The organism is Streptomyces cinnamoneus (assembly GCF_014650495.1).
GTDB classification, from domain to species: Bacteria; Actinomycetota; Actinomycetes; order Streptomycetales; family Streptomycetaceae; genus Streptomyces; species Streptomyces cinnamoneus.
In genome coordinates this window covers 55,201-168,103 of record NZ_BMVB01000003.1, presented here as the reverse complement: position 1 = coordinate 168,103, position 112,903 = coordinate 55,201, and the positions used below count along the sequence as shown (strand labels likewise).

Here is a 112,903-nt window from a genome sequence, read left to right as displayed (position 1 = left end):
CGTATGGGCCCGCACCGACGCCGAGCGCGGCGTGTTCAAGGCCCCCGCGAACCAGAACCTCCGCGGAGTCCTCTCCGTCCCGACCGTCCTCACGGACGCGCAGAACGGCGATCTGAACGCGACGGGCGTCAACTGTCTGCGGGTCTTCCCTGACCGGGGTCTGTTGGTGTGGGGTGCTCGGACGAGGTCGTCGACGCGTGACTGGCGTTATGTGAACGTGCGGCGTTTGGTGTCGTTCCTGTCGGATTCGATCCGTCAGTCGTCGACGTGGGCGGTGTTCGAGCCGAATGACGAGCGGTTGTGGGCGGCGTTGCGGCATTCGGTGGCGTCGTTCCTGACCGATCAGTGGCGTCAGGGCGCGCTCGTGGGCCGCACACCGGACGAGGCGTTCTACGTGATCTGCGACGGCACCAACAACAAGCCCGAGACCATGGACGAGGGCAAGGTCATCTGTGACATCGGCGTCGCGCCCGTACGTCCCGCGGAGTTCGTGCACTTCACCATCACCCAGATCGCCGGTCAGCCCGGCCAGAGCACCTGAACGAGCCGGAGGAGGCACCGCACATGTTGACCGGTGACAGCTTCAGCAGCAGCACCTTCGCCATCGAACTCGGCAAGTTCCAGGTGGAGACCGTCCAGAGCGTCTCGGGGCTCCAGCTGGAGCAGGACGTCGTGGAGGTCCGCCAGGTGTCCTCGACCGGGGAACTCCTGATCCGCAAACAACCCGGCGCCCGGAAGACCGGCGAGATCACCATCACCCGGGGCATGGACAAGAGCACCGCCTTCACCGACTGGATCAAGGCGACGCTCGTCAACGCCGACCTCGATGCCGCGCGGCAGAACATCACGATCGCCCTGAAGGACGCCAAGAAGCAGACCGTCCGCCGCATCCACCTCAGCAACGCCTGGGCATCCCGCTGGGAGGGGCCGTCGCTGGGCGCCTCGGAGTCCGGGCCCGCTACGGAACAGGTGACCATCACCTACGAGGACATCACCGTCGAGTAGCCGGCCCGCCCCCCATCCCAAGGAGCGCAGATGCCCGATCCGAACCCTCCGGGAGTCTTCGTCAAGGAGCTCCCCAGCGGAGTGCGCACCATCACCGGGGCGAGTACCTCCGTCCCGGCGTTCCTCGGCTACACCAAGTTCTTCGCAGCGGACGACCCGAACGCCACGCCCGCACCGTTCGACGAGGCCGAACGCAAGGTCCCGCAGAAGATCGGAAGCTGGCGGGAGTTCGCCGCGCGCTACAGCATGGACAAGATCGCCAAGGAGCTCGCCGGGACGGCCGACCCGGTCACCGCCCTGACATTGGACAGGTGTTTCCCGCTGGCCGAAGCCGTCTACGGATTCTTCGCCAATGGCGGGCGCACTTGTTACGTGGTGGGCTTCACCAGCCCCGCGAGCGCCGTGAGCGTCGCGGACCTCCAGGGGAACGTGGACGCCCGCACGGGCCTCGCCGGACTGGAGACCGTCCCCGAGGTCACCATGGTCGCCGTGCCCAGCCTCTGGGACATGACCGCCGACGTCACCGTTGACGATGATGCGCCCCCGCTCGACCAGGACCAGGGCATCAGCAGGATGGCCGAGGTACTGAAGCACTGCACCGCACAGCGCAACCGGCTGGCCATCTTCGACCCGCCCCCGGACCTGACGGCGGGCGACGTCAAGACGTTCGCCGGGAAGCTCGCCTCGCCCGACACCGACGCCGCCGCCTTCACCACCCTCTACTACCCGTGGATCACGGTGCCGGGCGTCGACGCCACAGAACGCACCGTGCCGCCGTGCGGTCACATCGCCGGCGTATGGGCCCGCACCGACGCCGAACGCGGCATCTTCAAGGCCCCTGCCAACCAGAACCTCCGTGGCGTCCTCACGCCCGGCACCCTCCTCACCGACGACGAGCACGGGGAACTGAACGCGGCGGGCGTCAACTGTCTGCGGGTCTTCCCTGACCGGGGTTTGCTCGTGTGGGGTGCTCGGACGAGGTCGTCGACGCGTGACTGGCGTTATGTGAACGTGCGGCGTTTGGTGTCGTTCCTGTCGGATTCGATCCGTCAGTCGTCGACGTGGGCGGTGTTCGAGCCGAATGACGAGCGGTTGTGGGCGGCGTTGCGGCATTCGGTGGCGTCGTTCCTGACCGATCAGTGGCGTCAGGGCGCGCTCGTGGGCCGGACGCCGGACGAGGCGTTCTACGTGATCTGTGACGGCACCAACAACAGGCCCGAGACCATGGACGAGGGCAAGGTCATCTGTGACATCGGCGTTGCGCCCGTACGTCCCGCGGAGTTCGTGCACTTCACCATCACCCAGATCGCCGGCCAGCCCGGCCTGACCAGCTGACGGCGACCCGCCGGCCCCGCACCCGCGGGGCCGGCGGGACCGTCCCGGCGCAAAGGGGCTCGCATGCTGCGACTCGTACTGCGCGAGGGTGACATCGTCACTCCCCTGCCGCAGATCACCTCGACCACACCGACCCCCGGCCTGCCGGGAACGCTCACCCCCGTCCCGACACCGCTGCCCGGCTCGGCCGCGTTTACCGTGGAGCGCATGACCGCGTGCGTACCCGAGGACATCGAGCGACTGAGGATCTACGTCTTCTACGCCACCCCCGCCTACCCCGTGCTCGGCATCGGTGAAATACGACTGACCGTCTCGCCGCGCCACCGCTCCCGCCACGCACGCACCCGGCGGGGCACCGAAGTCGCCCTCGACGGCGGACCGCTGGACCTGGTGCTCGTTCCCCAGGTCCCGGCTTCGAATCCGTCCAACCCGACGGTGCCCAACGACCCGTCGAAGGAATACGCCGGCCGAGCCACCCTCTCGTGCCCTCGCATCCGCCCCGTACGGGCGGGATCCCGGTCCTGACTCAGCCCGGCAGCACCGACTCGTCGAAGTACCGCCCCAGCTTGACGTACTCGTCCCGCACGGCATCCAGCAGGTCGCCGGTGCCCACCGGACGGCCTGTCTCCGCCGCCCGGTAGGCCGCGGTCAGCGCGCAGCAGCGGATGGCACCCCCTGGCAGCTCGAACGCGTCCGCCAGCAACCCCAGGTCGAGCTCCGGCGCGCGTGGCAGAACGGGCCCGAGACAGCGGTCCCACAGGGCCCGGCGCTGCTCCGCTCCGGGCGGCCCGAAGGGCACCACGAGGTCGAGCCGGCGCAGGAACGCGGAGTCGATGTGGTCGTGCACATTGGTCGTCAGGACGGTGAGCCCGTCGAAGGACTCCAGGCGCTGCAGCAGATACGCGGTCGTGGTGTTGGCGTACCGGTCGTGTGCGTCCACGGGCCGGGACCGCTTGCCGAAGACGCCGTCCGCCTCGTCGAAGAGGAGCGCCACGCGGGCGGGATCGGCCGTGGAGAAGAGGAGTTCGAGGTGCTTCTCGGTCTCCCCGATGTACTTGTCGACGACCGCGGAGAGGTCGACGACGCGCAGCTCCAGCCCCAGGTCGGCGGCGACGACCTCGGCGGCGAGCGTCTTGCCCGTACCGGACGGACCGCTGAACAGGGCGCTGACGCCCCGGCCCCGCCCGCCTCCGGGGCGCATCCTCCACTCGCTGAGGACGCGCTCGCGGTGCCGGACCCGGCGGACGAGGTCGCGCAGCAGGGCGCGGGGGCGGTCGGGGAGGACCAGGTCGTCCCAGCCGACGGCCGGCCGGATGCGGCGTGCCAGCCGGTGCGCGGGGTCCTCGGGGGTAGCGGGCGGGGGCGGTGGCCCGGCGAGGAGGCCCAGGAGGTGGTCCGTCACGCGGTCGGGGACGCGCAACGAGCGGGTGAGGTACGGGCGTCCGGCATCCTCGACCTCCAGCAGGCCGCCCGCGCGCAGCGGTCCGGCCGGGTCCAGGGCCGCGCGCCCGCGTGGCTCTCCGGGGTGCAGGCCGCACAGGTGCAGGGCGAGGCCGACGGTGGCCCGGCGCAGGGACACGTCGTCGTTGAGGTAGCCGTAGCAGCGCTCGTAGCCGGGGTCGAGGTCGGGGGCGAGGGCCACCAGGAGGAGGTCGTTCTCCAGCGGGGACAGTCCGAGGGCTCGCAGCGGCAGGACGGCTCCGGCCTGTTCGGCCGCCCGTTCGGCGGCATCCAGGTCTTCGGTGGCCCGCTGCTCGTCGTCGTCCGGCGGCAGCGGGCCGGGGACGGACCGCAAGAGGTGCGGTGCCATCGTGTCGGAGACGTAGAGGCCGCGGAACGGGTCGTCCAGCGGCTGAGGATCGTCCTCGGCGCGGGCGGCGACCGCCCGCCGGACCCGGTGGCGGAGGAGGTCGAGCCGGGCGAGGAGGGCGTCGGCGGGGGCGGACGGCCGGATGGGGGTCGTCGTCATGACGGTGAGTCCCCGTCCGGCCGCGGCGGCCACTTCTCCCACCGTGGGGGCGGGTCCGCGCGGGGCAGCTCCACGTCCAGGACGAGCGGCTCGGTGACCCAGTACTGGTAGTCCTCGACGACGAAGTTCAGCAGGGGGACGGTCACGGTGACGTGGAGGGCGGGGACGAGCGCGTGGCCGACGGCGGACCACAGCTCCTGCAGGGCCCGGTCGTGCGCCGGCGGCCGACCGACCTCCAGGAGTGCGCACAGCCCCATGTCCACGAGTTTCTCGGGCAGGTCGAGTTCGAACTCCCGGTCCGTGGACAGCCCCGTCAGCAGCTTGCCCAGCATGTGGTGGGACGCCCTCGGATTCGTGGCCCAGGCCGTGATCAGATACGACAGCCGGGCGTAGCGGGGCGGGTCGTGGTGGGCTGTCTTGACCGGCTTGCCGGAAGGGGAGCCGGTCGGGATGCTGTAGTGCTGGACGAGTCCCGTCTGCCGGCGGTCGAGGTCCTCGCGGATGTCGTGGAGGTAGATGCCGACGGTCTCCGTGCCTATGGTCCGGCCGGGTTCCTTGCCGCCGGACGGCGGGCGGAAGTCGATCGGGCATTCGATGGGTTTGAGGTCCTGCTTGACACGCTTCTCCAGTGCCTTGTCGACGATGTCGATCACGAGGACGTCCCCTTCACGATGTGGACCTGCCGCAGGTCGATGCCGGCCTCCAGGGCGGTGCCGACGGGAGCGTGCTCGGCCATGTCGGCCATGACGAGGGCTGCCGGGGCGCCCTCGTCCACGACGTACAGCCGCCGGCCCGCCGTCCCGGGCCGCAGGGCGAGGCCCGCGAGCGCCGTGCCCGTGCCGACGGTGTGCCGTACGGTGCCGCTCGCGGCGTCGAGCACGTGGAGGTCGCCGCTGTTCTCGCCGGTGACATACACCGACCTGCCGTCCGCGGAGACGAGGAGCCGCCGGGGAGCGCAGCTTCCGGGCAACACCCAGGGGCCCGGGAGCACGTCGGGGGTGCCCAGCCCGAGACCACGGATCCGGTCCTTCTGCGCGAGGAACGCTCCCGGGCCGTCGGGCCGGAAAGCGGCGGCCCCGGCGTCGGCGGGCACCGTTCCCACGAGCTGCGGCCGGGCCGGGTCGGTGAGGTCGAGGAGGTGGACGCCCTTGTCGTCGGTGCTGACGAAGGCGTGGCCGCCGAGCGGGTGCACGCGGATCGACCGGGGACGGCCGGGCAGCGACAGCTTGGCGCGCGGGCGTTCGACGGGCGCGTCCGGTGGGGCGGACGTGGCGGACAGTTCCAGGACGTGCAGGGCCGCGTCGCCCGCGCCCTCGGCGGTGAGCGCGTAGAGGTGGGCGGGAGCCACGGCCATGCTCCGGACGGAGGGGAGGCTCAGAGGGAAGGCGCCGGCCGCCGTGGGCTCTGCGGGGGTGGCGAGCGCGAGGGCCCAGAGCGTGACCGCGCCGTTCAGGACGCCCGTCACGTAGCCGTGGATGCCGGACGGGTGCAGGGCGAGGGCAGTGGGCGTCTGCGTCCCGGGCAGGGCAACGGCGTTCCCCGTAGTGGGCGTCGCGGGGTTCTCCAGGCCCACGACGTGGAGCACGGGCTCGCCCTGATTCCCGGTGCCGGGGAGGTACGCGAAGGCGCCGTCCGGGTGGACGGCGACATCGCACAGCCTTCCCGGCACGGCGAGGTGCTGTCCCTCGCCGGTGCCGACCAGACTGACGGGGCACAGCGCGTCGTGGTGCACGCGGTAGGCGTACGGGGCCGTGGGATGCACCGCCAGGGACAGGGGGACGGCGGGGTCGGCCGTGGTGAGGGAGTCGGCGGTCAGCTCGGGGCGCCGGCGCAGGACGGAGACGGAGCGGTCACCGGCGCAGGCCACGTACGCGCGCAGCCCGTCCGGGGCGCAGGCCACCCCCACGGGGTCCGTTCCGACGGGCAGCGTGGCCGTCTTCTGCGCGGTGGTGAGGGAGACCCAGTGCACGGAAGGGGCCTTGAGCGAACGGTCGGTGACGTAGGCGTGGCCGCCGTCCGGGGTGCAGGCCACCTCCCACGGGCGGGAGTCGTCGGACGACGTGACGGGGATGGGCGTGACCCCGCTGCCCCGCACGGCGACCTCCTGCAGCGTGTAGTCCGCGATGTAGAGCGTGTCGTCGTCGCCGGCCACGATCGTCCAGGGGTGGTCGGTCAGCGGCTGGGGCTCGGATACGGAGGCTGCCCGGAGCCGGGTGTCGTCCAGGGTGACGGTGGTCAGGCCGGCCGCGCCGGAGCGCTTCTCGTTGACGACGTACAGGGTGTCGGTGCCGCGGCATGCGATGCCGCGTACGCCGTTGACCGTCAGATCGCCCACCGCGGTCATGGCGGCGTCGGAGCTCCGGGGGACGGTGATTCCGTAGACCAGGCCCTTTGCGAAGTGGGTCGCGTACAGATAGGCGCCGTCCGGGGACAGAGCGAGGGAAGCGGGCAGGTCGTTACTCGGCTCGATGGTGAGCCAGCAATCGAATTTCACGTGGGAGCTGTCCGTGACGGTGAACTGGGCGACCTTGCCCGTACCGGCGCTGGATACGTACAGCTTCGCCTTCTTCTGCGGGTCTTCACCGGACAGTGCCAGCCCGTGTGGATTGGTCAGATCGTCCCGCTCGATTCCTTGCCCGAATTCCCAGGCGCTGCCGTTCCACCGCAGGACGGAGACCTTCGTGGGCCGGCCGCCGCGGCTGTCGTAGTTGGTGACGTACAGATGGTCGCCCTTCGCCGAGAGCGCGATCTCGTGCGGTCCGGTGAAGTGCCCCTGGTCCTTGTCGATGGCGTGGTCGAACGCCCAGCCCGAGGGCGCGCGCCGGAGGACGCTGATCCGGCCCTTGGGGACGTCCATCTCCTGGCTTACGTAGTCCGCGACGTAGAGGGTGTCGTTCCGGATCGCCAGGCCGAGGGGAATCTCGCACTTCACGACGTCCTTGCGAAGGGTGTACGAACCGCCCCTGAGATCGACCCGGGACGCGGTCCCCGCACCGGAGTCGGCGGTCACGGCGTACCGGCCGTCCGGGCTGACGGCCACGCCGTGCGGCTGCGCGCCCTTCGCCAGGGCGGTGGCTTCCACCGTCACCGTGGGCGTGCCGCTGAAGTCGCGGCTCCCGGCCAGGCGGAGGGTGAGGAGCTGATCGGTGCCAGGGCTGGTGACGCAGGAGAGGGCGGGGCCCATGGCGATGCCCCACGCCGTGGTTCCGGACGGCAGGGCGATGGTGTCCCGGTGCGTGCCCGCGTCGAGATCGGCGAGGGCGACCCGGTTGCCCGACGCGTCGGTGGTGCAGGCCCACCGCCCGTCGGGGGTCACTCCCGTGGCGAAGGGTTTGGTGACGTCGCCGGTGCCGATCGTGCCCGTGACGGCCGGCCCCACGCGGAGCGTGAGGACCTTCCCGGTCGCCTGGTCGGTGACGTACACGAACAGCCCGTCGGGGTCGGTCGCCAGGCCCGGGGGCAGGACGCCTACGGGTACGTCGGTACGGGCGGCGGGCATGGTCGGGAAGCACGCGCTGAGCACGCCCGTGGTCCGGCTGAGGACGTGGGCCGCCGTGCCGTCCGGGGAGAGGAGCACCGCCGAGGGGCGCCGGGCGACCGGGAGCGCGGTGAAGGCCCCCGGCTCTCCGGTGCCGGCGTCGAGCGCGGCCACCCACAGCTCGGCGGATTCCTGGTCGGCGATCCACAGGCGGTCGTGCCCGACGACGACGGTGGCGGGGCCCGGGCCCACGGCGTGGGACGTCGTCACCGTGGCACGGGAAAGGTCCACCACCACGACACCGGTCCCGGCGCACAGCGCGTAACCGAACCTCCCGTCCGGGGACACGGCCACCGCGCGGACGGGCGCAGCCATGGCGACCGGTGTCGTCCTCGGCGAACCCGGTGTGCCGACGTCGACCACGTCCAGCCGGCGGGCCGCTCCCTCGTCCTTGTCGTGCGCGACGCACACCCACCGGCCCCCCGGTGCGCCCGCCAGCGCGAACGGGCCACCGCCCACCTGGACGGTGCGGCCGCCGTTGCCGTCCTTGTCCAGGACGTGCACCACGTCGTCCGTCCAGGACGCCACACAGACCTGCTCGGCGAAGAGCCCGGCGGCCACCGCGCACAGGGCACCGGACAGCTGCACCGTGGTGGCGGAGCCGCCGGGCACGAGGACGGACAGGGTGCCCTCGTCGTACCCGGCGGCATAGGCACGGCCGCCGTCCGCACCGAGCGCGAGCGCACACGGACCCTTGCCCACGGGAACCTGGACCGGTGTGCCCGGCGTGCCGTCCGCCCCCGGCTCCGCCATGACGACGTGGTCCAAGGCCCGGTCGAGGGCGAGGAGCCACCGGCCGGCTCCGGCTTTCCCGTCCATGAAGTGCCCTCTCTGCTCAAGGAGTTTCGGCGACGGTGACGCGGTGCTCGACGGAGTACACGGTCTGTTCGTCACCGCAGTCGATCCGCAGGGTGGTCCCGACAGCCGCCCCCGTGTTCATGTCGGAGCCGTGCAGCACCACGGAGTCGACGCGGGCGATGCCCTGCACGCCTTCCAGGACGCGGTACGCCTCGCCGGTGTACACCGGCCGCCCCAGCGGCCAGCCCTTGCCGTCGGGGCCTCCGTCGACCGGGTTGAACCAGCGGTACAGCGCGCGTTCGGCCGCCATGGCCAGGGCGGCGCGTTCCGTCGCGGTCAGGTAGTCCTCGGGCACGACGTGGGCCTCGCTCCGGATGCCCACGTAGTGCGGTGTCTCCAGCCACACCGGGACGCCCGCCGGGTGCAGCGCGCGCAAGGAGCGCTGCACCGTGTCGCACGCGTCCTGGGTGGGGGTGAGCATCGGGAAGGGGAACCAGCCGTGCTCGTCGGCGGTGACGAACGGGACGACCTTCAGCCGTACGCCGGCCTGGAAGGTGCCGCCGCTGGTGTCGGTGAAGCCGTCCGCGCCCTGGCCGGACGCGGTGTTGCGGATCGACACGACACCCGGGGGGAGGCGCCAGGCCGTGTCCGCCGGGATGCCGTTGCCCTTCCCGCCCGCTGTGCAGCGGTAACCGGCCACTGTCACAGGAGATCCCCGCTCAGGAATCTTGCCGTGCTGCACCTTGCGCCCCGAGCCGTCGGCAACGGCCGGACCGAAGTGGACCTGCCCGGTGGCGGCGTTCAGCACCACGTGCTCGTCCGCCTCCCCGGAATGCTCGAAGGAGGTCTGCACGGACCAGTCCTCGCCGCCGACCGAGACCGTCGTGGGCAGCGGCTCGCACAGTTGCGGCGTCATCAGGGCGATCACCTGGCCCGGCTCCTCCTCACCGGTCGAGGCCGAGGCGCCGGAGTGCGTCGAGTACTGCAGGGCCGTCACGGGGCCGGTCGCGCCGTCGTCGACGGCGATCGTGTACGCGGTGGCGTCCGTGGCCTTCGGGTCGCGGATCTGGAGGGCGAGCCAGACCCCGTCCTCCGTGGGGTAGTCGTTGCCGTGGCGCGCCACGGCGTCGTCCACGCGTGCGGCGGGCCGGTCGACCGTGGGCCTCCAGCGAGGGGAGCCGCCGAGCCGCAGAGGGTGCGAGAGCGCCGGGGCGCCGCCGATGGTCACGGAGGCGGGGGCCGCGCACGCGTAGGCCGCCGGGATGCCGGGGTCCCACCACGGGACGCCCCTCCTCGGGAGGAAGACCGACAGCGCGATCCGGTCCGTGGCCCCGACCGTCCGGTCCGGCCGTACCCACAGGGTCAGGTGGGCGAGGTCGGTGTCGGCGGGGAGGCGGACGAGCGCCAGGGTGACCTGGGCGCCGGCGCGGTACGGTCCGCTGACCGGCCCGTTCGCCAGGTAGTCGCCGGCGGCCAGGACGTCGTGGGCCCCGGTCACGCGAGGATCGGGGAACAGACGGGCCACGCCGGCGATGCGGGTGGCGGCCCTCGTGGCCTCGTCCGTCGTGGTGAACACCACGCCGTCGTCCCGCGTGGTGACCTCGGTGTACTTGGGCAGGGACGGCGTCCTCGCGTCGAGGACGAAGCGGAGCGTGGTGACGGCCGGCCGGGCCAGGGCGTAGTTGCGCGCCGGATCCAGACTCCCGTCGTCGTCCGTGCGCACGTGGTGGATGCGGGCCATCCCGGCCGAGGCGGCAAGGGCCAGCTGCTCGTAGTCGTGCGGTGTCACGGCCCGTTCCGGGAACGGGGAGCCCAGCGGCAGCCGCTCGGCGCACTCGGCTGGCGTCTCGGCATCGGTGCCGCCGGTGGCGGGCGCGGGGTTGGTGACGGCGGACACGTACGGCAGCGGGGTGCGCAGGACGGTGATCGTCCGCGCGGGGACGTTGCCCCCGGCGCCGCCGCCGGTCAGATAGCGCGGGGCCCGGACCGTGGCTCCCGCGGGCAGGGGCGCGCCGTACCGCAGGGCCCCCCGGCCGGTTCCGACGACCGGGGCGAACACGGCCTCCCCGCTGCGGGCGTCCAGGGTGAAGTGCCGGTCGCCGGGCCCCGATCCGGCGAGCGAGGGCACGTACGTCCAGCGGAAGGTCCTTCCCGCTTCGACGGCCTCGACCACGAGGGTGTCGGTGGCGCGCAGCATGGGCGGGTGGGCGAAGCGCAGCCGTTCGTTGCAGGCGCCGGTCGCGGTGCCCAGCTCCTCGTCCAGGACGACCCGGGCCTGCACGACGGGCACGGTGACCGACAGGGCCGGGTCCAGCGCGAGCGTACGGATGCCCGTCCCCGGTGGTGCGAGCCGGACGAGGCCGACGTCGCGCAGCTGCCGGGTCTGCGCGTCGTCCTCCGGAGGGTCGAGGAGCAGCCGGGCGGGGGCGTGGGTGGCGGGTACGTCGAGCGTGACCCGTATCCGGCCGTCCGGGCCGGCGGACCGGGAGGCGTGGCAGGCCGACCAGTGCGTTCCCTGCCACGCCTCCCAGGGCCCAAGGTCGTCCAAGGCCCCGTCCGGCGTGATGTCCAGGGCGATGCGGGTGCCGGGGACGGCGACCGACAAGACGACCAGCGCGTAGGCGTCGGGTTTCGGCGGCGGCTGGTCGTCCCCGGGCGGTACGTCCTCGTAGGAGGGGAGGTTGAGGTGGAAGGGCGGCCCCGCGAAGGTGCCGCCGTCCGGCTCCCCGGTGAACGGCACGAGCGTCCCCTGCACCGCGCCGCCCGCCGCGCCCCGCTGGGCGAACCGGCCCGCCGCGACCAGGACGCACGGGTTGACGACGGCCTCGGCCGCGGTGCTGAAGACCACCTGTTCGCCCGCCCCGGCCGGGGGACTGGTGGCCACCTCCAGCCCCACGGGGATGCGGACGGGTTCGGGCGCGGGCGCCGCGAGCTGGAACAGCACGTCGGTGCGGGCCGGTGCCGCCGGGTAGGGCCGTGGCCCCAGCAGGCCCAGCAGCTCCAGCCGGTGCCGGTCGGGTGCGCGGTCGACCCGGTCCCGCAGCGCTTCGGCCATGTCGGCGCACGACTCGATCAGTGCCCGGCCCGGGTCGGCGGGGTTGCGTCCCGTCCACGCGGGCAGGGCGGCGCGCACCGCGCGGACCGCGTCGGCGACGATGTCCGCGCGGTCGCGTCCGTCGTGGGCGGGGGGTGACGGTGTCATCCTTCGGGGCTCCCTGCGAAGCGGGTCAGTGGTCCGCGGTGACCACGGTCTTGAAGGGCAGGTGTGCGGGGCAGTGGGCGGCCACCAGCCGGGTCAGCCGGCGTTCCGCGGTCAGCCGGCCTTCCGCGGTCAGGTGGTCCTCCCCGTCGCCGAGGGCGAGCGTCACGGTCAGCATCCGGCCCGCAGGCGGTCGCTGGTCGCCGGTGAAGACGCCTCCGAGGTCCTGGATGTCGAGGGTCCAGCCGTAGATCTCCCGGGCCTCGCGCAGCAGCGCGTGCCGGGTGCCGCGGTGCGCGGCCAGCCAGGGTGCGAGGGCGACGGCCGTCCTGTGCTGCAGCTCGGTCCAGTCGGGTTCGACGCGGGCGGCGGTGATGTGCGTCAGCCAGTCCAGGAAGGAGGCGGGAGCCGTCCAGGGGTCGAGGACCTCGGCGAGCCCGTCCAGGCGGTCCTGCGCGGGCGCGAGGGCGGCACCGATGCCGGCGGCGAAGGCGTGGGCGACGCGGTCGCCGGCGTACACGGCGGGCAGCGTCGGTGGCCGGGGGACATCGGACACGGTGCGGTGCTCCTTCCGGGAGGTCAGTCCGTCACGTCGATCAGGCAGGCCGTCAGCAGCACCAGCCCGTTGTCGGGCACCTCGACGACCGGTGCGTCCCCGTCGCCCACCACCGACGCGTCGAGGACCGTACGGACCTCCGGCACCGGTTCCAGGGCCGCGAGGACGTCACTGGCGTGGACCCGGCGGCCCCAGGGCCAGCCGCTGCCGGCCGGGCCGCCGGAGGTGGGGTGGAAGTACCGGTACAGGGCGCGCCCGGCCGCCGCCTTCGTCTCCTCGACGCTGTGCGGGGTGTAGGCCCAGGAACGGATCCGGGCGCGCGCCGAGAAGGGCCGGTAGTCGGGGCGGGCCGCGTGGAGGCGGTCGCCGAGCAGCCGGGCGCCGTCCAGCAGGGCGCCGGCCTCCGCGAGCATGGCGTCGGTCACGTCCAGGTCGGCGTCCCGCAGCGGGATCGCGGGGTCGGCGGGGAGGTGGGGGACGAGCAGGACGCGCAGTGCCGCGTCCTCGGGGAGCCACAGGGTGGATTCGGTCCGGGCGCCCTTGATGAAGGAGAAGACCCCGTTCACGGTCACCACCGCGTCGGGTTTCCGCGCGCAGTGCGGGGACAGGTGGGGGAACGACTCCGCGATCAGGGACCGCACCCCGCGCCCGCCCGAGGGGCGCAGCCTGCCGTTGTCGTAGGTGAACCGCCGGTGGTAGAAGCTGTCGTCGCGGAAGAAGAACACCTCGTAGTCGCTGGCGCTGTCGCTGTGCGCGAGGGCCGCGACGGCGTCCACGCCGGCGCGGAACGGGTCGGGCAGGCCCGGGAACTCGGTGGCGATCTTCTGCGGGTCGGCGTCCGCGGTCCAGGCGCAGAGGTCGTCGGAGAACCACAACCTCGACACGTCCTGCTCCAGTTCGAGCACCGCGTCGAGGCGCTTCGCCGCGAAGGCCGGCGGATCGTCCTCGGTCGGACCGGGGAGGTGCGGACCGCTTCCCAGGAACGCCTGCCGGTGTGCCACGTTCCCGTCCGCGTCCACGAAGTAGTGGACGGCGCGGTCCGGATCGTGCACGGCCACGGCACACGCGGTGACGGTGTCCGGCCGTGCCGGCGGGCGCAGCCCGTTCGGCACCCGTGGGTCCTTTGGCCGCACGCTGTCCAGCACCAGGGCGCGGGCGACGGTGAACGCCTGCTCGGTGAGGATCCGTTCGTGGTCGGCGGCGGTCACCGCTCGCCGCGGCGGCGCCAGCCCGAGCGCCGCCCGCTCCAGCGCCTGCCGCCAGTCCTCCGCGTCCCGGCCGGGCGCGACCACCTCCTCGATCACGGCCGGTGGGGTCTCCCCGACGAGTTCCGTGCCGGGGGAGACGGCCTCCCGTGTGCCCCGGCAGGCCACGTAGGTGACGCCCACGGGCGTCCCGGGCGCGGGGACGGCCCCCAGCCGCCGTGGTCCGTCGGCGAAGGGGACGAGCGGGCCGAAGACGACTTCTCCCACCGCGTCGTCCCACCAGTAACAGGGCGTCTGACGGTCGCTCCCGGCGAAGGACGCGACCGCCGGCCACACCTGGCCGCCCACCGTCACCTCGGTGACCGGGGACGGTGCGGGAACCGGCGTGGGCGCGGCCGGACTCCAGGGCCGGCGGGACGGGGCGAACCGCTGCCCCGCGGTGCCGTCGGACGTCCCGAGCACTTCGGTGACCGTCTCCGGCCACTCGACGGCCCCGACCGTCGCGGAACCGTCCGCGGGCACCCGGACCGGAGCCGTCGTGCGGAGGACGAACGGGCGCTCCCGGGGAACGGTCAGCTCGGTTCCCGCGGGGACGTCCTGCTCGACGCCCGACGCGGCGAAGCGGACGACGACCCGGCACGGCACCGCCGCCATCGGCGTGATGCCCATCAGCGCCAGCAGCCGGGACCGCTGCCGCGGTGTCATCCGGTTCGCGCGGTAGACCAGCGCGTCCACCCGTCCGGCGCACGCCTCCAGCAGCGTGACACCGGGGTCGGAGACGTTGTGGTCGGTCCAGGACGGCGACCGGGACGGCAGCGCGCGCTTGGCCGCGTCCACCATCGGCTGGAAGCGGAGGTCGTCGAGGTCGGGGACCGGGAGCTCCTGCATGCGGGCCGTCACCCCTCCCGGGGCAGTGTGTAGAACGGGAAGACGAGGTTGCGCGGTTCGTTGGTGGTCCGCAGCCGGTAGCGGACGTCGATGTAGAGCACGCCCTCGTCCGCGGAGTCCGTGCTGAACAGCAGCTCGTCGAGCTCGATCCGCGGCTCCCAGCGCTCCAGGGCCCGGCGCACCTCCAGATCGGCGCGCGCCACCGTCGCGGCGTCCAGCGGGTCGAAGACCAGCCGGTGGATGCCGCAGCCGAACTCCGGTCGCATCGGCCGCTCTCCCGGCGCGGTGCCGAGCACGAGGCCGATGGCCTGCGCCACGTCGTCGCCGCCGGTGGCCAGCGCCACCTCGCCGGAGGGGGTGAGGGCGCCGGGGAAGGCCCAGCCCGCGCCGATGATGTCGCCGATGCGGCTCTCAAGGGGGTCCACTTCGCTCACCTACCTTCAGTCCTTCGGTCCTTCAGTTGATGTCGACGGGAGTGCCGGTGATCTCTGTCTTGCCGCCCTTGAGGGTGAGCTGGGTGGTTCCCTCGACGGTCACGCTCTTGCCCGTGAGCGTCAGGTCGCCGGGCCCGTCCGCCTCGATGCGCACTGTGCCCGCCTTGATGACGACGGTGCCCGAGGTGCCGGCGTCGACGGTGACGGTCCCCGAGCGCGCGTCGAGCCGCAGGCGCAGCTCGCCCGCCTCCAGGCAGATCGCCGTCTCCTTGCGGTCGAGGTGCGCGGTCAGCTTCCCGTCACCCGACTTCAGCCGGACGCCCTGGGGGCCCTCGGCCGCGCTCAGCAGCTCCAGCCGGTCGCCCGCCCGCGAGGTGACCGACCGCCGGTTCAGCCGTCCCGTACCGGCGTCGACCAGGGGCAGACCGTGGTCCGTCGGGGCATCGACCCCGTTGTACAGTCCGCCCAGCACGTACGGCCGGTCCAGTCGGCCGTGCTCGAAGCCGACGAGCACCTCGTCCCCGGTCTCCGGCGCGACCACGCCCCCACCGTCCGTGCCGCCCCACTGCACCGTGCGCACCCAGTCGGTGACGTACTCCTGCGACAGCCACGGCAGCTTCAGCCGCACGGCACCACGCTGTCCCTGCCCCGGCTCGCGGACGTCCGTCACGATCCCCACCGCGACGCCCGTCCCGCACAGCGGCGGCGGGGACGGCACGACCGGTGGGGGCAGCGCCCCGACCCGGACGCGGGTCAGGAAGCCGTGCTCGCCGTCGAAGGTGTGCAGGCAGGCCGTCGCCGTGTACTGCCCGGCGAACGGCGCGCCGGTGCCGCTCACCGTGAACGGCACCCCCGCGCGCAGCTCCGGAGTTCCCGCGACCGTGGCCTCCAGGTCCGCCATCGCGGCGGCCGTCTCGTCGGCCAGCGCGCGGGCGGCGGCGTCCACCTGCGCGGCGGTGGTGTACGGGCGTCCCGCCACCAGCAGCCCCGGCCGGTCGCCGAAGGGCCTGCCCAGTTCCGTGGGCGTCGTCCCCAGCCGCAGCCGCTCGCTGGCGGCGGCCGGGGCCCGGGACGTCACGGGGGACTTGGCCGCCTGGTCCCAGCCGCGCACCTCCACTTCGCCGACCTGCCCGGCGCAGGTGACGCCCGTCCGCAGGGACAGCAGGTTCACCCCGTACTGGAGCACGTACGGGCTGCGGTCGGCGCCGGTCGACGGCGCGGGGGCCTGCGCGGCGGGGGCGAGCCGGCGCAGCTCCACCGTCCGTCCCTCGACGGAGAGATGGAGACCCTGCTGGTCGGCGAGGTGGGTGAGCAGCTCCCAGTCCGTGAGGTTGGGCTGCGACAGGTGCCGGACGCGGCCGCCGTCGGCCTCGACGCGGCCGGCCCGCAGACCGTGCCGGGCGGCGGCCCGCGCGACGACCTCCGCGACGGTCGTCTCGACGTACGCCGCCACCTGGCGGCCGCGTGTCAGCCGGTGGCCCCGGTCGGCGGCCCGGACCGTGGTGAAGGCGCCGTCCGGGCCGACCTCCTTCTCCAGCGCGGTGACCTCGCCGTCGAACAGCGGTGTCCGGGTCCGCTGCCGGGCGGCGGTCACCGAGACCGTCACGGCCGTGCCGACGGCGACGCGCACCCCCGACAGCAGCCGGTGCTCCGGGTCGCGGAACCGCAGCCACGCCGTGGCCGGCAGCCCGGTCGCCGTCGCGACCCCCGCCGCCGCCAGGCGCTCACTCCACTGCTCCGGCAGCGTGACGCCGTCGAAGGCGACCACCGGCTCGGCCGCGTACGCCCGTTCCGTCACCGGCCGTCCTCCAGTACGGGCAGCAGCAACTCGCTTCCGGGGCGAACGGCCTCCGGATCGTCGATCCCGTTGGCACGGGCGATCGCCCGCCAGGACGCGGCGTCCCCGTACGCGCGCCACGCGATCCCCGGCAGCGTGTCGCCGGCCACCACCGTGTGCGTGCCCACCGGGCCGTCCGCGCCCGAGCTCGGGTTCTGCCGCGGCGTCGAGCCGCCGACCTCCTCCAGCGTCAGCGAGCACTCCGCGCGCAGCGGCGTACCGTCCGTCCCGAACCGCGTGTAGACGGCGTTCACCTGCGTGACGACGGCCGGAAAGGCGGTGGTGCGGGAACGCCCCCACTCCAGGCGCACCCACGGCGCGGAGGCCGGCTTCGCCGCGGCGCTCTGTGACGTCGGCGCGCAGCACCCCAGCAGCGTCTCCACCTCGCCCTGGACACCGGCGCCGCTGCCGGGCGCGTCGAGGAACACCTCCAGCGTCATGGTCCGCGGCTCGGCGCCGATGAACTGCGGTCTGGCGGCCGCTTCGTTGGACGGTGCGCGGCTGCGGTCCCAGCGGGCCTGTTTGCCGACGGACAGGCGATCCGGGTTGAAGTGCAGCTTGACCCGGGCGCGTTCGGGCCCCGGTGTGCTGCCGGTGCCGGCCGGCGGGTCGTAGATCACCAGACAGGCCCGTACGGGACTGCCTCCCAAGGGCAGAACGGCCATCGGTGGCGGTCCCTTCTGTCGTGTTCGCGCGCTGTCGCCTGTGCTCGCCTGGTGTCGCGGAGGGTCAGATCGTGACCCCGATGAATCCGTCGTGCGCGATCTCCAGCGTTTCCCGGGCCGGTTGGGACTGCTCGGTGTCGAAGGACGGCCCGCTCCACCGGACCGGCAGCACACCGTCCAGCAGCCACCGGACGATCGGCCTGCGGTCCGGCCCGAGCGCCACCAACTGCCCCGGCAGCCGGAGGGGTTCGCGCACCTGCTGCTGGATCCACGCCCAGATGAGCACGGTGTCCTTCGTCAGGGGTCTGCCGAGCACGACGTTCGAGTAGCGGATCCGGGTCGGCAGATGCCATACCCGCCCGTTCATGCCGCCTTCCGTCCGCTCCTCGACCTCCATGGAACAGCCCAGCCCCTCACACGAGGTGAACGAACCGAGCGAACTGTCCCCGATCGTCAGCTGGAACAACGAACTGACGGCGAACGGCTGGACCTGGTCCGGCATGGCGGCTCCGTCCGGGAAGGCATCGGTGTCGTCAACGGGGGGCGTGGCCCGGGGGTGGGCAGTACGGTGCCGGCCAGTCGACGCCGCGCCCCGGGAGGTCGAGCGCGCGCAGGACGGCGCGGGCGATCACATCGGCGTGCGACGCGGCGATCCGACGGGCGAGGAGGACGGGGTCGGGGGGTGGGGGTGGCGCTGGTGCTGTCCCGGGATGAGGCGGCGGGGAGAGGGGTACCGCCGACGGCAAGGTGGCCGGGGCCGGGGACGTGACCGGCGGTGAACCGTCGGGCCTGTGGGGCCGGGGCGAGGGGGAGATGCGCACGGCGGTCGACGGAGTACGGGGCAGGGGGTGCCCGATGCGAGGCCGGGGCGGGAGCGGGTCCGACGGCCGGGCGGGCTGTGCGACGGGCAGCGGCGTTCCGGCACCGGCCGGCCCGTCCGGCGCCCTGGGGCCGGGGTGGATTCCCGTGGCGCCTCCTGGCTCCCGATCGACCGCCGGGAGGCGGGGCGCGGGAGGTGCGGGCTCGTGGGACGTACGGGAGGGAACGGGCCCGGGACCGGGGTGCTCGGCGTGCACGGCTTCCGGCCTGTGGACCGAGGCAGGTGACGTCGGGGGGAAGGCGGTGCCGAGGGCGCGCGTGCGTGCGGCCGTCGGCCGGGGAATCGGCACGGGGGGTGCCGGGGCAGTGGCGGTGCTCAGCTGTCGGGTCGGAGCGCAGGAGGGGGAGGGAGTGGCCGGTGCGGGCGCCGGGGCAGGGCCGGCGAGGGATACCGGGGGAGGCAGGGGCAGCTGGGGAGTCGGTTCGGGCAGCGTCCGGGCGAGGGTCTGGTCGACGGTCTGGTCGACGGCCTGCGCGGGCGTTACCCCGGGTCCAGCCCAGTGGTGGTTCGGGGCGGGTGCTCCCGGGAGGACGACAGCCGTGTCGGGAACGGGTGCCGGTGTGCCCAAGGGGGCGACCGACCAGGAGGCCGGCCTGAACGGGCCCCGAGAGGCAACAGGCGCCCGAAGAGCCGGTGCCGGTACCGGTGCTGACGGAGGGGCGCCTCCTGGGGAGTGCGCCTGCGCGAAGGGCAGAGCCCGGGGCGGACCGGCGTGGGGCCGGGCCTCGGGTCGTGCCGGGGCCGCGGCCGGCGCCGAAGGCCGGGGAGTTGCCCCGGCAACAGGGGAGACGGGCGCGCCCTGCGCGGAGGAGAGACCGGGGGATAACTCCGGAAACCCGCGACCGGTCGGTACGTGGTCGTGGTACTCGTGGCCGGCGGCCGGTACGGGCGGTGACACGGACCCACCCGCCACGCCCCCGAGGGGTTCGGGCCCGAGCCCGTCCCCCGACCCCTGCGGCACCTCCGCGCCGGGCTCGGCGAAGCGGGCCGCACCGTCGCCCCCGTACGGTACGAGCCCGCACGCCACAGTGTGCCGGCCACCCGCGGACCGCTGAACGGCGGCCCGGCCGCGTACCGCACCGAGCGCACCCCCCATGATGCGCACCACTGTGCGCCACCGGGGCACAGGCTCGGGCGCGTGCTCGGACACCGGGGCCTCGGGCAGTCCCACGAAGGGAAGGGCCGCCGCCCCCGCCCCGTACGGACGCCACGCCTGCCCGCCGGAGAAGCACACTCTCCCGCATCCCACCCGCACGCCACGCGGCAGCAACCGTCCGTGCAGGGCCACGTCCGGCACCGGCTGCCACGCCGCCAGCGAGCGCCGGAATCCGGGCAGCGGGCTCCCCGGCAGCGTCGCCCGGCGGGCCCACGACGGCAGTGGAGCCCGCGGCGCCGCTGCCGCCGTGGGCCGCGACGGGTCGTGCTGCGACGGAGTGCGCTCCGGGCGCGGTGACCGTCGGCGCAAAGGCCAGGAGAACATCACAGGCCCCCGTCCCCGGCCAGCGTCGTGTTGATCCGGGCGATCTCCCGCACCCACGCGCGCCGTTCCTCGTGCGGGAGGGCCACAAGATCCGTGTACGCCCAGTGGAAGTGATAGGCGATGTATGCGACCTCCTCCCGGAGCCGGTCGGCGGGGTGCGTCATGATTCCCCCAGGCGTTCACCGGGCACGGGCTCGGGGACCGCGAATGCCGTCCCGCACGACGGGCAGGCCACCGCGCGGTCGCCCTCCAGCCCGTTGATCCGGCGGTAGAAGTCCTGGAGGTAGGCCAGGTCGGTGGCGAACAGCGACTCCACCACGCCGGCGTGGATCTCGGGCACGTTCCCCAGCCGGGTGATGACGAGGCTGAGCAGCACGACCCCCAGGTACGCCGGGTTCTCCTTCACCCGCTGGTCGATCAGTGGCGCCAGCTCGTCCCGCGCGGTGGCCAGGCGCATCCGGCCCCGGCGGTGGACGGTGCCGTCGCCGTCGACGTACCCACAGGGCAGTTCGAAGTCGAACTCGGTCTGCAACCCGGGGGTCTGCTGCGTCATCGGTTCTCCTGTCTACCGGTCCGTCGTCAGAGCACGCGCTCGCGGAACACCGTTCCGGCGGAGGTGTCCGCCGCCCACGCCTCGACCCGGACGCGCCCGGCCTCGGAGCCGGCCGTCAGGGCCGGGGAGACCGCCACGCCGGCCCCGTCAGTCGGGACGACCACGATCGGACCGCCGTCGAACGAGGCCAGGTCGTCGTCCACGACCCTGAAGGTGACGTCGGCAGCCACGGGCGCGCCGTTGGCGTCCACCACCATGACCTTGAGGCGTTCGGGGAACTCCGTGCCGCGCCGCGTCTCCTGGCCGGCGCCCGAGAGGTAGCGGGTGTGGTCGGCGGGTCCCACGGTCGGGATGACGGTGATGTTCTCGAAGCGGGTGAAGGCGCTTTCCTGCTCCCACATGGCCGAGATGTCGCATTCCCCGACCTGCTTGGCGTGGAGCACGGCGCTGGTGGCGGTGCCGTCGACCGAGGTGGTCCGGGTGTCGGTGGGCTTGTCGCCCTCGAACCGGGCCTGGTCGCCCTTGATCGTGAAGGTGATCGTGGCTCCCTGCACCGGGCTGCCGTCCAGCCTGGTCGCCTTGACCTGCAGTGGGTTGGGGAACGGGGTGCCGACGACCGCCTGCTGTCCCTGCCCCGAGAGCGGGGTGAGCTGGACCTTCGAGACGCGGAACATCTGCCCGGTCCCGGCGAGCCCGATCCACAGGGTCCCGTCCCAGTCCACGGCGAGGCTCGACGGGCCCGTGCCCTTGCCGGTCGAGATGGTCCCGGTCAGGTCCGTCGCGCCCGGGGCGAAGTAGCCGACCGCGTCGCCCGTGGGCATGGTGAACCACGCGGAGCCGTCGGGCAGGCCGTAGACGCGGTGTGCGACCGCGGGGATGTCGATGGCCCGGTGCGACTTGGTGTCGAAGTCGTACCGGATGATCCTGGCTTCCGGAGTGGTCGCCCAGAGCGCCTTGCCGCCCGTCCCGGTGAGCGCGATGGACTGCGGCCTGAGCTGGGCCCCGAAGTCGATGGGGGAGAGGTCGAAGTCACCGACCGAGGCGTCGAACCGGACCACGTGGTGACGGTCGGGACAGCTGACCCAGTACTCCTGGGGGTTGCTGCTGTCGATGGCCAGCCCGTGCAGCGGCTTGCCGTGGTCGGTCGAGTAGGAGACCCCGCCCTCGGTGTCGACGAAGAGCAGAGCCCCCTTGCCGTCGAGCGTTGCGACGATGCGCCGGGCTCCGCTGCTGTCCGGTCCCAGGGCCATGGCGCGGGTGGCGGCCGCCTGCCCGGAGCTGTGCAGCGCGTAGCGGCCGTCACTGGCGCACGCGAGGGCGTGGCCGGCCGCGTCGTCGTGGATGTAGGTCCAGACGGCCTGGTCCCAGAGCGCCAGGTCCTCGGCCTTCTTCCCCGAGTAGATCGGCTCGAACACCTTGCTCTCGTAGGGGCTGCGCGGCGCGAAGCGGCCGATCTTCGCGTCGGCGGTGATGAACCAGATGTTCCTGTCGGTGGGGTTGTAGGCGAGCGCCACGGGTTTGGCGTTCCCCGTGAGGTCGTAGGTATTGCCGTGTGCGGACGGCACAGCCGGGCTCCTCTCGTGTCGCGATGGGGGGTACGAGGGGGTTACGCCTCGTCGTCTTCCGGCTCGTTGCGCACGTGGAGGACCACGGTGGTGGGTGGTTCGTTCTCACCCCAGCCGATCTTCAGGACGACGTCCTCCTCCGCCTTGCCCGCCTGCACGGCGGGGAAGGCGACCTGGCCGGTCCAGTCCGTCTCGATGACGCATTCGCGGCGGCCGTCGAGGAACGTCGCCTCCTGGGAGACGATCCGGCAGGTGAGCGGGATTCCCGGGGTCGGGCTGGCGTCGGCCATGAATTCGGCGACGAGGGGAACTTCGGCCACGGAGCCCGGGATGATGCTCTTGACCGGCTGGATCAGCATCTGGGTCTTGCCGAAAGAGGACTTGCCCTCGGTCTCGATCGGGTACTTGCCGATCTTGTTCGTCTTGCGGTTGGTGTACCAGATGACCTGGCTCGTCTCGTCGATGCAGATCCCGTAAGCCTCGCTGCCCGAGGGCAGTGAGGGGGTGGGGACGGGGGGACGGGAGACGTCCTTCTCGAAACAGTAGATCTTGTCGGTTCCGGCCACCCAGATGTTGCCGTCGGGGCCGAATGCCAACTGACGTGGCTCACCGTTGATGGTGGAGCTCGTTTTCCACGACCTGTTCTTGATGTCGTACCGCAGGATCTGATTGGGATTACGCGCGCTGATCCAGAGGTACGGATTCTTGTCCGTGCCGTCCTGGATGAGGCCGGAGATGACGTGAATGGGCACCTGGCTGCCGCCGCTCGGGAGCGGGATTCGCCTCCATTGCGCGCCCTCGTCGGCCGGGGTGAACCAGTACAGGCCGTTGGTCTTCCTGTAGGGCCTGTCATGTGCCTGCCCGGTGACCCAGTAGGTGTACTTCGTCGGCGTATCCGGGTCGTTGACGGTGGCCGCCACGGACCAGAGCCATGTGTTGAATTCGTCGGTACCCGTGGGGATCGAGTGGTAATTCGCGCCGTCCTGGCCGACCTCGACGAAGCCCACGTTGGTGTGCACGGGCTCGGCGAACAGGATGTAGTCCTTGACCGGGGCCGACGGACTGTCGCTGGTCTTGAACCGTACGCTGGTGATGGTCTGCGCGCGGGCGTCGTCCTGGAGGTTGTGCTTGTTGATGATCTTGCGTCGGTCGATGTCGAACTCGTAGATGGGGTCGTAATCCTGCGGGCCCGCCGGCGAGGCGAACCAGACGACCTTCCGGTCCGTCGGATCCTTGATGATTCCGGCGGTGTACTGCGGAACGAGGTCGGTGTGCGCGGTCTGCGCGGTCGGATCGCTCCTGCTGATCTGCACGAGGGCGTTGTTGTCGGTCGTCACCCACAACCAGCGGCGGCCGTCGGTGCCGGTCGGGCCGACGGTAATGGAGTGGGGTACCCGGGTGCCGCCGGACTGGTCGATCGGGAATTCGGTGATGGGCATGTGCGATCCTCCGGATCCGTTCCGATTGCGGTTCACGGCTGTTCGCGTCGCACCGCACCGTCGCCGGTGAAATGACGTGCTGGACAGTGCCGGAAGCACTTGCCAGAACAGCGGTGCGTGGAAACCGATGCTAGCGGCTCGGCTGCACCCGTCAACAGACCGCAAGAGCACAGGGGTTCACGCCTTCTGGCCACTTCGCCGGATGTGCTCAGTGGGCGTGCCCTTCGCCGAAGAGATGGAGTTCAACATTCCGTATTCGGTCGTGCGGGAAACGTTTTTTCGCGGGAGTGCCGACCGCGTGGCGAGAATTCGCCGGTTGCCCATTGCGTGAAGAAATGCGATCGGTCAGTCTTCGGGCATCGCCGCGAGAGGGTGAGGAATCATGCGCCGGAGCGATCGCGTTCACTTGGGCGAGCATTCCCCCGGGCCGTCACGGCGGTCCGCGGCGACGGAATCCCCGTCACCTCTGAGGGCCGTGGCGGCGTTGCAGCCCCGGGCGGGGAACGCGGCCGTCAGCAGGCTGATCGGCGGCGCGCCACCCGCGCCGCTCGTCGTCCAGCGCATGGTCCGGCCCGCGCGCACGGCCACGTTCGGCCGCTGGGAGAACGAGGTCGTGTGGGAGGGGCCCGACTGGGGCACCTTCGACCGCACCGGCGGCGGCCGGTCGGTGCACGTCACGCTGGGGCCGGGGTCGCGGGCCCCGGAGCGCAGCTACGGCGGCTCACCGCCCGACCCCAAGGAGTGCACGGTCGTCAACGCCCTCATCGCCCGGGACGGCGGAGGCTGGGTCCGCGGGCACCTCTGGAACGACCACCTCGGCGGACCCGGCACGTCGTGCAACCTCACACCCATGACGTCTGCGACGAACAGCCAGTTCAACAGGGGCTTCGAGGAACCGCTCAAGAAGATGCTGTGGGCCTGCATGCGGTACGCACAGGACAACCCGACGGCCGATCACTGGTATGGGGTGCGCTTCCACGTAACGGCCGAGGGGCGACGGTCGAACGCGAAGGGCGATCCGGACTACCACGTGGCGGACGGGTTCGACCACACGGCGCGCTACGTCAAGAAGGACAAGCGAACCGGCACACTGACGCCTGCCGGGACGACCGTGCCGGTCCCCTCAGGCTTTCCCGCCGAACTTCTCTGACCGGGATGTCCCTCGTCCGCCGCCCTCACCCGGCGGCGAACCGCGCCACCGCCTCCTCCACCGGCCGGCAGAACACGTGCCTCTCCAGGGCCCACTCGGGGCCGTTCTCCCCGCGCATCCGGGGCGGACGCCCGCCGTCCTCCGGCCAGTCGAGGAGGTCCCGCACCACGTGCACCGACCAGTCGGGACGCCCGCCCAGGCAGCCGTTGTTGGACCCGACGGCCAGGCCGTTCCCCAGCGACAGCATCACATGGCACAGGTCCGGCGGCCCGTCCGCCGTGAGCCTGCGGAAGACACCCACCACGTACCCGGCGGGAATGGCGGGCGAACGGGTCTTCGCATCCCGGGGGCTCACGAGATTCCGCAGCGCTCCCGCCACGTCGTGCGGCCACGCCTCGTACGCCGCCGGGCTGACGACTCCCGCCAGACGCAGCGCGTACGCGACGGAGTCGAAGCAGATCCTGCCGCTCAGCAGGCGCCGCTCCTCCGGGGAAGGCGAGAGGGCCTTCCGCAGGACGGCCTCCCGCACCGTCTTCGGTCCCGCGGCGGCCGCCGGTGCCTTGGACGCGGGAGTCTGCTGCGGGCCTTGCGCAAAGGCGAACATGACGACGTCCTCCCATGGGGGCGGGTGCGGCTCCCTCTACTCTGCCCCGGGCGGAAGCCGCACCAACACGGCGGGGCGGCCGTCCGGCACACCTTCCGCGCACATCCCGAAGGAAGGCCACACGGAGAGAGTCCCGCCATGCGTGCGCACCGCCCTGCCAGTGACGCCGGTCCCATCGAGAAGAAGGCTGCGGCACGCGCCGTCCCGGTCTCGCCGCCGCTGTCGCCGGATGGCCTCCTCGCCCGGCAGCGCGCCGCCGGGAACGCGGCCGTCGCCCGCCACGTCCAACAGGCCCTCGCTTCCCCGGGACGCCCCCTCGCCGATCGGCTGCGGTCGGAGATGGAGGCCCGCCTCGGCGCCGACTTCTCCGACGTGCGGCTGCACTCCGACGCCACCGCCAGGCGCTCCGCCGCCGAACTGGGCGCCCGTGCCTACACCTCCGGCGACCACGTCGTCATCGGGGACGGCCCGGTGGACGAGCACACCCTCGCCCACGAGCTCACCCCCGTCGTCCAGCAGCGGCAGGGCCCGGTCGTCGGCACCGACAACGGGGCGGGGCTCCGGATCGGCCATCCGCACGACCGCGACGAACGCGCCGCCGAGGAGAACGCGCTCCGGGCGACGAGCGGGCCGACACCGCCACTCGGCGGGACCATCGACGCGGCGGTCCCGTCCGGTCGGCACGCCACCTCCTTCACCGTACAGAGGGTGATCCACCAGGAAGCCAGCTACGCCGTGGAGGCGGGCGGCAGGACCTCCCTCACCAATCGCGGCGACATCGACGTCGAGGAGCACGGCGGCGAGACCTGTGTCCGCGTCTACCAGACGGTCTTCGCGCCGGTCATGAGTGCCGGCCGTCACAAGGACGTGCACCAGCAGGGCGACGGGGCCGTCGACTTCCGCAACCAAGAGGGTTCCGCCTGGCTCAACATGGGCCGTCCCCGGCGGTCGATGCACTGCATGCGCACCTATCAGGGCCAGAAGAACCGCGCGGCCTCCGAGCGGCTCCGGCGCACCCACGGCGCAGACCACGTCACTGGTGCGGTCCTTCCTCGTCCCCCCTGGAGACCTACCGGCAGGTGACCGGCCACGCGGTCAGCGAGCAGCAGATCAATTCCACCCACGACCCCAAGAACCTCAACCAGAGCACGGACAAGGCGAAGGACTCCGACCAGTACGAGGATCCGCGGCACGTGGATGGCACAGGTAGCCGCCACGGCGGTCGAACTCCCGCCGGATCACGGCCGCCCGGGCCGAGCTGAAGCGGATGTCCGGTCAGTCGGCGGTCGACGACAGCGCCATCGACTGGGCGGGGCTGCGCGACCGGGTGCTGCGGGCGATGAACTACGCGGGGATGCCCGCCGTGCTCGCCGAGGTCTACAACGAGGCCAGCGCGCAGCGGGACGACGACGCCTTCCCGGCCCGGGACCTTGAGATCAGGCAATAGACCCTGCTCTTCGGCCCGCGCCGGGACACGCTCGCCCGGATACCGGCGGATCGGCAAGCGGTTCGTGGACGTGGGGTGGGGGCCGCAGGACCCCTTCGGCCAGTAGCAGCCCCGCCCCGGCCCGGCCGCGCCGGGGAACGGCCGAGTCCGCCGCGCTGCGTCGGACAAGGCGGGGACCGGCCACTTCCGTGACGCACCGAAGCCGTGCACCTCACCGTGGCCGAAACGTGGTCCGCGCCCGGGGCGGCTCTGCCGTCCGGGCCACGCGTTCCACTTCCGGCACACGGTCACCCCGGGGCAGGGGGGATGACAAAGGGCCAATGATCATATTCCATGATCAGTACAAATATTGGCCGAATTGCGCCACTCCCGATCACTTACGGACTGCGTTTGAGGATATGTAGGTTGACATCGCCCGCACGTCACCCGCATGTCGACCGAACCGTCACGACAGCACCGTCACGACAGCACAGTCACGGGGGAACGGGAATGAAAGTGATCGTCATCGACGAGGAGCACATATCCAGGTCCGGACTCGTCTCCATCCTGCGGTCGGCCCCCGGGCTGTCCGTGGTCGGGGACTCCGCCACGAGCCGCGCCCTCCCCGGCATGGCCGAGACCCTGCGCCCCGATGTGGTGGTGCTGAACGTCAGCCGTATGAGCCCGCAGGCCGCCGCCGCCTTCCTGGAGCCGGGGATCTCCGAACTCGCCGAGCGGCTGGGGCTCGTTCTGCTGCACTCCGCCGGGGTGGCCGCCCCGACGCTGCACCGGTGCTGCCCGGCCGTGCGCGGTCTGCTCGCCTCCTGCGCGCCGGCGACGGTGCTCGTTCATGCCGTCTCCCTCGTGGGTGGCGGGGGCGTCGCCGTCTACCCGGCCGCCCCCGTCGACCGGCACGGGGCCGGTCGCCCGGCCCCGCCGCCGGTCTCCGTCACCGGGCTGACCCCCCAGGAGCGGACCGCCCTGGCCCATCTGCCCCGGGGGCTGGGCAACGCCGAGATCGCGGAAGCCATGCACGTCTCCGAGGCCAGTGTGAAGAAGTACCTCTCGCAAGCCATGCGGAAGATCGGTGCCCGCAACCGCGTGGAGGCGGGCGTCTTCGCCGACCGCCACCTGACGGTCTCGTCGAACTCCTCAAAGGGCGGTCAGGGCGGCCTCGTCGACGTCGGCCGGCTTCATGGTGACCACGAAGAGGGCGACGACGAGGGACGTGAGGCTGAGTGCCACGGCCACCAGGCCCACCCGGTCCATGCCCTGAACTAGCTCGGCCGGCCCGTGCACCCCTCCGGTCACGGCCGTGAACACGGCGACCAGGCCCGCCAGCCCCAGCGAACCGCCCACCTGCTGGGTGACGTTGAGCACGCCCGACGCCGCCCCCGCGTCCTGTCCCGGTACCCGGGACAGGGCCAGGACGGTCAGCGGCGGGAACAGGCAGCCCATGGAGGCACCGAAGATCACGCCCGGCCCGAACACGCCCGTCAGGTAGCCGGAGGACAGGGAGACCTGGGAGAGCCACAGGAAGCTGACGGTCGACAGCAGGGCACCCGCGATGAGGAACGGCCGCGGCCCCGTCCTCCGGATGAACGCCGAGGACACCTGCGCGACGATGCCGATCGCCATGGCCACGGGGAAGAAGGCGAACCCGGCCCGCAACGCGCTGTACTCCAGCACCTCCTGCACGAACTGCGTCAGGAAGAAGAAGAACCCGATCACCGACGCACCCGTACAGGCCATGATGACCAGCGCCCCCGCCCGGTCGCGCACGGTGAACAGGCCCACCGGGGTGAGCGGGTGCCGCCGGCGCCGCTCCAGCAGCACGAACGCCGGGAGCAGCACCGCGGCGGCGACGAACGCGACCGGCGCGGCCCAGGAGGAGGACCCGGTGTCCGACTCGGTGGTCGCCAGCCCGTAGACCAGCGCCGTCACCCCCAGGGCCGAGGTCAGCGCGCCGGCCACGTCGAAGGACTGGCGCTGCGGCGCGGAGCCGCGCAGGAACAGCGGCGCGAGCAGGGCGACGGCCGCGCCGATGGGGATGTTGACGAAGAAGACCCAGCGCCACGACAGCCACGAGGTGAGGAGGCCGCCGGCCAGCAGGCCCACCGCGGCACCCGCGCCGGAGACGGCCGCGAACGTGCCCAGCGCCTTGTTGCGCGCCTCGCCCTCCTCGAAGTTGGAGCTGATCATCGCCAGTGCGGTGGGCGAGATGCCGGCCGCACAGGCACCCTGCAGGGCGCGGGCGGCGATCAGCCAGCCGACGGAGGGCGCGAGGCCGCACAGCAGGGAGGCCAGGACGAACAGCGTGCACGCGGCGATGAACACCCGCCGGCGGCCGAGCACGTCACCGGTGCGGCCACCGAGCAGCAGGAGCCCGCCGAACGCCAGGGTGTAGGCGTTCACCACCCAGGACAGGCCGACGGTGTCCATGTCCAGGGCGGCTTGCATGCTCGGCAGCGCGATGTTCACGATCGTCGCGTCCAGCACGACCATGATCTGCGCGGTGGCGATCAGCAGCAGGGCGATACCGGGCCGGTGCCGCCGGGACGCCTCGGGGGCGCTCTCGACGGGGGGCCGGGATACGGACGTCATTCGGGGGACCTCCAGGACCTCCAGCGGAACGTAAGAGACGCACGCGTCTCCTCAGGGAACGGTACCGTCTCTTGTGTTCCGCCGTTAGTCTTTTCCGTGCTTCAAGGGCCCGGAGCCCCGACGGCCCGGCAGCCCCGGGCGCCCGTCCGCGAGAGGTGAGCGAGTGATGTCAGCCAGCACCGGCCGGACGGCCGCCGGGACCGGACGGCAGATACGGCGGTACGGCGCCGAACTCCAGGCGGCCATCTTCGAGGCCGTCGTCGGCCAGCTGTACGAGCACGGCTACCAGGGCGTGACGATGGAGGGCGTGGCCGCGGCCGCGCAGACCGGCAAGGCCGTCCTCTACCGGCGCTGGGCCGGCAAGGACGACCTCGTGCTGGACGCGCTGCGGCACTTCGCGGGCGACCCCGGCAAGGCCCCCGACACCGGTTCGGTCCGCGACGACCTGGTCGATCTGCTCCAGCGCATGGCCGCCTCGACGACCACCCCCACGGGTTCCGCCGTGCGCATGCTGCTGGCCGGGACCCGGCAGGACCCCGAGTTCGTCCGCATGGTCCGCGAGAAAGTGCTGCGGCCGCGCACCGAACTCATCGCCGAGGTGCTCGACCGCGCCGTCGCCCGGGGCCAGGCACGCCCGGGCACGTCCTCACCCCTCGTCGCCCGGACCGGCCCCGCCCTCGTCCTCCACCACCTGGCCAGCGAGGACGCCGTCATCTCGCGGGAGGAGATCGAGCGGATCGTGGACGAGGTCCTCATGCCGCTGATCTCCCCCCGCTGAGCGCCGCCGCCGGCTAGGGCCCGCCCGGCCCGCCCGGCCCGCCCGGCCCGCCCGGCCCGCCCGGCCCGCCCGGCCCCGCGTCCCCCGGCCACTCCCGGCCCCGGGCCCACTCCTCGAAGGAGTGCCAGCCCACCTCCGGGACGCGCCGGTGCAGCCCCGGCACGTCCACTCCGTAGCCCTCGTTCGCCAGCCACCGGAACATCGCGGCGATGTCGGCGCCCAGCATCCGCGGGTCCGGCTCCAGCGGCCGGTAGGTGACGGGCCGACCGGTCACCCGGCCGAGCACCTCGGCCGCCCGCTCCCCGGTGAGCTCGTCACCGGCGATCTCGAACCGCCGCCCCAGCGACGACGCGGGATGCTCCACGACCCACCGCACGAACTGCCCGATGTCCTCCAGGCAGACCTGCTGCAGCGGCCGGTCCGGCGGCAGCGGCGAGGCCAGGACCCGGCCGCCGGTGGCCGCGAGCGACGGCCTGGGGTTCTCCATGAAGAACACCGGGGCCACGACCGTGAACGGCAGACCGCTCGACCGGAGCGCCTCCTCCAGCCGCCACTTGCTGTCGAAGTGCGGGACGCCGGTGTCGCGGTCGCAGGACGCCACCGAGGCCAGCACCGTGTGCGCCCGCCCCGCCGCCAGGATTCCCTCCAGCGCGGCCAGCCCCGCCCGTACCTCCTGCTCCGGGCCCCCGTCCAGGCCGGTGACCAGGAACGCGGCCGCGCACCCCTTCGCCGCGGCCGCCACCGACGCGGGATCGGTCAGGTCACCGCGCACCACCTCCACCCCGCGCGAGGCCAGGTACGTGGCGCGCGCCCCCTCCGGCGACCGGGTCATGCCCCGCACCCGGTGGCCGGCCCGGCGCAGCGCCTTGGTGACGGCGCCCCCCTGACGCCCCGTCGCCCCGGTCACCAGGACGACGGGATCCTCCACCGGGCCGGCGCCGGGTCCCCGGTCACCCATGGGAGTCCACGACCTCGAAGGTGCGTGCCGGCGCCGCGTCGTCCCGGTGCCGGCGCAACGGCGCGGTGGCGTCGTGGCGGCCGTCGGTCTCGAACGCCCGCAGGGCCTCCAGCCCGCTCCACCGGCTCAGCACGGCGTAACGCCGCGGGTCGTCGACGTCCCGCAGCAGGGCGTTGAACGCCAGCCCCGGCGTGCCCGCCAGTTCGCCGCTGATGCCCCGGTAGGTGCCCAGTACGTCCTCGGCGTGCTCGGCGCTCGCCGGGACCAGCACGTACACCTCGGCGTCGGCGGGCCGCGCCACGGGTGCCACAGTCCTGCGGACGACGTAGGTACGCATGGAGACGTCCTTGCGGTACGGCGCGAGCAGGCTCCGGTGGCCCTGGTGGGCCTCGCTGCGCTCGAACGCGCGGAAGGACTCCTCGTCCTGCCAGTCGCTCACGATCTCGTAGCGCTCCGGGTCGCCGGTGTCGGCCACCAGCCACTGTCCGCGGTTGGCCGGCTGGGTGCGGACGTCGGCGGCGATCCTCGACCACGTCTGCTCGAACTCCGGCGCGGTGCCGGGGCGCAGTTGCAGGGAGACGACGGCACGGAAGGTGGCGGGCTGCACGGAGTGTCCCATCAGATGCCTCCGTTGACGAGGAGTGTGGTGCCGCTGACGTAGCGCGCGGCGTCGCTGAGGAGGAAGAGCACGGGGCCGGCCACCTCCGCGGGGTCGCCCAGCCGGCCCAGCGAGGTGAGCTGCTCGTAGTGCTTGCGTTTCTCGGGTGTCATGCCGGAGGCCATGTCGGTCTCGATCAGGCCGGGCGCGACGAGGTTGACCCGGTGGCCCTGGGGGCCGAGTTCCTTGCAGAGGCTGCGGACGAGGCCGCTCAGCCCGGCCTTGGCGGCGGTGTAGTGCGCGCCGTACGGCATGCCGGCGGTGGCCACCGCGGAGCCGACGACGACGAGGGACGCCCCGTCGGTGAGCAGCGGGAGGGTCTTCTGCAGCACCAGGTGGGCGCCGGTGAGGTTGGTGGCCAGCACGCGCTGCCACTCCTCCAGCGGCAGCCGGCCGTAGGGGTGGTGGCTGATCACCCCTGCGCTGACCACGACGCCGTCGAGCCCGCCGAGCCGGTCGCGGCACACGGCGGCCATCTCGTCGACGGCTGCGGGGTCGGCGGTGTCGCCCCGTACCGTGTGCGGGACCGGGTCACCGGGGCCGAGCTCCTCGGCGAGCGTCGAGGCCGCGCGGGCGTCGCTGTGGTACGCGGCCACCACCCGGGCGCCCGCCCGCGCGGCGGCCAGGGTCACGGCCCGCCCGATGCCGCGGGTGCCCCCGGTCACCAGGATCCGGCGCCCCCGCAGCGGCAGCGGGGCCCGCGGCAGCGCACGGGCCATGCCCTCGACGCGGTCGCGGATGCGGTCCATCTGGACGGTGGTGTTGGTGTTGATGCGGCGTGTCATCGCCTCGTCGTCCAGGGGGGCGCCGGGCTTCATGGCGAAGTCCTGGCGCCAGGTCATGCGCACTCCGGAGCCGGTCTGCTCGTACGTCCAGTGGATGTCCATGTGGGCGAACGGGCCGGTCTCCACGCGCCGGGCCCGTACCGTGCGGGACACCTCGTCGGTCGTCCGCTCGGACACCCACGACCAGCGGGTGCCGTTCTCGTCGGGGCGCATGGTCAGCCGGAACCGCACGGTCGCGCCGTCGCGTTCGAGGATCTCGACGCTCTCGTACTCGCTGAACAGCCAGGTCCACGACTCCAGGTCGTTGGTCATCCGCCAGACGAGGTCCATGGGGGCGTCGATGACGACGCTGTTGAGGGTGTGGCCCACGGTGGTCACGAGACCTCCTGGGAGAGGGCGTCGAGCTCGCGGACGAATTCGTTGGGCGTGTGCACCCGGCCGAGGAAACCGTCCGGCAGCTCGGTCCCGTGGCCGTTGCGCAGGACCGCCTCGACCTCCAGCAGTGCCAGGGAGTCCAGCCCCAGCTCCTCGAAGGGCGCGTCGCCCGCGTCGTCGCCGGCCTCCTGCAGTTCCGCGCCGCAGGTGGCCAGCACCCGCAGCAGTTCGTCGAGAGTGATCGGTGTCGCCATGGCGTCAAGGGGTCCTTCCGTGTTCTTGGGCGTTCTTTCCGCTTCCTGTGTCAGCGCGACAGCACGCAGGCCGAGACGAAACCCCCCTCTCCGCGGGCCAGGACGAGGACGTTCCGCAGCCGTGCCGGCCGGGTCCGCAGGACCAGGTCGAGGCGGTGGTGCGCGGCCGGCCGCCGTACCCCTGCGGTGGGCGGCAGGACCTGGTCGCGCAGCGCGAGCAGGGCGGCGGCCACGTCCAGGGCCGCGCCTCCGGCGTAGAGCCGGCCGGTCATGGTCTTGGGCGCCGTGACGGGGACGCCGTGGGGCCCGAAGACATCGGCGAGTACCCGCGACTCGTCGGCGTCGGCCCCGGGCCGGGCGCTCGCGTCGGCGAACACCGCGTCGACGTGCGCCGGGGGCAGCCCCGCGTCGTCGAGGGCCAGGCGCACCACCCTGTCCAGCACGCGGCGGCCGGCGCCGTCCGGCGCGAACCCCGCGGCGTGGCCCGCCAGCCTGCCGTACCGGTGGGGCGCCCCGCGTTCCCCCGCCGCACGCGGGTGCTCCAGTACGAACATCGCCCCGCCCTCGCCGGGCACCCAGCCGGCGGCCCGCTCGTCGAAGGGGAGGTAGGCGCGTGCCGGGTCCCGTGCCGGTGACAGCGTGCCCGTCGGGAGCTGGCAGGTGACGGCGTACGGGGACAGCGGCGCCTCGGTGCCGCCGGTGAGCACCGCGCGGTGCCCCTCCCGCAGCGCGCGCCGGGCCTGCGCCAGGGCGTCGAGGCCGCCGGCCTGCTCGGCCACGAGCACCGAGCAGGATCCCTTGAAGCCGTGCCGGATCGACGCCTGGCCGGTGGTGGCCGCGTAGAACCATCCGATGGACTGGTAGACGGACACCTGGCCGGGGCCCTGGTGCCACAGCTTCTGGATCTCCCGCTGGCCCAGTTCGTTGCCGCCGGAGGAGCTGGCCGTCATGACGCAGACCTCGTACGGGTCCCAGCCGGCCGCCCCGGCGTGCGCGTCGGCGAGGGCCCACCCGGCGGCGACCAGGCCCATCCGGGTCCACCGGTCGGTCTCGGCCAGGACCCGGGCGGGCAGGTGGGGCGTGGCGTCGAAGCCGGTGACGTGTCCGGCGACGTGCAGGTCGTAGCCGTCGGTGTCGAACCCGGTGAGCGGTCCGAGGCCGCTCCTGCCCTCCAGGGTGGCCCGCCAGTACTCCTCGGTGCCCGTGCCGTTGGGCGCGACGACGCCGATGCCGGTGAAGACGGGGGCGTCGTCGGTGGTGTCGACGGTGCTCGTGCTCATGCCGCCAGTGCCTCCGGGGTGGCCAGGACCATGGCGCTCTGGAACCCGCCGAACCCGCTGCCCACGCACAGCGCGGTGTCCACCCGCCGGCGGCGGGCGGTGAGCGGGACGTAGTCCAGGTCGCACTCCGGGTCGGGGGTGCGGAGGTTGGCCGTCGGCGGGACGAGGTCGTGCGTGATGGTCAGGGCGCAGGCCGCGATCTCGATGGCGCCGATCGCGCCGAGCGAGTGCCCGATCATGGACTTGATCGAGCTGACCGGCACCCGGTACGCGTGCTCGCCCAGCGACTTCTTGAAGGCCGCCGTCTCATGCCGGTCGTTCTGCCGGGTGCCCGAGCCGTGGGCGTTGACGTAGTCGACGGCCTCCGGGGCCAGCCCGGACTGCCGCAGCGCCACGCGGATGGCCTCGGCCATCTCCTCCCCGTCGGGTCGCAGGCCGGTCATGTGGAAGGCGTTGGCCCGGCCGGCCCGGCCGGCGATCACGCAGTACGGCACGACGCCCCGGGCCCGGGCGTGTGCGAGCTCCTCCAGGACGAAGAAGGCCGCGCCCTCGCCGAGCACGAAGCCGTCCCGCTCCCGGTCGAAGGGCCGGGAGGCGGTCGCGGGGCTGTCGTTGCCGGCCGAGGTGGCCCGGATGGCGTCGAAGCAGGCCACGGTGATCGGCGAGATGGGTGCCTCGGTGGCCCCGGTCACCGCGGCGTCGGCCGTGCCGTCCTCGATGAGGGCGGCGGCGTGGGCGACGGCGTCGAGCCCGGAGGTGCAGCCGGTGGAGATCACGGCGGCGGGCCCCTCGGCGCCCGCGTACCGGGCCACCTCGGCGGCGAAGGAGCCGGGTACGAGCGCGTCGTAGAGGAAGGACACCGCCCGGGCCGGGTCGACGGCCCACCGCTCACCGCGCGAGCTGACGCGCACGTACTGCTCCTCCAGCGTGCAGGTGGCCCCCACGGCCGTGCCCACGCTCACCGTCATCCGCTCCGGGGGCAGTTGGCCCGGGGCGAGGCCGGCGTCGTCGAGGGCCTCCCGCGCGCAGGCGAGGGCGAACTGGGCGGCCCGGTCGAGGCGCGTGCGCTCGTACGGGCCGAGGCCGACGTCCTCCGGCACGAAGTCCGCCTCGGCCGCGATCCTCGACCGGAATCCCGACGCGTCGAAGTGCGTGATGCCGCGGGTCGCGGTCCGGCCCGAGGTGATCAGTTCCCAGAAGTCCTTCGTGCCGACTCCGCCGGGGGCGACGACCCCGATGCCGGTGACGGCCGCCAGTCGCCGCCTCACCCGGTCACCCCGGGGGCCGGCTCGGTGTCCACGTGGCCCAGCTCGGGACGGGGGGCCAGCGGCGACAGGTGGAAGACGAGGAAGGCGTCGGTGTCCCCGGCGTTCTCCAGCCGGTGCCGGACGCCGATGGGGATGAACACCCCGTGTCCGGCGACCACCGTGTGCGGCACGTCGTCCAGGCGGAACCGCACGGTGCCGCGCACCAGGTGGACGAACTCCTCGGAGTAGGGGTGGTAGTGCTCGGTGACGGCCTCGCCCGGCGCGAGGCTGAGCACCCCCATGAAGCCGGAGGTGGATCCGACGGTGCCGGGCGACAGGACCGTGCGCAGGTCACCGCCGCGGCGGCGGTTCGCCGGCACCTCCGAGGCGCTGATCACACAGGCGGCCGGGGGACTGTCCGTCACGGTGCTTCTCCTTCGGTGCGTGGTGGGGGCCGGATCGCCCGGGAGCTGGGGCCCCGCCCGGGGCGGGGCGCAGCGGAAGATCGTCGCCAGCAGTTCGGCGGCCGAGGCCATGTCGGCCAGGAGGGGCCGGCCCGTGGCGCGGGGCGCCCGGCGGTATGCGGGCGGGAAGCGGTGGGCGGTCACGTGGAGGGTGGCGCGTAGTGGTAGAAGTGGTGCGCCATCGCGTCCCGGGGCTCCTTCCAGTCCGGCAGGTAGGGCGTGATGTGGCGGGCCAGCCGCTCGTTGAGCGCGGCGAACTCCTCCGTGGCGCGCGCCCGGTCCAGCCGCGCGCCGACGTCCTCGCGCGTCTCCAGCAGGTGGAAGTACAGCCCGTGGTACGAGAACAGGTCGCGGCGCAGGACGCCCACGAGGTCCGGCAGCGGCCCCCGGTCCGACTGGGCGAACAGGTCCCGGACGGACGGCTCGTCGCGGGGGTCCATCCGGGCCACGATCAGGGTGCGATGCGTCATGCCGGTACCTCCGCGCTGTCTCGTCCCGGGCCGGAGGGCGCCGGGGGTGACAGCAGGACCGGCAGGCTGCGCAGGCCGCGGAAGGCCACCCCGCCGGGCAGGAAGCGGAGTTCGTCCCACGTCACGTCGAGCGCGGGCGTGGGGAACCTGCGGAGAATTCCGTTCAGGGCCGCCCGTATCTCCAGCCGGGCCAGCGAGGCGCCGATGCAGTAATGCCGTCCGTGGCCGAAGGAGAGGTGACCGGAATGGCCGCGTTCGGCATCGAAGACCTCGGGGTCGGAGAACTGCCGGGGGTCACGGTTGGCCGCCGCGATGACAATGGTGACCATGGACCCGCGCGGAATGGTGACATCCCCGATCTCGATGTCCTCCCGGGCGAAACGGAAGGTGGCCACTTCGGCGGATCCGTCGTAGCGGAGGCATTCCTCCATCACCGCGTCGACCTTTTCCGGGTGTTCGCGCAGGGTCCGGTACCGCCCGGGTTCCCGGAGCAGGGTGAGCATGCTGTTGGCTATCTGGAGTGCGGTGCTCTCGTGGCCCGCGAACATCAGCAGGAAGACGGTGGAGACGAGTTCGTCCTCGGTGAGCGAGTCTCCCTCGTCCCGCACGGCGATCAGTGCGTCCAGCAGTCCGTCGGCGGGCTCGTCCAGTTTGTCGGCGGGCTCGTCCCGGCGCCGGGCGATCAGCGCGCGCAGGTAGGCGTTGAGCTGCTTCTGCGCCGCGCCGGCCGCCTCCCGGCCCTCCTCGGTGAAGCCGGCCGCGCCCAGCTTGGAGCTCCATTCGCGGAGCCTGCCGCGGTCCTCGGCCGGGATGCCCAGCAGCTCGCAGATGACGGAGACGGTCAGCGGGTAGGCGAACTCCTGGAGCAAGTCGGTGCGGCCGTGCGGGTCCAGGCCGTCGAGCAGCTCGTCCACCAGCTCCTCGATGCGGGGCCGCAGCCGCTCGACGCGCGGGGCCGTGAAGGCTTTGGCGACCAGGCGGCGCAGCCGGGTGTGGTCGGGCGGGTCACAGTTGATCATGTTCTGGTCCAGCGCCATGGCGGACTCCTCGGTCTCCCCGAAGACCGCCAGGTACAGGTCGCCCGCCTGCCGCATGTCCTTGCTCAGCCGGTCGTCGGCCAGCGCCTCGCGGGCCTCCTTGTGCCGCGTGATCCACCACACTTCGGTGCCGTCCGGCCGCTTCACACAGGTCACCGGGGACTTCTCCCGCAGCGGCGCATAGACGGAGTAGGGGTCCGCGTCGAATTCGGGTGTGAACATTCCGGATTCGGGGACGTCGGTCTGGCTCACGGTGCTCCCTCGGGTTCGGTGCCCGGACCGCCGGCGAAGGCGTCCGGGCGGTGTCCGGTGCACGCCTCGACCCGGGCAAGGTATTCGGCCGCCCGGCGGCGCTTCAAGACACCGACCGGATAGTCCGCAAGGTCCGCACGGGCGCAGCGGAATATCCCCGCGGATAACCGCCCTACCCGGTCGAGTAATTCGCAGGGAAATCCTTGACCGGCCCGCCGGGCCCCCGGCAGGGTTGGCCAGGATTTTCCTTCCACGGCACACCGGAACGTGCCGATCCCGTACCGGAATCGAGGATTTCCATGACGGATGCGAGCCCGAAATTCGCGGCGGTGACCTGGAACGTGAAGCCCGGCACCGAGGAGGAGGTGGCGGAGATCCTGCGGGCCGGCGGCCGGCCCGACTCCTTCGAGATCACCCGGCCCGACGGCAGCCCGGCAGGCCGGCTGCTGGCCACCGCCATCTTCATGCGGGGCAACCAGATCGTGCGCGTCGTGCAGTACGAGGGCGAACCGGAGGCCCTCATGCGGCACATGGCGACCCAGCCGGCCGTGCAGAAGGTCGAGGCGCTCCTCGACCCGTACCTGGAGAAGCCCCGGCCCACCGAGAGCCCGGAGGGCTTCCGGCAGTTCTTCCTCGACAGCACCATGCGGTGCCTCCAGGTCCGGTACGCGGACCGGCCGCTGTGACCGGGCCGGGGAAGGAGAACACAGCGGTGGAGAAGAGCATCGCCTGTCTGGGAACCGGCGTCATGGGATCGGCCATGGCGGAACGGCTCCTGTCCCAGGGGTACGCGGTCACCGTGAGCAACCGCACCGCCGGCAAGGCCCGCGTGACCTCCGGCGACCGCTCCGCGACCGTGGCCCCCACTCCCGCGGCGGCGGTGGCCGACCACCGGACCGTCCTGCTCGCCCTGAGCGACGACGAGGCGGAGGAGTCCGTGCTCTTCGGCCCGGGCGGAGCGGCCGAGGCCATGAAGCCGGGCACGTACGTGATCGACACCTCGACCGTCTCGCCGCCCTACGCCCGCTCGTCGGGCCGGCGGCTGCGGGAGCGGGGCGTGCACCGCGTGGAGGCGTGCCTGATCGGCAACGCCGAGCATGCCCGCACCGGTCAGCTGCGCATCCTCGTCGCCGGCGAACCCGAAGACGTGCGGCGGGCCCAGGAGATCCTCGGCCTGCTGTCGAAATCGCTGCTGCGGCTCGGCGGCACCGGAGAGGCGGCGGCGGTGAAGCTGGCGTTCAACTCGCTGCTGGGCGCCCAGCTCGTCGCGGTCGCCGAGGCCGTGCACTACGCGGAGCGCGTGGGCATCGACCCCGCCACGATGCTCACCGCCATCGCCGAGAGCGGCTACTCCTCTCCCGTCCTGTCCTTCCGCTGCCGCCTGATGTGCGACGGCACCTACGACCCGCCCGCCTTCCGCACCGCCCTCATGGCCAAGGACCTGAGGATGATGGCGGAGGAGACCCGGGACGCCGGGGTCCGCGCGCCGCTGCTGGACGTCGCGGCGAGCCGGTTCGCGGACATGGGCCGGGACGGGCGCGGCGAGCTGGACGCGGCGGCCGTCCTCGAACAGCAGCGGGGCGACGGCACCCTCGTCCCGCGCGTCCCCCGGGAGCCCTCGTGACCACCCACCCCGCACCGCCGGCAGGACCGGCGGGCATCATGGCCATCGCCACCGCCTTCAGCCGGGCCCGTGCCCTGCACGCGGCCGTCGAGCTGGACCTGTTCACCGTGCTCGACGCCGGGAGCCTCACGGCACAGGAGCTGCACGCCCGCTGCGGGCTCCACCCGCGCGGCGCCGCCGACTTCCTCGACCTGCTCACCGTGCTCGGGCTGCTGGAACGCGACGGCGACCGCTACCGCAACGGGCCGGCCGCCACCGAGTACCTCGTCCGGGGCAGGCCCCGCTACCTGGGCGACCTGGTCCGGCTCCAGTCCGAGGACCTCTACCCGCGCTGGCTGCACCTGGCCGAGGCGCTGCGGGACGGCAGGCCCCGCTCCGGCACCCCGGGTCAGGACGAGATCTTCGGCGAGGAGTACCACTCCGAGCGGGCCCGCTGGTTCCACGACGCGATGGACGGCGCCGGCAGCTCCGTCCTGCGTGAACTGCCCCGCCTGCTGCCGTGGCAGGACGTCAAGCACGTGGTGGACCTCGGCGGAGCCCGGGGCACGGCGGCCGCCGGGCTCCTCCGGGCGCACCCGCACCTGACCGCCACGGTGTTCGACCTGCCGCAGCTGGAGCCGCTGTTCGACGAACACATGCGGCGGCTGGGCACGACCGGCGGCACCGCCTTCCGGGCGGGTGACTTCTTCCGCGATCCGCTGCCCGCCTGCGACTGCGTCGTGATCGGCCACGTCCTGCACAACTGGGGCGCCCCGGAACGCGCGCTGCTCGTCGCCCGCGCGTACGAGGCGTTGCGTCCCGGCGGGTACCTGCTGGTGTACGACCCGATGATCGACGACGGGCGGACGACCGCGCCCCAGCTGGTGCTCAGCCTGAACATGCTGATGATGACCCCGACCGGCTCGGAGTACACACGGAGCGCGTGCCGGGAGTGGGCCGTTGCGGCCGGTTTCGAGGACATCGCCATGAGCGTCGTCCCGGCCAGCGGCGACACGGTCCTGACGGCACGGAAGCCGCCTGCCGTCTAGTGCTGTGACCGGGAGCAAACTCGTCGATCACCCGGTGGGGGACTCCTTTCGGCGAAGGAGACATGGAAGGAGTCCCCGGACCCGAACAGCTCCGGACCGAGGGCCGAACCCGTGCCGGGATCAAGCCGCTGCAGAAGCCTGACCGCGGCTGGCGACAGCCCTTCCCTGCCTGAGAGGATCACCTGGACCTTACGGATGAATGCAGGGGTTGGGACAACCATGACCGTTTTGGTGCTGCTCGGCCTCCTGGCACTCGCTGTCGGTGGGTGCACATGCGTGGTGTGGGCGGAGCGTGGCGGCCCTCGCTGGGTCCGCGTCGTGGCCACCGTCACCCTTGCTGCCGGCGAGCTGGTGCGCCGCTCCGGCAAGAGCCGGAACCGGAACCGGACCACCGGCGACGGTGACTAGCGGAGGGGCGAGCGTTGGGCTTCGGAACAGCGTCGGACGGCAGGTGGGCGGCCGACGCCCGCTGCCGGGGCTCGCTACCGACGCCCGCTACCGGGGCAGGGTGACCGCCCGGCCGGAGACCCGTACACGGGCGTCGGCGGGGTCCACGTCGACGACGAGGTCGCTGGGGCGGCCCATGTCCTCGCCCTGGCGGATACGGATCGTCATGGGCCGGCGGATCTGGCCGGTCGCCCGCAGGTAGCCGCCCAGCGCGGCGGCCGCCGCCCCGGTGGCCGGATCTTCCACGACGCCGCCCACCGGGAAGGGATCGCGGGCGTGGAAGAGCTGCTCGTTCTCCCGGTGGACCAGTTGCACGGTGGTCCACCCCCGGGACCGCATGAGGTCGGCCAAGGCGTCGAAGTCGTAGGAGAGATCGGTCAGTCGCGCGCGGGAGGCCACGGCCACGACGAGGTGCTCGTTTCCGCCGTAGGCGACGTGCGGTGGCAGCGCCGGGTCGAGGTCCGCACGGGCCCAGCCCAGGGCGGCGAGTGCCGCGTCCAGTTCGGCGTCCCCGGCCGGCAGGGAGCGGGTGGGCGCGCTGGTGAGGGTGGCCCGGACCGCACCCTGCCCGTCGGTGGACGTCGCCACCGGGATCTCGCCCACCTCCGTGTCGAACGTCAGCTCGCCGGGGCCGAGGCGTTCGGCGAGGGCCACCGCGGTGGCGACGGTGGCGTGACCGCAGAACGCGACCTCGGCCAGGGGGCTGAAGAACCGGAGCCGAAAGCGCCGCGCCGCCGCGTCGGCCTCGGTGACGAAGGCGGTTTCGGAGTAACCCACGCGGGCGGCGATCTCCAGCATCGCGGCTTCGTCGAGCCGGGCGGCGTCGAGGACGACACCTGCGGGGTTCCCGCCCGCGGGGTCGGCGGTGAAGGCGGCGTAGCGCAGAACCTCGGTGGCGGAATCAGGGGTGAGGACATCGGTGGTCATGGCCCAACTCTCCCTCACCGAAAGGAATCGGCACAAGTGATGGATTCTGATGTGAGGTATCTATGCATCCGATGGCTTCTCCTATGCTGTGCCACGTGGACACCCGACTCCTGCGCACCTTCACCACCGTCGTCAGAACCCGGAGCTTCACCGCGACGGCCGCCGAGCTGCACCTCGCCCAGTCGACGGTCACAGCCCAAGTCCAGGCCCTGGAGAAGGAGCTGGGCACCCGGCTCTTCGACCGGCTGCCTCGGGGCGTGGCGGTCACCGAGGCCGGCAGGCGCCTGCTGGGCGAGGCGGAGAGCGTGCTGGACGCGGAGTCACGGCTGCGCGCGGCGGCCGCCGCCGACGGGCCGCCCGTCGGCCGGGTCGTCGTCGGAGCGGGCGAGACGCTCTGCTCGGCCCGGCTGCCCGGTGTCATCGCCGCCCTGCGCCGGCTCCACCCCGGTCTCGAAGTCGACCTGTGGCCCGCGGGAACCGCCGAGGCTCTGGACGGCCTGCGCGCCGGCCGGCTGGACGTCGCACTGCTGCTGGAAGACGGCGTCGACGCTCCCGACATCGACGTCGAACACCTCGTGGACGAACCGTTGGTCCTCGTCTGCGCTCCCCGGCATCCTTTCGTGCAGCGGACGGAGCCGGTCACCTGGGAGGAACTCGCGGGGGAGTCCTTCTTCCTCCACGAACAGGGCTGCTCCTACAGCGACCGGCTCGCCGACCGCCTGCTGGCGGTTCCGGGTTCCCGGACGCGGCTGACGCGCTTCGGCAGCATCGAGGCGGCTCGTTCGTGCGTGGCGGCCGGGCTCGGCCTCACCCTGCTGCCCCGCGCCACCGTCGAGGACGCGCTGCACGCCGGCCGGCTGGACGTCGTACCGGGCCCGCCGATCCCCGACGTCCCCGTCCAGCTGGCACGGCACCGCCGACGCTGGGCCTCGCCCGGAGTGCGGGCGGTGACCGACGAGCTCAAGCGGCACCTGGCGGCCGGGTGACGGCGGGTATGGGGACTGCCGCCGGGGGCGGAGGCGGACGGGCAGGGCGTGACGTCCGGTACCCGCCACGGCTCCGGCTCTGCCGGGCGAGGGCTAGCCGGCCATGTCGTGCCACGGCCGGAGCTTCTCCGGGTTGCGGACCGCCCAGATCCGGGTGACGCGCCCGTCGCAGACGTCGAACGAGGCTACGGTCATGACGACGCCGGCACGCTGGGCCACCAGGCCCGGTACACCGTTGACCGACCGTTCCAGGAGTTCGAGCCCCGGAGCCTTGTCGGCCATGGCGACCATGTACTGGGCGATGCGCGCGCCGCCCTCGACGGGGCGCAGGACGGTGCCGACCTTGCCGCCGCCGTCGGCGGTCATCACGGCGGCCGGGTCGAGGAGACCGACGAGGGCTGCGATGTCCTTGGCCTCCCATGCCTCTTTGACGTGCTTCACCACCCCGGCCTGACCGGTCGCCGTCACCGGAGCGCGCGCCACGCTCACCCGCCGCCGGGCGGAGGCCGCCAGCTGTTTGCAGGCCGCGGGGGTCCGTCCGAGGACGTCGGCGATCTCGGTGAACGGGTACCGGAAGACGTCGTGCAGGACGAACGCCACCCGCTCGGCGGGCGTCATCGACTCCAGGACGACGAGGAAGGCCATGGTCACCGACTCGTCCAGGACGATCTGATCGGCGGGGTCCGCAGGGCCGGTGGGGTTGGCGCTGCCCGCGTGGTCCCACTCGGTGCGGTCGGGCAGCGGCTCGGGCAGCCACGCGCCGACATAGCGTTCACGGCGGGCCCGCGCCGAGCGGAGCAGGTCCAGGCAGATGCGACCGGTCACCGTCGTCAGCCAGGCGCCGGGGGACAGGATCTCCTCCTGCCGGCCTCGTGGCAGCCCGTACCAGCGCGCAAAGGCATCCTGCACGGCGTCCTCGGCCTCGGTCACCGAACCGAGCAACCGGTAAGCCACATTGATCAGGTGGCGTCGCTCACCGGCTATCCCATCCGTGCTGGTTCCGGCAGTCCCCATGCTTTCGGCCGCCCTCTCGCCTTACCTTTCGCAGGCCCGCGTCGTCGGACTGGTGAGACCTTATCGACCTACTGCCCGAGGGCGGAAAAGGGGACTGTGGCATGGCCACTCAGACGACGAAGACGGCGAAGGCACAGCGCAGCTCCTCGTTCCTGCAGATCGCGATCGTCCTGCAGACCCTGACCATCTTCCTTCAGGCGGTCTCTGCCGGACTGCTGCTGACCTCGTCCTACGGAGAGACGCTGCACAGTGCCGGAGCCCGGGTGATGTACGGGGCGTCGATGCTGTACGTGCTCGCGGCGGTGCTGGCGTGGAAGCCGGGCGGCGGCTCGCCCCGGCCTGTCTGGCACGCGTCGGGTTTCCTCGTACTCGCCTCGATCCAGGTGGTGCTCGGCATCGCACACGTCCCGTCGGTCCATGTCCCCCTGGGCGTCTTGATGTTCGGTCTGAGCGTGCTGGCGCTGGCCCGTGCGATGAGGTGTCCGAGGAGCCCGATCAGCCGGGCCGAGCCGTAGGCGCCGTCGCCGGTCGGCAGAGACGGGCGCGCGTCCACCCCGTTCCGGGCCTGGCCGAGGAGCCGGCGCTGACGGGAGCCCCGGCGGGGCTCGGGTCGCGGAAGGGGCGAGTGTGGGCTAAACAGAGCACATGAGGTGTATTCCGCGCAGGCGCTCCTCATGAGGGGGGCGCCGCCCGCTCACCCCAGGGGAAGCGCCCGTGCGGTGACACGCAGGCTCGCGGCCGGAGGACTCCTCATCGCGGTGGTGTTCGCGGTCTTCCAGGTGCTCGGCTACCACAGCAATACGCTTCCCCCGGCGGACAACGACGTCTATCGCTACACGGTTCAGGCCCACAGCGCGACGGGCGCCGGTCCCGACGAAGCGGTCCGCCGGGCGGCCGCGGACTGGTGCCGATCGCGCTCCGGCAACGACACCGCCTCCCGCCGGGTCGAGGGCGCCGTCGACGCGAAGCCCGACCCCAAGGTCTACAGCGGCTGCATGGACTGGTTGACCCGCCACGACGGTACGACCGAGCGGTACAAGGAGATCTTCTACGCCCGGCCCGGCTATCCCTTCCTCGCCTCGCTGGTCGCGCCCCTCACCGGGGTATGGGCGGCGCTGTGGGTCGTCTCCCTCGCGTTCACCCTGGCGGGAGGCGCGCTGGTGATCGTCCTGATCCGGCTCGCCGGCGGCGGTGTCGGGGCCGCCTGGATCGGCGAGATCCTCTTCTTCGCCCTGCCCACCGGCGGACTGGGCGTGCAGCGGCTCACCGACGGCCCTGCCGTCACCATCACCCTGGCGGCTTTGACCGGCGCGGTCCTGCTCGCCTGCCGCCGCTCCCTGCTGCCGGGGCTCGTCACGCTGTGTGCCGCTCTCGCGTTGGGCTGCTTCGTCCGGTACTCGTCGTTCACCTTCCTCTGCGCGGTCTTGCTGGCGGCTTCGCTGGTGTGCCTGGGGCGGCGCGGCTCTCGCCATGCGGGAACCGTCGCACTCGCGGTGGCTTCCCTCGCCGGGCTCGTGGGAATCACCGTCGGAGCCCGCCTGATGGGGTGGCCGGAGGCCGCGAGCACCATGCAGGACACCTTCACCGACCACTTCAAACAACCGGACGTCGCCGATCCCGTTCACCAATTGGTCAGGCTCAACGCCGCACTCTGGTCCTACCTGCCCTGGCACAGTCAGACCGCGGCCTTCCTGCCCGTTGCCCTGTGCGGCCTGTCGCTCGCCGCCCTCTGGCGCGTCGACGCCACCGTCGCCGTCCTTGCCACGGCGGCCGCGCTCACCGGTCTCCTCAGCGTGATCGCACATCCCGTCTACGGCCAGTACGCCCGGCTTGTTCTGCCCATTTGGCTGCTTCCGGTTCTCGGGCTGCCTTTCCTGACACCCCGGAAAAGGCCGGCACAGGAGCGCACGTCACATGACGATCGCGCCGGACCGGCAGCCCAGCCAGTGGTTCGGACCTGAGGCGCGTCCGGCCCACGCCGCGGCCTTCGGCGGCTGGATCCGCCCCGTGTGACCGTCGATGGCCGGCACGGATCCCCTCACCTGTGCTGGTCGATGGTACGCATGGTGCAGTGCTGGTTATCCGGCGAGGAGGGGCGGCCATGAACATTCCTGGTCCCGAGGCCCGGGCGGACGGTGGGGTCGGCGCTGTAGCGGCAGCGGGCGGGCTGCACACCTACCAGTTGCGGCTGCACGCCGAGTACGGACCCGTCGTGCGGTTCCAGCTTCCGGGCGCGGACTTCGCTGTGTCGGTGGCGGATCCCGTGCTGCTGGAGGCCACGGCGCACCTCGGCAAGCGCCCGGAGAGACTGTTCGAGTTCCTGGCTCCCTTGTTCGAAACGGGGAACCTGCAGGTGATGCCGGCCGGTGAGCACGCCCCATGGCGGCGTCTGCTGCTGTCGGTGCTGGCTGGGCGCCCTTCCCACGAGCGGCACTTCGCGCGGTTCACCGCGCTGGCGACCGAGCTGGCGGACCGCTGGGCCGGACAGTGCGGCGGTGAGCCCGTGGAGCTGCAGAAGGATCTCACCGCGCTGTCCTTGCGAATGATCTGCGAGTACGCGCTGGGAGGCCAGGTCGCCGACCCCGGCGTCGTTGTCGCCGCTTTCGAGGAAGTGCTCACCGAACACCTGGGCCGGCTCTATCAAGAGCGGGACACCCGTCCACCGGAGGAGCACACCGGGCGGGCGCAGGAGGCCCTGGGCCATCTGCGCGCGACGGTCGACCGGGTGGTGGCGGCACATCGATCCGGCGGTCGTACGGACAGGAGCGATCTGATCGGGGCGCTCGTCGAGGCCGGAGAGGACCCGGCACGGATCCGCGACACCGTCATGGTGACGATGCTGGCCGCCCACCACACGACCGGGGTGGCCGTCTCGTGGGCCCTGCACCTGCTGGGTCGGCATCCCGACGTCGCCGAACGCGTCGCCGGCGAACTGGACCGCGTACTTGGTGACCACGCGGCGCCCGGGTACACCGATCTGCGGCGACTGACGTACCTGGAGATGGTTCTCAAGGAATCGATGCGGCTCTACCCGCCCGGCCCCTACGGCGCGCGGGAGACGACCGAGGCCCTCGCCCTGGGCGGCTACGAGATCCCGGCCGGAGCAACGATCTTCTATCCGATCTGGGCCGTACACATGAACCCCGCCTACTGGCCCCAGCCGCACACGTTTCTGCCCGAGCGCTTCACCCCGGAAGCGGCGGCCGGGCGGCCGAAGCTGGCCTACATCCCCTTCGGGCTGGGGCCGCGCAGCTGCGAGGGCGCCGGCCTGGCCATGGTGGAGGCCGAGCTGGTGCTGGCCGTGCTGCTCAAACGCTTCCGGTTCCGGCCGGCTCCGGGACACGAGGTGCTCCCCATCGAACGGTTCGTGCTCTGGGCGGCCGACGGCATCCGCATGACGGTGAGCCCGCGACGCCCTGGGTAGGTCCCTGGAGACCGAGGGTCGATCGCTCCTGCGGGACCAGGTGCTCAGTCGTCGGCGATCTGCAGGGCCAGCGCGAAGTGCTCACCGTTCGTCCCTGCGAGCAGGCTGTCGAACAGTGGGGTGAGCCCGTTCACCGCGCCGCATCCGGCGTCGTGGTTGGTCCACCAGCTGGCGTCCGGTCCGAGCAGGGACACCACCCCGTCCGCCGCGCGCTCGGCGGTCTCGACGGGCAGGTGCCGGTGGCTCGGCCAGAGCACGTCGACGGCCGCGACCTGCGCGAGGAACGAGGCGGCCTCGTGCGTCTCCACCGGTTCCAGAGCGGCGCAGACTTCAGGGACGGACGGTGGGGCGTACCCGGGCAGGAAGCGTTGCCATGCCTCGTCCGCCGCGATGGCGGCCAGCAGCGTACGGATCCGGGCCGCCAGCTCCGGCAGGTCGGGCTCCGGCTCGGCGAACCGCCCGGCCGCCACGTACACCCGCATCGGCGTGGACAGCTCTGCCATGCCGGCTTCCAGCTCGGTCAGGACCCTCATGGACGTCACAGCGGGATTCTGCCGTACGCCCTTGCCCGCTCCTCGACCCGGCGGAAGGCGACGCGAAGCGCCCTTCCCCAACCGATCGGGGCGACGAGGTGCTTCAGCCGTCCGGGACCCGGTTGCGACAACCCCGTATGAGCCGCGATGATCAGCGGATGTTCGAACTGCTGCCGAGGGTCGGGGTCGTCCTGCCGGACGGTGCGGGGACCCTCCGCTTCGGCATGGACGAGGACGCCACACAGGCGACTCTGGGCCGCCTCGGCCAGGTCCGCGGTGAGGCCGTCCCCGATGCGCCCTGGGCCCTCACCGTCGCATGGGGCGGCTTCGAGCTCACCGCCGGACCGGACGCCATCGCCGGGTCCGGGCCACAGCAGACCGACCCGCTCCTGGCAAGCGTCGTACTGCGCCGGACCCGGCACGCGCGCCGACCGCTCCCTCGCCTGCCCATGGCCGGGTACGACCCCCGTCCACCGGTGTGCTGGAGCCCGGCCGCGGTCCCGGTCGTCCTCGACGACATCGACCTCTTCGGCTACCCGGCGACCGAGGTGCTGGAGGCGCTCGGAGACGACCGGGACCGCGGGCTCCGACTCCGGCCCGTCGTACCGGGCGGCTACGCTCACGAGGTCACCTTCCGACGTGAGCGCCTGCCCCGGGGCGGGGACCGTACCGGTATCGACACCGACGAGCCGGTCCTCGCCGACTACGAGCACATGTGGACGACCGGACGGAACGCGTGGCAGCTGGAACGGACAGGCACCGGCTACCTCATCGTCCTGAAGGGCGATCAGCCGATGGATGTGCTGATCTGCCACGACACGCTGGCCGATCAGATCATCGTCAGGATGATCGCAGCCGGGGTTGAGATCGTGGACGGGTGAGGGGCGCCCGGAAGACCCCCCGGGGCGTGGTCAGGGCCGCCATCCGTGGCTCATCTTGTTCCGTAACCCCCGAACGGTGGTCTCGCCTCCACGGGAGCCTTGTGCTGGACTGTGCACCATAATCCGTGAGCGACGACGGGGTGACCACGATGCCTCTTGAGGGCGAGTACGAGCCGAGTCCGGCGCAGTGGGTGCGCGAGCAGGTCGAGCTGTATGAGAGTTCGGGCGGCACGCAGGGAACGACGCTCTGGGACACGGGCCTGCCCGTCGTCATCGTCACGACGCGCGGCGCGAAGAGCGGCAAGATCCGCAAGATCCCGTTGATGCGCGTGGAGCACGAGGGGCGGTACGCGGCCGTGGCCTCGAAGGGCGGCTTCCCGCGTCACCCGGTCTGGTACTTCAACGTCAAGTCCGACCCGCACGTGGAGCTCCAGGACGGGGGCGTACGCCAGGACATGACGGCCCGTGAGATCACCGGGAAGGAAAAGGCCGAGTGGTGGGAGCGCGCGGTGGCCGCGTATCCGCCGTACGCCGAATACCAGGAGAAGACTGACCGTGTGATCCCCGTCTTCGTGCTGGAACCTGTGCATGTGGCAGGGCCGGCGGACACCCCAGCGCCGTCGACGAGGAACTGAGCTCCGGGCCTCACTCGTTCGGCCGTTCGGCCCGACAGGGCGCCGCGCGGTGCCAGGCCCGAGACCTGGCCGACGCCGACGGTGATGACTGGGAGAAGGTCACCCGCCCCGGCACCGTCCTCGGTACAGGCTCGCGCCCACCGTTGCCAACCGGGACCCACCGGAGATGCGCGACGGTGTGGACGGCGCGGGGCCGAGCCGTCCACGCGCCGCAAACAGGCGTCGGCCCAGCGGGTGTTGCCCGGTGAGCCCGCCGGTCGCCCGCAACGTGGCGGAGCAGGGCGGGGAAGCCGTCCGGGCCGACGCCGGGGTGCGGAACGCCTATACGTCCCACCCAGGAATCGGGGCAGTCTCGTGGATCCGCCACGGCTGGTCGGTGTGGACCGCCTGGGCGAACCTCACGGCTGGTAACGGCTGATAGTCGCCCCCTCTTACCGCGACACAAGGAAGTGGACCTGGCGGGGCCTGACCTCCAGGTCGCTCAGACCGTCGGGCGTGGCGCCCAACTCGCGGGCGACCTCGGACGCTGCCCGGAAGGTCTCCTCGGACTCGAACGCGCCGGTGGTGACGACGGCGCTGCCGTCCGGGGTGACCCAGACCCCGACGGACAGGAAGCCCGGCTGCATCCGTGACGCCTCGGCGACTTGGTGGCACTGTCCGACGAACTCGTCGACGTGCTCGGGGGCCGGGTAGTGGAAGGCTACGAAACCGAATGACATTACTGTGTCCCCTCTCGGGTTATACGATGCCGTATGACGTGAGGTTAGACCTGCTATACGGCTCCGTATAGTCGGCCGAGAGGGTGAGGTGGGCCACAGATGGGTGCATTGCGCACGCCGCGGGCGAAGTGGATCGAGGAGGGGCTGCGGGCGCTGGCCGCAGGCGGTGTGGACGCGGTGCGGGTCGAGACGCTCGCCAAGGCGCTGGGGGTGACCAAAGGCGGCTTCTACGGCTACTTCGCCGACCGTGACGCGCTGTTGGAGGAGATGCTCGACGCCTGGGAGCGTGAATGCGTCGACGAGGTGCTGCAGCAGGTCGAGCGCGCCGGCGGTGACGCCCGGGACCGGATCAGGCTGGCCGGGCAGCTGACCTTCTCCGGCGACCGCCTGCTCACTGAACTGGCGATCCGCGACTGGGCCCGGCGCGACGGGCACGTCACCGAACGCCTGCGCCGGGTCGACAATCAGCGGATGCAGCTGGCGCGCGAGATGATCGGCACGTTCTGCTCCGACCCCGACGAGGTCGAGGCCCGCAGCCTGCTCGCCTTCAGCCTGGCGATCGGCCACCACTTCCTGGCCGTCGAACACCCCGGCCGTGCCCACGCCGACGTCCGCGCCCGCGCCGCCGACCTCATCCTCGGCCTCTGACCAGGCGACTACCCACGCCCCCATCCCTTCGGCGCTACCTCGTGTTCGAGGTGGTGGCAGTGCAGTACGTAGTGCCCCTTGTGCCCGGCTTTCTCAACCACTCCGGCCCTCTCAGCGGTCCTGGTACACAGGCGGCCCTGCCGCAACGCGCTCAGCGACACCCGCAGTTGCCCCCGGGCCGCACGAGTACGGCCCGTGCAAACGACTGTGAGGAGTACGGAATGGCGTTACGGACGAATGCGAAGGCCGGCGTGGTGGGGTTCGTGGTCGCCGCGGTGGCGGCCACTGCCTTCGCGGGGCACGCCCAGGCGGCATCGGACGTGCCCCCCGCGGGTGCCGGCCACCGGGCCACACAGCGCGCGATGGACGCGGCCGTGAGGGCGGGCATCCCCGGCGTCACGGCCCAGGCACGTGACACCGGCGGCGTCTGGAGGTCGGCGTCGGGCGTGGGCAACCTGACGTCGGGTGCGCCGCGCGGCAAGAACGACACCGGATCGACGACATCACCGAGCGGAACGGGTCGCAGGGCCGGGCCGACGGCGACATCATCTCCACCGCGGGCGACCTGAACCGGTTCTGCAGCGCCCTGCTGACAGGCAAGCTCCTGCCGCCGAAGCATGCTGAAGGCGATGAAGACCACCGTCGCCGCCTCCGAAGCCTCGTACACGTCCTACGGCCTCGGCCTCGCACGGATCGAGACGAGCTGCGGTACCACGCTCTGGGGCCACGGCGGAGGCATGATCGGCTGGCTCTCCATGGCCGTGACCACCGCGGACGGCCGCCACCAACTCGCCTACAACTACAACTACAACGGTGACTGGGACGCGACGTCCATGTCCGAGATCATTGAAGCCGAATACTGCAGCACGTCACCCTGAGGGCCCGGCCGGCTCTCCCATGCCACACAACGCGGGTATTCGTGGCAGGCGGGGCCCGGGGATGACGGCTGGGTGCGCGAATGCGGACGGCGGGGCCCGGCCCCGCGGCTGCTTGCGGCCGCGACGGGGTTACGGGACGCTGCCCCTGCGGCAGGCCGCGCAGGCGTTCTGGCGGAGCCGATGGCCGCGGCCCATGGCGAACGGCCGGTTCCCGGCCAACTCCGCTCCGGCCCTACCGGGTGCTCGTGTCCGTGGGTAGCGTCGTCACTCGCATCCAACCAAACACAACATCAACAGGGGGCCACATGAGAATCCCCTATCGCGTCGCGGCCGTCAGCGTATCCCTCGCCCTCGCAGGCGGGGCCGCGGTGAGTGTCGCAGCGCCCGCTTCGGCTTCTTCGGCTTCAGCTTCCGGCAGTACCGCCACGTCCTCGTTCTCCTGCGACACCTGGCGGTACGAGAGGGGGAGCAGGGGCCACGGGGCGTCGATCACATGCCGCGGCAGTTCTTTCACCGCTTACGCCGTCTGTCATCAGCCCGATGGCCATCTGTACGTCCGCTTCGGTAACCGCGCTCGTTCAGGTGGCACTTCCACCGCTTGGTGCGACCTGAACGCGGAAGTCAGCGAGGCTGGGGCGTTCCCCGCCTGATCGCCCGGATGAGCCGCCCGTGAACCATGCGACGCAAGCTACCCCGACGGACCGGGATAGCGGCCTCCGGCCTGCCCTTGCAGGCCGGAGGCCGCTCCGCCGGCACCCTCTGCAAGGGGAAGAGCACCGAGGTCAAGGCCGTGATCGCAGCGGAAGCCGTCGGGTCGCGCGCAGGGACGCGGCCGCCCATTCCGGGCTCCCAGCGCGCTAGCCTTGGCTGCCCTGACGCGCGAACGGGCGGCCGGTCCGCACTGGCCGGTCCGCACCGGCCACGATGCGGGGCCGTCAGGGCAGGGCGATCTCGGCGACCTTGGACCGGACGTAGGCGCGGGCCGTGACCGGAGGGTGGGACACGCGGCCGATCGGGGCGGGGAGCGACTCGACGACGGTGTGCGGATCGCAGTCGTAGAAGTAGACCAGAGACGTCAGCTCCTCGGACGGGGCGTCGGCGGGCGGGGCCAGTACGCGGTGGCGGCCGGAGCACCAGCGGTCACCCGTCCAGCGTGCCATCAGATCCCCGATGTTGACGGTGAGCGCCTCCGGGTCGTAGGGGGCGTCCTGCCAGCCGCTGTCCTCGGTGTGGATCTGCAGGCCGCCCTTGCCGGGTTGCCGGTCGAGGACGGTGATCGTGCCGAAGTCGGTGTGCGGACCGACACGGAACTGGCCCGGACGAGGCGCTCCCGTGGTGGTGATGGCGGGGTACCAGTTGAGGGTCAGGGTCCAGTCGGGACGGGTGGTGTGGCGGGTGAAGAAGTCGAGCGGCTGGCGCAGGGCCGCCGCCAGGAGTTCCAGCAGATCGTCGGCGAGTGCTTGCATGGAACGTACGTATCGCGCGAGGAGGGGGCGCAGAGCCGGGGACTGGGAAGGCCAGGATTTCGGCAGCAGGTCGGGCTCGGGGCGCTCGGCAGCGGCGTCGTACGGGCCAGGGGCCGCCGACCAGGTTTCCACCAGGTCGGGTGGCGTCACCAGGCCGTCCGCCCGGCCGGCGGCCACCGCTCCCGGACCGCTCCAGCCGTACTGGCCGGTCTTCGCCAGGAACGGCAGCTTGGCGTCGGCCGGCTGATGGAAGAAGGTACGGGCCGTGGTGCGGATCGCGGCGGGCAGGTCCGGGCGGACGCCGTGACCGGTGACGAGCAGGAAGCCCGCCCGCCCGAGCGCCTGGTCGACGACCATGGCGAGACGGTCGCGGTCCTGGCGGTCACCGGTCCGCCAGAGCGAGAGATCGATCGTGGGAATGCTGGAAGCACTCATGCCGCCTTCTCCTCCTTGCCCTTCCGCTTCCGGGGTGGTGAAGCGGTCCGGCCATGGTCGTTCGAGGAGCGGGCGCCACCCAGCCGTGCACCGGGAAACGGGAGGAACAGGCGACCCTGGCCGGCGAGACGGGAGAATGCGGCAGGCGGCGGCCGCGGCCGGTATCGGGCGCCTATCGTCGGACCCCGTCGCGGACAGTACGAGATGGCGCCGAACGCACGGGAGGTCATGGTGGGGGAGCCGGTCACCTTCGACGCTCTGGAACTGGGGCTGTTACAAGCCCTCCAGCTCGACGGACGGGCGGCACTGAGCCGCATCGCGCGCGGGCTGGGTGCCTCGGAACGCACGGTGGGCCGCCGCTACAGCCGACTGCGCACGCTGGGCCTGCGCGTCGTCGGCCAGCCCGTCCCGGCACGGCTGGGGATGACCCGTTGGCTGCTGCGCATCCACTGCGCTCCCGGCTCCGCGGGCTCTGTCGCCCAGGCCCTGGCCCGCCGACCCGACACCAGCTGGATCTCGCTGGCCTCCGGGGGCACCGAGCTGTACTGCGCCCTCACCACCTCCACTCCGCACGAGCGGGACGCTCTGCTCCTGGAGACGCTGCCCCGCACGCCGCGCCTGGTGGCCGTCGGCGCACACTGCCTGCTGCGCCTCTTCACCGACATCACCAGCACGTGGTACGCCAAGGGGATCCCGTTCGGCCCGGCCCCCACGGACGAGGACAGCATCCCGCTGCCGGCCTCGGAACGCCCCGGCCACCCTGAACCCCTGGCCCTGGACGCCACCGACCGCGCTCTCCTCGCCGAGCTGGCCAAGGACGGCCGGGCCGGCCTGCCCGAGCTCGCGGCCGCCACCGGTCGCTCGCCCTCCAGTGTCCAACGCCACCTCGAACGCCTCAGGTCCCAGGGCGCACTGGGCTTCTCCGTGGACTTCGCGCCCCGGCACCTGGGCTACCACCTGATGACCCACCTCTGGCTGCGGGTGGCTCCCGGCGAGGTCTCCGCCGTCGGCCGCACCCTGGCCACTCACCCCGAAATAGCCTTCGCAGCCGCCACCACCGGTCCGCACAACCTCGTGGCCACCGGGATCTTCCGCGGCGGCCACGACCTCCACCACTACCTCGACCGCCGCGTCGGCTCGCTCCCGGGCATCCAGGCCGTCGAGACCGCCCCCATCCTCCGCGAGGTCAAACGGCTGACCGTCGGCACCTGACCGGATGCCACGGCGGCCAAGAGAAGCCTGCCCCCACCGTGGCGGAGAACGAGGCCCGACGACGACGCCTGGTTCCGTGGTCGGGACCGTCCCAGGGCTGGCGAGAAGTGGCAGTCAACTCGGCCTCTTGCTCCATATCTTGAACATCTTGACCACCTCACCCATCGCGGCTGCCGCACGCCGGCATGCCGCCCACAGGGAGATGTCTCGATGAAGAACACCACGCACGCCGTCGTCTTGGGCGGCGGACTCACCGGCATCCTGGCAGCTGCTGCCCTGGCCGGCCACGCCCACGTCACCGTTCTCGAACGCGACGAGCTCCCCGACGCCCCCGCTCCCCGGCGGGGCCTGCCTCAGGCCCGGCACGCCCACCTGCTCTACTCCGGTGGCGCCCGCGTCATCGAAGAACTCCTCCCCGGCACCCACGACCGCTGGCTGAAGGCCGGGGCGCACCGGATACCGTTACCCACCGGCCTGGTCACCCTCTCGCCCCAGGGGTGGCTCCGCCGCTGGCACGAAATGCAGTACCTCATCGCCTGCTCGCGCGACCTGCTCGACTGGGTCGTCCGCGAGCAGGTCCTGAAGCTGCCGAACGTCGCCCTCCGTGATCACACCGAAGTCCTCGGACCCACCGGCAGTGCGCAGCGAGTGACCGGCGTCAGGGTGCGCGACACCCGCACGGGGGACACCACCGAACTCGCCGCCGGCCTCGTAGTCGACGCCGGCGGACGAGGCTCAGCGGCTCCGCAGTGGCTGGCCGAGCTGGGACTGCCGCCCGTACCCGAGCGGACCGTGGATTCCGGCCTCGCCTACGCCACCCGCATCTTCCGGGCCCCGGCCGGCGCGCAAGGGTTCCCCGTCGTCGGGGTGCAGCCTGACGCACGCCGGCCCGTCCCCGGGCAGTCCGCCACGCTCGTGCCCATCGAAGACGGACAGTGGCTGGTGACCCTCTCCGGCACGCGCGGCGGACACCCTCCCAAGGACCCCGAACAGTTCGTGACCTTCGCCCGCCAGGTACGGCACCCCATCGTCGGTGACCTGATAGCCGACGCCGAACCGTTGACCGACGTCAAGATCTCGCGCAGCACCATCAGCCGCCGGCGCCTGTACGAGAGCCTGCCGGACTGGCCCACCGGCTTCACCGTGCTCGGGGACGCCGTGGCCACGTACAACCCGATCTACGGGCAGGGCATGTCCGTAGCGGCTCAGAGCGCGGCGGCCCTCCGCGATGGCCTTCGCGCACACGGCCTGCAGAATCCCGGCCTGGCGCGCGAAGTGCAACGCGCCGTCGGCCGCATCGTCCAAGGCCCTTGGGACCTCGCCACGGGCCAGGACATCCTCTACCCGGGGGCCACGGGCCGGCAGCCCCCGGCCGCTGCCAAGCTGCTGCGCGGATATATGGACCGGCTCACGCGGACAGCTGCCGGCCGCCCTGCCGTCTGCCGTGCCTTGCTCGACACCCTGACGCTTTCCGCCCCGCTCACTCGCCTGCTCTCGCCCACGGTCGCCATAGGAGTGATGCGCGGCACCGAGTTGCCGCCCCTGGCCGAGCCTCCACTCACGCGGGCCGAACGGTCCGTGTTCCGGTAGGTCGGCAGGGACCCTTTCCCCGCAGCGGATTTGGGGCTTTTCCCGGTGCCGGGCTTCGGTCACCATGGCGGTATGGCGTACGGGTCGGGAACCAACGGGAGCCTGCGGTCGGAGCTCATCGACCTGTCAGGTGTGTCACTGGACGAGTTGCGCGAGGTGGGCGGCCTGCCCGGTGCGCTGGAGGCGCTGCAGGGCCGCCCACCTCGCGCAGGTCAGCACATGGAATCCGGCTCCGCCCGGCGCCACCAGAACACCGGCTCCCGATAACGTGCCCTCCGGCGAGAGTGTCCGCACCTGACCCCGTTCCGGCCCCACGTCGACACGCTCCCCGGCGCTCTGCATCTGCCTGCCCGCCGCTGCGCCAAGTCTACGAGCCGGAACGGAAGTTAAGGATCCTGCCGCATCCGCCGAGACCGCGGATCCCGAGGTCGCCGCGTCGGCCCGACGCCAGACCATGGAGTCCTTGAGGTGTCCTTCCGATTCGGTCCGGGCAATGACCGCACCTGCCTCCGCGTTGAACCGCACCCTGACCTCGACGGCGACCTCCTCCCGCGGCGAACGCCTCCCCCGACACGGTGCAGGTGACTCGCGGAAGCTCCGAATGTAGCGCCGCCCGCGCCGGGCCGGAGGTGAAGTGGCAACAGCTGCCCGCAGTCCGCCGCATGCGCCCCGGGCGAGCGGAATTCACGAGAGCAGGGCGATGAGTTCCTCGCGGCAGGAAACACCGGTCTTGCGGTACACGGCTTTGAGGTGATCGTTGACGGTGTGCGGGGACAGGCTCAGGCGGCGGGCGATCTGTTTGGCCGACAGGCCCTCCAGCGCCTGCTCGATCACCGCGTTCTCCCTGCGGGTGACGCCGTACCAGGCGGCGACCGCCGGGAGCAGCAGCCCGGCCGAGGCCGGCTGGACGGTGATGACGACGTCGTCGGGCGCGCCACCGTCCAGGCGCTGAGCCTGCACTCCGATCCAGCCGTCGGCCGTGGGGATGCGGCTCAGTGCGCCTTCCGTGGCGTGACGGGCGAAGAAGGCGATGTTCCAGGTGATGAGGGCGAGGTCGTCCTCCGTGGTGAGATCCAATTCGGGTGCGCATGCGCGCAGCCAGTCGCGACCGGTCGGGGAGGCCGCCTTGATCCTGTCGTCCCCACCCACCACGATCACTCCGGGGGGCCTTACGCCCGGAAGCGGGCGTGGCGTTGTCAGACGTGTGACAAACCTTCTCAGAATCGTGCACAAGTCCGGCACCAGGTGCTGGACGACAGTGGCGTCGTCGGACGAGAACGGGCGCCTGCTCCGTTCCCGCAGCAGTGTCATGGTGCCCCACACCACGCCACCGGCGACCAGCGCCGTCCGCAGCTCGCTGCCGAACCCCTGGGGGATGAGCACCTCGTGCAGGCGACGGCTCGACCGTTCCTCGGCTGCGCCCGAGCCGAGCACTCCGACCTTCGACGGGCTCTTGACCAGTTCGGAGAACGGAAACAGATCCCGGCCCCGGACCTCGTCGACGAGCGTGCGGCGGAACACCTCGCCGCAGTAGCCGTGCTCCCTGCTCACGAAGCAGCCCGCTCCCGTGACGGGGTCGGTCCCGGCGAGCATGTACCCGTCGTGGGGCACGACCCGCCCGATGCGCTGCGACAGCTCGCATCCCAGCTCCGGCACCGTACGGGCCTCGGCCGTAGCTTTCGTGAACACGCCACGAGTATCACGGTCGCCCCCAGGGTCAACCCCCCAATTCCCGGGATGTTCACCCGCAGGCGTCCACGTGATCCTCGAAGGCAAGCGGATCCGCACCGGAGACGCACGAAAGAACGGATTCAGCGATGCGACGTCGACTCACCGCGATCGCCCTCACCCTGGGCACGGCGGCACTGCCGCTGACCACCACAGGTCCGACCGCACCGGACCTGACGACGACGGCCGCCGCGTCGGCACGCGACTTCATCGAGATCCGCAGCGACATGCACGACAAGTGCCTGGCGTCCAACGGTGACAACGTCGAGATGCAGACCTGCAGCCGGCACGGCAACCAGTTCTGGTTCTGGAACGGTCGCACACTCGTCAACGCGGCCGAGAACCACTGTCTCGACGTACGCAACGGAGAGATCAACGCACCGGCCCAGGTCGTCGGCGACTGCCACGGCAACGCCAACCAGCGTTGGACCTACCACCCCGACAACCACGAGCTGGTCTCGGACGTGAACCCCCAGTGCCTGAGCATCCAGAACAACGGCGAGCGCAGAGACGGTGCGGGAATCAACATGCGCCAGTGCACGCGCGCCAACTGGCAGACCTGGCGGATCACGCACATCTGACCGGCTCGTGCAGCCAGGGCCCCGGCACGAGGGGGAGGCGCCGGGGCCCGCCCGCTGCACTGTACGGCTACCTCAACGACCAGACGCTGGGAATGATCAACGCCGGCTGGACGGGCACCGAGATCGCCGAACAGCTCCAGGACCTTCCGCCCGGCCTGCGCGACCACTGGTACAACCGGGGCTACTACGGCTCGATGTGCCACAACCTCAAGGCGATCCACCAGCGCCACATGGGCTGGTACGACGGCAACCCGGCCCACCAGAGCTCCAGGCCGAGGTCTTCACGCAGCTCGGCTACGGCGGGGAGAACGGCACCCGGCGCAACGCCTGCCTCACCGGCGCCGAGAAGGTCGTGGGCGGCGTACCGGGCGCCGTGGAGGGAGGCGACCGCCTCGTCGAGGCGCCGCAGGCCGTCATCAGGCCGAGTCGCCAGGCGCTCAACGGGCTGGCCGAGACCCCCGGCTTCAAGAGGAACTTCGACCAGGCGGTGGAGCACAAGAAGATCACCCTGGAGGGCGAGAACGCCCAGGAGGCGGCGGGCAACGTCTTCGGCACGCTGACGCTCCCCGATCCGAAGTTCCCGATCGTCACCCCGCACAAGCGGAACCGACGCCGTACGCCGGGCCGGCTTCACAGCACCGTCCGCGCAGACCGGGGCCCGGCGCCGTGCCGGCCGGGACCCCCGTCCTGGGAGTGGGGTGACGCGCCCCGGATGATCCCGGTCCTGGAACGCATTCGACTCCCACGCCCGGGCCACGGGCCCGACCGGGTCGCTGGACGTCGCTCACCGGCCGGGCTCCGCTCGCAGGTGGTCCTTCCATCGGCGTTCGATGTGATCAAGGTGCTCGTCGAACGCCTGGCCCGGATCGTCGGTCAGTGTCACGAGCGTCACCATCGCGGTCAGGATGACGTCGCACGTCTCCTTCAGCACATCCTCCTGGGTGTGGGAGATGCCTTTGCGCGGGTTCCAGCCCTTGGCGCCGATGAGGGCCTGCGACAGCTCACCCAGCTCTTCCTGCATCTTGGCCAGGCGCAGCAACAGCGTCATGTCCTGCGGGAGGTTCCGGCGTTCGTCCGTGAACTGCTTGATGCGGCGGACGGTCTCCCACAGGTCCTCGGCCTCAGCCAACGTGTTCACCCTCTCGTACGCGGCCGACGAGCCGTTCGGCCTGGGGAAACTTCGGATGCGTGGTCACCTTGCCGTCCTCTCCACTGGGGGGTCGGGCGGTTGGTTCTCAGTCGTCCGTCTTGATCTTCTTCATGACCAGGTGGGAGTCGACCCGGGTGACGGCCCGCAGTCCGATCAGCTTGGTCGTCAGGAACGTCTCGTACGCCGCATGGTCCTCGACGGCGACGCGGATGAAGTAGTCGGGGCGGCCGAAGAGGCGGTGGAACTCGACGACCTCGTCGTAGGAGGCGATCGCGGACTCCAGTTCCTCGACCGTCTGGAGGTCGTTGACGCCGATCTCCACGGCGGCCATCACCTCGAAGTTCCGGCCGGCCGCTGCCGGGTCGATGCGGGCCCGGTAGCCCGTGATGATGCCTTCGTCCTCCAGGCGCTTGACCCGGCGCAGGCACGGCGGAGGCGTGAGGCCGACCCGTTTGGCCAGCTCGACGTTGGTCAGGCGACCGTCCTGACGCAGATGGAACAAAATTTCTCGATCAACGCTGTCCACGTAATAAAGTGTCCCATACGCCCTGGGCATAAGAATGATCGGAAACCAAATTACGCGGCGAAAAGCCTAAAATTGCCGCATGAACTCCCCGTCAGACACGGTCATGGACCGCCCTCACCAGGACACCGCCGCACCCCCTCTCACCACGTCCGACGTCCGGGCGGCCCTCAAGGACTCCAGCTCCGTGGGCCTGGCCCTGTTCCCGTTGGGGATAGCCCTCGGCGTGCTCGTTGTCCATGCGGGGCTGGACTGGTGGTGGGCGTCCGCAATCACCGCCTTCGTGTACGCGGGCTCGCTGGAGTTCCTCCTTGTCGGCCTCATCGCCGCGGCGACGCCGCTGGCCCAGGTCGCGCTCACCGCGTTCCTGGTCAACTTCCGGCACGTCTTCTACGCCCTGTCCTTCCCGCTGCACCGCGTCAGGAGCCGAGCCGGCAAGGCATACAGCACCTACACGTTGACCGACGAGGCGTACGCCCTGACCACCGGGGAGTCCGCGCAGTCCTGGAGCGGCCGGCGGATCGTATGGCTCCAGGCCCTGTGCCAGGTCTACTGGGTCGCCGGCGCCACCCTCGGCGCGCTCTTCGGCGCCCTGGTTCCCGCGCAGCTGGCCGGCCTGGACTTCGCGTTGACCGCCCTGTTCGTCGTCCTGGCCGTCGACGCCTACCTCGCCAAGCGTGACATCCCCACCCCTGCCCTCGCCCTGGTGTGTGCGCTGGTCGCCCGTTTCGTGCTGCCGGGCCAGATGCTGCTCGCCGCGCTGGGCCTGTTCACCGCCGGGCTCCTGGCCCGTCGCGCCGTCGCGCCGCAAGCGGAGGCGGCCCGTGCCTGACAACACGACCTACGTCGCCGCCGCCGTCGCCGTCTCCGCCGCCGTCACCTGGGCGCTCCGCACTCTGCCCTTCGCCGCCCTCGCACCCCTGCGGGCGAGCGATACCCTGCGCTACCTCAGCGTGCACATGCCGGTCGGCGTGATGGTGATCCTCACCGTCTACACGCTCCGCGGCGTCTCCCTCACCAACGCCCTGCCCGTCGGCCTGGCCCTCGTGGTCACGCTCGGCCTTCACCTGTGGCGACGCAACGCGGTTCTGAGCGTGCTGGGCGGCACGGCGATCCACGTCGCCCTGGCGAGCACGGTCTTCAGCCACTCCTGAACCCTTGCTGCCCCCTGCCGGGTGTTGTGAGGTTCCGGTGCCTGGAACGGGGTTGCCCGTCCGTTCATGACACACGGTGGCCCGCGCCCCGGCTTCCTTCGGGGCGCGGGCCTCGCCTGCAAACTTCGCCTGCGTGCCTCGCCAAGCTCATCGGCGCCGGCCCTCTGGCGGGCTCTCAGCTGTGCGTGCGGTAGTTCTTCCTGCCGGCCGCCACGTACTCCGACCACGTGGCGACGTCCTTCGGGTCCGGTGCCTTGATCTTCGGATCGGCGCCGAAGCCCGAGAACTCCTCGGTGATCCGCTCGTCACCCTTGGGCGTCCGGCCTTTCTCCTCCTCCTTGGCGATGAACCCGTCCTTGTCGACCCAGACGTCGATCTCGGGCTTCTCCATGCCGGCTTTGCCGGTCTGCAGGAGATACAGGTCGCGGTAGTCCTTCGTCATGGCCGGACCCTCGTAGTTCTTCAGGTCGGCGAGCACGACAGTGCCCCGGTAGTGGTCGGTGGCCCGACCGCCGACCGTTTCACCGCCGACGCGCTTGAGGTCCTTGGAGGCGGCCAGCAGAGCGCCGACCCACTTCTTCACCGAGCCCCCGACGCGCCGGCCGGCGTTCTCCTTGGGCGGCGTCGACGGCGTCGTCGACGGCAAGGCGGCCGGTTTCCCGGCCCTGGAGCCGGGCTCGTCCATGACGAACCAGGACTTGCCCGGCACGTCCTCGGTAGCCATGTACGACGCCCCGCCCACGGACACCATGTGCGTGTCCGCCGTCTTGACTTCCGACGCCTCGGGCTCGTTCTGGAAGACCATCTCGGCGCGGGAATCCGGCTCGTGGCCGGTCTTGGCGGTCTCGACGGTCCGGTAGGAGTTCTGCTGGGCCATCTTCGCCATGGCGGCCTTCAGCACGGTGGGTGCATCAGCACGCTCTCGTGGCGCCGCGCCGCCGGGACGGGCGGAAGAGCCGTCCTTGACGTCCGACGCCTTCGTGTCGTGGCCGCCGCAGGCCGCCAGGCCCATGGCCAGGGCGGCACTCGTGGCCATCATGACGCTCTTACGGATCGCCTTCACGGCTTCTGAAGTCCTTTGTCAGTGCTGAAACAAAACAGGGGAAGGCTACCCTTTTGTCACAGCGGCTTCGAACTCTTTACCGAGGTAGCGCTTGATGCGTTCATTGAAGGTGCCGCCGAACCGGGCGTGGTGGTGGGCGGCCTCAACTCCCTGCGCTGCGCCGGGCGCGAACTGCCCGGCGCAGCAACGCCTGACGGGCGTCGACGGGCGTCGACGGGCGTGGGCGGAACACTCAGGCGCACTTGCCCTTCAGCCAGCCGGTGTAGTCCTTGGTCCACGAGGTGGCGACGCGCCGGGGTGCCCGGTCGAGGGTGCTGCGCCACCGCTCGTGGTTACCGGAGGCCGTCGGCGGCGGCTCCTGCCAGCCGATGCCGTCGACCCAGAGGGGATGACGGGTGCGGGTGGCGGCGAGTCCTGCGGCGTCGAGGCGGTGGGCCAGCTCGGGCTTGAGCGCTGCGTCCCGCGTGTAGATCATGATTTCCTGGGCGGCTATGCGCTCCTTGACGGGGGCGATCACCTCGCGCCAGGCCCGTTCCCGGATGGTGGCGTCGCCGTTGAGCAGCGACTGCCCGGCTTCGCCCTTGACTTCCACCAGGGGGATGAGCTTCTTGGCCCTGGCGTCGTCCAGCCATTCCCGGAAGGTGTAGACGGTTTCGCCGGCATACGGGCCCCGGGCGATCTTCCGGCCCTTGAGCCTGTCGGCGCCGGTGGCCCACCAGACGTCGGTGACGGCCCTGCGGGTACCGGTGAGTCCGTTCGTCGTGGCGTTGTGCCACATGACGCCCTTGGTGCCGTCCTTGGTCAGTTGCAGGTCGGCCTCGACGCCGGCCGCGCCCCAGCTCTTCTGCCGGGCGAGGGCCCTGGGGTTGTTGGGCTGGCGGATCTGGTCCCGCTGCCAGGGAGTGGCCCCGGTCGGGTAGCCGCCATGCCCGAAGACCTGGGGACAGGCGGGCAGTGCAGCACCTATGCCGGCCGGCATGGATGCGGCGGCGGCCGGGGCCGCCGGGATGCCGAGCGCCAGCGTCATGAGCGCGGCGCCTGCACCAGCCTTTCCGAGTCTCATCAGATACTTCCCCTTCCCTCCGGGGGTTCGACGTGCCTGTTGGGAGACTTGCTCACGAAGTAGCCCCACTGCCCATGAAGTTACGAATGAGTGTGAGATCGGTCCATTACACCTACGGGCGGTTTGGAGTGACAACGGTGCTTCCTGCGCCGTCGGGGTATCAGGGCACGGTGCGCCGGCGGCCGAGCGCGCCCACCGGTACCCCCGTGCGGCAGCTGCTGGACGCCCTCGCGCCCCCGCCCGCGCCGCAAATCGCCCCGAACTGGTCCTTCCGAATGCGGGGGACGCCCTACGCAACCGCGTATGGCAAGGTATGCCAACCGGACGCGAACATTCCGTCCGGTTCACGCACGCCTTCAGGAGTACGACCCGTGAACGGAAAGCGCCGCCGACTGCTGTTGGCCGCCGTCGACCCCCTGCTTGAGCCCGGGGAGCGGGTCGAGGTGACGACCATCGTGAACCTGAGTTCCGTCTCCGCGCGCCGCACCGCGGCGTTCGCGGCGGCCTCGGCGATCATGAGCGGTGGCGCCATGGCCGTGGTTCCGGTACCGACCCCCATGTACCTGGCGATGACCGACCGCCGCATCTTCATCTTCCGGGCCAACCCGACGTTCGCCCGCCCGGAGGAGCACCTGATGACGATCCCGCGCGCCGGCCTCGTCCGCTCGGAGATCAAGGAACGCCTGCTCAACTCGTCCTTCGTCGTCTCCTTCCCGGAGAGCGGGCAGGGACTGAAGATCACCTTCCCGCTGGTCGGCCGCAAGGAGCGGAACGAGGTGGCGGCCGCTTTGCCGTTGGCCGGCTAGTGCCGTGACCGCTTTGGTTCACCGGGTGTGATCCGGCAGGATCTCACGCATGGTCGAAGAGAAGCTCGACGTGCTCTCGCAGATGATGGCCGAGCACATGGCCATGCCGTTCCCGCCGGGCTTTCGTGGCCTGGACATCGAGGACCAGGACATGGTGATGCTTGATGCGGACGCCTACGGCTACGCCCTGGGCGTTCTCAAGGGCCCGCTCGACGAACAGCGCGGCAAAGGCTTGATCCGGCTGACGGCGGTGTTCGAGAAGGTTCTCCCGGCGATCGACGACGAGTACGCGACCAGGTACTACACGCACGTGCGTGATCTGGCTGCGCTGGCCGCCGAAATCCAGACTCTGCGCGAGAAGTAGCCCTCTGGCCAGGAAGGTTCGCCCGGCTCGTGGTCACGGCGGTGGGATGTGCGGTGACGTCCGATCCGACCGCCGGAAGCGCGGTGACCGAGCCTGTCCTTTCCCGGGTGCAGGCGAGGACGGTGGCCAGGGTGTCGGTGTTCGCCTGGTGTGGCCGTCGCGGACGGTCTGCCCGCCGATGACCAGCTCGCGGCAGGTTTCCCCGTTGCCGCCGCGTACGGTCCGGCTGCCGGGCACGGATTCGCGCATGCGCCCCCGAGCGCGCCGGCGAGTACGCCATCCTGTCCTCCATGGACGACGACGAGCCATTGGCCGAATGGGCACGGAGACGGGACGAGCGGAGGTCGCGCATGTGCGGCCGGCTGCGGGCCGTACCGCTCACCGAAGGGCCGCACCGTGGCTCGCATGTCGACCCGGGCGCACCCCGTGTCATCCAGGAGTGGGACGGGACCGAGTGGGTGACGGTAAGCATCACACCGGACCTGGCCGCCGCCAAGGCGGTCCTGTACCCGGCGCCACCGAGAGAGCAACGCCCGGCTGAGTGGGACCGCCCGGCGCTGGGCGAAGGAACCGGACGACACCGGCGAACTGCACCGGCCGAAGACCAAGACCGTTGATGTCAGGCATTCTCGTCACCCACCCCTGACCCCCGCGCCCACCCTGACCCCCGCGCCCACCCCTGACCCCCGCGCCCACGCCCGAGCCCCCGCGCCCGGGCCGGTCACGGTGTCACCATCACCTGCCAGGGCCTCTGCCGCGGCTGCTGGGCGCCGATCCGGCTGCCGGCCGCTTCTTCCGGATCACCTCGCCGACCAGATGAAGAGGGCGGCGAAGCGCAGTCCGACGAGCCAGAGAGTGGCGGTCTCGTCGTCCCGGGCGGGGCTCCCGGTGGCCAGGCGGCGCGCCGCTGCTTGAACTTGGGATTCACCCGGCCCCGGCGGTCCGTGTGCGCCCCTCCGGCCCACCCGGTATCGTCCATAACGCGCGATCCGCCCAAACCGCTACGAAGTTGCCCGGCTGGGCAGCCGTGGATGTCGGCAGAGGAACGGGATCACATGACCAAGCACGGCATCCATGCGGTGGCTGCCACGGCCGCCCTGGTCTTGGCGGCGTTCGACCCGATATCGAGCGGTGCCGCGTCACCACGCGGCCACACCGCCGGGCCCAGCCCGACCGCCCCGTCGCGGTTCGTTCCCGGTCCCTGCCCGAAGACGCCCGAGCCGATCGCCGCGTTGACCACCGCACGCTGCGGTTTCCTGGAAGTCCCCGAGAACCGCGCCCGCCCCGGCAGCCGGACGATCCGGCTGGCCGCAGCGGTCATTCCCGCCAGGTCGGCGAAGCCCGCCGAGGACCCGGTGGTGTTCATGGCGGGCGGCCCCGGCGGCGACACGTTCGACGACATACCCTTCCTGGTCGACTCCGGCCTGAACCGGGACCGCGCGCTGATCGTCATGGCCCAGCGCGGCAACCTCTACGACCGGCCGAACCTCGCCTGCCCGGAGCTGGACCGGTTCTCCGCGCAGTACGTGGGGCTCGGTCACGACGCGCCGCAGGCGGAACGGCTCATGCTGGACTCGGCGAAGAAGTGCCGGAACCGCCTGGCAGCCGACGGGACCGACCTGAGCGCCTACAACACCACCGAGAACGCCGCCGACTTCGCCGACCTGCGCAGGGCGCTGGGCATCCCCCAGTGGAACGTCTACGGCTACTCCTACGGCAGCGACCTGGCCCTCACCTACCTGCGCAAGCACCCCCAGGGGATTCGCGCGGTGGCGCTCGACTCGGTCACACCTCCGCAGACCGCAACCCTGCCGTGGACCTGGAGCAGCGCCCGGGAGGGCATCGAGAACCTCCTCAAGGCATGCGCAGCCGAGTCCCGCTGCAAGAGCCGCTACCCGCGCCTTCGTCAAACCCTCACCGAGCAGGTGCGCAGGCTGGAAGCACAGCCCTTGACGCTGAGCGCCCGGCCGCCAGGCGGAGGAGACCCGGTGAAGGTCGTCCTCGACGGGGGCGCAGTACTGAACCTGCTGGTCGCCAATGCCGTCAAGCCACCCGACGTGCCCGCGGCGATCGAGGAGCTCGCCCACGGACGTCCGGAGCGCTTCGCGCAGGCCCGTGCGGCCGACTCGGTCCAGGCCGTCGGCCGGACCGCCCACGGCCTGACCGAATCGGTGGCGTGCAGCGAGTGGGTGCCGGGCTCTACGCCGTCCGACGTGCTGAAGGCGGGGCGTCAAGCCTTCCCCGGCTGGCCGGACACGGTCCTGGCCCAGGCGCCGCAGCTTCCGTTCCAGCACCAGGTGTGCCGCATCTGGAACGTACGGGACCGCACCTCCGCCCAGCGGGTGGCCACCGTCAGCGCGGTGCCGACGCTCACCATCTCCGGGACGTTCGATACGAAGACAGGGGCGAGCTGGGCACGGGTCGCGGCCCGTACGCTGTCCCGCTCGACCTCCGTGCAGATCCCCGGAATCGGGCACTGGGTGGTCCCGCAATCGCCCTGCGCGCAACGGGTGCTGGCCTCGTTCCTCGCCCGTCCGACCGCACCCGACACCGGTTGCGTGGCGGGTCTCACCCCGAAACCGTTCACGATCATCCCGAAGTGACCGGGAGGTCAGATGGCACTCGACCACGCACCCCGCCGTCGCCGCACCATGTGCCGGCTCCACGCCACGCCGGCCGCGGTGGCGACCGGAATCCTCGTCACCGGCCTGCTCGCGACGCCCGCACACGCAGAACACGGCCCCGGCCCCGGCGCCTTCACCGGAGCAGTGATCGGCGCAGTCGCCCGGACGGTGGGCGACGCCCACTTCGAGCCGGGCCCCTGCCCGAGGACGCCGGAGCCGATCGACGTGCTCAAAGAGGCCCGCTGCGGAACGCTCACCGTGCCCGAGAACCGCGCCAAGCCCGACGGCCGGCAGATCACCCTCAGTGTCGCCATCGTGCCGGCGGTGGCCGACAAACCGAAACCGGACCCGATCGTGTGGCTCGCCGGCGGGCCCGGCGACGACGCCGTCGGGGAGGCGAAGATGGCGGTCGACGGCGGCCTGAACCGCGACCGCGACGTGATCTTCATGTCCCAGCGGGGCACGTACTCGGCCGACCCGGCGCTCACCTGCCCCAACATCGACGAGTTCAACGCACGCGCCGTCGGCCTCGTCTACGACGCGCCGTCCACCGAGCGCCTGCACGTCGAGGCGACACGCACCTGCCGCGAGCAGCTGGTGGCCCGCGGCGCCGACCTCAGCGCCTACAACGACACCGAGAGCGCCGCCGACTACGCCGACCTGCGCGTCGCGCTGGGCATCGACCAGTGGAACGTGTTCGGCATCTCCTACGGCACCCACCTGGCGCTCATCTACATGCGCCAACACCCCCAGGGAATCCGGTCGGTCGGCATCGACGGCATCCTGCCGCCGTCCAAGGCGGGGTCGGCGCTCACCTGGAGCAGCGCCCGGCAGGGCTTCGACGGCCTGTTCAAGGCATGCGCGGAGCAGCCCGCGTGCAACCGCCGCTATCCGAACCTGTCCTCCACCTTCGAACGCCTCGTCCGGGAACTCGAAGCCCACCCGGTCACCACCACCGTCACGGTCCCCGGCCACCCGGAGCCGGTGAAGGTCGTACTGGACGGCGGAGCCCTGGTGAACTGGATGACCTCCGCCACCCACGTGGCACCGGGCGTACCCCGTTCCCTCGACGAGCTGGCCCACGGCAAACCCCAGCGGATCGCCGAACAATGGGCCGGCGGCAAGCTCAGCCCCGAGGCTTTCGGCAGGGCGGCCCACGGGCTCGCCTACGGCATCTTCTGCAGTGAGTGGGTGCCGTACGAGAGCCGGGCCGAGGCGATCCGGGGCGGTCGGAACGTGTTCCCGTCGTTCCCCCGCTCGGTACTGGCCCAGGCCCCGCAGCTCACCTTCCTCCGTCCGGACTGCGACGTCTGGAACGTCCCCGCAGCGCCACCCTCGATCCGGGACGTCACACGGAGCGACATCCCCACCCTCGCCCTGTCCGGCGGCTTCGACTCCCAGACCGGGGCGGACAACGGCCCGTACGTCGCCCGCACGCTGAGCCGCGCCACGGTCGTCACGGTCCCCTACGAGCCCCACGTGGTGTTCGCCACCTCACGGTGCGCCCAAGAGATCACCGTCTCCTTCTTCGACAATCCGACCGCCCCGCAAACCGGATGCCTCACCGGCCTCAAGCCGCCCCAGTTCGAGATCGGCCCGTGAAGTAGCCGACCGGGGGCGCCCGCCACCACCTCGCCTCCGCCCTCAGCAGCTTCGGCGCTGCGGGAGGTTTCGCATCAACGCTTCCGTGAAGGCTGATGAGTGGCGAGCGATGTGTGCCGCGTCGGTGCGGTAGAGGGCGTCGTGTCCCGCGGCGATGTGCTCGGCGAACGCGGCGTTGCCGGCGTCGGCTTGCTCGTGCATGTGGCGGACCAGGTGTTCCAAGCGGTCCCGGGCAGTGTCGGCCAGCGCAGCCCGATCCTTGTGGTCAAGCTGATAGGCGTCCGCGAGAAGCCGGAGTCGACGGGCCTGTTCCTCGACGGGCAGCGTGAAGTCGCCGTTGCCCGGATCGGTCAGGGGCACGAACCGATAGGCGGCGTAGGCGAGGTCCCAGATACGAGGGCCGGGGTGGGCCGTATCGAAGTCGATGAACGCGACCGGCCTCTCGTCGCGGAAGACACAGTTGTAGGGAGCGACGTCACCGTGGCAGATCACCTCGGCCGGCTCGCGTCCGGGAAAATACCAACTGGCATCCTCCGCAGGAGTGAAGCTGACGGTGGCGTCGTGGTACCTGCGCAACATCACAGCCACGGCCTGCAAGGTTGCGTCTGATCGCACGTAGTCCGGCAGCGGATAACCGGCGACGCTGCCCGGGAGGAAATCGAGGATTCCCCGGCCCTCGGTATCGAAGCCGTGAGCTCGCGGGGCACCGGCGAACCCTGCAGACTGCAGGTGATCAAGCAGTGCGTGGACCGTTCGGGTCCACGGTCCCACAGGCCGACGAACAGTCGACCCGATCCGCACGACATGGTTGACACCACCTCCGGCCAGTACTTCTTCGTCCCTCTCTTCGTCCCTCCGCTGTGGCGCTGTCATGAAGACTCCTTCTGGTTCCAGCCGGGTTGACGGTCATGGTCGGCTCGGGCCGCGAGGTACTCAGCCCGGCCCGCCGGGGGCAGGTAACCCAGCGGATAGCGTGGCCCACCCGCTCGCCCTGTCCGCTACGGCGTGTTGGCGAAGGAGCGGCGGTAGGAACGGGGTGGCACTCCCCGGCGGCGCACGAACTGTTCGCGCAGGACGGCCGCGCTTCCGTATCCGACCCGGCGGGCGATCTCCTCGACCGGCAGGTCCGTGGTCTCCAGGAGTTCCTCGGCGCTGCTCAGTCGCAGGCCGCGGAGCCAGGCGTGCGGGGTGGTGCCGGTCGCGGCGGCGAAGCGGCGGGCGAAGGAGCGTTTGCTCATCACAGCGCGCCGGGCCAGTTCTGCGACGGGAAGTGGTTCGTGGAGGTGCTCGCGGGCCCAGGCGAGCACCTCGGCGAGACGCTGGTCCTGGCAGTCCTCGGGGACAGGGGCTGCCAGATATTGCGCTTGCCCGCCGTCGCGGTGGGCGGGCAGCACCATGTCCCGGGCGATGGCGTTGGCCATCGCGGCTCCGTACTCCCGCCTCAGCAGGTGCAGGCACAGATCGAAGCCGGCGGCGGCTCCCGCGCCCGTGGTGATCCGCCCTTCGTCGATGTAGAGGGCGTCGGGTTCGACGGTGACGGCCGGGTGGCGGCGGCCCAGCAGTTCGGCGAACCGCCAGTGGGTGGTGGCGCGTCGGCCGTCGAGCAGCCCGGCGGCGGCGAGCGCGAACGTGCCGACGCAGTGGGCGGCGACCAGCGAACCGCGTTCGTGTGCGGCTGACAGCGCGTCGAGTACGGCGGGCCCGGGCGGGGTGCGGAAACCGGCCCATGGCAGGGCAATGACCAGATCCGCGGCGGCCAGCCGGTCCAGGCCGTGCACGATGCCGAGCGGCACGCCGACGTCGGTGGGGACCGGCCCGGGCCGTTCGGTGCACAGGGCGAAGTCGAAGCCGGGCAGCCCCTCCCCGTGCGGGCCGAACACCTCGGTGACGATGCCGACGGCGAGCATGCCGACTCCGGGCGGGGCGTATGCGGCGACGGTCACGAAGGGAGGCACGTGAGCAGTGTGGCACGAGTGTGGCACGAATCCTGCGATCAGCGGCAGAAGTGCCACTCGTAGGCGGTCGCCCGGCCCGGAAGGATGGGGGTCATGACAGACGCACCGCTCGGCCGCAGCGCCGTGTACACGATCCTGACCACCGGCTACGTCGGCTCCACCGGCCCCGGAGTCGCCGCCACCGTCTCGTACATCTCCGACGCCGGCCGGCATGTGATCTTCGACCCGGGCATGGTGGCCGACCGCGACCACATCCTCGGCCCGCTCGCGGAGTTGGGGCTCGGCCCCGACGACATCACCGACGTGGTCCTCAGCCACCACCACCCGGACAACACCATGAACGTGGGCCTGTTCGGCCGGGCCCGGGTCCATGACCACAAGGTGGAGTACCTGGGCGACCAGTGGAAGAACCGGGACGCGGAGGGCTACGAACTCACACCGTCACTACGGCTGATCCGCACCCCCGGTCACAGCCCCGAGGACATCACGCTGCTGGCCGGCACGGACTCGGGTGTGGTGGCGTTCGCCGGCGACCTGTGGTGGCACTCGGACGGACCGGCGGACGACCCCGTAGCCCCGGACCGTGAGGTACTGCGTGCTTCCCGGCTTCGAGTGCTAACCGCCGCCGACCTGATCGTGCCCGGCCACGGCGGCCCGTTCAAGGCCGACGACTCTGCGCCGCGCTAGGTCTGTCCGGTGGATCCTGTGACGGTTCGAGGCGGGTCGTCGTCGGCTCAGCCGTGGAGCGGGAAGCCCCTTGCCGTTTGCCGTGCGCAGCCGAAAATCAGGCGACAGCCGGAGATCGGACGCCCTAACGTCCGCAGGCATGGCACCTTCACTTGAACGTCCCCCCTTGCAGGCCGACGAGCGCACCGCGCTCATTGGCTGGCTGGATCTGCAACGTCAGATCCTGAGATGGAAATGCGACGGCCTGAGCGAGGCGGACGCGCACCGCTCCGTCATCCCGACCTCGCCGACGATGACGATGGCCGGGCTCATCAGCCATATGCGGTGGGTCGAGCACACCTGGCTGGAGGTGCTGTTCCTGGGCGGCGACAAGACGCAGAACCCCTCCTTTGACGAGACGGACGAGGACGCCGACTGGCGCACCGACGGCATTGCGCTGAAGCAGCTGCTCGCGGAGTACGAGGCCCAGTGCACCCGGAGCAACGAGATTGTGGCCGCGGCCTCCCTGGACGATGTCGGCCGGCACCCCGACTACCGCTCCGGCAAGGCCAACCTCCGCTGGATGCTCCTCCATCTCGTCGAGGAGACCGGACGGCACGCGGGGCACGCGGACATCGTGAGGGAGCTGCTCGACGGGGCGAAGGGGTACTACTGAGGGCTGTGTGCGGCCCCCGGTGGGCGGCCTGGACACACTCACCCGCCGCCTGGACGGCAGGCGCCTGTGCCGTACCTACGGCAGGCTCGTGGTCTGCGTGGTCTGCGTGGTCTGCGTGGTCTGCGTGGTCTGCGTGGTCTGCGTGGTCTGCGTGGTCTGCGTGGTGTCGGCAGGCGGCCCCCGCTCACGGCCCGCTCCTGCTCCTGCTCCCGCTCCTGCTCCGCGAACGTGTCGTCGGCGACGTGAGGCTCCGGCTCTGACCCCGGTCGCGGGAGCGCCACGATGGCGGTGCTGTTCGTGCTGCTCGCGCGCCCCGTGCGGAGGCCGGTCGTTGATCGGCCGTTGATCGAGCGGTGAATCCCTCTGCCTACGGTCCGGGCACCACCAACCGCACCCGTAGATGGATGGAGCATCCGTTGCGCAGACATGCCGTCACCATGACGCTCGCCGCAGCGAGTCTGGCCGCCGCTCTCCCCACCGTCCAGGCGTACGCCGCCACCCCGGCCACCGGTCCCGCCGTGTCCACGCCGGGCACGGCGGACGGCGGCGTCCACGCCCGGGCCACGGCCACCGACGCCCAGCAGCGTGCCTTCTGGACCGAGCAGGAAAAGAAGGGAACCCTCCGCGAGTTCAAGGGGCAGCTGAAGGACTGGAAGCCGAAGGCCGAGCAGCCGAAGGCGAAGGAGCCGGGAGCCGGGCGGACCGTGAAAGCACCCGCCACCGCGCCCCGGCAGAAGGGGAAGAGCCGGCTCGCGGCCGGCTCCCAGGGCGAGAACTGGCTGCGTGCCAGCACCGGCCGCATCCGGATCGCCTGGCCCGACGAGAAGAACCCCGCCACCTGGTGGGTCAGCTCGTGCACCGGCAATGTGATCAACAGTGACAGCAAGGACACCATCGCCACCGCGCGGCATTGCATACCCCACGACGACCAGGGCCGGATCAACCCCAAGGCGACGTTCGAGTTCACCCCGGGCTACTCCAAGGACGCCGACGGCACCGAGCACGCCCCGAACGGGAAGTGGACCTTCCGCTCCGTCGGCGTCGTCGGTGACTTCACCAACGCCCCGCAGACCTCCGACACCGCGTTCCTGACGCTCAACGCCCAGGACGGCACCCACGTCCAGGACAAGGTCGGTGCCTCCGGCTTCCAATTCGGCCTCTCCACCCTGCCGAACCGGGTGGTGATCGCGGGGATACCCGCCAAGTCCGACCAGTTCCACACCTGTGTGAGGGAGCCCTACTGGGGTCCGGACAACCCGCCCCAGATCCTGGGCAAGGGCGGCCCCTGCTCCGGCGACAGCGACCTCTCCGGCGGTGCGAGCGGCGGCCCGCTGGTCAACGGAGACACCCTCGACAGCGGCCCCGTACAGATCGGCAACTTCTCCGGCAGCCTCGGGGAGGACGCGGCCGCCGCCGTCTGGCGCGACGCGGCCTACACCGTTTTCCGCTCCCTGCAGGGACAGGGACAGGGCCCGGCCCACGACATGGTCACGACCCTCACCAACGCGAACAACAAGCTGGCCGACCTCTACGCGTACCGCAAGGAGAGCGGCTCCCCGGTCTACGGCTACCACAACACCGGTGGCCAGAACCAGCAGTGGCACCTGTGGGACAGGGGCGACGGCTACTTCCTCATCGAGAGCCGCTACACCGAGCAGCAGGGCCTCAGCGGCTCCGACGCCCGCGTCCTCGACTACAACTTCTCCAACGGCACCGCCTGGTCGCACCAGGTGAACGGCAACGGCGGCTCCGACAACCAGCTCTGGCGGTTCCGCGACACCCCCGGCCGCCCCGGCTGGTACACGGTCCGCAGCAAGCGGGGCGACCAGTGCCTGGGTGCCCCCGACGGCGAGGGCTCGCTGACGGTCGCCTCCTGCGGCGGCACGGACGGCCTCGACTCCCAGCAGTGGAAGCTCGACAAGGTCACCACCACACCGGCCCCTGCCGTCCCCGTCACCCTGCAGATGGTCAACGCCGGCGGCTACGACCCGAACGCCCTGCGCTCCTGGTTCGACAGGAGCAGAGGTCTCCTCCAGGACCAGTACGGGAAGATCAAGCAGTTCATGACCGGCGGCGCGTACGAGGTGAAGCCCGGCATCAACGTCGTCTTCGACGCCGGGCACCCCAGCTTCAGCAGCCCCGGCGTCGCGGCCGTCTTCGACCCGAACCCGAAGCCCCAGTACAACAACGAGAAGTCGATCATCCTCCGCCCCGACTACGTGACGAAGAACCCGGGCGACACCGGATCGCTCATCCATGAACTCACCCACCAGGTGCAGGACGCCGCCAACGGGGGGTGGCTGAACGAGGGCCAGGCGGACTACTACCGCAAGTACGTCTTCAACGTGAAGGAGAAGCCGGGCGTCGACCGGGTCCGCGGCACCGACTACAACCGCGGCTACGACTCCACCGCCTTCCTGCTCAACTACATCGCCCACAAGCACCCCGCGGGCGAGGGCATCATCCAGAAGATCAACAACGAGGTGCGCCGGCAGGGCTTCGGCGCCGACGGCGACCGTGTGCTGACCACGATCACGGGCAAGGGCGGCCGGCAGTGGTGGACCGAGATGTGGAACGACATCCAGGCCAACCCGACCCGGTGGACCAACCCCGGCTTCCATGACTGAGGCTGAGCAGGGCTTCGTCGGCTGATTCCGGAAGAGAAGGGTCGGGGGGCCGGCCGCAGGCGACGAGGGTCGCGTGGCGGACGGCCCCCTGGGCTTCGACGGATGCGACCGGCCCCTCAGGGCCGCTGGACGCCGTCGGACTGCGCCCACGCGGCCAGTGCCGCTCGCCCACGGTGAGCCGGCGCACTGCTCGGTGGCCGCCGCTTGAGCCCACGCCTGAACCCCTGCCGTCTGTTTTCGCTCGGCGGCTGGAATGACCTGCGTTGCTTATTCGTTGTTCGAATGTGCGGCCAACTACCGTTGGCCGGAGCCGTTCACTGCCAAGGGCCCGTGCCCTACGCGGCGCACGTCCCGGCCTGTTCAGGAGGGCTTTCCCGTGATCGTAGTAACCGGCGCGACCGGCAACATCGGACGCAGCCTTACCCGTCAGCTCCTTGCGGAGGGCGCCTCGGTACGTGCCCTGAGCCGCAACCCCGAGAGTGCCGGACTGCCGGCCGAGGCCGAGGTCGTCCAAGCCGACCTCACCGGCTCCGGGTCCTTCGACCGTGCCCTCAGAGGCGCCGAAGCGCTCTACCTCAACCTCGCGGCGGGCGGTGGCGGGGCGGTCGGCCAGGTCATTGACGCCGCGGTCGAAGCAGGTGTGCGTCGTATCGTTCTCAACTCCTCGTTGTCGGTGACCGGCACGCCCGCCGACGACGAGAACTTCATCGCGCGCATGCACGTGGCAGCCGAACAGGCGGTTCGTGCCAGCGGCCTGGAGTGGACCTTCGTTCGCGGCGGGATGTACGCCACCAACGCACTCGACTGGGCCGAGGGGATCAGGGCCGCCGGTGTCGTCCGCGGCCCGTACCCGGAGGCGGCCGCCGCGCCCGTCCACGAGGACGACCTGGCGGCCGTGGCCACCCGTGCCCTGCTGGACGGCAGCGGTGACCTCGTCGGCAAGGCCCCCTACGTCACCGGTCCGCAGGCGGTGACCTTGGCCGGGCAGGTGGCCGCGATCGGGCGTGCCATCGGCCGCGAGGTCCGTTTCGAGAGGGTCTCCCCGGAGACGGCCGCCGAAGAGCTGGTCGCCCGGGGCTTGCCGAAGGAAGCCGCCTTCCAACTCATCGGCTACTTCGGTTCCTCGGTCGGTACCGATCCGCTGATCACCGACGAGGTCCAGCGCATCACCGGGCGTCCGGCCCGCACCTTCGAGGAGTGGGCGCGCGACCACGCCCACGACTTCCGCTGACGCCCGCCCCGGGGAGTACCGGGCGGCGGGAGTGCGACGGCCGGCTCCGACTCGTCGGCGGAGCCGGATCACCACGGTGATCGACAGGGTGCCCTGGAGGTCGTGGAGGGGAGCCCCGGATGCGATGTGGTTAGCATGTCGGGATGAGCGACGACACATCTGATGACGCCACCTACAGTCAGCCATCGACCTCGCGGTCCGACGGACCCACGTCACCGGATACGCTCAGGCGTGCGACCCGGTGGGAGACGCTCGCCATTCTCGTCGTGCTGCTCATCCTCGCCTTCGTCTTCGCCTAGCGCCCTCCGTCGGTCGTGTGCGGAGCCGGATGACGACCGCTGCGACGGTGACGGCACCGAGGTGGGCGCAGCCACGCTTTGAGGGCGAGCCGCACGGGCTGGAGAACCCGTTCCAGCGGGCGGACGACTTCCGCAACGCCGTCTCCTACCTAACCACCCGCGACGATGTCGCCCCGGAGCGCATCGGGTGCTCGGTATCTGCTCCTCCGGCGGGTACGCGCCCTTCGCGACGATGGTCGCGGTGGCCGGCCGCCGACGCAGCGAGGAGGCGGCCGGCGAGCCGCCCACTCTGGTCGGTGTGCTGCCGGAGCCGGACGAGATCGACGCCTCCACCCGCCTTGGCGCTGTAAAGCGTGCAGGCGACCCGGCCTGCGATCTCGCCGCCCCTTGGATACTGCTGCCGGACGGCGCCGCCGACCGCTTCTACGACGCCTACCGGCCCGCCCCGGACGCCGCGACCCTGCGCCGTGCCCGCGGCTGGGCGGTGCTGCGCGCCCTCAGTGGCATTCTCATCGGGGAGGCGGGTGCCCACGGCCGCCCCGGCGGCAAGCCCACCTGGGGTCCACCCGCCCACGCCGCACTGCGACGCCTCATCGGCCGCCCGCCGCTGATGCCCCCCGAATGTGCCGGGGTCGGGCGCAGGGCCCTTTCACCCATGGAACCGGTCCACGGCGGAGGCGGTGGTCGGCACACTCCTGCTTTCCGGGCGCCCCGGGCGGGGCATGGCCGTACGTCCCGCCGCCCGCCGCCGCGGTTCCGGGTCAGCGGGTCTGCTGCCCGGTCTGGGCCAGGGTGCTGCAGTTCGTTTTGTAGCGGGCCACGACGTAGCCGTCGATCTCACCGCCCCAGTCGACGCACTTGCCCTTGGCGTCCAGGTAGACCGGCCCCGCGTACGAGGTGAAGCGGCCGTATTCCTCCTGCTTCGACTTCAGTTCCTGGTTGCGCTGGAGCCAGGAGCCCACCCACAGCGGCGAGCCGGCCGAGCTGTTCCGCTTGGTGACCACGCAGTTCTTGCCGGTGGCCGCGTTGTAGGTCAGGAAGACCGTCCCGCGGTCCGGGATCGGGATCTCGTTGACCTTTGTGTATCCGGTGCCGCACTCCTTGTTGTACGTGGCGGCGGCGCGGTCCGGAGCGGCGACGGCCGTCCCGGTGCCTGCCACCAGCCCGGTGACAGTGGTGGCAGCGGCGAGCAGCGCAGCTCCCGCAACACGGGTACCTACAGCACGCTTCACTGATCTCCTCCGTGGATGAGTCGTATGGTGCCGGTCGAGGACGTACGCGGGGACGGCTGTCTCCGTGCCTCGACAGACACTCCACACCCCAAAGAGGTTGTACGCACCTTCATCCGCACAATTCAGAACCGGCCACCCCACCCCACCCCGCCCCGCCCGCTCGTCACACGAACGCGCTGTGCCCGGTGACGGCCTTGCCGACGATGAGGGTGTTCATCTCACGGGAGCCTTCGAACGAGTAGACGGCCTCGGCGTCCGCAAAGAACTTGGCGATCTCGTAGTCGAGGACGATGCCGTTTCCGCCGAAGAGTTCACGGGCCCAGGCGACGCATTCGCGCATACGGGCGGTGGTGAACGCCTTGGCGAGCGCGGATCGTTCGGCGCTTCCCCGGCCGGCGGCGACCAGCTGGCTGAGACGGACGACCATGCCGAACATCGCGGTGATGTTGCCGAGCATCTTCACCAGGTGGTCCTGGATCAGCTGGAAGGAGCCGATGGGCCTGCCGAACTGCACGCGTGTGACGGCGTACTCACGGGCCAGCTCGTAGGCGCGCACCGCGATCCCCAGCGCCTGCCAGGCCACTCCGCCCCGCGTGTGCGCCAGGACAGCGGCCGTGTCGCGGAAGCTGCCGATGCCCTGCAGGCGATTCGCCTCGGGGACCCTCACCCCGTCGAGGAGGATGTCGGCGTTCTGCACGGTCCGCAGCGCGATCTTGCCCTCGATCTTCGTGGCGGTGAAGCCAGGGGTGCCCTTCTCCACCACGAAGCCCTTGACGTCGCCGTCGGCGACGTCCCGCGCCCAGACCACGACGAGATCGGCGAAGGTGCCGTTGCCGATCCACCGCTTGGCGCCGTCGAGGACCCAGCCGTCTCCCTCGCGCCGGGCGGTCGTGTGCATGCCGCCCGCGACGTCGGAGCCGCCCTCGGGTTCGGTCAGGGCGAATGCGCCGATCTTGTTCATCGCAGCCATGTCCGGCAGCCAGCGCTCGCGCTGCTCCGGGCTTCCGCCGCCGTGGATGCTGCCCATCGCCAGACCGGTGTGAACCCCGCAGAACACCGCCAGCGACGGGTCGATGCGGTTGAGTTCCATGGTGAGGAAGCCGGAGAACAGCTCGCTGCGCGGGCGGCCGTCGCCGAATTCGGGGTAGGTGTATCCGGCCAGCCGGAGCTCGGCCATCTTGCCGATCACCGCGAAGGGGAATTCCGCGCGGTCCCAGGCGTCCTGGGTCAGTGGCTTGATCTCGCTTTCCAGGTAATCGCGAATGGTGGCCAGTTCGGCCCGTTCGGCGTCGCTGAGGAGATCGGCGAAGCCGAAGAAATCAGGGGTGGCGTTGGCGGGCTTGGGCATCGATGACTCCTTCGTGAAAGATTCAGCCGTGGTCGGCGCGGCGCAGCGCGGCGGTCAGGGCGAGCCGTTTGCGGTCGCGGAGCAGGGCGCGTTCCCGGTACGCCCCGGGACCGTGTCCGTACGCGGCCTCGGTCTGACGGACGATCGTGGCGACGGCGTCGTCGTCCAGCTCCGGGCGGCCCAGGCGCAGCCAGCCCTCGGCGAGGCCGGGGCCCAGGTGCCGCATCATGTGGCGGATGCCGCCGGGGCCGCCGCCGAGGTGGAAACTCTCGAAGGGGCCGACGGCCGCGTAGCGGCCGCCCAGCGACGCCTTCATCACGGTGTCGAGCTCCCCGGCGTCCACCACCCCGCTGACAACGAGGTGGATCGCCTCCTGGAGCACCGCGCTCTGCAGGCGGTTCGCCGCGAATCCGGGGATCTCCTTGCGCAGCCGCACGGGTGTCTTGCCCAGGGCCCGGTAGAAGGCGACGGCCGCCTCGACGACGTCCTCCGCGGTGCGCTCGCCCGGCACGATCTCCACGAGCGGCACGAGGTGCGGCGGGTTGAAGGGATGTGCGACCAGCAGCCGCGCGGCGACCCCGTCCGGCAGTCGGGCAGCGATCCGGGAAGCGACGATCCCGGAGCTGGAGGTGGCCAGCACCGCGTCGGCCGGGGCGTGCCGGGCGATGTCGGCGAACAGCCGCTGCTTGAACTCCAGGTTCTCCGGGCCGTTCTCCTGGACGAGCCGCGCTCCGGCCACGGCCTCGGCCAGGTCGTGAGTGGCGCGGATTCGGCTGCGCAGTTCGGCCGCATCGCCGCCGGTCAGTCCGACGGCGAGCATCGGCAGTGCGTCGACGACGGCTTCGTCCAGGTCCTCGCGCGGATCGGTGACGGTCACCTCGATTCCGTGCGAGGCGAACAGTGCGGCCCACGCGAGGCCGATGGTGCCGGCGCCGACGACGGTGACGGTCTTCCATTCGAGAGTCATGACGCGTCCTCTTCGGTCAGGTAGTCGTGGACGGGGACGGCCTTGTCCAGCGTGAGATCCGTGACGATGTGGCTGGCCGAGACGATCTCGCGCACCGGCAGGTCCGCCAGCGGCGCCAGCACGTGCTCGAAGAGCTGCAGCCGCGCGGGGCCGGTGAAGGCTTCCTTGACCACGAGATCCGTGATCCGCGTGCGGACCAGCTCGCAGACGCGCGGGGTGCCGTCGTAGCCGGGCACGACCTTGAGCATGTACGTGGGCACGGCGATCTGCTCGCGGGCGAGCTCCGGGTCGAGCGGCCGGTGCTTGTAGCCCATCGTCGCGGTGGCCACCCGCACGCTGCCGTAGTCCAGCGTCCCGACCAGCGCGGAGTGGTCGGCGAACAGGGCCGGCGCGCCCATCGCCTTCGGATAGGCACTCACCTCGCGACCCGCGACGGTGGCGGCGAAACTGTCCAGGTACATCGCGTGCAGGTACTCGCCGCGCTCCTCCCCGAACCGCACCGGGATCGCCTGCCCGGCTTCGACGTACGGGCCGTAGCCCGTGACGTCCGTCATCTTCATCACCTCGAACCGCACCAGCGGCTCGCCGACCCGCAGCGGCTCGGGCACCACGGCCCGCAGCGCCTCGGGGTCGGTGCGGTAGACGATGGTGAGGTACTCGCGATCGGTGAAACGGGCCGCGACGGGGGCATACGCGGGCGCCGTGACCGGGGTGTTCAGGGTCCCCAGGATGCGTGCGCGGTTCATCGTCCGCTCCACTGCGGGGCGCGCCTCTCCGTGAAGGCACGCACCCCCTCGGCAAAGTCGGCCGAGCGCAGCAGCGCTCCGACCTCGGCGGCCTGTGCGGCGAACGCCTCCGGCTCCGGCACGCCGTCGGCCAGCCGGACGGTCCTCTTCACCGCGGCCAGGGCCAGCGGTGCGTTGGCCGCGATCTCCTCGGCGAGCTCCAGCGCGGCCGGCAGTGCCCCGCCGTCCGGGGTGAGGCGGTTGACGACGCCCAGCTCGCCGGCGCGGCCGGCGGTGACCGTACGGCCGGTCAGCAGCAGCTCCATCGCCAGGTGGTGGGGGACGCGCCGGGGGAGCCGTACGACTCCGCCACCACCGGCGATCAGCCCGCGCCTGACCTCGGGGAGGGCGAAGCGGGCACCCTCGGCGGCGACCACCAGGTCGCAGGACAGGGCCAGTTCGAAGCCCCCGCCCAGGGCGTGGCCCTCGACGGCCGCGATCAGCGGCTTCGTCGTCGGGGCCTCGACGAGTCCGGCGAAGCCCTTGCCGGGCACGGTCACCTGCTCGCCGCGGGCGGCGGCCTTGAGGTCCATGCCCGCGCAGAAGGTGCCGTCCGCGCCGGTGAGGACGCCCACCCGCAGCCCGGGGTCGGACTCCAGCCGGTCGACGGCGGCGGCGATGCCCAGGGCCACCTCGGCGTTCACGGCGTTGCGGGCCCGGGCCCGGTCGATGGTGACGACGAGGGTGCCGCCGACGATCTCGGTGCGGATGCCGCTCATCGCCCCGCCTCACCGCGGTCGAGCTCGGCGAGCACTTCCTCCGTGTGCTGGCCGGGCAGCGGCGCGTGCCGGCGCACCGAGGCAGGCGTGGCGGAGAACGTCAGCGGTATGCCGACCACCCGGTACGCGCCCTCACTGGGGTGCTCGGCGACGTCCAGCAGATGCCCCTCGCACACGTACGGGTCCTCGGGAGCCTCGTCGAGCCGCAGCACGGGACCGACGGGGATGCTGTGCTCGGTACACACCTCCGTCCACTCCTCCGTGGTCAGCTGCGGCGTCACCGTCTCCAGCAGCTCGGCAAGGGCCTCGCCGTCCCGCTGCGCGTCGATGGATTCACCGTTCACGCGCGGATCGTCCGCCAGGTCGGGACGGTCCGCGGCGGCGAACAGGTCGCGGAAGTTCTGCGGGCTGTACGGGATGATCATGGCCAGGCCGTCCTTGGTCGGACGGGCCCGGTGCCCCTTGTTCATGGACAGCGGGAAACCGGTCGGGCCCATCGGCGGCTCGAAGGTGCGGCCCTGCAGGTGCTCGACCAGGTTGAACGCCAGCAGCGTGTCCACCATGGGCACCTCCACCCGCTGCCCCCGGCCGGTGGCCCGCTGATGGACGAGGGCGGCCAGCGCCGCGTAGACGATCGTCAGCGCGGCGACCTTGTCGGCGATGATGCTCGGCAGCACCACCGGCGCCCCCACGTCGCCCGCGCGCTGCGCCAGATCCAGCAGCCCGGAGGCGGCCTGCACCGTCTCGTCGTACGCAGCCAGCCGGGCCCGGTCGGAGTCGGGGCGGAACCCCTGGGCGTGGACGTGGACGAGGCGGGGGTGGGCCGCGGCGAGGCTGTCGTAATCCATGCGGAGCCGGCGCAGGGCGTCGATGCGCATGTTGGTGATCAGGATGTCGGCGGTGCCGATCAGCTCCAGCGCCCTGGCGCGTTCGCTGTTGTCCTTGAGGTTGAGCGTGATGCTGCGCTTGTTGCGGTTGACGTTGAGATTCAGCGGCGTCATGCCGGGCGTGCGGTGCAGCGTGCCGACGCGAACGGTGTCGTTCGGCGATTCGATCTTGATGACGTCGGCGCCGAGGTCGCCGAGGATCTGCGCGGCGTAGGGCCCCATCACGACGGTGGCCATGTCGATGACGCGCACCCCGGCGAGCGGGCCGGCAGACGAGTCTGTTCCTGTTGCGGGTTCTGTGGATTCTGCGGGTTCTGTGGGGTCTGTGGGCTCTGCGGATTCCATCAACTCGGCACTCCACTAAGGAAACGGGACGGGGGAGGGGGAATCCCTCACCCTTTCGAGGCGTTCCCGTGTCCTGGAAAAACGCTAGTCCGGTGACGTGTCGAAACCCAAGCGATCAGTGACACCAAAGCGCGAAAAACGGCGTGACCGCAGTGGTCACGCCGTTGCCTGGACGGGGCTTTCAGGAGGGCCCGGTGAACACGGCCCCTGCCTCCGCCACCAGTCCGTGCAGGTCGCCGTCCGGTTCGGCCCGGTCCTTGCGCCAGATCAACCCGGTGGCCAGGGCGGGGGAGAAGTCCCGGAAAGGCAGGACGACACTCGCACTCTTTCCGCTGTCGCCGCTCTTCGCGCTGAGCAGAGTGATTCCGAATACCGAGCCGTTCGCCACGATCTCGCGGACGCTCGCATAATCCCCGATGTTGAGGGTGATTTCCTTTCGGATACCTGCGGCTTTCAGGCGTACCCGTAGCTGATCGAAATACGTCGGGAGTGTCCCGGGAGCCGACGCCACGTAGGTGTGGTTGGTGAGCTCGCTCAGCGACACCGAGCTCCGCGAGCCGAATTCCGCAGCCTGCAGCAGCGCGCCCAGCGGCTCGCGCAGCAGTTCCAGCACCTCGATCCCCTCGGCGTGCACCGGCAGGTGCACCAGCGCCATGGCCAGGTCGCCGCGCTGTACCGCGTTCACGAGGTTCGCGCTGTTGCCGGGCCAGCGCTTGACATCGAACCCCTCGGCGCAGCGCTCCTCGACCCGCTCCAATCGCTCCCGCAGGTGTGGGTGCAGGGCCGGCACCACCCCCACGTACACCGTCTGCCGCTCGGGACCCAGGGCCCGGCGCAACTGCCAGGGGATGTCGTCGAACCGGCCGAGGACGTCCTTCGCGACGGGCAGCAGCGCCGTGCCGGCGCTGGTCAGGGCCACGTGGTGCGAATCCCGGTCGAACAGCCGCTGGCCGAGCTCGCGTTCCAGGTCTCTTATTCGCTGACTCAACGGCGATGTGGCCATGTGCAGTTGACGCGCGGCCCGGGAGAAGCTGAGGTTCTCGGCGACCGCCACGAAGTAGCGCAGATGGAAGATATCCATCGCCGTACCCTAAAACGTGTTCTGCCCGGGCCGTGCCGCAGCGTGCCGGGCGCCCGCGTCGCGTCAGGGCTTGTTCAGGTAGGCGAGGACGGCGCGGACGCGGCGGTTGGTGTTGTCGTCGTCGGTGATGCCGAGCTTGCCGAACAGGGAGGTGGTGTACTTGCTGATGGCGCTCTCACTGAGGAAGAGGCGGCGGCCGATGGCCTGGTTGGACAGTCCCTCGGCCATGAGGGCCAGCACGGACTGCTCGCGGTCGGTGAGCCGCCCGAGTTCCCGGTCCGGTGCGGTGCCGGCCAGGAGCTTGGCGATGACGGCCGGGTCCATGGCAGTCCCGCCGCCCGCGACGCGTTCCAGGGCGGCGATGAACTGGTCGGCGTCGAACACGCTCTCCTTGAGGAGGTAGCCGACGCCGCCGGAGCCGTCGGCCAGGAGCTCGCGGGCGTAGAGCTGCTCGACGTGCTGGGAGAGGATGAGGACCGGCAGTCCCGGCATCTCGCTGCGGGCCGCAAGAGCCGCCCGCAGGCCCTCGTCCGACTGGCTCGGTGGCATGCGGACGTCGATGACGGACACGTCCGGGCGCCAGGTCCGCAGTGCGTCGAGCGTTTCGGGCCCGGTGGCGGCGGTCGCCACCACCTGGTGCCCGTATGCCTCGATCAGGCGGACCATCCCGTCGCGCAGGAGGTAGAGGTCTTCGGCTATGACGATTCGCATGGCACCGCCATCCTCACACACGTCGGGCCACCCGGCGGGCTGGCGATCTCCAGCGTGCCGTCGAAGACCGCCAGTCGGCGACGCAGCCCGTCGAGCCCACCACCGGGTCTGCCGTCGGCGCCGCCCTGGCCGTCGTCTTCGACCTCGATGACGACGCCGGTGTCGTCCCGGACGAAGGAGACGCGCGCCCTGGCCGCGCGGGCGTGCTTGGCCGTGTTGGTCAGCAGCTCGGCGACGCCGAAGTAGAGGGCGGACTCGATCGGCGGGTCCAGGCGCAGCCGGACGTCGGCGCTGACGGTCACGTCGAGGGGTATGTCCAGGGCGAGAGCGCGGACGGCGTCGACGAGCCCTCGTTCGTTCAGCACGGGCGGGCTGATTCCCCGGACCAGCTCGCGCAGCTCCGCCAGCGAGGCGGCGGCGCCGGAACGTGCGTCCCGCAGCAGCGCCCTGGCCTGTTCGGGATCGGTCTCCATCAGCTTCTCCGCGGTCGCCAGGGAGAGCCCGAGCATGACCAGGCGGGCCTGCGCCCCGTCGTGCAGATTCCGCTCGATCCGGCGGAACTCGGCGGCCTGCGCGACCGTCGTGTCCGCGTGCTGGGCGGTCAGCTCATCCACCCGGTCCGCCAGTGCCATCACGGAGGACGGGCGCAGGAATCGGACGGCCACCGGCTCGACGGGCCGCCAGGCGTACGGGGCGGCGGCGACGGCCACGACCAGGCCGAGCACTCCGACGAGCCGCGCAACGGGTTCCGACTGGCCGAGCCCGAGGGCCGCCGCGCCCACCCCGGCCAGCGGGAGGGCTGCGACCGCGCCCGCGGTGAACGGTGCGATCAGGATGAACCGCAGGTCACGCCAGACAGCGGGGTCGGTCCACCAGAGCCGCCACTTCTGGTCCATCAGGGCGTCGCGGCGGGTGCGTTCGTAGCTGAAGCCGTTCCACCAGTAGCCGGTTGACATCTGCGTCACCGGCCCGGCCTGCCGGTATCCGGCGGGGACTTCGGTGGCCGTCCACCGTGCGACGAGCAGGCGGACGATCCTGCACACCGGACGGGACAGGGTGAGCGTGCCCGCGCACACCAGCACCAGCGGCGCCACCCAGGACCACGGGTTTCCCGCCCCCCACCAGATCCCCAGTGCCACGGCGGCGACCCATACGGCCGGGATCAGCATGCTGATGACCGCCACGGCGCACGCCCGCACGAACCCCACGCCGACGCACGCCGGCCACGCATCCGACTGTCTCAATGTCTCTTCCTTCGCTTTCCGTTCGATGCCTCCACTGTGCACCGCGCGGAAGCCGCTTCCTGCCCGGCCGACGGGGGAGTGGGGCTGGACCCACCCCGCTGTGCGTCCAGACGCATACCGGGGCGGCCGAGCGCTTCGTAGCGTCGTGGGCATGGAAACCAACACACACCCCACGACTCACACCCCCCGCACCCTGCGAGCCTTCGACACGGCACGCAACAGCATCAAGGTGTACGGCGCGCTCGGCGTCGTCGCCCTCGGGGCGGTCGCCGTGCTGGCGGGCAGCGGTCACAAGGTGAACACGTTCATGTGGGTCCGGGCAGTCCTGCTGCCCGTGGTCGCCGTACTGATCTACCGGATGGTCGTTTCCGCTTCCCGGGGATCTCGGCGGGCCTTCCAGCGCGTTGACACCCTTGTTGTCATCATGCCGATTGCGATCATCGGCGTCGACCTGATCCCGGGCGTCTGCCCTCCGTGGTACGCCGTGATGCAGACCCTCTGCATGCTGCCCGTCGTCCGCGTCGCCTTCCTCACCCGCGGCTCCGCACTGCGCGTCGCCTTCCCCAAGGGGCGCTGACTTCAGAATCCCCATGCGGCCCCAGGCCGGAAGCCGTCGTGCGGGCGTGCGGGCGTGCGGGCCTCACATGAACACCACGGTGGCCAGACCGAGGTAGATGCCACCGGTCAGGCAGGACAGAAGGCGGTCGCGGCGCGGGGTCCCGCGGAGTCGGCTGGCAAGTGCGGCGCCGACGAACGCGTAGCAGAGGTCAAGGGCCAGGCCGATGGCCAGGAAGACCACGCCGAGTACGAGCATCCGGGTCCGGGCGTCCCCGGGAGACAGGCCGATGGGCAGGAATTGCGGGAAGAAGGCCAGGAAGAAGAGGACGACCTTGGGGTTGAGCAGGTTGACGAGGACGGCATCGCGATAGAACCGGAGCAGTCGGCGTCGAACGGGACGGCCGACGGCGCCGACGGCTTCGGCACCGCCGACGGCTTCGGTGGCGCCGATCGCGGAGGGCCGGCGGCGGAGCAGCGCACGTACGCCCAGGCAGGCGAGGTAGCCGGCGCCTGCGCAGCGCAGGAAGGCGAAGAGGAGCGGGTGGTCCGCGACGAGCGTCGCCAGTCCGCAGACGGCGGCGATGACGTGGAGGAGCGTGCCGGTCTCCACGCCGAGGGCCGAGACGATGCCGGCCCTCCGTCCGTTCTGCACGCTGCACGTGATGATGTAGATCAGGTTGGGTCCGGGCACAGCCACCAGGACCAGCGACGCGAGAACGAAGGCGGCGAGCGAGGTCATCCGCGTTCCAGTGCCGTGGGCAGCAGACCGAGGGGCGGGGCACCGAGGTCGAACAGGGCGCTGTGGAAACGACGGAGCGAGAAGGCGCTGCCCCAGCGTGCCGTGGCCTGCTCGCGCAGGTCGAGGATGGCGAACTTGCCCCAGGTGTAACGGCCGTAGGTGGGGTCGAACAGCCCGCGCTCGGCCTCGTGCAGGGCCGCGGGACCGGCCAGCGAGACGTCCTCGGTGAACCGCGCCGCCGCGTCCGACAGGGTCATGGCTCCGGTGTGGAGCCCGATGGCGCAGGCGAAGCGGGTGACTCTGCGCAGTGCGTCCTGGGCGACCGCGACGGCCACGCGTGGGTCGCCGTCGCGGAAGCCCTGCTCCAGCGCCAACTCCTCGCAGTAGTGGGCCCACCCCTCGATGAAGGCGTCGGAGTGGAGCGTGCGGCGGACATCGGTCGCCGCCCGGCGCAGCGCCCTGCCGTGGCTGGCGTGCCCGGGTGCGACCTCGTGGATGGCCATGTTGGGCATCAGGGTCCGGTTGAAGCCGGTCGACAACCACTGGGCGTTCGCCGCCCTTGTCCATGTGGGGTCCGGGAGGGTGATGCGGAAGCTGCTGGCCGCGTCGGCCTCGTGGGGCGCGCACGCGAAGAGGCCGGCCAGCGCCCGGCGCTGGGAGTCGGGCATCGGCAGGACGTCCACCTCGACGTCGTGATGGGGCACCAGATCGTGCCGGGCGGTCCATGCGATCGCCTCGTCGACGAGAGCAGTGAACTCGTCCAGCAGGCTTTCGGCGTCGGGATGATCGGCCTGCAGGGCCCGTACGGTGTCGGCGGGCGCGGCATCGGGGTCGACGCGGCGGAGCGACTCGTCGAGCAGCGCACGCAGGCGGTCCCGTTCCGCATCCACCCGGGCGGACATCGCGGAGAGGTCCACGGTGCAGGCTTCGGCCGCGCCGAGGAGCCGGGCGAGAGCGGGGCCGCCGAGTGCCGCTGACGGCGGCCCTTCGGCGGCGGCCCGCTCCAGGTGGGCGATGAGCCGGGCGTATGCCCGGCCGGCGGCAGCGTGGACGGGGCCGCCCCGGGGGTCGAGAAAGGCGGCCAGGCCGCGGGCGAGCGGCAGCGTGGCGTCGGCCAGCGCCGCGGGGACGCGGTCCAGTGCCTCGACCGCCGCGTCCACCGCGTCCGGCCACTGGCGCAACTGGGCCGACCGGGCGGCGTCCCGCTCGGGCTGGGGCGCGTAGGGGCGGTCGTAGCCGGTCAGGTCCAGATTCTCGATGTGCCACAGGGGGTTGCTCCGGTGCAGTTCGAGCTCGCCGAAGCGGACCCGGAGGGCTTCCTCCGCAGCCGCCGCGTGCGCTTCGTCGTGCGGATCCGGAAAGGGCTTGGTGCCGGCGGGGCCGCCGAGGGCGGCGAGACCGCGTCGCACTCCGTCCGGAGACAGGTCCTGGACGGTTCCGTCGTACTCGTGCCTTCCCGCGCCGTCTCTCGCCGCGAAGACGGAAAGGTCGCAGATGGCTGCCAGCCGGGGGTCAAGGGGTGAGGCGGATGTCATGACGTTAGCCTTTCGTCACGGCGGCGCGTACTCCCGTGCCAATGGAGGGGAAAGTGGACCGGAACCGTCAGACGCCCGAGCCGGAAGAGCTGATCGACCTGCTGGGCGACTGGAGTTCGGGCGAGGGGCCGCTGTACCGGCGGCTCACCGATGCGTTCGTCCGAGCCGTACGGTCCGGGGACCTGCACACCGGCGACCGCCTCCCGTCCGAGCGGCGGCTCGCCGACGCGCTCTCGGTCAGTCGGGCGACGGTCGTCGCCGCCTACGACGCACTGCGCGGGTCGGGCCTGGTCGAGACCCGTCGGGGCAGCGGCACACGGGTGTCGGGAGGAGCCGTCGTCCACCGGGTTCCGGCGGACGGACGCGTGCGCGGCGGCCAGGCCACCGCGGTGATCCAGCGGCTGGTGGCACAGCCGCCGGACCTCATCTCGCTGGGGCAGGCGGCCGAGGCCGGCGGTCCGGACCTGGCCCGGGCGCTGCTCCACCTGGTCCGCGAGGACCTGCCCGGGCTGCTCCGTGACGTGGGCTACCACCCGGCCGGGCTCCCCGCGCTACGAGCGGCGATCGCCGCCCACCACACCGCACACGGCCTGCCGACCGTGCCTGACCAGGTGGTGGTGACCACCGGTGCCACGCAGGCCGTCGCCCTGAGCGCCCAGCTGTACCTCGGGCGCGGGTCCACCACGATCGTGGAATCCCCCGGGTGGCCGGGTTGCCTGGACGTCCTCAGAGCGGCCGGCTCACGGCTGGTCGGCGTCGAACTCGACTCCGACGGGGTCCGGATCGACCGGCTCGCCACCGCGCTCGCCGAACACCGGCCCGCGCTGCTCTACCTCATGCCGACCCACCACAACCCCACCGGCACCCTGATGTCCGCCGGACGCCGCCGCCGGGTGGCCGAGCTCGCCGCCGAACACGGCGTCACCGTCCTTGAGGACAGCGCCCACGCGGCGGCCCTCGCCCCCGGGCAGGCGCCGCCGCCGATCGCCGCGAACCCTGCCGGAGCAACCGTGCTGACGGTGGGTTCGTTGACCAAGGCGGTGTGGGGCGGTCTGCGGATCGGCTGGATCCGCGCGCCGCAGGACACCGTGGCGCGCCTGGCCCGGCTCAAGGCGCTCCACGACCTCGGCAGCCCGCTTCTCGACCAGGCCCTCGCCGCCCGGCTTCTTCCCGCGCTCCCGGCCCTCGCGCCCGAACGGGCCCGCATCCTTCGCGAGCAACTCGCCACCATGACCCGACTGCTGGCCGAGCAGCTTCCGGACTGGCGCTGGCAGGCACCGCAGGGAGGCTCCGTCCTGTGGGTCCAGCTGCCCCCGGGCACGGACGCGCGGGTCTACGCGCAGGTGGCCCTGCGCCACGGCGCGGAGGTCATCCCGGGCGCCACGATGGATGCGACCGGCGCCCACGACAACTACATCCGCCTCCCCTACTCCTTCGCCCCAGAGACCGCGGCAGCACTGGTCAGCCGCCTCTCGGCGGCCTGGACCGCACTGTCCCGGAGCGGCGGCCGCTGAGGGCGGCGCTCAGCCGGGTCCAGATCGGCCCGCCACTGCGGGGCGCGCTCTGTCTCGAACTCGGCGACGGGCCGGGCGCCGAAGAGGTGCTGGGCGGGCGTACGCGGCGGCGGTCGACAGCAGGGACATGCCGATCGTGGCGACGGCAGCGGCGGCCCGCCTGCGCGACGTCCACGACCGCACCGATCGCAGGTCTGCACGCCAAGTACGGCTCAGTTGCGGCTGAGCCGTACTTGGCGACGAGCGCTTCGCCGAGGCTTACGAGACCGGCTGGCAACTGGACGCGACAGCTGCCCTGACCCGGACCGATCCGGCGCGGCTGCGCTGCGTGTCGCCGTCCGCGTCACCTCCCAGGCCGGGCGGCGCTCGGACACGGCGGGTGTGAGCACGCAGCGCGAGCGGAGCGGTACGGAGACCACCAGCAGGTGGGACTCGACCGGGCCGCCGACCACAGCCCGCGGATCGTGCCGACCAGGTGCGCGATCAGGTTGACGCGCACGAATCCCTGCAGCGCAACGAGAAGCCGGTCGGAACCGGCCCGGTGGCGATGGAGGATTTCACCGACGCACAGCACAGGACGAACGATTTCGCCGCGAACTTACTTCGGTGCCTGGAAGCCGCCGATCTTCTGTTCGAGCAGTTCGGCCAGCCGCAGCGGGGTGCGGTCCTCGAACATCGGACCGATGAGCTGCACTCCCACCGGCAGGCCCTCAGGGGACCGGCCCGCTGGGACGGCGGTGGCGGGCAGGCCGGGCATGGTGGGCAGACCGGCCCAGACGAGCTGGTCGAAGTACGGGTACTCGACGCCGTCGATGTCGAGCCGGCGTTCCACCGGATCGGGGGTGTGGTCGTGCGGGAACGCGGGGGTGGGCGTGATGGGACACACCACGGCGTCGAACTCGGCGAAGAACTGCCGCCAGCGGTGGCGGTGGAGCTCGCGACGGTCATTCACCCCGATCCATTCGCGGTGGCTGGACACCACGCCGCGCAGCCGCGCCGCATCGAGACTCTGGTCGTCTGCGCTCAGTCCGGCGGCGTGGATCCGCAGCTGCTCGTACGCCTCGGCGGGAATACGTGCGGCGACGCTCGAAGACAGCAACTGCATGTAGAGCATCGCGGCTTCGGTCAGATCGGGCAGCAGCGGACTGTGCCGTGCGACGCGGGCGCCGCTGTCGACAAGCGCGTCGGCCACCCGGCTCACGCCCGCCCGCACAGCGGACCCGGTCGGAATGAGCGGATGCTCGTCGAGGACCAGGACCCGGAAGTCGCAGAGCCGCTCGTGACGCGCGGGCGGCAGCGCCAAGTCGTATGCCACGCCGAGCGTCAGCGGGTCCGGGCCGGCCATGACGTCGAGCAGGAGCGTGAGGTCGCGGGCAGTGCGCGCCATCGGACCGACGACGGCGAGGTCGATGTCGGCCGGCAACGCCGGCGTGGTCGGCGGGACCATACCGCGGGCCGACGCCAGCCCGAGTGTCGGCTTGTGTGCGTAGACACCGCAGAAATGCGCGGGGGTGCGCAATGAACCGGCGATGTCGGAGCCGATGGACAGCGCACCGAATCCGGATGCCAGGGCCGCTGCTGATCCGCCGGAGGAGCCACCCGCCGTGCGACCGTGATCCCACGGGTTGTTGGTGGTGCCGTAGATCTCGTTGAAGCTCTGCACATCTTGCAGCCCTATGGGCACATTGGTCTTACCGAGCACCACCGCGCCTGCGGCCTTGAGCCGCGACACCTGCACCGCGTCCTCGGCCGGCATGTAGTTCCGGTGGAGCGGCAGGCCCCAGGTCGTGGGCAGTCCGGCGACGTTGTAGGACTCTTTGACCGTCACCGGAATGCCGAGCAGCGGCAGCTCCTCGCCGCGGGCGCGTGCCTGGTCGGCCGCGCTCGCGGCGGCCCGTGCACGGTCGAAGTCCGGCACGCAAATCGCGTTGATCGCCTTGTCGTCCCGCTCGATACGGGCGATCGCTTCTTCGGTCAGCTCCACCGAGGTCACTTCACCGGCGCGCAAGGCAGCCGCGAGTTCTTCCGCCGTCTGAAAATTCCGTTCCATGAATCTGACCGTACCGGCCCCTGGAGCAGGGCATGAAATACCGCTTCGTGCAACGGGATGGAGGGCTTACGGAGCCGAACGATCTTCATGTTTCTTCGAGATGGCCCCCTCGGCCACCATGCCGTCCGACCCCACCAGCAGCGCCTCGTCGAGCCCTTTGGCGCCGAACTCGGGAATCGCCGGACGGCAAGGGCCTGTTGTGGGTGCCCTTCGATGAGCACCGGAATGCTGCCGCCGGATGTGACTACGGCGAATTGCGCGGTAGCGCCGTCACCTTCCCACCTTCTGCGCTGTCGTCGAACGGCAAACGGCCGGAAGGGCAGGACCGGCTCGACCATCGCCCACAACTCGTCATCCACCTTCCACGGCCTGATGCTCACACCCTCACGAACGGCCGAATCGTCGTACGAGTCATGCCCGGCCAGCAACGCTCGCCAAGATCCCGTGACGAGCTCTATCCGGTGCTGGGACCGTCGAGGAAGCGAAGCAACACGGCGGCCTCGGCGCGGAGACGCGCGGCTCGGTCAGCGTGCGCGGGCGCAGCCAACTGCGCCGCAACCTCCAGCCGCTCGGCGACCTCGGCTCGCACGACATCCACCACACTGCGCTCGCTCAGCTCACGCCGTGCTGCTTCGGTGGCGCCGACACCAACCGGCGAATGCTCAAGGGCCAAACCGCGGAGCTCAGCGTCGACGACGGGCACCGCCTCAGCGTTGTCCAGCGCAGCAAGTGTTGCGCGCAGGGCGCTCACCGCGGCCTTGTCACGGGCGCGCATCGCTTCCGGCAGTGCTTGACGCATACGAAGACGTAAAGACATGCCGGTGACCCTATGGCGGCGACCCTGGGCCCACAACGCGATATACGTGCAGCACCAGACGGGTGCAGTTCAAGCGGTGGGTCCGGCTAGTCCAAGCGCTGGTAGGTCAGGCACTGATCGAATTTCTCAGAACACATCCGCACCGTGTCCTGACCAATGACCTCAAGGGTCACGTTGTACGCCAGGTAGCGGCATGTGCCACCCGTTCCCGGGTTCACCTGGATGAACCTGCCCGTGTAAGTGGATCCGTTGTGCCTGATGACGGCTTCCGTGGGATCCGTCTTGGGCTCGTTCCCAAGCTCCTGCTCGCACGTCCCGGCGTCGATACCGTGGCTTCCGTCTTGCGTCCCGGTCGCGCGGTACGCATCCGAACCGGTCGGTTCCAGGAGCAGGCGCATTTGTGCGCGGCCCTCGCCTCGGGCGTAGGTACCGGCGACCGACGCAGGAGAAGGGGAGGACGTATCTCCACCTCCGGACGTACCACCGGATGAGTCGTCACCGCCCGAGACGAGAGTGCCGATACCGATAGCCGCGGCGAGAGCGGCAGCGGCGCATGCCGCGGCAACGATCCACCGGCGTGTAGGGCGTGGTGGCACACGTCGTTGCGGGGCCGGGGCCGGGGCCGGGGCCCCGGCCGGAGCCGGGGGCGGGGCCGGAGCCTGGGCCGGGGCAGGAGTTGGGGGCTGGGGCTGGGACGGGGGCTGGATGACCGCGGGCCGGAGTTGTGCGAGGTTGTGCCGGGCGACCGCCGATGCGGCCTCGTTGCCCTGGTCATCCCACAGGTCGCGGGCCTTCTCGAAGCAGTTCCGCGCGGCGTCGAGTCGCTCGTCGCACAAGGCGAGCAGCCCTTGCTGATTGGTGAAGAGCGCTTCGGACGCCTGGTCGCCGACCGCCCTGGCCGCCTCGATCCCGTCGGCGAGAACGTGATTCCAGGCTTCCCAACGGCCCTTCAGGGCCAGAATCGGCTGGATTGCACGCACCAGGCTGATCACAGCCGTCCACTCGCGGCGCTCGGCCACGAAGGCGATCACGGACACGGTCGCCGTGGCTGCGTCCGCGGCCTCCTCGCCGTCCGGGTCACAGGCGACCAGCCAACCGCCGAGTTCGCGGACGGCACGAGACAGGTCGAGGCACGAGAGCAGGGTCGACCGGTAGCTGTCGGCCTGGCACACCGGCAATCCGAACCGGTCGTTGCACTGCTCGGCCAGACCACGCCGGCGCAGCTTCCGCAGAGCCTCGACGGCCCCGTCGACATCGCTCATCACCGTCAGGAGATCACCGGGGAGCAGCAGGCCTGCCGTCAGTGCCAGAGTCGCCAGTACGCAGCGTTCGTGTTCGGCGAGCGCGTCGAGGGCGAGCCGGTCCAGGGTTTGCGGGTCACGCCGGACGTGCTCGGTAAGCTCATCGAAGGTGTACCCGTCCTCGCGGACGAGGGCAGCGCCCTGTCTGAGTCGCAGGGGCCGGCCTTCCACAGCATCCACGAACCGGGACACGGCCCACTGTTCGGGACCGGTCAGTTCGGTCAAGGGCTTGCCCAGTTCGCGCGCCACCAGGTCCCGGGCTGCAGCGTCGGACAGGCCGGGCAGGCTCTGCGACACCCCGTGGCGTCCGAGAACCGGGTGGGGGGTACCGAGCACGAAGGCGCAGCCGGGAAGATCGTCGATCAGCGGCCCGACTTGCTCGAAGCCGCCTGTCGCGTCGTCGAGCAACACCACGGCGTTCACCCCGGCGAGCGCCTCGGCGCGCTGCTCGGGGGTGGGCACCATGGGACGGTCGCACTCGTAGAACACGGCGAAAATGCGCTGGAGCAGGTCCCTCGCATCGTCATCACCGGCACGCAGGATCACAGCCGGGACACCTCGCCTGCCCACATCGGCGGCTACGCCCTGCAGGAGGGTCGTTTTGCCGAATCCACAAGGCGCGTGGAACTCAATGGGGCGCCGAGCATCCATCGCGCTGCGCGCGTCCTCAAGCTGTTCCTCACGCCCCAGAGACAAAGGCGGCGGGGGGACTGGGAGGCCGCTGCGCGGAAGGACTTCCGGGGCAGGCGTCGCGGGCGGCACTCTGCTGATCCGGCCGCCGGCATCGCCGGGCAGCTCGATCTCAAGATTGCCGTAGCCTACGTGTCGCACACTGCGCATAGGGACCCCTGCCAGTGTCAGCCGGGTGGACCGTCGTGACCACGTCGCCCCCCTTCGACACTGGGTCCCCCGGTGTCGCATGTCAAACGGGAGCTACCGGGACCCGCAACCCGGCCCTCACCGTCGCAGAGCTTCGCAGGGTCCCGCCCGGCGGGAGCCTGGTGAAGGTCCGCTGCATGCGCCGCACCCTCCGCGTATGGCCCGCGCACCAGGCCGCCGATGCCCACACCGCCACGCTACGCCTGGGCGCCACCCGCACCACCGCCCGCCGGCACGGGCCTGACCGAGGCTGGGCTCCAGCGCTGGGGGCAGCGGGTCGTGGACGCGCTCGCGGGCGGTCCGGGAGCCCGTGCTCGCCTTCTGAGCGCATGTACGTGCAGCACGGGCTTGCGGTGTGAATGGCCGCCCGTTCGCCGGACAGACACGTTCGCCGGACAGACCCGTTCGCCGGGCCGATGCGCTGACGGAACCTGCTGTAGTCGCATTGACCGGCTGTTCGGGGGCCCGGAAAGCGGTCGATTTCTTGACGGATGAGTCTGATCGGTGCGCTCAGTTGGTGTGTTCGGGCAGGGCCGCGTCGACCGCTGCCTCGGCGTGCAGGCGGGCGGTGGGGAAGACCGGTACGGGGCTGTCCTCAGGGCGGATGAGGAGCTCGATCTCGGTGCAGCCCAGGATGACGCCCTCGGCGCCCTCGGCGGCGAGGGCCTCGACGACCTGGCGATAGGCCGCACGCGACTCGTCGCGCACGACACCGAGGCAGAGCTCTTCGTAGATCACCCGGTGCACGAGCGCGCGCCCTTCGGGGTCCGGGACGCGAACGTCAAGCCCGCCCGCCGCGAGGCGGCCCCGGTAAAAGTCCTGCTCCATGGTGAACGCGGTGCCCAACAGGCCCACCCGGCGCAGCCCTGCAGCGCGGACGGCGGCTGCGGTGGCGTCCGCGAGGTGCAGCAGCGGGACCGAGACCGCCGCCTCGACGTAGTCCGCGACCTTGTGCATCGTGTTGGTGCAGATGAGCAGTAGATCGGCGCCGGCCGCCTCCAACGACCGGGCGGCGCCGGCCAGCACCTCACCGGCCTCCGCCCAGTGGCCCTGGGCCTGCAACTGCTCGATCTCCGCGAAGTCCACGGAGTAGAGCACGCAGCGAGCCGAGTGGAGACCGCCAAGCCGCTCGCGCGTCCGCTCGTTGAGGATCCGGTAGTACTCCGCTGTCGACTCCCAGCTCATCCCGCCGATCAACCCGATCGTCTTCATGCCCGTGCCCCCGCCCATGTGTGCACTCCTCAGGTGTCACCCGCCTTCCGTCGACTATAAGGCAATGAATGGATATGGCGTGTGTTCATAAGCCATGCTTTGCCTGCCTGTAAGGTGGGCTGGTCAGGAGACGATCGCAACGGCTGCAGATGCGGTCACTGAAGGCTGGCCCGAAGGGCCCGGGACCGGCCCGCTGGCATGAGCGGCCATGTGAGACGGTCCAGCGCACGGCCGGTGACACCTGATGACGTCATCCCGTGAGACATCCATGCAGACCCTGAGGACCAACCGGCCGGCGTGCCGTCCCGACCGCCTGATCACCTGGGTACACCGACTACGGCCCGGTGGCAGCGCGGCCGCCGGCCCGCTTTGCCCGTCGAGGAGGTGTGCGGAGAAGTTGTCCGCGAGCTCCGCCCCGACGTCGTCCCGGATCGCTCAGAGGGTGGCCACGACATGGTGGTATCCGGCGAGTTGGAAGACGGTCCGAGGTGCACCGTCTCGTCGGCGAGCCCGGCGGCGGCACGTGCAGTCTCGCACGCGGACAGGTAGGCCAGCTCGGCGTTCTCCAGGCGCGGTTTGGCGGGCAACCGTTGTCGCTGGTGGCTATTGCCAGAAGAGGGTCTCGACGATGATCTGCGGTTCGGCGGCACGGGGGACGAAGACGTAGCGGAGCCATCCACGCCCGTGGTCGAAGTAGAGGATGTGCGCTCCGCGGGGCTGGGTGGAGCGGACGGGTTCGATGCTGACCTTCGCGGTGTCGAGATGATCGTCGCGGTACGGGTGGCGCGAGCACTTGAGGTCGGTGACAGCGTCGATGATCTGGTCTCGAACGGCGTGGGGGAGGCTGTCGCGGTATTCGGCGGCGCTCTTGGTCCAGTCGGTGGCCCAAGGCGGGCCGGTGGGCCCGTCGGTCACTCGCCGGGCCCGAGCAGGCTCACCCGCTGGTGGATCTGCGCCGCCTCTTCCAGGAGGGCTTTGGCCTTGTCCGGCTCGGCCGACTGGGCAGCTCGCTCCTCAAGGTCGCGCACATGCCGGTCCAGCTCGGGATTGCGGGCGAGGGCGTACTCGGCCCACCAGCGGGCCAGGAATGCCGGCGTCGCGCTGATGTCGTAGGTGTCGGCGATCTTCGCTCGCCAGTTCGCCTCGAAATCGGCCAACAGCTGGGGCGTGTGCGCGGCGATCGCGGCCCGCAGGGCGGGGATGCTGCGCTCGGGCATCGGGGGCACACCATGGGGGCGCCCAGGGGCGGTGGTCACGTCTCCTCCTGCAGTCGACCCCCGCCACGATAGTGTCCGGCCGTTCCGGTAGCGACGACTATCCCGGCAATCGGCATCACGCCCGACGCCCGCTTGACGACAGGGAAGGGTCCGTCCTTGGGAGGCCGGCGGCGAAGCCGGGTCTTGAGCCCATGCCGTACGACAGCCGGGATCCGTGAGAACACCGCGGCCTCCCCATGAACGCGTCGGTGGGCGCGAGGCCCCCCGACGACCGCCGGCCCGCAGCCCGTCAGCCAGGGCAGCCCGCGCCAGCCAGGCTCGCGCTCCAGATCCAGGAGGCCGAGACCGAGGCCGACCGGGCCGGTCGGCACGCCCGCGGAGGTGAGCACCATCGGGGCCGACATGACGGTGGCGGCCTGACGTCGGGAGGTCAGCGCGTACCCGCCGCTGAAGGCGGCCACCGCGGCCACAGCACACCCGCCGTTCCCGCTCACGCCTCCGCTTATGTGCCATCACAACAGGAGAGGTACCGAGCTACCCCTCAGCAATGAAGTACTGGGAATCACCGGAGAGAAAAATGTCCGATAACGAAAGCGGCGCCACTGGCACGCTGAAGGAGGCGGGCGACTACGCACAGCAGAAGGCCCAGGAGGCCAAGCGTGAGGGAATGGACGCGTTTCGGTACGCGACGTACAAGTCGTACCAGGCCGTCGCGGAGGCTCTCAGTAAAGCACTGTAGAGACCACTCAAAGAATGCGTGACAGGCCCCGGCGACGCCGCAAGAACGCCCATCGCCGGGCCGTCCGCGCGAGTTGGCCAGACTGGAGCCGCCTCTACCGCCCTGTCCAGCACCACCGAGCCGACCCCACTCGGGCAGGGTATGTGTTCACCCTGTGCCCTTGAAGACCTTGGAACCCGTACAGATTCCGAGCCCCTACCACTAGCGCCATCGCCGGCCGGTTCGCCCTGATCGGCTCCCGCGGCATTGACGCCCGGACCGCCTCGGCGCCCGCTGCCCAGGCCCGGCCCGTTTATCGGCCGTCAACCGGCTGGTGAAGTCCCGTTCGTAACCTCTTCACACACCTTCCAATTCCCGTGTGAAAAGGAGCTCGGCGTGAAGAAACTTAGCCGTACTGCCATACGCGCCGGCGCAGCGGTGGTCGTCGGCCTTGCTGCCGTTTCGGCGAGCATCGAGCCCTCGGCAGCTGCCGCCAGTTCGATGGTCATCGAGAGGCGAGACGGCGGCGGACCGACCCGGGCCATGTCCCAGCCGGAGGCACAGGCGTACCTACTGGGGGTCCTCAGGAATCAGAAAATGCTGGACAAGGAGGTGCCCCTCAAGCAGGCCCTCAATCAGGCTTTCGACGGGGGCGGCAAGCCCACCGGCGCCTACAAGTTCAAGAACCGCCCGGTCCTGCACGCCAGCTCGGGGAATGGCCAGAGAAGCGCTACCCTCTTCTACTACAGCGAGGACAGTAGGCTGACGCTGTTCGCCATAGGTGAGCACAAGACGAACGCGAGCTACAAGATCACTGTTTATGGCCAGAGGGGCACTGACTTCGCCGAGGGCAAGATCGTGTCCCTGAACTGACGCCCCGCGTCCGCCCAGAGAGCGGCGCGTGCAGCACACTGGGCGAGAAGGTTGGCCGCATCCTGGGTGACTCTGGTCTGGCCGGCCTTCGACGGGGGCGCTGAGGCGCCGAGTCAGGGCGCCTCAGCTTGTCACCGCGAGGCGTCGGGCAGCTGCTTCTGCTGCCCCATGGCCGGTGGATCGTCCTAGGCCGTGTCCGACGGGTCCGCAGGAAGGCAACACGCGGAATCAGCGTGTTGCCTTCCTGCGAACCCTGAGCGCCGAGCGCTCAGAGGATCCGGCGGCCAGTCTCTGCGTCCGCGCGGTGGAGCTGGTCCCGTTCCCCGTCCGTGGACTGGAAGAGGACCCGGTCGGTGCCGAGCGGAAGGGGTTCGCTTCCCCACTGGTGGGTGCGGGTCACTCACAGCACACGGCCGTCGCGTGCTGCGGCCAGCTCGCCGTTACCTGTGATGAACACATGGGCCGGTCCTGCGGTGATCTCCCGTGGCGCCTGCAGTACCGCGCCGTCGGGGGCGGCCACTTTCAGCCGACGCAGTCTCCGGGCCCGGGTGGCGTCGGCCGCGTACAGCCGGTCGCGCCAGGTGACGGCGTAGATCCAGTCGCCGACAGACACGGCCGGGCGACGGAAGGTGGAGAAGTGCCGACGGCCGAGCCGTACGCACGCCAGCTGCACAGCCTGGTTCGCGCGGGTGCGGGTATACAGACGGGCCAGCCGGCCGAAGGTCTCGGAGAACAAGGCGCGGTCACCGCCGACGAGGACGGGGCCGTGGATGAAGGACTCCACCTCCCGCCGGGGGAAACGGGTGTCGGCCTGTTCCTCACCGGTCCGCGCGGCGTGCCGGGTCAGCTTTCCGACGCCCGCTCTTGCGCCGCGTCCACAACACCTTGCCCGTCGCCACATCCAGGGCGGCCAACCCGCAGCGAGCGTGCTCCCGCAGCACGGGGACGACCACTGCCCCTCCCGCGCGCACCAGGTCCTGGGGGGGGGCTGGGTCCGCGATCCCCTCGGCGCATCAGCGGACGCGGCCGTCACGGGCGCCGACGGCCGCCAGCCGGCCGCCGGACAGCGGTCGTAGACGGCGTCGTCGACGACGCCCGGCCGCCCGTCCAGAAGCCCGTACGGCGCACTCAGCGTCCACAGTCCACCGGGACCTGAGCTGGTCGTCAGAAGTGATATGTCGTCGGGCCCTAGGTCTCCTCTAGGCGGCGTGTTCCAGGACTCGCGACCCTAACGCCCGAAGATCCACCGTTCTGCGGCCACCCCAGGTACGGCTCGTGCAGCCCTTGGAGCCCGCAGGAATACAACACTCTGATTCCGCTTCTGAGGCCTGCAAGTGTGGCAACCATCAGCTTTCCTACTGCGTGGCCAAGGGACTTGCCCGGTTGCCCGGGCAGGCTCGGCCCCGAAATCACTTCATCCGTGCTCGCCTCGTCCGGTACGGTCGCGGAATTGGTTTCATTGCTGGGAGCCCATGAGGTTGCATGCGTGGCCTCCCCAGCAGTTCCCAGGCTGAGAGCAGGTTTGGTTATGGCATGTCGTATCAGTGAGCTCGTGCTCGGTTGCCGCGACCCTGAGATGCTGGCGCGGTTCTGGTGCGAAGTCCTGGACTTCGTCGTGCTCGATCGCGAGGACGACGGCTCGGTGGAGATCGGGCCGCGCGAAGGGTTCGGTGGTCCGCAGCCCACGATCATCCTCAGTCGCCAGGATGAGCCGGAGAAGGGGAAATCCCGGCTGCACATCGATGTCAACGCCACCGACCGTGATCAGGACGCCGAGCTCGAACGCCTTCTGAAGCTTGGTGCGCGCCCGGCCGACATCGGCCAGACAGGGGAGGAGCAGTGGCATGTCCTGACCGACCCCGAAGGCAATGAGTTCTGCCTGCTCAAGGCCCGCCTCGCCCCACTCTGATGCTCATCGGTCACGCCTCGGCACCACGTACTTAGGGTCTGTCTCGAAGTCCGGTGTGACGGGCGTGTCGTGACCGCAAAGTGAGTGAGGTCTCCGGTAGAGGGGCCATCGACCAAGAGGAACCTGGACACCGGAGACCTCGTGGCAACCCGAGCGGTGACGAGGTGGCTTGACCTGACCGGTAAGCAGTGGGCGTGGCTGGAACCGCTGTTGCTGTGCCCACGCGGTCGGGTCGGCCGCCAGCGTGGGGGCAACGATCGCCCGGACGAACCAGCACGCCGCCGGCGCCCGTCGATACCCCGGCCAGCAGCAAGAGCTGCCCGGTGGCTTCTCGGCAGAACCAGACGACCACGCGCTGGGACGCTCGCGCGGCGGGCTGACCACCAAGTGGCTTCGTAGATCTTCAGGAACAGCGTTTGTCGACTGGTTCCGGAGGCAGTTCGTGATCACCTGGCTCGCGGATCTGGAGGAGAGACGAGGGCACTGTCGTGTCCAGGGACGTGGTGACGGCCAGACACCCGGCAAAAGGCCCGGCCGACACCCTGCCGGTGATGCGTGGGGTGGACCACGACGTCCTGGACGTAGCAGATGTGCTCGTCGTCGGAGACCGTCCGGGCCAGTCCGAGGAGTGTCGGACTGGCCCGCCTTGGCGGGTTCCTCGGCCCGGGCCCGGGTGCTGGCGAGGCGGTATGCCTGACTCAGACCTGCCCGGTTTCGAAGCGGCTCACTTTGCCACCGTCCACGGTGAACCGCCACGCCGTCCGCATCTCGCCCCAGGTGTCGTTGCGGTAGTCAGCGACCAGGCCGAGGCCGTCGTGCGTCTGGCATTCAACGTCCATGTGCCCGCCGGAGCTGAAGATCTCCCTCTCGGTCCAGTCAGTGACGTCACGATCACTGCCGTCGTCCGACATGGTTGCTCCTGGAGTGAGGGATGCGGCAAACGCTTGCCGATCTCCCGCATTCAGCGCGGCAACGAAGGCTCGCACTGCAGGGTCGATCAACCGGTCAATGGCGATAGTCATAGCTGTCTCCGTAGCCGCTTGATGACTGGCGCGTCACCATCATCCCTCCGGCCGGGTTCACGTTCAGCTCGGGCCGGGGCCCGGCCGCAGTGATCTCCAGGCGGCCGGGAGCGCCAGCACACCGCATGTCAGGGCGTACGTGACGAGCCCGGCCCGGGCGCCGCGGTTGGCGCTACTGGCTCAGCATGCGCAGTGCGCGACGACGCTCTCCGGGCCGTCCCCGGTGGTGTGCCGTCCGCCGGCCCGGTCAGTCGGTGCCGGACTCCATCGCGGCGCGGTCGAGCATCTGGTCCTCGTCGGCCTCGACCTTGCCGCGCGAGGCGATGACCTCGGCGCCGCCTTGCGGCATCGTGCCGATCAGTCCCGTCGAGGCGGCCTGGGCGGCACCGATGGGCGTCGGGTGCCTGTCGCCGACGATGCCGAGACCGGCGTACTGCTCCAGCTTGGCGCGGGAGTCGGCAATGTCGAGGTTGCGCATGGTGAGCTGGCCGATCCGGTCCACCGGGCCGAACGCCGAGTCCTCGGTACGCTCCATGGACAGCTTGTCCGGGTGGTAGCTGAACGCCGGACCGGAAGTGTTCATGACCGAGTAGTCCTCGCCGCGCCGCAGCCGCAGCGTCACCTCTCCGGTGACGGCCGTGCCCACCCAGCGCTGCAGCGACTCGCGGATCATCAGGGCCTGCGGGTCGAGCCAGCGGCCCTCGTACATGAGGCGACCGAGGCGCCGGCCCTCGTTGTGGTACTGCGCGAGCGTGTCCTCATTGTGGATCGCGTTGACCAGGCGCTCGTACACGGCGTGCAGCAGGGCCATCCCGGGCGCTTCGTAGATGCCGCGGCTCTTGGCCTCGATCACCCGGTTCTCGATCTGGTCGGACATGCCCATGCCGTGACGGCCGCCGATGGCGTTCGCCTCCATCACGAGGTCGACCGGGGTGGCGAACTCCTTGCCGTTGATCGTCACCGGGCGGCCCTGATCGAAGCCGATCGTCACGTCCTCGGGGGCGATCTCGACCTCAGGGTCCCAGAACCGCACGCCCATGATCGGATTGACGGTCTCGACGCCGGTGTCGAGGTGCTCCAGGGTCTTGGCCTCGTGGGTGGCGCCCCAAATGTTGGCGTCGGTGGAGTATGCCTTCTCGGTGCTGTCGCGGTAGGGGAGGCCGTGGGCGTGCAGCCACTCCGACATCTCCTTGCGCCCGCCGAGCTCGTGGACGAAGTCCGCGTCGAGCCACGGCTTGTAGATGCGCAGGTGAGGGTTGGCGAGCAGGCCGTAACGGTAGAACCGCTCGATGTCATTGCCCTTGAAGGTCGAACCGTCGCCCCAGATCTGGACGTCGTCCGCGAGCATCGCCCGGACCAGCAGGGTGCCGGTGACGGCACGGCCGAGCGGCGTCGTATTGAAGTAGGAGCGTCCGCCGGAGCGGATGTGGAACGCGCCGCACGTGAGGGCGGCCAGGCCCTCCTCGACCAGCGCCGCGCGGCAGTCGACCAGACGCGCGATCTCGGCGCCGTACGCAGACGCACGGCCGGGCACCGACGCGATGTCGGGCTCGTCGTACTGGCCGATATCGGCGGTGTAGGTGCACGGGACGGCGCCCTTGTCGCGCATCCACGCGACCGCGACGGAGGTGTCAAGACCGCCGGAGAAGGCGATGCCGACACGCTCGCCGGTGGGCAGGGAGGTGAGAACCTTCGACATAGGAAGAGTATGCACTATCTCGCATGAACATGCAATGTGCGGGCTCGTCGTGGGCATGTGCACAGGAGCCGAGGATCCTGGCTTGGGTGCCGGACCCGCGGTCGGCCGAGCGGGATGGCATGGGTCGCTGAGAACCACGCCTTTCCGGGGCCCGGGAAGCTCTCGGCATTGACGACCGCTGTTTCAGGGCGCGGGGCGCGGGGCGCGGGGCGCCGGGGCGCGAACCGCCCACGTCGTCAGGGAGTGCACGCTTCGGCGATCGACAGGCTGTTCTCGTACAGGTGGTGCCGGGTGATCCGGCCGTCCTCGACGGTGAGGCGCAGCGCGAAGGGGCCCGCGAAGGATTTGCCGGTCGCGCGGACGGTCCCCGAGAGGTGTCCCATCAGGACAGCCTCGGTGCCGTCGACGAGGAAGGTGTCGACGGACGCGCGGGCGTCCTCGGGCACGGTGTGCTCGGTCAGCTCCGTGAATTGAGCGGCGCATTCGGCAGCAGTGGAACGGGGTCGGATCCACGGGACTGCGGGGTTCTCGGCGAGCAGCCAGTCGACGTCGTCGGCGAAGAGGGCGGTGAGTCCCTCGGTGTCTCCGGCGAGGCGGAGGGCGAGGAATTTCTGGACGGTGGCGCGGGTGACGTCCGCGGTGGTGGGTGTCATGGGGACCAGCTTGCCGGGGCACTTCTGGGGCGTCGATTACGTCGCAGGTAAGGGCGGAACGTCTGCCCCCGAGGGAGAAGCTGCCGACGGGCAGCGGCGCCGGGCCGTGGCCGGTCCAGGCCGCCCGCCGGGCCGGCCGGGGGCGCAGCCGGTCCCAGGCTTGCGTGGTGGCCTTCCCGTAGAGGCGGGTGCCCGTGGAGGTCACGGCCTGCTCAGGCTCCCAGGCGGCAGGGGCGCCGAAGACGAACTCGCCGTCGAGCACTTCAGTTGGCGAGGCCCGCCAACTGGGCCTCGGCGTGGCAGCGACCGGGAGCCGGACCTACCCCGCTCCCGTCACCGCGCAGCCCGCAGCCCGCAGCCCGCAGCCCGCAGCCCGCAGCCCGCAGCCCGCAGCCCGCGACCCGGCTGCGGTGCGCCCGGGCCGCGTAGGCATGCAGACGTGCAGCCGACGGCCTTGCCCATGCCACGGCTGCCGTCGAGGGGCGCGCCCCCAGGACCCCCACGACCTGGGGGCCGGTCCTCCCGGTTCCACCTATCACCGAGAGCTTGACGGTCATACCTCCGCAGCCGTCCGCGCCGCAGCGACCACGGCCTCGTACACCTCCAGCGCCGGCCGGGGCTCGCGGCCCAGGAGCGTGCGCAGGGCGTTGTCCTCGATCCCGCTGCCGTCCAGGAAGCCCCCGGCGATCACCGAGTACGTGCCCACCAGCATCGGCACCTGGTAGGGCAGGGCCTGGCCGGCCCCGGTGATCGCCTCGCGGGTCGCGCCGAGCGAGCAGGGCTCGTACGAGCCACCGATCGCGGCAGCCAGCTCGGAGCCGCCCAGGGCCCGCTCGCCGACGAGCTCGTACACCCGCCCCGCGTGCCGCTCCGGCTCGACTGCCACCCGGGCCGCCACCGCCGCGAGGTCGGCGCGGGCCACCGCGGCCAGGCGGCCCTCGCCCAGCGGCGCCGCGATCGTCCCGTCGGGGCCGGGGGCCGCGATACCGGCCAGGAACTCGGCGTAGAGCCCGTTGCGCAGGATCGTCCACGCCAGCGGGCTGCGCCCGAGGCGGCGTTCGGTCCAGCGGTGGGCGAGCGCGTAGGCCAGGTGATCGCCGTCGCCGCTGAGGCTGGTGTAGACGATGTGCCGCACGCCCGCTCTCTCGGCCGCCGATATCGCCGCGTCGTGGCGGGCGATGACGACGTCGTCCTCGCCGTACCCGGCGGAGATGAGCAGCAGGGTGTCCACACCGGTGAAGTCGAGCGAGGACGGGTCGTCGAAGTCGACGCGCCGCTCCGCGGTGGAGCGGGGGGTGCGGGTGCCGAGGACGACGTCGTCGCGCCCGGCCAGTTCGCCGGCGACGAGCTGTCCGAGCGCGCCGCCTGCACCGGTTACCAGAATCATTGAGATCTCCCTCCTGAGCTGTGTGTTTCCATCATGGGGAGCGAGTCTCGATCGCATAAGGAGGCACTTTGATGTCAGTAGGGCACACCGCGGTAACCACCCCGGTGCCGGACGAGCCCGTGATCGTCTGCGAGACGCCGCAGGACGAATGCGGCGTGAGGGACGTGCTGGACCGGCTCGGCGACAAGTGGTCCGTCTACGTGGTGGTCGAGCTCGCCTCGGGCATACGGAGGTTCAAGGAGTTGCAGCGCGCCATCCCGGGCAATATCTCGCAGCGCATGCTGACGCTCACCGTCCGGCGTCTGGAGCGCGACGGGGTGGTGACGCGGACCGTCTATCCCACCGTGCCGCCCCAGGTCGAGTACGAGCTGACGGAAATGGGTCACAGTCTCACCCACCTCGTCAAGGCCCTCGCGGACTGGTCGATCGCCCACCGGCCGTTCATTGCCGCCTCGCGGGCGGCCTGGGACGCCGCTCACTCGGAGTCGGCGGCCGGCGACTGAACGGCCCCGGGCTCCACCGGGTGATGCGCGAGCCCGTCCCTGAGCCGTGGATCTCGCCACCCTGGGGAGCTGCCCCGCTTCGTCCAGCGGCGCTTCACGATCCGGCTACTGAACGGGAACTGCACCCGGCGCTCGTCCCGGTGGCGGGTGAGATCCTGAACGGATGAACGAGACATCCGCTGCTCCGGCGGCCGCCCGGTGGCCGCCGGCCGCGGCCGGGGAGACCGATTGGCTGCGGGAGCTGGCCGACGACGACGGGCTCACCGGCTTCATGCCACCGGCACTGCCCGACGCCGCCTGGGTGCTCCACTCCATGTACGAACACGAACTCGGGCCGACCGACATGTCGTACGTCGCGTACGAACGGGCCGTGCTGATGGGCGGCGGGCCCGAGATCATCCCGGGCCTCGACCCTGCGGACGTGTTCACTGGCATGGTGGGCGAGCTCCGCGGACCCCGTTGGCGCCGTCTGCGCTGGGCGGAGCTCGCGCGGCGGACCGGTGATTCCGTGGTACCCGAGGGGCGGCTGCCGTGCCACACCTCCTTCCCTTCGATCAAGCCGGGCGGCTGGCCGGTCGGCATCCAGGCACCGTCCGAGGGCAGGTTGGACCGAACCGACTGGAACCGCCTGGTGGACATCCTCACCGAGCACAGCCCGCAGGGCGCGGAAACCCTCTGCCTGGCCTACTACAACCCGCTGCTCCAGAGGGCCGAGGACTTCGACAACCTGCACGTCCGGACCGGCACGCTCGCGGACGCCAAGGCGCTGTACGACCACCCCGAAGAGGACTGTTGGACCCCGTCCAACCTCTGGGCCCAGGACCGGTCCTGGGTCCTCTGCACGGACTACGACCTGTGGGCCACCAAGGTGGCGGGCCCCGCCCCGCTCGTCGAGGCCCTCCTCGACGACACGGAAATCGAGGCCCTACGACTGCCCTGGGCCCCCTGATCCCGATCGCCGCCTTGGGAACGACCAGGTGTGGCCTATCGCCCGTAGTTGGCCAGTGTGCGCTTGAGAGGGCCCGTCAAGGCATGAGCGCATCACCTGGCTGAGACCGTGACCCACGCCTGATGAGACGCTGTTCGCCGCGATCGTGCACGTGCTGGTCAGCGGGTGTGCCTGGCGGGCTCTGCCACCATGCTTCGGGATGTCGAAGTCCACCGCCCACCGCAGGTTCCTGATCTGGTCGCGGGCGGGCGGGCGTGTGGGGTCGGCTGCACGATGTGCTGGGCGCTCCAGCATCTGCGCTTCGGCCGCGGCCGAAGCCGTCGTGGGAAGTGGCTCAGTCGGCCTGGCTGTTTGCGTGCTTGGGCAGGAAGAACATCAGGGCCCACATCACGGCGAAGGCGCCTCCGACCCACCAGAGCACGCCGGTGAACGCGGCACGGTTGACGGCGCCGTCGGGCGAGCCGCCGGTGGCGGAGAAGAAGACCAGGGAGGTCAGCGCGGTGCCGAAGGCGATCCCGAGATGGACCGCGGTGTTGAACAGGCCCGAGGCCGATCCGGCGCTCTCGTGCGGCACCTTGGCGAGCGACATGTCGGCGAGCGGCCCGCCGATCGTGCCGAAGGCGATGCCGAGCAGCAGGAGGGGGACCGTCATCGCGAGGAGGGTCAGATCGGCCTGTCGGCTGCTGACCTGAACCCCGTAGACCGCCATCGAGACGACGGCGAACAGGGCTCCGGCCTGTGGCACGCGCCGCCCGAAGCGCCCGGCGGTCCTCATCGCGATCACCGCACCGGCCGTCTCACCAAGAGCGATCACCACGAAGGTCCTGGCCGCCTGGAGCGCGCTCATGCCCAGGCCGCGCTGCAGGTACAGCGTCCAGGTCATGAAGAACATCCCCGACAGCAGACCCAGCATCAACTGCGCGGACAGGCCGCCGGAGAACGCCTTGCCCCTGAAGAGGGACAGCACCACCAGCGGGGCATCGTCCTTCCTGCGCTGCTGGTGGAGCAGGAAGGCGCCGAGCACGAGGGCACCGGTGGCGAGCATGGTGAAGCACCACAGCGGCCAGTGGTGGGCGCGGCCCTCGGTGAGCGGGAAGACGATCAGCACCACGGCCGACGCGGACAGCAGCATCCCGGTGACGTCGAGGCGCTCGGCCTTCTCCGCAGTCGACTCGGTGATGAACTTCCGTCCGAGAACGATCACGGCGAGGCCGATGGGCACGTTGACCAGGAAGATCGGCCGCCATCCGAGTCCGAACAGGTCGGCCTCGGTGAGTACGCCGCCCAGGACGGGACCCAGGACGGCGCCGACCGGCAGGACGGCCCCGTAGAGGGCGAAGGCCCTGCTGCGGTGCTTGCCGTCGAAGGTGACGTGGAGGGTCGCCAGGACCTGCGGGATCATCACAGCGGCTCCGCTGCCCTGGAGCACGCGCGCGGCGATCAGCATGCCCGGACTGGTGGCGAGACCGCACAGCAGCGAGGCGGCGGTGAACACGGCGGTGCCGATGAGCAGGACCCGGCGCCGCCCGTAGGCGTCGCCGAGCCTGCCGCCCGTGATCAGCCCGAGGGCGAGGGCCAGCGCGTAGCCGGCCGTCAGCCACTGCACCGCGGCCGGGCCGGCGCCGAGCGACTTCTGGAGGGTGGGGACGGCGGTGAGGACGACCGACTGGTCGAGCACGTCCATCAGCTCGGCGACCAGGACCACCACGAGGGCGATCCTGGCGGCCAGGACCGTCCTGGGCGGTGTACCGCAGGCGACGTGAGCCGAGGGCTCGGTGGTGTGCTGCGGCTCGTGGTCGAGCGCGGGGGAAGCCATGGCGGGACTCCTGATCCAAGGAAGCGGGAAGCTCGCCGTCGGCCGCGCCGGGGCCGGAGAACACCAAACCCGGGGCAGTCGGCAGAGCTGCACCCGGGAAATGACAGGAAACTACGGGGGTGGGTGACGCAACTCAGGCCAGTGCGACGTCCGCCCCCGGGCACGTTCACATCATCAGAACGTGGGGGAACACGGACGGCTACAGGGCCTGGGGGATGCGAAGTCACCTCAAGATCGCTACAGAAGGAACAGGACGTCCGAACACTGCCGCCGAATTCTCCGGCGCAGGAACTCCTTCACGGTACGACACCCCCCGGGCCCTGTGTACACCGGACATTGCGTCACTCCTTGTCCACTTGTCCTTGTCCACTTGCGTGGGCGGTCGTTCAGCTCGGCGGCGATGGAGTCGAGGTCCTGCTGGCTGTATTTGCGGAGGTCGGCGTTCTTGGGGGCATTGGCGGGGGAGTCGGTTGGGGGCGCCGGGCCCGCTGACGCGCCTGATGATCCGCGACGGTGGCCCGATAGGTGCTCCCTCCCGCCGTCGCGTGCGATCTCCCGTGACACAGTCGACGGCGCTCTGCCGAGACGTCGAGCCATTCAGCGAGCGGACTCGCCCGCCGCGATGCTCGCGCGAGAACTCCTCGCGTTCGGCGGCCGCCCGGTGCCGGTCAGTGCGTTTCCGCGGCGCCTGCCGCACGCCGCCGGCCTGGGCGAAGAAGAGCCGGATCCCGTGCATCGGGACGCCCAGGGCCCGGCCCATCGCGTCGAACGACTCACCCGCCCGCCACCGCTGCCGGACCTCGTCCTGCTGGGCCCGCCACGGTTTCTTGAAGATCCTGCAGTCGCGCAGGCGGCCCGGAGGGCGGTGAGAAGAGCAGCAGTTCGGGGCTTGAGTGGCTCATTGGCCCTTCGCGGTGATCCTGTTGATCAGGCTGTGGGCTGTGTTGTGGTCGGAGTCGATCCCGTGAAGCTCGGCACCTTCAAAAGCGGCGACCTCGGTGCTGCGGGGGAACATGGCCTGCTCGTACTCGGTGAGCGCGGCTTCGATGTCGTCGGGATGCGCGGCGAGGGCCTTGCCGAGTTCGGCGCCGTCGAGCATGGCCAGGTTGGCGCCTTCGCCGTTCGGGGCCGCGAGGTGGGCGGCGTCGCCGAGGAGGGTCACCCCCGGCACCCGGTCCCACCGGTGCCCGGCCGGCAGGGCGTAGTGGGGGCGCAGGACCGGCGCGGTGTCGCCGTCGGTGATCAGGGCGGTGAGTTCCGGTGCCCAGCCCTCGAACTCCTCCGCGATCCGCGCGGTGGCCGCGGCGGCATCGGTGAAATCGATGGCGGCGAACCAGTCCTGCGGCTTGGCCAGCGCCACGTAGGTGTGCAGGGTGTCGCCGCTCTCGCGGTGAGCGAAGATATCCCTACCCGGCGCGGGCACTATCAGCATTCCGCCGCCGACCGCCTTCGCGGCCGCGGGATGCCGGGTGTCGGCGTCGAACAGGTACGTCTCGACGAACGACGTGCCGGCGTACTCGGGTACGGCGGTGGAGAGCAGCGGCCGGACCCGTGACCACGCGCCGTCCGCGCCGACCAGCAGGCTGGTGGCGACGGTGCTGCCGTCGGCGAACGTCACCTCGTGGCGGCCCTCGCCGAGGAAACGGGCGCGAGCGACCTTGTGCCCCCACCGGACGGTGCCGGCCGGGAGCGAGTCGAGCAGTATCTGTCGCAGCTCGCCGCGCAGCACCTCGGGGCGTCCGCCTGTGCCGTCGTCGGCTTTGTCGAGCAGGACGGTCCCTTCCCGGTCGAGGACCCGCGTCGCCTGACGGCCCTCCAGGATGACGGCGTGGAATTCGTCCATCAGGCCGGCCGCCTTGAGGGCGAGCTGCCCGTTGTAGTCGTGGATGTCGAGCAGCCCGCCCTGCGTGCGCGCCGACGGGGAGGACTCCGCCTCGTAGACCGTGACCGGGAATCCGTGGACGTGAAGGACGCGGGCCAGTGTGAGTCCGCCGAGTCCGGCGCCGATGATCGTGACGGGCGTGTGCATGGTGGCTCCTTCGGGATCGGGGCCGCCCGGTGAGCTCCGGCCGGCCGTTCCTGGAAAGGTGCCAGGCCCCGCCGACGAGTCATCGACATCCGACCGACAGCCCCGACAGTGCCCCGACACGGCATCGACACCGCAGATCGGCTGGCTGTCAGGTGGACACGCCCCCTGGTTGAGCCGCAGCCAAGCGGGGACGGCGAGCCGAGCGCGCGCACCAAGACTCTTGGCCGGCCGCGGGCCGTGCTGTGGTGTCGGGCCGGAATGACCCTGCGCGTCCTGGTCCTGGACGAGGCCGGACCGTACCGGCGCACCCCGGAGCAACTCGGTCACCACGCCGATCCGACCTGGCCATTGGCTTCAACGCAACGATCCCGCTGAACACCGAGACCGAGCCTGACGCCACTGCCCGCAAACGCCTGCGCCGGGCCGGTGCCGAGCACCCCGACGCCCCGGTCCGCTGCATCACGCTCCGCCAATCCGTCGGCCCCTCACCCGACGACGACCGCGGGGCCCGCGACACCGCCGGCCGTATCTACTGGCACCGGTGGTTCGTACGGCCGCACCGCCGTGCCCGTCTCGACCACGACGACGATCCGACGGGCTACCCCCGCAAGTGGGTCGGCCCCTACCTCGTCACTCCCGAAGGATGCGAGGACGGCCCTGATCTTGGGCAGGGAACGCGTCGTCGACGTCCTGCGCCGCTGAAGACACGTGACCAGGTGGGCACCTCCTGGTTCAGGCTGCCTGGCCGAGACCGACGGCGGTCAGATCCCGTTCGCGCAGCGGGGTGAAGGCAACGTCGAATAGCCGCGGCGGCGCCAGGCAGCTGTCCTCCAGCTGCTGGCGGAAGAACGCCGTGTCGAAGGCACCGGCCTCGCGGCAATATCGCTGGCCACGCGTGCTGGCTACTGGTCTGGCGGGATCCGGCCGAGGTCGTGGCGTCACTCAGAGCTTCCCCGCCGAGCTGGCGCGGGCTGCGGCATGATCTGGAATACGTGGCGCTGACCGCTGACCGCTGACCGCTGACCGCTGACCGCTGACCGCTGACCGCTGACCCGCCGACCCCGCGGAGCCCTGCCCGCCGTCGAACGCTGGCTCGGCTTCGCCGGAACCACCGATCCTCCCCAGGGGTTCACCGCCGCGTGCGGCCGTTACGCCAAGTCCGCCGCCGACGAACCCTTCGACCCGGCCGGCACCCACCGTGGCCCGGCTCTCACACCAGCCGAACGATCGGCCGTGCGCCGCATCACCGATCCCGCGCCGGCACTGGTGCACACCGGGGCTCCGCTGACTACCACAGGAACTGCAACAGAGGGTGGGAAACCGCGATGACCAGCAGCCCGAACGCGACGACCGTGAACGGGACGGATGCACGCTGGCTGACTGATCAGCTACTCAAAGGCGGCTTGCCTGTTGTCCACCGCGGCGCATTCGTGTGCCGCCGCGGTTCAAAAGCGGTACGCGGGCGGGTCCGCCCAGCGATCGGCAAGAGAGAGGCCGAGCAGCCGGACCCGGTGGATTAGCCGCTTGGGTGCGCCGCGCGACCGGAGCCGGGCCGGGGCGTGCCGGACCAGCCACCGCGCCAGTTCGCGGCACATGTCGTCCTTGTTGTCCCACGCGCTCCACGGCAGCTCGTCGCACAACAGGTCGTACTCCCAGAGATCGACAGCTTCGGCCAGGTGCCGGTCGGCTGAGGGATGGTCGGTGGCTTCCCAGACGCTGAGCCAGGAGCCGACGTCGGCGGATGCCTCGGCGCACACGACGAAGACACTGTGCGCGGGCGCCACCGGTTCCGGGTCGACCAGAGTGTGCGCCCACCATGCGCAGAGAAACTCGCGCACGGCGTCCCTCTGCTGTGCGGGCCATTGCTGCCACTGGCTGCGGGCGAAGGAGCGCCCTACTTCCTCCGGAAGGAGCCCGACGTCGACATCGCCGCGGACCAGGGCAGGGGTGAACTGGG

General features: G+C 71.2%; 108 protein-coding genes and 7 pseudogenes (2 of these 115 running past the window's edge). 50 read left to right on the top strand and 65 right to left on the bottom strand.

What is annotated here, in order from left to right:
• The 4 genes from IE182_RS05720 to IE182_RS05705 all read left to right on the top strand — a co-directional run.
• A protein-coding gene (locus tag IE182_RS05720; protein WP_190108523.1) for a phage tail sheath family protein crosses the window boundary here: on the top strand, positions 1-541 show its 3' end. The gene continues 941 nt to the left of window position 1, outside the view; 541 of the gene's 1,482 nt are visible here — the last part of the coding sequence; its start codon lies off the left edge, out of view; it ends in the stop codon at positions 539-541.
• Between the two features lie 23 nt (positions 542-564).
• Positions 565-1,005: a phage tail protein gene (locus IE182_RS05715; RefSeq protein WP_190108522.1), complete on the top strand. Its 441-nt coding sequence runs from the start codon at positions 565-567 to the stop codon at positions 1,003-1,005.
• Positions 1,006-1,035: 30 nt separating this feature from the next.
• The gene (locus tag IE182_RS05710; RefSeq protein ID WP_190108521.1) at positions 1,036-2,340 is read left to right on the top strand and encodes a phage tail sheath family protein; all 1,305 of its coding nucleotides are present in this window, start codon (positions 1,036-1,038) and stop codon (positions 2,338-2,340) included.
• A 63-nt stretch (positions 2,341-2,403) separates the two neighbouring features.
• On the top strand, positions 2,404-2,865 hold the full coding sequence (locus IE182_RS05705; protein WP_190108520.1) for a contractile injection system spike tip protein: 462 nt from the start codon (positions 2,404-2,406) through the stop codon (positions 2,863-2,865).
• A 1-nt stretch (position 2,866) separates the two neighbouring features.
• Here the strand turns inward: IE182_RS05705 and IE182_RS05700 are convergent, their stop codons facing one another.
• The 14 genes from IE182_RS05700 to IE182_RS05635 form a co-directional block, all read right to left on the bottom strand.
• Positions 2,867-4,309, bottom strand: coding sequence for an ATP-binding protein (locus tag IE182_RS05700; RefSeq protein ID WP_190108519.1), 1,443 nt, complete (start codon positions 4,307-4,309; stop codon positions 2,867-2,869).
• Positions 4,306-4,962, bottom strand: coding sequence for a Pvc16 family protein (locus tag IE182_RS05695; RefSeq protein WP_190108518.1), 657 nt, complete (start codon positions 4,960-4,962; stop codon positions 4,306-4,308). Before IE182_RS05695 ends, IE182_RS05700 begins: the two co-directional genes overlap by 4 nt.
• Positions 4,959-8,666, bottom strand: a complete 3,708-nt coding sequence (locus tag IE182_RS05690) for a hypothetical protein (RefSeq protein ID WP_190108517.1) — start codon at positions 8,664-8,666, stop codon at positions 4,959-4,961. The genes IE182_RS05695 and IE182_RS05690 overlap by 4 nt, the downstream gene beginning before the upstream one ends.
• 16 nt (positions 8,667-8,682) lie before the next feature.
• Complete coding sequence (locus tag IE182_RS05685; protein WP_190108516.1) at positions 8,683-11,847, bottom strand: baseplate J/gp47 family protein; 3,165 nt, start codon at positions 11,845-11,847, stop codon at positions 8,683-8,685.
• A gap of 25 nt (positions 11,848-11,872) precedes the next feature.
• Positions 11,873-12,400 (bottom strand): phage tail protein, encoded by a 528-nt coding sequence (locus tag IE182_RS05680; RefSeq protein ID WP_190108515.1) that lies wholly within the window; start codon positions 12,398-12,400, stop codon positions 11,873-11,875.
• Positions 12,401-12,423: 23 nt separating this feature from the next.
• Entirely contained in the window at positions 12,424-14,493 is a 2,070-nt protein-coding gene (locus IE182_RS05675; protein WP_190108514.1) for a baseplate J/gp47 family protein, read from the bottom strand.
• A gap of 8 nt (positions 14,494-14,501) precedes the next feature.
• A complete protein-coding gene (locus IE182_RS05670) occupies positions 14,502-14,927 on the bottom strand; it encodes a GPW/gp25 family protein (RefSeq protein ID WP_229844602.1) in 426 nt (141 codons plus the stop codon).
• 22 nt (positions 14,928-14,949) lie between these two features.
• Positions 14,950-16,725, bottom strand: coding sequence for a VgrG-related protein (locus IE182_RS05665; protein ID WP_190108513.1), 1,776 nt, complete (start codon positions 16,723-16,725; stop codon positions 14,950-14,952).
• Positions 16,722-17,429: a CIS tube protein gene (locus IE182_RS05660; RefSeq protein WP_190108512.1), complete on the bottom strand. Its 708-nt coding sequence runs from the start codon at positions 17,427-17,429 to the stop codon at positions 16,722-16,724. The genes IE182_RS05665 and IE182_RS05660 overlap by 4 nt, the downstream gene beginning before the upstream one ends.
• Before the next feature lie 64 nt (positions 17,430-17,493).
• Positions 17,494-17,931 carry a phage tail protein gene (locus tag IE182_RS05655; RefSeq protein WP_190108511.1) on the bottom strand — a complete coding sequence of 146 codons (438 nt, stop codon included), beginning with the start codon at positions 17,929-17,931 and terminating at the stop codon, positions 17,494-17,496.
• 1,857 nt (positions 17,932-19,788) lie between these two features.
• Entirely contained in the window at positions 19,789-19,953 is a 165-nt protein-coding gene (locus tag IE182_RS05650; RefSeq protein WP_190108510.1) for a DUF6760 family protein, read from the bottom strand.
• The gene (locus IE182_RS05645; protein ID WP_229844601.1) at positions 19,950-20,342 is read right to left on the bottom strand and encodes a hypothetical protein; all 393 of its coding nucleotides are present in this window, start codon (positions 20,340-20,342) and stop codon (positions 19,950-19,952) included. The genes IE182_RS05650 and IE182_RS05645 overlap by 4 nt, the downstream gene beginning before the upstream one ends.
• Positions 20,343-20,368: 26 nt before the next feature.
• The gene (locus tag IE182_RS05640) at positions 20,369-21,907 is read right to left on the bottom strand and encodes an NHL repeat-containing protein (protein ID WP_190108509.1); all 1,539 of its coding nucleotides are present in this window, start codon (positions 21,905-21,907) and stop codon (positions 20,369-20,371) included.
• 41 nt (positions 21,908-21,948) lie between these two features.
• Positions 21,949-23,346 carry an NHL repeat-containing protein gene (locus IE182_RS05635; RefSeq protein ID WP_190108508.1) on the bottom strand — a complete coding sequence of 466 codons (1,398 nt, stop codon included), beginning with the start codon at positions 23,344-23,346 and terminating at the stop codon, positions 21,949-21,951.
• A 475-nt stretch (positions 23,347-23,821) separates the two neighbouring features.
• On the opposite strand from IE182_RS05635, the gene IE182_RS05630 reads away from it, so the two are divergent.
• Positions 23,822-24,496, top strand: coding sequence for a hypothetical protein (locus IE182_RS05630; protein WP_190108507.1), 675 nt, complete (start codon positions 23,822-23,824; stop codon positions 24,494-24,496).
• Positions 24,497-24,521: 25 nt separating this feature from the next.
• On the opposite strand, the gene IE182_RS05625 is transcribed toward IE182_RS05630, so the two are convergent.
• Entirely contained in the window at positions 24,522-25,100 is a 579-nt protein-coding gene (locus IE182_RS05625; protein WP_190108506.1) for a hypothetical protein, read from the bottom strand.
• A gap of 138 nt (positions 25,101-25,238) precedes the next feature.
• Between IE182_RS05625 and IE182_RS32705 the strand changes: the two genes are divergently transcribed.
• The 4 genes and pseudogenes from IE182_RS32705 to IE182_RS31880 form a co-directional block, all read left to right on the top strand.
• Positions 25,239-26,183 carry an eCIS core domain-containing protein gene (locus tag IE182_RS32705; RefSeq protein WP_190108505.1) on the top strand — a complete coding sequence of 315 codons (945 nt, stop codon included), beginning with the start codon at positions 25,239-25,241 and terminating at the stop codon, positions 26,181-26,183.
• On the top strand, positions 26,180-26,362 hold the full coding sequence (locus tag IE182_RS05615; RefSeq protein WP_190108504.1) for a hypothetical protein: 183 nt from the start codon (positions 26,180-26,182) through the stop codon (positions 26,360-26,362). The genes IE182_RS32705 and IE182_RS05615 overlap by 4 nt, the downstream gene beginning before the upstream one ends.
• A 5-nt stretch (positions 26,363-26,367) precedes the next feature.
• Positions 26,368-26,547, top strand: a complete 180-nt coding sequence (locus IE182_RS05610; RefSeq protein ID WP_190108503.1) for a hypothetical protein — start codon at positions 26,368-26,370, stop codon at positions 26,545-26,547.
• 333 nt (positions 26,548-26,880) lie between these two features.
• A pseudogene (locus tag IE182_RS31880) lies at positions 26,881-27,633 on the top strand (response regulator transcription factor); the annotation flags it as partial.
• Between the two features lie 45 nt (positions 27,634-27,678).
• Here IE182_RS31880 and IE182_RS05605 read toward each other — a convergent pair.
• Positions 27,679-29,130: an MFS transporter gene (locus IE182_RS05605; RefSeq protein WP_190108502.1), complete on the bottom strand. Its 1,452-nt coding sequence runs from the start codon at positions 29,128-29,130 to the stop codon at positions 27,679-27,681.
• Between the two features lie 166 nt (positions 29,131-29,296).
• Between IE182_RS05605 and IE182_RS05600 the strand changes: the two genes are divergently transcribed.
• The gene (locus tag IE182_RS05600; protein WP_190108501.1) at positions 29,297-29,908 is read left to right on the top strand and encodes a TetR/AcrR family transcriptional regulator; all 612 of its coding nucleotides are present in this window, start codon (positions 29,297-29,299) and stop codon (positions 29,906-29,908) included.
• Between the two features lie 13 nt (positions 29,909-29,921).
• Here the strand turns inward: IE182_RS05600 and IE182_RS05595 are convergent, their stop codons facing one another.
• From IE182_RS05595 to IE182_RS05550, 10 genes and pseudogenes are all read right to left on the bottom strand, one after another.
• Positions 29,922-30,866: an NmrA/HSCARG family protein gene (locus IE182_RS05595; RefSeq protein WP_190108500.1), complete on the bottom strand. Its 945-nt coding sequence runs from the start codon at positions 30,864-30,866 to the stop codon at positions 29,922-29,924.
• Positions 30,859-31,485 (bottom strand): antibiotic biosynthesis monooxygenase family protein, encoded by a 627-nt coding sequence (locus tag IE182_RS05590; RefSeq protein ID WP_190108499.1) that lies wholly within the window; start codon positions 31,483-31,485, stop codon positions 30,859-30,861. Before IE182_RS05590 ends, IE182_RS05595 begins: the two co-directional genes overlap by 8 nt.
• Positions 31,485-32,183: pseudogene (locus IE182_RS05585) on the bottom strand (SDR family NAD(P)-dependent oxidoreductase); the annotation flags it as partial. The pseudogene IE182_RS05585 and the gene IE182_RS05590, both read right to left, overlap by 1 nt.
• Before the next feature lie 33 nt (positions 32,184-32,216).
• Positions 32,217-32,678: pseudogene (locus IE182_RS05580) on the bottom strand (SRPBCC family protein); the annotation flags it as partial.
• Between the two features lie 5 nt (positions 32,679-32,683).
• Positions 32,684-32,938 carry an acyl carrier protein gene (locus tag IE182_RS05575; protein WP_190108498.1) on the bottom strand — a complete coding sequence of 85 codons (255 nt, stop codon included), beginning with the start codon at positions 32,936-32,938 and terminating at the stop codon, positions 32,684-32,686.
• Between the two features lie 50 nt (positions 32,939-32,988).
• Positions 32,989-34,218, bottom strand: coding sequence for a beta-ketoacyl synthase N-terminal-like domain-containing protein (locus IE182_RS05570; RefSeq protein WP_190108497.1), 1,230 nt, complete (start codon positions 34,216-34,218; stop codon positions 32,989-32,991).
• On the bottom strand, positions 34,215-35,486 hold the full coding sequence (locus IE182_RS05565; protein ID WP_190108496.1) for a beta-ketoacyl-[acyl-carrier-protein] synthase family protein: 1,272 nt from the start codon (positions 35,484-35,486) through the stop codon (positions 34,215-34,217). Before IE182_RS05565 ends, IE182_RS05570 begins: the two co-directional genes overlap by 4 nt.
• Positions 35,483-35,890, bottom strand: coding sequence for a cupin domain-containing protein (locus tag IE182_RS05560; protein WP_229844599.1), 408 nt, complete (start codon positions 35,888-35,890; stop codon positions 35,483-35,485). The genes IE182_RS05565 and IE182_RS05560 overlap by 4 nt, the downstream gene beginning before the upstream one ends.
• A 179-nt stretch (positions 35,891-36,069) precedes the next feature.
• Positions 36,070-36,399: a TcmI family type II polyketide cyclase gene (locus IE182_RS05555; protein ID WP_190108495.1), complete on the bottom strand. Its 330-nt coding sequence runs from the start codon at positions 36,397-36,399 to the stop codon at positions 36,070-36,072.
• A complete protein-coding gene (locus IE182_RS05550) occupies positions 36,396-37,688 on the bottom strand; it encodes a cytochrome P450 family protein (RefSeq protein ID WP_229844598.1) in 1,293 nt (430 codons plus the stop codon). The genes IE182_RS05555 and IE182_RS05550 overlap by 4 nt, the downstream gene beginning before the upstream one ends.
• Before the next feature lie 299 nt (positions 37,689-37,987).
• On the opposite strand from IE182_RS05550, the gene IE182_RS05545 reads away from it, so the two are divergent.
• The 4 genes from IE182_RS05545 (at position 37,988) to IE182_RS05530 (ending at position 40,748) form a co-directional block, all read left to right on the top strand.
• Positions 37,988-38,374 (top strand): SchA/CurD-like domain-containing protein, encoded by a 387-nt coding sequence (locus tag IE182_RS05545; protein ID WP_190108494.1) that lies wholly within the window; start codon positions 37,988-37,990, stop codon positions 38,372-38,374.
• A gap of 26 nt (positions 38,375-38,400) precedes the next feature.
• Entirely contained in the window at positions 38,401-39,312 is a 912-nt protein-coding gene (locus IE182_RS05540; protein ID WP_229844597.1) for an NAD(P)-dependent oxidoreductase, read from the top strand.
• Positions 39,309-40,340: a methyltransferase gene (locus IE182_RS05535; protein WP_190108493.1), complete on the top strand. Its 1,032-nt coding sequence runs from the start codon at positions 39,309-39,311 to the stop codon at positions 40,338-40,340. The genes IE182_RS05540 and IE182_RS05535 overlap by 4 nt, the downstream gene beginning before the upstream one ends.
• 219 nt (positions 40,341-40,559) lie before the next feature.
• A complete protein-coding gene (locus IE182_RS05530) occupies positions 40,560-40,748 on the top strand; it encodes a hypothetical protein (protein WP_190108492.1) in 189 nt (62 codons plus the stop codon).
• 87 nt (positions 40,749-40,835) lie between these two features.
• Here the strand turns inward: IE182_RS05530 and IE182_RS05525 are convergent, their stop codons facing one another.
• The gene (locus tag IE182_RS05525; protein WP_190108491.1) at positions 40,836-41,714 is read right to left on the bottom strand and encodes a PhzF family phenazine biosynthesis isomerase; all 879 of its coding nucleotides are present in this window, start codon (positions 41,712-41,714) and stop codon (positions 40,836-40,838) included.
• 95 nt (positions 41,715-41,809) lie between these two features.
• Between IE182_RS05525 and IE182_RS05520 the strand changes: the two genes are divergently transcribed.
• Positions 41,810-42,700, top strand: coding sequence for a LysR family transcriptional regulator (locus IE182_RS05520; RefSeq protein ID WP_190108490.1), 891 nt, complete (start codon positions 41,810-41,812; stop codon positions 42,698-42,700).
• 93 nt (positions 42,701-42,793) lie between these two features.
• Here the strand turns inward: IE182_RS05520 and sigJ are convergent, their stop codons facing one another.
• Positions 42,794-43,714: an RNA polymerase sigma factor SigJ gene (gene sigJ, locus IE182_RS05515; protein WP_190108489.1), complete on the bottom strand. Its 921-nt coding sequence runs from the start codon at positions 43,712-43,714 to the stop codon at positions 42,794-42,796.
• A gap of 101 nt (positions 43,715-43,815) precedes the next feature.
• Between sigJ and IE182_RS05510 the strand changes: the two genes are divergently transcribed.
• The 3 genes from IE182_RS05510 to IE182_RS05500 all read left to right on the top strand — a co-directional run bounded on the left by IE182_RS05510 (position 43,816) and on the right by IE182_RS05500 (position 47,138).
• Positions 43,816-44,229: a hypothetical protein gene (locus IE182_RS05510; RefSeq protein ID WP_190108488.1), complete on the top strand. Its 414-nt coding sequence runs from the start codon at positions 43,816-43,818 to the stop codon at positions 44,227-44,229.
• A 243-nt stretch (positions 44,230-44,472) separates the two neighbouring features.
• Positions 44,473-45,675 carry a hypothetical protein gene (locus IE182_RS05505; protein WP_190108487.1) on the top strand — a complete coding sequence of 401 codons (1,203 nt, stop codon included), beginning with the start codon at positions 44,473-44,475 and terminating at the stop codon, positions 45,673-45,675.
• A gap of 140 nt (positions 45,676-45,815) precedes the next feature.
• Positions 45,816-47,138, top strand: coding sequence for a cytochrome P450 (locus IE182_RS05500; protein WP_190108486.1), 1,323 nt, complete (start codon positions 45,816-45,818; stop codon positions 47,136-47,138).
• A gap of 44 nt (positions 47,139-47,182) precedes the next feature.
• On the opposite strand, the gene IE182_RS05495 is transcribed toward IE182_RS05500, so the two are convergent.
• Positions 47,183-47,671, bottom strand: a complete 489-nt coding sequence (locus IE182_RS05495) for a hypothetical protein (RefSeq protein WP_229844636.1) — start codon at positions 47,669-47,671, stop codon at positions 47,183-47,185.
• 158 nt (positions 47,672-47,829) lie between these two features.
• Here IE182_RS05495 and IE182_RS05490 point away from each other — a divergent pair, with 158 nt between their 5' ends.
• On the top strand, positions 47,830-48,552 hold the full coding sequence (locus tag IE182_RS05490) for a hypothetical protein (protein WP_190108485.1): 723 nt from the start codon (positions 47,830-47,832) through the stop codon (positions 48,550-48,552).
• Positions 48,553-48,701: 149 nt separating this feature from the next.
• Positions 48,702-49,187: a nitroreductase family deazaflavin-dependent oxidoreductase gene (locus IE182_RS05485; RefSeq protein ID WP_190108762.1), complete on the top strand. Its 486-nt coding sequence runs from the start codon at positions 48,702-48,704 to the stop codon at positions 49,185-49,187.
• A gap of 431 nt (positions 49,188-49,618) precedes the next feature.
• Here IE182_RS05485 and IE182_RS05480 read toward each other — a convergent pair whose 3' ends face one another.
• On the bottom strand, positions 49,619-49,906 hold the full coding sequence (locus tag IE182_RS05480; protein ID WP_190108484.1) for a putative quinol monooxygenase: 288 nt from the start codon (positions 49,904-49,906) through the stop codon (positions 49,619-49,621).
• Between the two features lie 99 nt (positions 49,907-50,005).
• Between IE182_RS05480 and IE182_RS05475 the strand changes: the two genes are divergently transcribed.
• From IE182_RS05475 to IE182_RS31870, 3 genes are all read left to right on the top strand, one after another.
• The gene (locus IE182_RS05475; protein WP_190108483.1) at positions 50,006-50,554 is read left to right on the top strand and encodes a TetR/AcrR family transcriptional regulator; all 549 of its coding nucleotides are present in this window, start codon (positions 50,006-50,008) and stop codon (positions 50,552-50,554) included.
• A 221-nt stretch (positions 50,555-50,775) separates the two neighbouring features.
• The gene (locus IE182_RS31875; protein WP_229844596.1) at positions 50,776-51,123 is read left to right on the top strand and encodes a hypothetical protein; all 348 of its coding nucleotides are present in this window, start codon (positions 50,776-50,778) and stop codon (positions 51,121-51,123) included.
• Positions 51,124-51,183: 60 nt separating this feature from the next.
• Complete coding sequence (locus IE182_RS31870) at positions 51,184-51,432, top strand: hypothetical protein (protein ID WP_229844595.1); 249 nt, start codon at positions 51,184-51,186, stop codon at positions 51,430-51,432.
• A gap of 935 nt (positions 51,433-52,367) precedes the next feature.
• Here the strand turns inward: IE182_RS31870 and IE182_RS05465 are convergent.
• The gene (locus tag IE182_RS05465) at positions 52,368-53,333 is read right to left on the bottom strand and encodes an isopenicillin N synthase family dioxygenase (protein ID WP_190108482.1); all 966 of its coding nucleotides are present in this window, start codon (positions 53,331-53,333) and stop codon (positions 52,368-52,370) included.
• 204 nt (positions 53,334-53,537) lie between these two features.
• On the opposite strand from IE182_RS05465, the gene IE182_RS05460 reads away from it, so the two are divergent.
• The 3 genes from IE182_RS05460 (at position 53,538) to IE182_RS05450 (ending at position 56,402) form a co-directional block, all read left to right on the top strand.
• Positions 53,538-54,545, top strand: coding sequence for an Lrp/AsnC family transcriptional regulator (locus tag IE182_RS05460; protein WP_229844594.1), 1,008 nt, complete (start codon positions 53,538-53,540; stop codon positions 54,543-54,545).
• Positions 54,546-54,755: 210 nt separating this feature from the next.
• Positions 54,756-56,135, top strand: coding sequence for an FAD-dependent monooxygenase (locus IE182_RS05455; RefSeq protein ID WP_190108481.1), 1,380 nt, complete (start codon positions 54,756-54,758; stop codon positions 56,133-56,135).
• Positions 56,136-56,207: 72 nt separating this feature from the next.
• The gene (locus IE182_RS05450) at positions 56,208-56,402 is read left to right on the top strand and encodes a hypothetical protein (RefSeq protein WP_190108480.1); all 195 of its coding nucleotides are present in this window, start codon (positions 56,208-56,210) and stop codon (positions 56,400-56,402) included.
• Positions 56,403-56,819: 417 nt separating this feature from the next.
• Here IE182_RS05450 and IE182_RS05445 read toward each other — a convergent pair whose 3' ends face one another.
• Positions 56,820-57,824, bottom strand: a complete 1,005-nt coding sequence (locus IE182_RS05445; RefSeq protein ID WP_190108479.1) for a helix-turn-helix transcriptional regulator — start codon at positions 57,822-57,824, stop codon at positions 56,820-56,822.
• Positions 57,825-57,952: 128 nt separating this feature from the next.
• Between IE182_RS05445 and IE182_RS05440 the strand changes: the two genes are divergently transcribed.
• Complete coding sequence (locus tag IE182_RS05440; protein ID WP_190108478.1) at positions 57,953-58,444, top strand: RICIN domain-containing protein; 492 nt, start codon at positions 57,953-57,955, stop codon at positions 58,442-58,444.
• Positions 58,445-58,503: 59 nt separating this feature from the next.
• A pseudogene (locus tag IE182_RS31865) lies at positions 58,504-58,719 on the top strand (alkyl sulfatase dimerization domain-containing protein); the annotation flags it as partial.
• On the opposite strand, the gene IE182_RS31860 reads toward IE182_RS31865, so the two are convergent.
• From IE182_RS31860 to IE182_RS05425, 3 genes are all read right to left on the bottom strand, one after another.
• Complete coding sequence (locus IE182_RS31860; RefSeq protein WP_229844645.1) at positions 58,629-58,940, bottom strand: hypothetical protein; 312 nt, start codon at positions 58,938-58,940, stop codon at positions 58,629-58,631. The pseudogene IE182_RS31865 and the gene IE182_RS31860 overlap by 91 nt on opposite strands.
• 288 nt (positions 58,941-59,228) lie before the next feature.
• On the bottom strand, positions 59,229-59,573 hold the full coding sequence (locus IE182_RS05430) for a MazG-like family protein (protein WP_190108476.1): 345 nt from the start codon (positions 59,571-59,573) through the stop codon (positions 59,229-59,231).
• Positions 59,574-59,679: 106 nt separating this feature from the next.
• Positions 59,680-60,150: an Lrp/AsnC family transcriptional regulator gene (locus tag IE182_RS05425; protein ID WP_190108475.1), complete on the bottom strand. Its 471-nt coding sequence runs from the start codon at positions 60,148-60,150 to the stop codon at positions 59,680-59,682.
• A gap of 49 nt (positions 60,151-60,199) precedes the next feature.
• Here IE182_RS05425 and IE182_RS05420 point away from each other — a divergent pair, with 49 nt between their 5' ends.
• Both IE182_RS05420 and IE182_RS05415 read left to right on the top strand, forming a co-directional pair.
• Entirely contained in the window at positions 60,200-60,949 is a 750-nt protein-coding gene (locus IE182_RS05420) for an AzlC family ABC transporter permease (protein WP_373303502.1), read from the top strand.
• Complete coding sequence (locus IE182_RS05415) at positions 60,942-61,271, top strand: branched-chain amino acid transporter permease (RefSeq protein ID WP_190108474.1); 330 nt, start codon at positions 60,942-60,944, stop codon at positions 61,269-61,271. Before IE182_RS05420 ends, IE182_RS05415 begins: the two co-directional genes overlap by 8 nt.
• 175 nt (positions 61,272-61,446) lie before the next feature.
• Here the strand turns inward: IE182_RS05415 and IE182_RS05410 are convergent, their stop codons facing one another.
• Complete coding sequence (locus tag IE182_RS05410) at positions 61,447-62,334, bottom strand: SCO4651 family lipoprotein (RefSeq protein WP_190108473.1); 888 nt, start codon at positions 62,332-62,334, stop codon at positions 61,447-61,449.
• Between the two features lie 232 nt (positions 62,335-62,566).
• Positions 62,567-63,397, bottom strand: coding sequence for a glycerophosphodiester phosphodiesterase family protein (locus tag IE182_RS05405; protein ID WP_229844592.1), 831 nt, complete (start codon positions 63,395-63,397; stop codon positions 62,567-62,569).
• A gap of 371 nt (positions 63,398-63,768) precedes the next feature.
• Here IE182_RS05405 and IE182_RS05400 point away from each other — a divergent pair, with 371 nt between their 5' ends.
• The 5 genes from IE182_RS05400 (at position 63,769) to IE182_RS05385 (ending at position 68,793) form a co-directional block, all read left to right on the top strand.
• Positions 63,769-64,203 carry a hypothetical protein gene (locus IE182_RS05400; protein WP_190108472.1) on the top strand — a complete coding sequence of 145 codons (435 nt, stop codon included), beginning with the start codon at positions 63,769-63,771 and terminating at the stop codon, positions 64,201-64,203.
• Between the two features lie 49 nt (positions 64,204-64,252).
• On the top strand, positions 64,253-64,567 hold the full coding sequence (locus tag IE182_RS05395; protein ID WP_190108471.1) for a hypothetical protein: 315 nt from the start codon (positions 64,253-64,255) through the stop codon (positions 64,565-64,567).
• Positions 64,568-64,857: 290 nt separating this feature from the next.
• Positions 64,858-65,184: a DUF6087 family protein gene (locus IE182_RS31855; protein ID WP_229844591.1), complete on the top strand. Its 327-nt coding sequence runs from the start codon at positions 64,858-64,860 to the stop codon at positions 65,182-65,184.
• A gap of 438 nt (positions 65,185-65,622) precedes the next feature.
• The gene (locus tag IE182_RS05390) at positions 65,623-67,170 is read left to right on the top strand and encodes an alpha/beta fold hydrolase (protein ID WP_190108470.1); all 1,548 of its coding nucleotides are present in this window, start codon (positions 65,623-65,625) and stop codon (positions 67,168-67,170) included.
• A 12-nt stretch (positions 67,171-67,182) separates the two neighbouring features.
• Positions 67,183-68,793 (top strand): alpha/beta fold hydrolase, encoded by a 1,611-nt coding sequence (locus IE182_RS05385; protein WP_190108469.1) that lies wholly within the window; start codon positions 67,183-67,185, stop codon positions 68,791-68,793.
• A gap of 42 nt (positions 68,794-68,835) precedes the next feature.
• Here the strand turns inward: IE182_RS05385 and IE182_RS05380 are convergent, their stop codons facing one another.
• Together IE182_RS05380 and IE182_RS05375 are read right to left on the bottom strand one after the other, a co-directional pair.
• A complete protein-coding gene (locus IE182_RS05380; protein ID WP_190108468.1) occupies positions 68,836-69,666 on the bottom strand; it encodes a phosphotransferase in 831 nt (276 codons plus the stop codon).
• 125 nt (positions 69,667-69,791) lie between these two features.
• The gene (locus tag IE182_RS05375) at positions 69,792-70,700 is read right to left on the bottom strand and encodes a GlxA family transcriptional regulator (protein ID WP_190108758.1); all 909 of its coding nucleotides are present in this window, start codon (positions 70,698-70,700) and stop codon (positions 69,792-69,794) included.
• Between the two features lie 141 nt (positions 70,701-70,841).
• Here IE182_RS05375 and IE182_RS05370 point away from each other — a divergent pair, with 141 nt between their 5' ends.
• From IE182_RS05370 to IE182_RS31845, 6 genes and pseudogenes are all read left to right on the top strand, one after another.
• Entirely contained in the window at positions 70,842-71,435 is a 594-nt protein-coding gene (locus tag IE182_RS05370; protein ID WP_190108467.1) for an MBL fold metallo-hydrolase, read from the top strand.
• 139 nt (positions 71,436-71,574) lie between these two features.
• Entirely contained in the window at positions 71,575-72,090 is a 516-nt protein-coding gene (locus IE182_RS05365; protein ID WP_190108466.1) for a DinB family protein, read from the top strand.
• A gap of 416 nt (positions 72,091-72,506) precedes the next feature.
• Positions 72,507-74,717 (top strand): basic secretory protein-like protein, encoded by a 2,211-nt coding sequence (locus IE182_RS05360; RefSeq protein ID WP_190108465.1) that lies wholly within the window; start codon positions 72,507-72,509, stop codon positions 74,715-74,717.
• Between the two features lie 376 nt (positions 74,718-75,093).
• Positions 75,094-75,948, top strand: coding sequence for an NAD(P)H-binding protein (locus tag IE182_RS05355; RefSeq protein WP_190108464.1), 855 nt, complete (start codon positions 75,094-75,096; stop codon positions 75,946-75,948).
• Between the two features lie 143 nt (positions 75,949-76,091).
• A complete protein-coding gene (locus tag IE182_RS05350; RefSeq protein ID WP_190108463.1) occupies positions 76,092-76,247 on the top strand; it encodes a hypothetical protein in 156 nt (51 codons plus the stop codon).
• Between the two features lie 355 nt (positions 76,248-76,602).
• A pseudogene (locus tag IE182_RS31845) lies at positions 76,603-76,842 on the top strand (phosphotransferase); the annotation flags it as partial.
• A 166-nt stretch (positions 76,843-77,008) separates the two neighbouring features.
• Here the strand turns inward: IE182_RS31845 and IE182_RS05345 are convergent.
• The 9 genes from IE182_RS05345 to IE182_RS05305 all read right to left on the bottom strand — a co-directional run bounded on the left by IE182_RS05345 (position 77,009) and on the right by IE182_RS05305 (position 85,566).
• On the bottom strand, positions 77,009-77,479 hold the full coding sequence (locus IE182_RS05345) for a spore-associated protein A (RefSeq protein WP_190108462.1): 471 nt from the start codon (positions 77,477-77,479) through the stop codon (positions 77,009-77,011).
• 163 nt (positions 77,480-77,642) lie between these two features.
• Positions 77,643-78,827 carry an acyl-CoA dehydrogenase family protein gene (locus IE182_RS05340; protein WP_190108461.1) on the bottom strand — a complete coding sequence of 395 codons (1,185 nt, stop codon included), beginning with the start codon at positions 78,825-78,827 and terminating at the stop codon, positions 77,643-77,645.
• 22 nt (positions 78,828-78,849) lie between these two features.
• Complete coding sequence (locus IE182_RS05335; RefSeq protein WP_190108460.1) at positions 78,850-79,794, bottom strand: 3-hydroxyacyl-CoA dehydrogenase NAD-binding domain-containing protein; 945 nt, start codon at positions 79,792-79,794, stop codon at positions 78,850-78,852.
• On the bottom strand, positions 79,791-80,540 hold the full coding sequence (locus tag IE182_RS05330) for an acetoacetate decarboxylase (RefSeq protein ID WP_190108459.1): 750 nt from the start codon (positions 80,538-80,540) through the stop codon (positions 79,791-79,793). The genes IE182_RS05335 and IE182_RS05330 overlap by 4 nt, the downstream gene beginning before the upstream one ends.
• Positions 80,537-81,298 carry a crotonase/enoyl-CoA hydratase family protein gene (locus IE182_RS05325; protein WP_190108458.1) on the bottom strand — a complete coding sequence of 254 codons (762 nt, stop codon included), beginning with the start codon at positions 81,296-81,298 and terminating at the stop codon, positions 80,537-80,539. Before IE182_RS05325 ends, IE182_RS05330 begins: the two co-directional genes overlap by 4 nt.
• Positions 81,295-82,437, bottom strand: coding sequence for a CaiB/BaiF CoA transferase family protein (locus IE182_RS05320; protein WP_268249606.1), 1,143 nt, complete (start codon positions 82,435-82,437; stop codon positions 81,295-81,297). The genes IE182_RS05325 and IE182_RS05320 overlap by 4 nt, the downstream gene beginning before the upstream one ends.
• Before the next feature lie 274 nt (positions 82,438-82,711).
• Positions 82,712-83,611 carry a LysR family transcriptional regulator gene (locus IE182_RS05315; protein ID WP_190108456.1) on the bottom strand — a complete coding sequence of 300 codons (900 nt, stop codon included), beginning with the start codon at positions 83,609-83,611 and terminating at the stop codon, positions 82,712-82,714.
• Positions 83,612-83,674: 63 nt separating this feature from the next.
• Positions 83,675-84,322, bottom strand: coding sequence for a response regulator transcription factor (locus tag IE182_RS05310; RefSeq protein ID WP_190108455.1), 648 nt, complete (start codon positions 84,320-84,322; stop codon positions 83,675-83,677).
• Positions 84,307-85,566: a sensor histidine kinase gene (locus tag IE182_RS05305; protein ID WP_229844590.1), complete on the bottom strand. Its 1,260-nt coding sequence runs from the start codon at positions 85,564-85,566 to the stop codon at positions 84,307-84,309. Before IE182_RS05305 ends, IE182_RS05310 begins: the two co-directional genes overlap by 16 nt.
• Positions 85,567-85,717: 151 nt before the next feature.
• On the opposite strand from IE182_RS05305, the gene IE182_RS05300 reads away from it, so the two are divergent.
• Positions 85,718-86,143, top strand: coding sequence for a hypothetical protein (locus IE182_RS05300; protein WP_190108454.1), 426 nt, complete (start codon positions 85,718-85,720; stop codon positions 86,141-86,143).
• A gap of 63 nt (positions 86,144-86,206) precedes the next feature.
• Here IE182_RS05300 and IE182_RS05295 read toward each other — a convergent pair whose 3' ends face one another.
• Positions 86,207-86,863 (bottom strand): LysE family translocator, encoded by a 657-nt coding sequence (locus IE182_RS05295; RefSeq protein ID WP_190108453.1) that lies wholly within the window; start codon positions 86,861-86,863, stop codon positions 86,207-86,209.
• Positions 86,860-88,398: a DUF885 family protein gene (locus IE182_RS05290; protein ID WP_190108452.1), complete on the bottom strand. Its 1,539-nt coding sequence runs from the start codon at positions 88,396-88,398 to the stop codon at positions 86,860-86,862. Before IE182_RS05290 ends, IE182_RS05295 begins: the two co-directional genes overlap by 4 nt.
• 53 nt (positions 88,399-88,451) lie before the next feature.
• Here IE182_RS05290 and IE182_RS05285 point away from each other — a divergent pair, with 53 nt between their 5' ends.
• Entirely contained in the window at positions 88,452-89,912 is a 1,461-nt protein-coding gene (locus IE182_RS05285) for an aminotransferase-like domain-containing protein (protein WP_229844589.1), read from the top strand.
• Positions 89,913-90,510: 598 nt separating this feature from the next.
• Here the strand turns inward: IE182_RS05285 and IE182_RS05280 are convergent.
• The 6 genes from IE182_RS05280 to IE182_RS05255 all read right to left on the bottom strand — a co-directional run bounded on the left by IE182_RS05280 (position 90,511) and on the right by IE182_RS05255 (position 97,427).
• Positions 90,511-91,962 (bottom strand): amidase, encoded by a 1,452-nt coding sequence (locus tag IE182_RS05280; RefSeq protein WP_190108450.1) that lies wholly within the window; start codon positions 91,960-91,962, stop codon positions 90,511-90,513.
• Between the two features lie 454 nt (positions 91,963-92,416).
• A complete protein-coding gene (locus IE182_RS05275; RefSeq protein ID WP_190108756.1) occupies positions 92,417-92,737 on the bottom strand; it encodes a hypothetical protein in 321 nt (106 codons plus the stop codon).
• A gap of 128 nt (positions 92,738-92,865) precedes the next feature.
• Positions 92,866-94,626, bottom strand: a complete 1,761-nt coding sequence (locus IE182_RS05270; protein ID WP_190108793.1) for a hypothetical protein — start codon at positions 94,624-94,626, stop codon at positions 92,866-92,868.
• An 843-nt stretch (positions 94,627-95,469) separates the two neighbouring features.
• Positions 95,470-96,171 (bottom strand): aspartate/glutamate racemase family protein, encoded by a 702-nt coding sequence (locus tag IE182_RS05265; protein WP_190108755.1) that lies wholly within the window; start codon positions 96,169-96,171, stop codon positions 95,470-95,472.
• Between the two features lie 603 nt (positions 96,172-96,774).
• Positions 96,775-97,086, bottom strand: a complete 312-nt coding sequence (locus IE182_RS05260) for a hypothetical protein (protein WP_190108449.1) — start codon at positions 97,084-97,086, stop codon at positions 96,775-96,777.
• Positions 97,083-97,427: a hypothetical protein gene (locus IE182_RS05255; RefSeq protein WP_229844588.1), complete on the bottom strand. Its 345-nt coding sequence runs from the start codon at positions 97,425-97,427 to the stop codon at positions 97,083-97,085. Before IE182_RS05255 ends, IE182_RS05260 begins: the two co-directional genes overlap by 4 nt.
• Before the next feature lie 538 nt (positions 97,428-97,965).
• Here IE182_RS05255 and IE182_RS05250 point away from each other — a divergent pair.
• Complete coding sequence (locus tag IE182_RS05250; protein ID WP_190108448.1) at positions 97,966-98,127, top strand: hypothetical protein; 162 nt, start codon at positions 97,966-97,968, stop codon at positions 98,125-98,127.
• Positions 98,128-98,502: 375 nt separating this feature from the next.
• Complete coding sequence (locus IE182_RS05245; RefSeq protein WP_190108447.1) at positions 98,503-98,979, top strand: hypothetical protein; 477 nt, start codon at positions 98,503-98,505, stop codon at positions 98,977-98,979.
• 400 nt (positions 98,980-99,379) lie between these two features.
• Here IE182_RS05245 and IE182_RS05240 read toward each other — a convergent pair whose 3' ends face one another.
• Positions 99,380-99,763: a hypothetical protein gene (locus IE182_RS05240; protein ID WP_190108446.1), complete on the bottom strand. Its 384-nt coding sequence runs from the start codon at positions 99,761-99,763 to the stop codon at positions 99,380-99,382.
• A 744-nt stretch (positions 99,764-100,507) separates the two neighbouring features.
• On the opposite strand from IE182_RS05240, the gene IE182_RS05235 reads away from it, so the two are divergent.
• Positions 100,508-100,888 (top strand): VOC family protein, encoded by a 381-nt coding sequence (locus IE182_RS05235; RefSeq protein WP_190108445.1) that lies wholly within the window; start codon positions 100,508-100,510, stop codon positions 100,886-100,888.
• A 244-nt stretch (positions 100,889-101,132) separates the two neighbouring features.
• Positions 101,133-101,276: pseudogene (locus tag IE182_RS31840) on the top strand (IS5 family transposase); the annotation flags it as partial.
• 58 nt (positions 101,277-101,334) lie between these two features.
• Here IE182_RS31840 and IE182_RS32700 read toward each other — a convergent pair.
• The 5 genes from IE182_RS32700 to IE182_RS05215 form a co-directional block, all read right to left on the bottom strand.
• Positions 101,335-101,508 carry an N-acetyltransferase gene (locus IE182_RS32700; protein WP_373303508.1) on the bottom strand — a complete coding sequence of 58 codons (174 nt, stop codon included), beginning with the start codon at positions 101,506-101,508 and terminating at the stop codon, positions 101,335-101,337.
• Positions 101,509-101,586: 78 nt separating this feature from the next.
• Positions 101,587-101,910, bottom strand: a complete 324-nt coding sequence (locus IE182_RS05230) for a nuclear transport factor 2-like protein (RefSeq protein ID WP_190108444.1) — start codon at positions 101,908-101,910, stop codon at positions 101,587-101,589.
• A 247-nt stretch (positions 101,911-102,157) separates the two neighbouring features.
• Positions 102,158-103,609 carry an argininosuccinate synthase gene (gene argG / locus IE182_RS05225; protein ID WP_190108443.1) on the bottom strand — a complete coding sequence of 484 codons (1,452 nt, stop codon included), beginning with the start codon at positions 103,607-103,609 and terminating at the stop codon, positions 102,158-102,160.
• Between the two features lie 236 nt (positions 103,610-103,845).
• Entirely contained in the window at positions 103,846-104,262 is a 417-nt protein-coding gene (locus IE182_RS05220; RefSeq protein ID WP_190108442.1) for a nuclear transport factor 2 family protein, read from the bottom strand.
• Between the two features lie 553 nt (positions 104,263-104,815).
• A complete protein-coding gene (locus tag IE182_RS05215) occupies positions 104,816-105,649 on the bottom strand; it encodes an NAD(P)H-binding protein (protein ID WP_190108441.1) in 834 nt (277 codons plus the stop codon).
• A gap of 71 nt (positions 105,650-105,720) precedes the next feature.
• Here IE182_RS05215 and IE182_RS05210 point away from each other — a divergent pair, with 71 nt between their 5' ends.
• The 3 genes and pseudogenes from IE182_RS05210 to IE182_RS05200 all read left to right on the top strand — a co-directional run.
• Complete coding sequence (locus IE182_RS05210) at positions 105,721-106,152, top strand: winged helix-turn-helix transcriptional regulator (protein ID WP_190108440.1); 432 nt, start codon at positions 105,721-105,723, stop codon at positions 106,150-106,152.
• Between the two features lie 163 nt (positions 106,153-106,315).
• Positions 106,316-107,101 (top strand): hypothetical protein, encoded by a 786-nt coding sequence (locus tag IE182_RS05205; protein WP_190108439.1) that lies wholly within the window; start codon positions 106,316-106,318, stop codon positions 107,099-107,101.
• 115 nt (positions 107,102-107,216) lie between these two features.
• Positions 107,217-107,382: pseudogene (locus tag IE182_RS05200) on the top strand (transposase); the annotation flags it as partial.
• 53 nt (positions 107,383-107,435) lie between these two features.
• Here the strand turns inward: IE182_RS05200 and IE182_RS05195 are convergent.
• The 3 genes from IE182_RS05195 to IE182_RS05185 form a co-directional block, all read right to left on the bottom strand.
• Entirely contained in the window at positions 107,436-108,917 is a 1,482-nt protein-coding gene (locus IE182_RS05195; protein ID WP_190108438.1) for an MFS transporter, read from the bottom strand.
• Between the two features lie 898 nt (positions 108,918-109,815).
• Positions 109,816-110,946 (bottom strand): FAD-dependent oxidoreductase, encoded by a 1,131-nt coding sequence (locus IE182_RS05190; protein WP_190108437.1) that lies wholly within the window; start codon positions 110,944-110,946, stop codon positions 109,816-109,818.
• 1,445 nt (positions 110,947-112,391) lie between these two features.
• A protein-coding gene (locus IE182_RS05185; RefSeq protein ID WP_308432067.1) for a hypothetical protein crosses the window boundary here: on the bottom strand, positions 112,392-112,903 show its 3' portion. It continues 220 nt past the right edge of the window; only the last 512 of its 732 coding nucleotides appear in the window; the start codon falls outside the window, past its right edge; it ends in the stop codon at positions 112,392-112,394.

Bases quoted from the DNA above. Each gene is read 5' to 3' on its own strand.
- IE182_RS05715 (WP_190108522.1), top strand. From the start codon at position 565: ATGTTGACCGGTGACAGCTTCAGCAGCAGCACCTTCGCCATCGAACTC.
- IE182_RS05710 (WP_190108521.1), top strand. From the start codon at position 1,036: ATGCCCGATCCGAACCCTCCGGGAGTCTTCGTCAAGGAGCTCCCCAGC.
- IE182_RS05705 (WP_190108520.1), top strand. From the start codon at position 2,404: ATGCTGCGACTCGTACTGCGCGAGGGTGACATCGTCACTCCCCTGCCG.
- IE182_RS05700 (WP_190108519.1), bottom strand. From the start codon at position 4,309: ATGACGACGACCCCCATCCGGCCGTCCGCCCCCGCCGACGCCCTCCTC.
- IE182_RS05690 (WP_190108517.1), bottom strand. From the start codon at position 8,666: ATGGACGGGAAAGCCGGAGCCGGCCGGTGGCTCCTCGCCCTCGACCGG.
- IE182_RS05685 (WP_190108516.1), bottom strand. From the start codon at position 11,847: ATGACACCGTCACCCCCCGCCCACGACGGACGCGACCGCGCGGACATC.
- IE182_RS05675 (WP_190108514.1), bottom strand. From the start codon at position 14,493: ATGCAGGAGCTCCCGGTCCCCGACCTCGACGACCTCCGCTTCCAGCCG.
- IE182_RS05660 (WP_190108512.1), bottom strand. From the start codon at position 17,429: ATGGCCGTTCTGCCCTTGGGAGGCAGTCCCGTACGGGCCTGTCTGGTG.
- IE182_RS05655 (WP_190108511.1), bottom strand. From the start codon at position 17,931: ATGCCGGACCAGGTCCAGCCGTTCGCCGTCAGTTCGTTGTTCCAGCTG.
- IE182_RS05650 (WP_190108510.1), bottom strand. From the start codon at position 19,953: ATGACGCACCCCGCCGACCGGCTCCGGGAGGAGGTCGCATACATCGCC.
- IE182_RS05645 (WP_229844601.1), bottom strand. From the start codon at position 20,342: ATGACGCAGCAGACCCCCGGGTTGCAGACCGAGTTCGACTTCGAACTG.
- IE182_RS05635 (WP_190108508.1), bottom strand. From the start codon at position 23,346: ATGCCCATCACCGAATTCCCGATCGACCAGTCCGGCGGCACCCGGGTA.
- IE182_RS05625 (WP_190108506.1), bottom strand. From the start codon at position 25,100: ATGTTCGCCTTTGCGCAAGGCCCGCAGCAGACTCCCGCGTCCAAGGCA.
- IE182_RS32705 (WP_190108505.1), top strand. From the start codon at position 25,239: ATGCGTGCGCACCGCCCTGCCAGTGACGCCGGTCCCATCGAGAAGAAG.
- IE182_RS05610 (WP_190108503.1), top strand. From the start codon at position 26,368: ATGTCCGGTCAGTCGGCGGTCGACGACAGCGCCATCGACTGGGCGGGG.
- IE182_RS05605 (WP_190108502.1), bottom strand. From the start codon at position 29,130: ATGACGTCCGTATCCCGGCCCCCCGTCGAGAGCGCCCCCGAGGCGTCC.
- IE182_RS05600 (WP_190108501.1), top strand. From the start codon at position 29,297: ATGTCAGCCAGCACCGGCCGGACGGCCGCCGGGACCGGACGGCAGATA.
- IE182_RS05595 (WP_190108500.1), bottom strand. From the start codon at position 30,866: ATGGGTGACCGGGGACCCGGCGCCGGCCCGGTGGAGGATCCCGTCGTC.
- IE182_RS05590 (WP_190108499.1), bottom strand. From the start codon at position 31,485: ATGGGACACTCCGTGCAGCCCGCCACCTTCCGTGCCGTCGTCTCCCTG.
- IE182_RS05575 (WP_190108498.1), bottom strand. From the start codon at position 32,938: ATGGCGACACCGATCACTCTCGACGAACTGCTGCGGGTGCTGGCCACC.
- IE182_RS05570 (WP_190108497.1), bottom strand. From the start codon at position 34,218: ATGAGCACGAGCACCGTCGACACCACCGACGACGCCCCCGTCTTCACC.
- IE182_RS05555 (WP_190108495.1), bottom strand. From the start codon at position 36,399: ATGACGCATCGCACCCTGATCGTGGCCCGGATGGACCCCCGCGACGAG.
- IE182_RS05545 (WP_190108494.1), top strand. From the start codon at position 37,988: ATGACGGATGCGAGCCCGAAATTCGCGGCGGTGACCTGGAACGTGAAG.
- IE182_RS05530 (WP_190108492.1), top strand. From the start codon at position 40,560: ATGACCGTTTTGGTGCTGCTCGGCCTCCTGGCACTCGCTGTCGGTGGG.
- IE182_RS05525 (WP_190108491.1), bottom strand. From the start codon at position 41,714: ATGACCACCGATGTCCTCACCCCTGATTCCGCCACCGAGGTTCTGCGC.
- sigJ (WP_190108489.1), bottom strand. From the start codon at position 43,714: ATGGGGACTGCCGGAACCAGCACGGATGGGATAGCCGGTGAGCGACGC.
- IE182_RS05510 (WP_190108488.1), top strand. From the start codon at position 43,816: ATGGCCACTCAGACGACGAAGACGGCGAAGGCACAGCGCAGCTCCTCG.
- IE182_RS05500 (WP_190108486.1), top strand. From the start codon at position 45,816: ATGAACATTCCTGGTCCCGAGGCCCGGGCGGACGGTGGGGTCGGCGCT.
- IE182_RS05495 (WP_229844636.1), bottom strand. From the start codon at position 47,671: ATGAGGGTCCTGACCGAGCTGGAAGCCGGCATGGCAGAGCTGTCCACG.
- IE182_RS05490 (WP_190108485.1), top strand. From the start codon at position 47,830: ATGTTCGAACTGCTGCCGAGGGTCGGGGTCGTCCTGCCGGACGGTGCG.
- IE182_RS05485 (WP_190108762.1), top strand. From the start codon at position 48,702: ATGCCTCTTGAGGGCGAGTACGAGCCGAGTCCGGCGCAGTGGGTGCGC.
- IE182_RS05480 (WP_190108484.1), bottom strand. From the start codon at position 49,906: ATGTCATTCGGTTTCGTAGCCTTCCACTACCCGGCCCCCGAGCACGTC.
- IE182_RS05475 (WP_190108483.1), top strand. From the start codon at position 50,006: ATGGGTGCATTGCGCACGCCGCGGGCGAAGTGGATCGAGGAGGGGCTG.
- IE182_RS31875 (WP_229844596.1), top strand. From the start codon at position 50,776: ATGGCGTTACGGACGAATGCGAAGGCCGGCGTGGTGGGGTTCGTGGTC.
- IE182_RS31870 (WP_229844595.1), top strand. From the start codon at position 51,184: ATGAAGACCACCGTCGCCGCCTCCGAAGCCTCGTACACGTCCTACGGC.
- IE182_RS05465 (WP_190108482.1), bottom strand. From the start codon at position 53,333: ATGAGTGCTTCCAGCATTCCCACGATCGATCTCTCGCTCTGGCGGACC.
- IE182_RS05460 (WP_229844594.1), top strand. From the start codon at position 53,538: ATGGCGCCGAACGCACGGGAGGTCATGGTGGGGGAGCCGGTCACCTTC.
- IE182_RS05455 (WP_190108481.1), top strand. From the start codon at position 54,756: ATGAAGAACACCACGCACGCCGTCGTCTTGGGCGGCGGACTCACCGGC.
- IE182_RS05450 (WP_190108480.1), top strand. From the start codon at position 56,208: ATGGCGTACGGGTCGGGAACCAACGGGAGCCTGCGGTCGGAGCTCATC.
- IE182_RS05440 (WP_190108478.1), top strand. From the start codon at position 57,953: ATGCGACGTCGACTCACCGCGATCGCCCTCACCCTGGGCACGGCGGCA.
- IE182_RS05425 (WP_190108475.1), bottom strand. From the start codon at position 60,150: ATGCCCAGGGCGTATGGGACACTTTATTACGTGGACAGCGTTGATCGA.
- IE182_RS05420 (WP_373303502.1), top strand. From the start codon at position 60,200: ATGAACTCCCCGTCAGACACGGTCATGGACCGCCCTCACCAGGACACC.
- IE182_RS05405 (WP_229844592.1), bottom strand. From the start codon at position 63,397: ATGAGACTCGGAAAGGCTGGTGCAGGCGCCGCGCTCATGACGCTGGCG.
- IE182_RS05395 (WP_190108471.1), top strand. From the start codon at position 64,253: ATGGTCGAAGAGAAGCTCGACGTGCTCTCGCAGATGATGGCCGAGCAC.
- IE182_RS31855 (WP_229844591.1), top strand. From the start codon at position 64,858: ATGGACGACGACGAGCCATTGGCCGAATGGGCACGGAGACGGGACGAG.
- IE182_RS05390 (WP_190108470.1), top strand. From the start codon at position 65,623: ATGACCAAGCACGGCATCCATGCGGTGGCTGCCACGGCCGCCCTGGTC.
- IE182_RS05385 (WP_190108469.1), top strand. From the start codon at position 67,183: ATGGCACTCGACCACGCACCCCGCCGTCGCCGCACCATGTGCCGGCTC.
- IE182_RS05380 (WP_190108468.1), bottom strand. From the start codon at position 69,666: ATGACAGCGCCACAGCGGAGGGACGAAGAGAGGGACGAAGAAGTACTG.
- IE182_RS05375 (WP_190108758.1), bottom strand. From the start codon at position 70,700: ATGCTCGCCGTCGGCATCGTCACCGAGGTGTTCGGCCCGCACGGGGAG.
- IE182_RS05370 (WP_190108467.1), top strand. From the start codon at position 70,842: ATGACAGACGCACCGCTCGGCCGCAGCGCCGTGTACACGATCCTGACC.
- IE182_RS05365 (WP_190108466.1), top strand. From the start codon at position 71,575: ATGGCACCTTCACTTGAACGTCCCCCCTTGCAGGCCGACGAGCGCACC.
- IE182_RS05350 (WP_190108463.1), top strand. From the start codon at position 76,092: ATGAGCGACGACACATCTGATGACGCCACCTACAGTCAGCCATCGACC.
- IE182_RS05340 (WP_190108461.1), bottom strand. From the start codon at position 78,827: ATGCCCAAGCCCGCCAACGCCACCCCTGATTTCTTCGGCTTCGCCGAT.
- IE182_RS05335 (WP_190108460.1), bottom strand. From the start codon at position 79,794: ATGACTCTCGAATGGAAGACCGTCACCGTCGTCGGCGCCGGCACCATC.
- IE182_RS05330 (WP_190108459.1), bottom strand. From the start codon at position 80,540: ATGAACCGCGCACGCATCCTGGGGACCCTGAACACCCCGGTCACGGCG.
- IE182_RS05325 (WP_190108458.1), bottom strand. From the start codon at position 81,298: ATGAGCGGCATCCGCACCGAGATCGTCGGCGGCACCCTCGTCGTCACC.
- IE182_RS05315 (WP_190108456.1), bottom strand. From the start codon at position 83,611: ATGGATATCTTCCATCTGCGCTACTTCGTGGCGGTCGCCGAGAACCTC.
- IE182_RS05310 (WP_190108455.1), bottom strand. From the start codon at position 84,322: ATGCGAATCGTCATAGCCGAAGACCTCTACCTCCTGCGCGACGGGATG.
- IE182_RS05300 (WP_190108454.1), top strand. From the start codon at position 85,718: ATGGAAACCAACACACACCCCACGACTCACACCCCCCGCACCCTGCGA.
- IE182_RS05295 (WP_190108453.1), bottom strand. From the start codon at position 86,863: ATGACCTCGCTCGCCGCCTTCGTTCTCGCGTCGCTGGTCCTGGTGGCT.
- IE182_RS05290 (WP_190108452.1), bottom strand. From the start codon at position 88,398: ATGACATCCGCCTCACCCCTTGACCCCCGGCTGGCAGCCATCTGCGAC.
- IE182_RS05280 (WP_190108450.1), bottom strand. From the start codon at position 91,962: ATGGAACGGAATTTTCAGACGGCGGAAGAACTCGCGGCTGCCTTGCGC.
- IE182_RS05275 (WP_190108756.1), bottom strand. From the start codon at position 92,737: ATGCGCGCCCGTGACAAGGCCGCGGTGAGCGCCCTGCGCGCAACACTT.
- IE182_RS05265 (WP_190108755.1), bottom strand. From the start codon at position 96,171: ATGAAGACGATCGGGTTGATCGGCGGGATGAGCTGGGAGTCGACAGCG.
- IE182_RS05250 (WP_190108448.1), top strand. From the start codon at position 97,966: ATGTCCGATAACGAAAGCGGCGCCACTGGCACGCTGAAGGAGGCGGGC.
- IE182_RS05235 (WP_190108445.1), top strand. From the start codon at position 100,508: ATGGCATGTCGTATCAGTGAGCTCGTGCTCGGTTGCCGCGACCCTGAG.
- IE182_RS05230 (WP_190108444.1), bottom strand. From the start codon at position 101,910: ATGACTATCGCCATTGACCGGTTGATCGACCCTGCAGTGCGAGCCTTC.
- argG (WP_190108443.1), bottom strand. From the start codon at position 103,609: ATGTCGAAGGTTCTCACCTCCCTGCCCACCGGCGAGCGTGTCGGCATC.
- IE182_RS05220 (WP_190108442.1), bottom strand. From the start codon at position 104,262: ATGACACCCACCACCGCGGACGTCACCCGCGCCACCGTCCAGAAATTC.
- IE182_RS05215 (WP_190108441.1), bottom strand. From the start codon at position 105,649: ATGATTCTGGTAACCGGTGCAGGCGGCGCGCTCGGACAGCTCGTCGCC.
- IE182_RS05210 (WP_190108440.1), top strand. From the start codon at position 105,721: ATGTCAGTAGGGCACACCGCGGTAACCACCCCGGTGCCGGACGAGCCC.
- IE182_RS05205 (WP_190108439.1), top strand. From the start codon at position 106,316: ATGAACGAGACATCCGCTGCTCCGGCGGCCGCCCGGTGGCCGCCGGCC.
- IE182_RS05195 (WP_190108438.1), bottom strand. From the start codon at position 108,917: ATGGCTTCCCCCGCGCTCGACCACGAGCCGCAGCACACCACCGAGCCC.
- IE182_RS05190 (WP_190108437.1), bottom strand. From the start codon at position 110,946: ATGCACACGCCCGTCACGATCATCGGCGCCGGACTCGGCGGACTCACA.